General features: G+C 74.5%; 94 protein-coding genes and 1 tRNA gene. 39 read left to right on the top strand and 56 right to left on the bottom strand.

The window, feature by feature from the left end:
* The coding region (locus BMW27_RS22285) for a UDP-glucose dehydrogenase family protein (protein ID WP_091448589.1) at nucleotides 1–1,310 on the bottom strand (1,310 nt) is incomplete at its 3' end.
* A 283-nt stretch (nucleotides 1,311–1,593) separates the two neighbouring features.
* Here BMW27_RS22285 and BMW27_RS22280 point away from each other — a divergent pair.
* Nucleotides 1,594–2,970 (top strand): tyrosine-protein kinase domain-containing protein, encoded by a 1,377-nt coding sequence (locus BMW27_RS22280; protein WP_091448570.1) that lies wholly within the window; start codon nucleotides 1,594–1,596, stop codon nucleotides 2,968–2,970.
* Complete coding sequence (locus tag BMW27_RS23775) at nucleotides 2,967–3,590, top strand: arsenate reductase/protein-tyrosine-phosphatase family protein (RefSeq protein ID WP_091448568.1); 624 nt, start codon at nucleotides 2,967–2,969, stop codon at nucleotides 3,588–3,590. The genes BMW27_RS22280 and BMW27_RS23775 overlap by 4 nt, the downstream gene beginning before the upstream one ends.
* Before the next feature lie 200 nt (nucleotides 3,591–3,790).
* On the opposite strand, the gene BMW27_RS22270 is transcribed toward BMW27_RS23775, so the two are convergent.
* The 9 genes from BMW27_RS22270 to BMW27_RS22230 all read right to left on the bottom strand — a co-directional run bounded on the left by BMW27_RS22270 (nucleotide 3,791) and on the right by BMW27_RS22230 (nucleotide 14,749).
* Entirely contained in the window at nucleotides 3,791–4,462 is a 672-nt protein-coding gene (locus BMW27_RS22270) for a hypothetical protein (RefSeq protein ID WP_091448566.1), read from the bottom strand.
* Between the two features lie 4 nt (nucleotides 4,463–4,466).
* Complete coding sequence (locus BMW27_RS22265) at nucleotides 4,467–6,338, bottom strand: eCIS core domain-containing protein (RefSeq protein WP_175486626.1); 1,872 nt, start codon at nucleotides 6,336–6,338, stop codon at nucleotides 4,467–4,469.
* A gap of 258 nt (nucleotides 6,339–6,596) precedes the next feature.
* A complete protein-coding gene (locus tag BMW27_RS22260) occupies nucleotides 6,597–8,123 on the bottom strand; it encodes a lipopolysaccharide biosynthesis protein (RefSeq protein WP_091448562.1) in 1,527 nt (508 codons plus the stop codon).
* Complete coding sequence (locus tag BMW27_RS22255) at nucleotides 8,120–10,024, bottom strand: hypothetical protein (protein ID WP_091448560.1); 1,905 nt, start codon at nucleotides 10,022–10,024, stop codon at nucleotides 8,120–8,122. The genes BMW27_RS22260 and BMW27_RS22255 overlap by 4 nt, the downstream gene beginning before the upstream one ends.
* Nucleotides 10,025–10,159: 135 nt before the next feature.
* Nucleotides 10,160–11,143, bottom strand: coding sequence for a glycosyltransferase family 2 protein (locus tag BMW27_RS22250; RefSeq protein WP_091448558.1), 984 nt, complete (start codon nucleotides 11,141–11,143; stop codon nucleotides 10,160–10,162).
* A complete protein-coding gene (locus tag BMW27_RS22245; RefSeq protein ID WP_091448557.1) occupies nucleotides 11,140–12,462 on the bottom strand; it encodes an O-antigen ligase family protein in 1,323 nt (440 codons plus the stop codon). The genes BMW27_RS22250 and BMW27_RS22245 overlap by 4 nt, the downstream gene beginning before the upstream one ends.
* The gene (locus BMW27_RS22240; protein WP_175486625.1) at nucleotides 12,459–13,208 is read right to left on the bottom strand and encodes a WecB/TagA/CpsF family glycosyltransferase; all 750 of its coding nucleotides are present in this window, start codon (nucleotides 13,206–13,208) and stop codon (nucleotides 12,459–12,461) included. Before BMW27_RS22240 ends, BMW27_RS22245 begins: the two co-directional genes overlap by 4 nt.
* On the bottom strand, nucleotides 13,202–13,726 hold the full coding sequence (locus tag BMW27_RS22235; protein ID WP_091448554.1) for a serine O-acetyltransferase: 525 nt from the start codon (nucleotides 13,724–13,726) through the stop codon (nucleotides 13,202–13,204). Before BMW27_RS22235 ends, BMW27_RS22240 begins: the two co-directional genes overlap by 7 nt.
* Before the next feature lie 3 nt (nucleotides 13,727–13,729).
* A complete protein-coding gene (locus tag BMW27_RS22230; RefSeq protein ID WP_091448552.1) occupies nucleotides 13,730–14,749 on the bottom strand; it encodes a glycosyltransferase family 4 protein in 1,020 nt (339 codons plus the stop codon).
* A gap of 254 nt (nucleotides 14,750–15,003) precedes the next feature.
* Here BMW27_RS22230 and mfd point away from each other — a divergent pair, with 254 nt between their 5' ends.
* The 7 genes from mfd (at nucleotide 15,004) to BMW27_RS22195 (ending at nucleotide 24,217) form a co-directional block, all read left to right on the top strand.
* Nucleotides 15,004–18,549, top strand: a complete 3,546-nt coding sequence (gene mfd / locus BMW27_RS22225) for a transcription-repair coupling factor (RefSeq protein ID WP_091448550.1) — start codon at nucleotides 15,004–15,006, stop codon at nucleotides 18,547–18,549.
* 132 nt (nucleotides 18,550–18,681) lie between these two features.
* Nucleotides 18,682–19,674: a SurA N-terminal domain-containing protein gene (locus BMW27_RS22220; protein WP_091448548.1), complete on the top strand. Its 993-nt coding sequence runs from the start codon at nucleotides 18,682–18,684 to the stop codon at nucleotides 19,672–19,674.
* Between the two features lie 4 nt (nucleotides 19,675–19,678).
* Nucleotides 19,679–20,593 carry a nucleoside triphosphate pyrophosphohydrolase gene (locus BMW27_RS22215; RefSeq protein WP_091448546.1) on the top strand — a complete coding sequence of 305 codons (915 nt, stop codon included), beginning with the start codon at nucleotides 19,679–19,681 and terminating at the stop codon, nucleotides 20,591–20,593.
* A gap of 194 nt (nucleotides 20,594–20,787) precedes the next feature.
* Nucleotides 20,788–22,077, top strand: a complete 1,290-nt coding sequence (eno, locus tag BMW27_RS22210; protein ID WP_091448544.1) for a phosphopyruvate hydratase — start codon at nucleotides 20,788–20,790, stop codon at nucleotides 22,075–22,077.
* Nucleotides 22,078–22,093: 16 nt separating this feature from the next.
* The gene (locus BMW27_RS22205) at nucleotides 22,094–22,675 is read left to right on the top strand and encodes a septum formation initiator family protein (protein ID WP_091448585.1); all 582 of its coding nucleotides are present in this window, start codon (nucleotides 22,094–22,096) and stop codon (nucleotides 22,673–22,675) included.
* Nucleotides 22,676–22,748: 73 nt separating this feature from the next.
* Nucleotides 22,749–23,249, top strand: coding sequence for a DUF501 domain-containing protein (locus BMW27_RS22200; protein ID WP_091448542.1), 501 nt, complete (start codon nucleotides 22,749–22,751; stop codon nucleotides 23,247–23,249).
* Nucleotides 23,246–24,217, top strand: a complete 972-nt coding sequence (locus tag BMW27_RS22195) for a Ppx/GppA phosphatase family protein (RefSeq protein ID WP_091448539.1) — start codon at nucleotides 23,246–23,248, stop codon at nucleotides 24,215–24,217. Before BMW27_RS22200 ends, BMW27_RS22195 begins: the two co-directional genes overlap by 4 nt.
* Here BMW27_RS22195 and BMW27_RS22190 read toward each other — a convergent pair.
* The gene (locus BMW27_RS22190) at nucleotides 24,198–24,500 is read right to left on the bottom strand and encodes a DUF4235 domain-containing protein (RefSeq protein ID WP_091448537.1); all 303 of its coding nucleotides are present in this window, start codon (nucleotides 24,498–24,500) and stop codon (nucleotides 24,198–24,200) included. The genes BMW27_RS22195 and BMW27_RS22190 overlap by 20 nt on opposite strands.
* A gap of 305 nt (nucleotides 24,501–24,805) precedes the next feature.
* On the opposite strand from BMW27_RS22190, the gene BMW27_RS22185 reads away from it, so the two are divergent.
* The 5 genes from BMW27_RS22185 (at nucleotide 24,806) to BMW27_RS22165 (ending at nucleotide 29,845) form a co-directional block, all read left to right on the top strand.
* Nucleotides 24,806–25,462: a uracil-DNA glycosylase gene (locus BMW27_RS22185; protein ID WP_281244782.1), complete on the top strand. Its 657-nt coding sequence runs from the start codon at nucleotides 24,806–24,808 to the stop codon at nucleotides 25,460–25,462.
* 9 nt (nucleotides 25,463–25,471) lie between these two features.
* On the top strand, nucleotides 25,472–26,854 hold the full coding sequence (locus BMW27_RS22180) for an NAD(P)/FAD-dependent oxidoreductase (protein ID WP_091448535.1): 1,383 nt from the start codon (nucleotides 25,472–25,474) through the stop codon (nucleotides 26,852–26,854).
* 22 nt (nucleotides 26,855–26,876) lie between these two features.
* Nucleotides 26,877–26,950: transfer RNA gene (locus BMW27_RS22175), tRNA-Leu, on the top strand.
* A 119-nt stretch (nucleotides 26,951–27,069) separates the two neighbouring features.
* Nucleotides 27,070–28,710, top strand: a complete 1,641-nt coding sequence (locus tag BMW27_RS22170; RefSeq protein WP_091448532.1) for a M28 family metallopeptidase — start codon at nucleotides 27,070–27,072, stop codon at nucleotides 28,708–28,710.
* A gap of 289 nt (nucleotides 28,711–28,999) precedes the next feature.
* Nucleotides 29,000–29,845: a Bax inhibitor-1/YccA family protein gene (locus BMW27_RS22165; protein WP_091448530.1), complete on the top strand. Its 846-nt coding sequence runs from the start codon at nucleotides 29,000–29,002 to the stop codon at nucleotides 29,843–29,845.
* 199 nt (nucleotides 29,846–30,044) lie between these two features.
* On the opposite strand, the gene BMW27_RS22160 is transcribed toward BMW27_RS22165, so the two are convergent.
* Both BMW27_RS22160 and BMW27_RS22155 read right to left on the bottom strand, forming a co-directional pair.
* The gene (locus tag BMW27_RS22160) at nucleotides 30,045–31,265 is read right to left on the bottom strand and encodes an acetyl-CoA C-acetyltransferase (RefSeq protein ID WP_091448529.1); all 1,221 of its coding nucleotides are present in this window, start codon (nucleotides 31,263–31,265) and stop codon (nucleotides 30,045–30,047) included.
* Between the two features lie 88 nt (nucleotides 31,266–31,353).
* Nucleotides 31,354–32,376 carry an SGNH/GDSL hydrolase family protein gene (locus tag BMW27_RS22155; protein WP_091448526.1) on the bottom strand — a complete coding sequence of 341 codons (1,023 nt, stop codon included), beginning with the start codon at nucleotides 32,374–32,376 and terminating at the stop codon, nucleotides 31,354–31,356.
* 70 nt (nucleotides 32,377–32,446) lie between these two features.
* On the opposite strand from BMW27_RS22155, the gene BMW27_RS22150 reads away from it, so the two are divergent.
* Entirely contained in the window at nucleotides 32,447–33,865 is a 1,419-nt protein-coding gene (locus tag BMW27_RS22150) for a DUF2252 domain-containing protein (protein WP_245743806.1), read from the top strand.
* Here the strand turns inward: BMW27_RS22150 and BMW27_RS22145 are convergent.
* The 3 genes from BMW27_RS22145 to BMW27_RS22135 form a co-directional block, all read right to left on the bottom strand.
* Nucleotides 33,852–34,325 carry a GNAT family N-acetyltransferase gene (locus tag BMW27_RS22145; RefSeq protein WP_091448523.1) on the bottom strand — a complete coding sequence of 158 codons (474 nt, stop codon included), beginning with the start codon at nucleotides 34,323–34,325 and terminating at the stop codon, nucleotides 33,852–33,854. The two genes, BMW27_RS22150 and BMW27_RS22145, sit on opposite strands and share 14 nt — an antisense overlap.
* Before the next feature lie 94 nt (nucleotides 34,326–34,419).
* A complete protein-coding gene (locus BMW27_RS22140; protein WP_245743805.1) occupies nucleotides 34,420–36,402 on the bottom strand; it encodes a VWA domain-containing protein in 1,983 nt (660 codons plus the stop codon).
* Between the two features lie 4 nt (nucleotides 36,403–36,406).
* The gene (locus tag BMW27_RS22135; protein ID WP_245743804.1) at nucleotides 36,407–37,912 is read right to left on the bottom strand and encodes a sigma 54-interacting transcriptional regulator; all 1,506 of its coding nucleotides are present in this window, start codon (nucleotides 37,910–37,912) and stop codon (nucleotides 36,407–36,409) included.
* Between the two features lie 83 nt (nucleotides 37,913–37,995).
* Here BMW27_RS22135 and ilvA point away from each other — a divergent pair, with 83 nt between their 5' ends.
* The gene (gene ilvA / locus BMW27_RS22130) at nucleotides 37,996–39,234 is read left to right on the top strand and encodes a threonine ammonia-lyase (protein ID WP_175486624.1); all 1,239 of its coding nucleotides are present in this window, start codon (nucleotides 37,996–37,998) and stop codon (nucleotides 39,232–39,234) included.
* Between the two features lie 106 nt (nucleotides 39,235–39,340).
* On the top strand, nucleotides 39,341–41,407 hold the full coding sequence (locus BMW27_RS22125; protein ID WP_091448516.1) for a M3 family metallopeptidase: 2,067 nt from the start codon (nucleotides 39,341–39,343) through the stop codon (nucleotides 41,405–41,407).
* 73 nt (nucleotides 41,408–41,480) lie between these two features.
* Here BMW27_RS22125 and BMW27_RS22120 read toward each other — a convergent pair whose 3' ends face one another.
* Both BMW27_RS22120 and greA read right to left on the bottom strand, forming a co-directional pair.
* The gene (locus BMW27_RS22120) at nucleotides 41,481–41,810 is read right to left on the bottom strand and encodes an RNHCP domain-containing protein (protein WP_091448513.1); all 330 of its coding nucleotides are present in this window, start codon (nucleotides 41,808–41,810) and stop codon (nucleotides 41,481–41,483) included.
* 90 nt (nucleotides 41,811–41,900) lie between these two features.
* The gene (gene greA / locus BMW27_RS22115; protein ID WP_091448511.1) at nucleotides 41,901–42,404 is read right to left on the bottom strand and encodes a transcription elongation factor GreA; all 504 of its coding nucleotides are present in this window, start codon (nucleotides 42,402–42,404) and stop codon (nucleotides 41,901–41,903) included.
* Between the two features lie 218 nt (nucleotides 42,405–42,622).
* Between greA and mca the strand changes: the two genes are divergently transcribed.
* Both mca and BMW27_RS22105 read left to right on the top strand, forming a co-directional pair.
* The gene (gene mca / locus BMW27_RS22110; protein WP_091448509.1) at nucleotides 42,623–43,510 is read left to right on the top strand and encodes a mycothiol conjugate amidase Mca; all 888 of its coding nucleotides are present in this window, start codon (nucleotides 42,623–42,625) and stop codon (nucleotides 43,508–43,510) included.
* Nucleotides 43,507–43,833: a hypothetical protein gene (locus BMW27_RS22105; RefSeq protein WP_091448507.1), complete on the top strand. Its 327-nt coding sequence runs from the start codon at nucleotides 43,507–43,509 to the stop codon at nucleotides 43,831–43,833. The genes mca and BMW27_RS22105 overlap by 4 nt, the downstream gene beginning before the upstream one ends.
* Nucleotides 43,834–43,857: 24 nt before the next feature.
* On the opposite strand, the gene BMW27_RS22100 is transcribed toward BMW27_RS22105, so the two are convergent.
* A complete protein-coding gene (locus tag BMW27_RS22100) occupies nucleotides 43,858–44,421 on the bottom strand; it encodes an AMIN-like domain-containing (lipo)protein (protein WP_091448505.1) in 564 nt (187 codons plus the stop codon).
* Nucleotides 44,422–44,653: 232 nt separating this feature from the next.
* Here BMW27_RS22100 and BMW27_RS22095 point away from each other — a divergent pair, with 232 nt between their 5' ends.
* The 6 genes from BMW27_RS22095 to BMW27_RS22070 all read left to right on the top strand — a co-directional run bounded on the left by BMW27_RS22095 (nucleotide 44,654) and on the right by BMW27_RS22070 (nucleotide 51,281).
* Nucleotides 44,654–45,199, top strand: coding sequence for a phosphate-starvation-inducible PsiE family protein (locus BMW27_RS22095; protein ID WP_091448503.1), 546 nt, complete (start codon nucleotides 44,654–44,656; stop codon nucleotides 45,197–45,199).
* 236 nt (nucleotides 45,200–45,435) lie between these two features.
* The gene (locus BMW27_RS22090) at nucleotides 45,436–46,521 is read left to right on the top strand and encodes a GNAT family N-acetyltransferase (RefSeq protein ID WP_217638242.1); all 1,086 of its coding nucleotides are present in this window, start codon (nucleotides 45,436–45,438) and stop codon (nucleotides 46,519–46,521) included.
* A 53-nt stretch (nucleotides 46,522–46,574) separates the two neighbouring features.
* Complete coding sequence (locus BMW27_RS22085; protein ID WP_091448500.1) at nucleotides 46,575–48,572, top strand: thioredoxin domain-containing protein; 1,998 nt, start codon at nucleotides 46,575–46,577, stop codon at nucleotides 48,570–48,572.
* A gap of 57 nt (nucleotides 48,573–48,629) precedes the next feature.
* Nucleotides 48,630–49,253, top strand: a complete 624-nt coding sequence (locus tag BMW27_RS22080; RefSeq protein WP_091448498.1) for a hypothetical protein — start codon at nucleotides 48,630–48,632, stop codon at nucleotides 49,251–49,253.
* Between the two features lie 19 nt (nucleotides 49,254–49,272).
* The gene (locus tag BMW27_RS22075) at nucleotides 49,273–49,935 is read left to right on the top strand and encodes a maleylpyruvate isomerase N-terminal domain-containing protein (protein ID WP_091448496.1); all 663 of its coding nucleotides are present in this window, start codon (nucleotides 49,273–49,275) and stop codon (nucleotides 49,933–49,935) included.
* A 92-nt stretch (nucleotides 49,936–50,027) separates the two neighbouring features.
* Entirely contained in the window at nucleotides 50,028–51,281 is a 1,254-nt protein-coding gene (locus BMW27_RS22070) for a geranylgeranyl reductase family protein (protein WP_091448495.1), read from the top strand.
* A gap of 109 nt (nucleotides 51,282–51,390) precedes the next feature.
* On the opposite strand, the gene trhA is transcribed toward BMW27_RS22070, so the two are convergent.
* A complete protein-coding gene (trhA, locus tag BMW27_RS22065; RefSeq protein WP_175486622.1) occupies nucleotides 51,391–52,203 on the bottom strand; it encodes a PAQR family membrane homeostasis protein TrhA in 813 nt (270 codons plus the stop codon).
* Nucleotides 52,204–52,342: 139 nt separating this feature from the next.
* Between trhA and BMW27_RS22060 the strand changes: the two genes are divergently transcribed.
* The 4 genes from BMW27_RS22060 (at nucleotide 52,343) to phoH2 (ending at nucleotide 56,082) form a co-directional block, all read left to right on the top strand.
* Nucleotides 52,343–53,116: an isoprenyl transferase gene (locus BMW27_RS22060; protein WP_175486627.1), complete on the top strand. Its 774-nt coding sequence runs from the start codon at nucleotides 52,343–52,345 to the stop codon at nucleotides 53,114–53,116.
* A gap of 13 nt (nucleotides 53,117–53,129) precedes the next feature.
* The gene (locus tag BMW27_RS22055; RefSeq protein WP_091448491.1) at nucleotides 53,130–54,344 is read left to right on the top strand and encodes a DUF885 domain-containing protein; all 1,215 of its coding nucleotides are present in this window, start codon (nucleotides 53,130–53,132) and stop codon (nucleotides 54,342–54,344) included.
* A 33-nt stretch (nucleotides 54,345–54,377) separates the two neighbouring features.
* Nucleotides 54,378–54,554 (top strand): hypothetical protein, encoded by a 177-nt coding sequence (locus tag BMW27_RS23600; protein ID WP_175486621.1) that lies wholly within the window; start codon nucleotides 54,378–54,380, stop codon nucleotides 54,552–54,554.
* A 232-nt stretch (nucleotides 54,555–54,786) separates the two neighbouring features.
* Nucleotides 54,787–56,082 (top strand): RNA 5'-3' helicase PhoH2, encoded by a 1,296-nt coding sequence (phoH2, locus tag BMW27_RS22050; RefSeq protein ID WP_091448489.1) that lies wholly within the window; start codon nucleotides 54,787–54,789, stop codon nucleotides 56,080–56,082.
* An 89-nt stretch (nucleotides 56,083–56,171) separates the two neighbouring features.
* On the opposite strand, the gene BMW27_RS22045 is transcribed toward phoH2, so the two are convergent.
* From BMW27_RS22045 to BMW27_RS21890, 31 genes are all read right to left on the bottom strand, one after another.
* Nucleotides 56,172–57,095 carry a type IV toxin-antitoxin system AbiEi family antitoxin domain-containing protein gene (locus BMW27_RS22045; protein ID WP_091448487.1) on the bottom strand — a complete coding sequence of 308 codons (924 nt, stop codon included), beginning with the start codon at nucleotides 57,093–57,095 and terminating at the stop codon, nucleotides 56,172–56,174.
* 180 nt (nucleotides 57,096–57,275) lie between these two features.
* Complete coding sequence (locus BMW27_RS22040) at nucleotides 57,276–57,500, bottom strand: hypothetical protein (protein WP_091448485.1); 225 nt, start codon at nucleotides 57,498–57,500, stop codon at nucleotides 57,276–57,278.
* Nucleotides 57,497–59,719, bottom strand: coding sequence for a hypothetical protein (locus tag BMW27_RS22035; RefSeq protein WP_091448482.1), 2,223 nt, complete (start codon nucleotides 59,717–59,719; stop codon nucleotides 57,497–57,499). Before BMW27_RS22035 ends, BMW27_RS22040 begins: the two co-directional genes overlap by 4 nt.
* Before the next feature lie 4 nt (nucleotides 59,720–59,723).
* The gene (gene flhA, locus BMW27_RS22030) at nucleotides 59,724–61,766 is read right to left on the bottom strand and encodes a flagellar biosynthesis protein FlhA (protein WP_091448480.1); all 2,043 of its coding nucleotides are present in this window, start codon (nucleotides 61,764–61,766) and stop codon (nucleotides 59,724–59,726) included.
* 124 nt (nucleotides 61,767–61,890) lie between these two features.
* Nucleotides 61,891–63,024 carry an EscU/YscU/HrcU family type III secretion system export apparatus switch protein gene (locus BMW27_RS22025; RefSeq protein WP_091448478.1) on the bottom strand — a complete coding sequence of 378 codons (1,134 nt, stop codon included), beginning with the start codon at nucleotides 63,022–63,024 and terminating at the stop codon, nucleotides 61,891–61,893.
* A 107-nt stretch (nucleotides 63,025–63,131) separates the two neighbouring features.
* Entirely contained in the window at nucleotides 63,132–63,896 is a 765-nt protein-coding gene (gene fliR, locus BMW27_RS22020; protein ID WP_091448477.1) for a flagellar biosynthetic protein FliR, read from the bottom strand.
* Between the two features lie 5 nt (nucleotides 63,897–63,901).
* On the bottom strand, nucleotides 63,902–64,177 hold the full coding sequence (fliQ, locus tag BMW27_RS22015; RefSeq protein WP_012947163.1) for a flagellar biosynthesis protein FliQ: 276 nt from the start codon (nucleotides 64,175–64,177) through the stop codon (nucleotides 63,902–63,904).
* Nucleotides 64,178–64,250: 73 nt separating this feature from the next.
* Nucleotides 64,251–65,087, bottom strand: coding sequence for a flagellar type III secretion system pore protein FliP (fliP, locus tag BMW27_RS22010; protein WP_091448475.1), 837 nt, complete (start codon nucleotides 65,085–65,087; stop codon nucleotides 64,251–64,253).
* The gene (gene fliO / locus BMW27_RS22005) at nucleotides 65,087–65,482 is read right to left on the bottom strand and encodes a flagellar biosynthetic protein FliO (protein WP_091448474.1); all 396 of its coding nucleotides are present in this window, start codon (nucleotides 65,480–65,482) and stop codon (nucleotides 65,087–65,089) included. Before fliO ends, fliP begins: the two co-directional genes overlap by 1 nt.
* Nucleotides 65,479–66,228, bottom strand: coding sequence for a flagellar motor switch protein FliN (gene fliN / locus BMW27_RS22000; protein ID WP_091448472.1), 750 nt, complete (start codon nucleotides 66,226–66,228; stop codon nucleotides 65,479–65,481). The genes fliO and fliN overlap by 4 nt, the downstream gene beginning before the upstream one ends.
* Nucleotides 66,225–67,178, bottom strand: a complete 954-nt coding sequence (locus BMW27_RS21995) for a flagellar motor switch protein FliM (protein WP_091448469.1) — start codon at nucleotides 67,176–67,178, stop codon at nucleotides 66,225–66,227. Before BMW27_RS21995 ends, fliN begins: the two co-directional genes overlap by 4 nt.
* A 119-nt stretch (nucleotides 67,179–67,297) precedes the next feature.
* On the bottom strand, nucleotides 67,298–67,777 hold the full coding sequence (locus BMW27_RS21990) for a flagellar basal body-associated FliL family protein (protein ID WP_091448467.1): 480 nt from the start codon (nucleotides 67,775–67,777) through the stop codon (nucleotides 67,298–67,300).
* Nucleotides 67,770–68,711 carry an OmpA/MotB family protein gene (locus BMW27_RS21985; RefSeq protein WP_091448465.1) on the bottom strand — a complete coding sequence of 314 codons (942 nt, stop codon included), beginning with the start codon at nucleotides 68,709–68,711 and terminating at the stop codon, nucleotides 67,770–67,772. The genes BMW27_RS21990 and BMW27_RS21985 overlap by 8 nt, the downstream gene beginning before the upstream one ends.
* A 103-nt stretch (nucleotides 68,712–68,814) precedes the next feature.
* On the bottom strand, nucleotides 68,815–69,585 hold the full coding sequence (locus BMW27_RS21980) for a flagellar motor protein (RefSeq protein ID WP_091448463.1): 771 nt from the start codon (nucleotides 69,583–69,585) through the stop codon (nucleotides 68,815–68,817).
* Between the two features lie 3 nt (nucleotides 69,586–69,588).
* Complete coding sequence (locus BMW27_RS21975; RefSeq protein WP_012947171.1) at nucleotides 69,589–69,873, bottom strand: flagellar FlbD family protein; 285 nt, start codon at nucleotides 69,871–69,873, stop codon at nucleotides 69,589–69,591.
* A 283-nt stretch (nucleotides 69,874–70,156) separates the two neighbouring features.
* Entirely contained in the window at nucleotides 70,157–71,383 is a 1,227-nt protein-coding gene (locus tag BMW27_RS21970) for a flagellar hook protein FlgE (RefSeq protein ID WP_091448461.1), read from the bottom strand.
* 44 nt (nucleotides 71,384–71,427) lie between these two features.
* On the bottom strand, nucleotides 71,428–71,850 hold the full coding sequence (locus tag BMW27_RS21965; RefSeq protein WP_091448459.1) for a flagellar hook capping FlgD N-terminal domain-containing protein: 423 nt from the start codon (nucleotides 71,848–71,850) through the stop codon (nucleotides 71,428–71,430).
* 12 nt (nucleotides 71,851–71,862) lie between these two features.
* Nucleotides 71,863–73,188, bottom strand: a complete 1,326-nt coding sequence (locus tag BMW27_RS24445; RefSeq protein ID WP_175486620.1) for a flagellar hook-length control protein FliK — start codon at nucleotides 73,186–73,188, stop codon at nucleotides 71,863–71,865.
* Nucleotides 73,185–74,144: a lytic transglycosylase domain-containing protein gene (locus tag BMW27_RS21950; protein ID WP_091448454.1), complete on the bottom strand. Its 960-nt coding sequence runs from the start codon at nucleotides 74,142–74,144 to the stop codon at nucleotides 73,185–73,187. The genes BMW27_RS24445 and BMW27_RS21950 overlap by 4 nt, the downstream gene beginning before the upstream one ends.
* Nucleotides 74,132–74,587, bottom strand: coding sequence for a flagellar export protein FliJ (locus tag BMW27_RS21945; RefSeq protein ID WP_091448452.1), 456 nt, complete (start codon nucleotides 74,585–74,587; stop codon nucleotides 74,132–74,134). Before BMW27_RS21945 ends, BMW27_RS21950 begins: the two co-directional genes overlap by 13 nt.
* A 49-nt stretch (nucleotides 74,588–74,636) precedes the next feature.
* A complete protein-coding gene (locus BMW27_RS21940; RefSeq protein WP_091448449.1) occupies nucleotides 74,637–75,944 on the bottom strand; it encodes a FliI/YscN family ATPase in 1,308 nt (435 codons plus the stop codon).
* Nucleotides 75,941–76,606, bottom strand: coding sequence for a FliH/SctL family protein (locus BMW27_RS21935; RefSeq protein ID WP_091448447.1), 666 nt, complete (start codon nucleotides 76,604–76,606; stop codon nucleotides 75,941–75,943). Before BMW27_RS21935 ends, BMW27_RS21940 begins: the two co-directional genes overlap by 4 nt.
* A gap of 139 nt (nucleotides 76,607–76,745) precedes the next feature.
* Entirely contained in the window at nucleotides 76,746–77,831 is a 1,086-nt protein-coding gene (gene fliG, locus BMW27_RS21930; RefSeq protein ID WP_175486619.1) for a flagellar motor switch protein FliG, read from the bottom strand.
* Nucleotides 77,828–79,420: a flagellar basal-body MS-ring/collar protein FliF gene (gene fliF, locus BMW27_RS21925; protein WP_091448444.1), complete on the bottom strand. Its 1,593-nt coding sequence runs from the start codon at nucleotides 79,418–79,420 to the stop codon at nucleotides 77,828–77,830. Before fliF ends, fliG begins: the two co-directional genes overlap by 4 nt.
* Entirely contained in the window at nucleotides 79,420–79,752 is a 333-nt protein-coding gene (gene fliE, locus BMW27_RS21920; protein ID WP_091448442.1) for a flagellar hook-basal body complex protein FliE, read from the bottom strand. Before fliE ends, fliF begins: the two co-directional genes overlap by 1 nt.
* Nucleotides 79,753–79,754: 2 nt before the next feature.
* A complete protein-coding gene (locus BMW27_RS21915; RefSeq protein ID WP_012947182.1) occupies nucleotides 79,755–80,159 on the bottom strand; it encodes a flagellar basal body rod protein FlgC in 405 nt (134 codons plus the stop codon).
* The gene (locus BMW27_RS21910; protein WP_091448440.1) at nucleotides 80,159–80,506 is read right to left on the bottom strand and encodes a flagellar basal body rod protein FlgB; all 348 of its coding nucleotides are present in this window, start codon (nucleotides 80,504–80,506) and stop codon (nucleotides 80,159–80,161) included. Before BMW27_RS21910 ends, BMW27_RS21915 begins: the two co-directional genes overlap by 1 nt.
* Nucleotides 80,507–80,840: 334 nt before the next feature.
* Nucleotides 80,841–81,197, bottom strand: coding sequence for a hypothetical protein (locus BMW27_RS21905; RefSeq protein WP_091448437.1), 357 nt, complete (start codon nucleotides 81,195–81,197; stop codon nucleotides 80,841–80,843).
* Nucleotides 81,194–81,580, bottom strand: coding sequence for a flagellar export chaperone FliS (gene fliS, locus BMW27_RS21900; RefSeq protein WP_091448435.1), 387 nt, complete (start codon nucleotides 81,578–81,580; stop codon nucleotides 81,194–81,196). The genes BMW27_RS21905 and fliS overlap by 4 nt, the downstream gene beginning before the upstream one ends.
* Before the next feature lie 60 nt (nucleotides 81,581–81,640).
* A complete protein-coding gene (fliD, locus tag BMW27_RS21895) occupies nucleotides 81,641–83,050 on the bottom strand; it encodes a flagellar filament capping protein FliD (RefSeq protein WP_091448433.1) in 1,410 nt (469 codons plus the stop codon).
* Between the two features lie 105 nt (nucleotides 83,051–83,155).
* Entirely contained in the window at nucleotides 83,156–84,001 is an 846-nt protein-coding gene (locus tag BMW27_RS21890) for a flagellin N-terminal helical domain-containing protein (protein ID WP_245743803.1), read from the bottom strand.
* A 358-nt stretch (nucleotides 84,002–84,359) separates the two neighbouring features.
* Between BMW27_RS21890 and BMW27_RS21885 the strand changes: the two genes are divergently transcribed.
* Nucleotides 84,360–85,439 carry a glycosyltransferase family protein gene (locus BMW27_RS21885; protein WP_091448432.1) on the top strand — a complete coding sequence of 360 codons (1,080 nt, stop codon included), beginning with the start codon at nucleotides 84,360–84,362 and terminating at the stop codon, nucleotides 85,437–85,439.
* A gap of 211 nt (nucleotides 85,440–85,650) precedes the next feature.
* Here the strand turns inward: BMW27_RS21885 and BMW27_RS21880 are convergent, their stop codons facing one another.
* Nucleotides 85,651–86,502 (bottom strand): sigma-70 family RNA polymerase sigma factor, encoded by an 852-nt coding sequence (locus tag BMW27_RS21880; protein WP_245743802.1) that lies wholly within the window; start codon nucleotides 86,500–86,502, stop codon nucleotides 85,651–85,653.
* Nucleotides 86,503–86,839: 337 nt separating this feature from the next.
* Here BMW27_RS21880 and BMW27_RS21875 point away from each other — a divergent pair, with 337 nt between their 5' ends.
* From BMW27_RS21875 to BMW27_RS21835, 9 genes are all read left to right on the top strand, one after another.
* On the top strand, nucleotides 86,840–87,325 hold the full coding sequence (locus tag BMW27_RS21875) for a flagellar protein FlgN (RefSeq protein WP_175486618.1): 486 nt from the start codon (nucleotides 86,840–86,842) through the stop codon (nucleotides 87,323–87,325).
* The gene (flgK, locus tag BMW27_RS21870) at nucleotides 87,322–88,770 is read left to right on the top strand and encodes a flagellar hook-associated protein FlgK (protein ID WP_091448428.1); all 1,449 of its coding nucleotides are present in this window, start codon (nucleotides 87,322–87,324) and stop codon (nucleotides 88,768–88,770) included. The genes BMW27_RS21875 and flgK overlap by 4 nt, the downstream gene beginning before the upstream one ends.
* Nucleotides 88,771–88,774: 4 nt before the next feature.
* On the top strand, nucleotides 88,775–89,671 hold the full coding sequence (gene flgL, locus BMW27_RS21865) for a flagellar hook-associated protein FlgL (protein WP_091448426.1): 897 nt from the start codon (nucleotides 88,775–88,777) through the stop codon (nucleotides 89,669–89,671).
* Nucleotides 89,668–90,072, top strand: coding sequence for a flagellar assembly protein FliW (gene fliW / locus BMW27_RS21860; protein ID WP_091448425.1), 405 nt, complete (start codon nucleotides 89,668–89,670; stop codon nucleotides 90,070–90,072). The genes flgL and fliW overlap by 4 nt, the downstream gene beginning before the upstream one ends.
* A gap of 65 nt (nucleotides 90,073–90,137) precedes the next feature.
* A complete protein-coding gene (gene csrA / locus BMW27_RS24655; protein WP_091448423.1) occupies nucleotides 90,138–90,449 on the top strand; it encodes a carbon storage regulator CsrA in 312 nt (103 codons plus the stop codon).
* Nucleotides 90,450–90,650: 201 nt separating this feature from the next.
* Entirely contained in the window at nucleotides 90,651–91,118 is a 468-nt protein-coding gene (locus tag BMW27_RS21850) for a hypothetical protein (RefSeq protein WP_091448422.1), read from the top strand.
* Between the two features lie 162 nt (nucleotides 91,119–91,280).
* The gene (locus BMW27_RS21845) at nucleotides 91,281–92,381 is read left to right on the top strand and encodes a sigma-70 family RNA polymerase sigma factor (protein WP_091448420.1); all 1,101 of its coding nucleotides are present in this window, start codon (nucleotides 91,281–91,283) and stop codon (nucleotides 92,379–92,381) included.
* Nucleotides 92,382–92,519: 138 nt separating this feature from the next.
* Nucleotides 92,520–92,864 (top strand): hypothetical protein, encoded by a 345-nt coding sequence (locus BMW27_RS21840; RefSeq protein ID WP_091448419.1) that lies wholly within the window; start codon nucleotides 92,520–92,522, stop codon nucleotides 92,862–92,864.
* Nucleotides 92,861–93,619 carry a hypothetical protein gene (locus tag BMW27_RS21835; RefSeq protein ID WP_091448417.1) on the top strand — a complete coding sequence of 253 codons (759 nt, stop codon included), beginning with the start codon at nucleotides 92,861–92,863 and terminating at the stop codon, nucleotides 93,617–93,619. Before BMW27_RS21840 ends, BMW27_RS21835 begins: the two co-directional genes overlap by 4 nt.
* Nucleotides 93,620–93,768: 149 nt before the next feature.
* On the opposite strand, the gene BMW27_RS21830 is transcribed toward BMW27_RS21835, so the two are convergent.
* The 4 genes from BMW27_RS21830 to BMW27_RS21815 all read right to left on the bottom strand — a co-directional run.
* On the bottom strand, nucleotides 93,769–95,805 hold the full coding sequence (locus tag BMW27_RS21830; RefSeq protein WP_091448414.1) for an NlpC/P60 family protein: 2,037 nt from the start codon (nucleotides 95,803–95,805) through the stop codon (nucleotides 93,769–93,771).
* Nucleotides 95,806–95,920: 115 nt separating this feature from the next.
* A complete protein-coding gene (locus BMW27_RS21825; protein ID WP_091448412.1) occupies nucleotides 95,921–96,181 on the bottom strand; it encodes a hypothetical protein in 261 nt (86 codons plus the stop codon).
* A 164-nt stretch (nucleotides 96,182–96,345) separates the two neighbouring features.
* Nucleotides 96,346–97,647 carry a citrate synthase gene (locus BMW27_RS21820; protein WP_091448410.1) on the bottom strand — a complete coding sequence of 434 codons (1,302 nt, stop codon included), beginning with the start codon at nucleotides 97,645–97,647 and terminating at the stop codon, nucleotides 96,346–96,348.
* A 79-nt stretch (nucleotides 97,648–97,726) separates the two neighbouring features.
* A partial coding sequence (locus tag BMW27_RS21815; RefSeq protein ID WP_139206964.1) for a glycosyltransferase family 2 protein occupies nucleotides 97,727–99,037 on the bottom strand: 1,311 nt, incomplete at its 5' end.

Here is a 99,037-nt window from a genome sequence, read left to right as displayed (position 1 = left end):
CGTCGGCCGAGGGCGCGGTAGGTCCAGCCGGCGGCGGTCCAGGCCTCCCGGTCCAGGGCGTTGCGGCCGTCGAGGACCCGCTTGCCGGCCACGACCTGCCCGAAGGCGACCGGGTCCAGGTCGCGGTACTGCCGCCACTCGGTGAGCACCAGCACCGCGTCGGCCCGGTGCGCGGCCTGCTCGGGGGTGGGCGCGTAGTCCAGCTGCGGCCAGGACCGGCGGGCGTTGTCGATCGCGGCCGGATCGGTGACGCACACCACCGCGCCCTGCAGTTGCAGCTGGGCGGCGACGTTGAGCGCCGGGGAGTCGCGGATGTCGTCGGAGTCGGGCTTGAACGCCGCGCCGAGCACGGCGATGTGCTTGCCCAGCAGCGAGCCGTCGCAGACCTCGCGGGCCAGTTCCACCATCCGGATGCGGCGGCGCATGTTGATGTTGTCGACCTCGCGCAGGAACGTCAGCGCCTGGTCCGCGCCCAGCTCGCCGGCGCGGGCCATGAAGGCGCGGATGTCCTTGGGCAGGCAGCCGCCGCCGAAGCCGAGGCCGGCGTTGAGGAACTTGCGCCCGATCCGGTCGTCGTAGCCGATGGCGTCGGCCAGCTGCTTGACGTCGGCGCCGGTGGCCTCGCACAGCTCGGCCATCGCGTTGATGAAGGAGATCTTGGTGGCCAGGAAGGAGTTGGCCGCGGTCTTGACCATCTCCGCGGTGGCGTGGTCGGTGACCACCTTCGGGGTGCCGCGGGCCACGATCGGCGCGTACACCTCGTCGAGCAGCGCCCGGGCCACGTCGCCGTCCGCACCGGCCGGGAGCCCGTACACGAGGCGGTCGGGCTCGAGGGTGTCCTGGACGGCGAAGCCCTCGCGGAGGAACTCCGGGTTCCAGGCCAGCAGCGCGCCCGGCACCTTCTCGCCGACCAGCTCGGCCAGCCGCGCCGCGGTGCCGACCGGCACCGTGGACTTGCCCACCACCAGGTCACCGGGGGCCAGGACGCCCAGCAGCGCCTCCGTGGCCTCCTGCACGTGGCGCAGGTCGGCGGCGTACTCGCCTCGCTTCTGCGGGGTCCCGACGCAGACGAAGTGCACCTGCGCCCCGGCCGCGTCGGCGACGTCGGAGCTGAACCTCAGCCGGCCCGTGGCCAGCGTCCGCGCCAGCAGCTCCTCGAAGCCGGGCTCGTAGAAGGGCGCCCGCGCCTCGTTGAGCGCCGCGATCTTCGGGCCGTCCACGTCGATGCCGACCACCTCGTGACCCAGCTCCGCCATCGAGGCGGCGTGCACCGCGCCCAGATAACCGCAACCGACCACCGAGACCCTCATCGACACCGACTCCCCCTGCGACGTCCGACCCACCGACCGTCCGGCCGGCTGGGCGCCACCGGGCGGATGCCCGGTGACGAGCGGCGATGCTGACATCCCCGGGAGGTCCCCGGAAGGCGCGGGGAGGTGTCCGCCGGGCCCCAGCCGCGGGAATCAACCCCAAGGGGGGAGGGCCTCCCCGGGAACCCGTCCGTCCGGCCGGGCGAGACCTATCGTCCGACGGGCGCGGCTCGGGCCGCGGGGCCGGACGGCCTGATCCGACACGGGGGAACGAGGACGCAGGATGAACTTCGGCGAGATGGTCCGAGCGCTGCGGTGGGGCTGGTGGATGCCGACGCTGGGGCTCCTCCTCGGAGGCCTCGCCGCCGTGGCGGTCACGCTGACGACCACACCGGTCTACACGTCCCACACGCAGCTGTTCGTGTCCACGACCGACTCGTCCTCCACCGCCGAGGCATTCCAGGGCAACCAGTTCGCGGAGAAGCGCATCGCCTCCTACGCGGAGCTGCTGACCAGCCAGGAACTGGCCGCCCGGGTCGTGGCCGAGCTCGGCCTCGACCTGACGCCGGGTGAGCTGGCCGCCCGCATCGACGCGGCTCCGGTCTCCGGCACGGTGGTCCTCGACGTCAGCGTCACCGACCCCTCGCCCGCGGAGGCGCAGCGCGTCGCCCGGACCGTCGCCGACGAGTTCATCGCCGCCGTGGAGGAACTGGAGACCCCGGCCGGCTCCCTCACGTCGCCGGTCAGGGTCACCGTCTTCGGTGCCGCGGACCTGCCGCGTTCGCCCAGCGCGCCGCAGCCGGTGCTCGACATCGCGGTCGGACTGGTCATCGGCCTGGGCCTGGGCGCCGCCACGGCGGTGCTCCGCGCCCGGCTGGACCGGTCGGTCAAGGACCCGGAGGAGGTGGCGGACCTGGCCGGTGCGCCGGTCATCGGCGTCGTCCTCCGGGACGGTGACCTGCACGCGCAGCACCGGGTCGACCTGCAGAGCTCTAGCCGGTCGGCCGAGGCCTACCGGCACCTGCAGACCAACCTGCAGTTCCTCGACGTCGACACGCCCCCGCGGGTGCTCATGGTCTCCAGCGCCATGCCGTCCGAGGGCAAGACGACGGTCGCGGTCAACCTGGCGCTCGCCCTGGCTGACGCCGGTCAGCGGGTGGCGCTCATCGAGGCCGATCTGCGGCGCCCGCGGGTCACCAGCTACCTCGGCCTCGTCAACGGTGTGGGCCTCACCAACGTCCTGGCCGGTCGAGTGCGGGTCGAGGAGGTGGCGCAGCCCTACGGGGAGGACGGGGGCCTCGTGGTCATCGGGGCCGGACCGTCGGCACCGAACCCGGCCCAGCTGCTCGCCTCGGGCGCGATGGGCGCGCTCCTGCAGGACCTGCGGGGCAGCCACGACTACGTCATCCTCGACGCCCCGCCGCTGCTGCCCGTCGCCGACGCGACCGGCCTGGCGGTCCTGGCCGACGGCGTCCTCCTCTCCGTGCGCCACGGCAGCACGACCCGGGAGCAGCTGCAGCGGACGCGCGCGACGCTGGACCGCGTGGGGGCCCGGACGGTCGGGACCGTCCTGAACATCGTGCCGGCGCGGGACGACGTCAGCGCGGCGTACGGCTACAGCAGCGAGTACGCCGCCCGGCCGGCGTCCGCGGCGCGTTGACCGACCCCCGGTCACGGGCGGTCGGTGACTCGCCCCCCGCGACCGCGTTCCACCTGCTGTTCGTCTGCACCGGCAACATCTGCCGGTCAGCGGCGGCGGAGCGGCTGGCCCGACGGCGGCTCGAGGAGCTCCTCGGGGACGCCGCCTCCGCCGTGCAGGTGCGCAGCGCGGGGACGCGAGGGGTGGTCGGTGCCGCGGTGCACCCCGACAGCGCCGCGGCCGTGTGCGCGCTGGGTGGGGACGTCGAGGGGTTCACGGCACGCCGGCTGCGCCCGCGGATGATCACCGAGGCCGACCTGGTGCTGACGATGACGCGGGAGCACCGGCAGGCCGTGCTCGCCCTCGAGCCGCGGGCGCTGTCCCGGACCTTCACCCTCCGCGAGGCGGCCGACCTGGTGCGGCTGGCCGGCTCGCAGGCGCCGGACGGCGACCCGCGCAGCCTCGTCGGCCGGATGGCCGCGGCCCGACGGCTGCGGACCGGCGGCGCGGAGGACGACATCGACGACCCGATCGCCGGCCCCCCGGAGGCGCACGCCCGCGCGGTCGCGGACATCGCCGAGTGCCTCGACCCGGTGCTCGACCGCGTCCTCCGCAGCCCGAGGGGACGGGTACCTCGCTGAGTGCAGGGGTCCTCGTTGGCGAAGTCACCCAAGCAGGCAGAGGAGCCGCCCAGGTCTCGACAGCGCGTATCGCGCCGTCACCACGGCGCTCGAGTGGTCGGTGGCAAGCCGCACCGACGGCACGGCGCCCGGCCCTCCGAGGTCCCTGAGCTGGTGCGGTGCGGTTCGCTCAGCCGAAGCGGTGGAGCTGTACGACGTCGTCAGCGCCGCAACGCCTCCAGGAGATGCAGCGCCTCCTCCACATCGATCGTCGTGGCACCCGGCACCTCACCGTGGCGTCCCCTCAGCGTCAGTGCGAAGCCGTACGCGTGCGGGAAGAGGCCGCGAGCCTGCGGGATCTGCTCCTCGGTGAGCGGCAGAGAGAAGACCACAGGACGCTCTGCGGCCATCCGATCCAGGTCGGCGGCATCGACCTCGTCCGGGCTCGAGTCCTGCAGCGTCGGCCATGGGTCGGTCAAGTCCGGGAACACCTCGACGTAGACCCAGTCGGGAGTTGGGGCGTCATAACCGGTCCACCGGCTGACGACCCATTCCGGGTCGTCGTCCTCGTCCGCCGGAACGCGCCCGAGCACCCATCCCACGCCTTCGACGGCGAGCTGCTCGCGCCAGCTCTGCGGCGCATCCTGGTTCCACGGCACCTGGATCCACCGAGCCCCCAGGCGGCTGGCGAGGGCGGGGTCCGGCGTGCTAGAGCGGTGTTCCACACAGATCTCCGCGTTCGACACGGCTTGGCGGATGCGCACCGCAGTCTCCTCGTCGAGGACCCTTCCGCCGGGTCGATCACCGAGGAAGACACCGATGACGTCCGCGCCTGCCGCCTCGAGTCGGCGCGCCTCGTCCGGTGACGCGACGCCGTACACCGTCACCTTCACCGCTCTAGTCTTCCTCCGGCTGCGCCATCGGACCGACCGGGACCTCGCCCCCTGCCTGCTGAGCGAGGCTGTTCGCGGCCACCGCTCGGACGAGCCAACCCTCCAGGTCGGGCATGTAGACGATGGTGGCCTTCTCGCCGGGGATGGCGACGTAGGTCGCCTTGTCGACCACCTTGATGATGCCCTTGTCCGAGGTGGAGATCTTGTAGTAGGAGCCTCCGTGTCGACCGCCTCCAGGGTGTACCTGGACCTGCATGATCTTCCTATCGCCCTTGACCTCGAGGATCTGCGCCAGTTTCGACCCCTTTTTCGACTGCCTCGGGACGACCTGCCGCCCGGCCAACCGGAAGACGTCGGCGATCTCCTCGGGGCTACGTCCCCAGATGATCTTCGGATTCGCCGAGAGCCGTTCGATCCACCGCACAGCCGCAGCGGCGTCCTCGGCGAGCGCCCCACCTCGGGACAGTGCGCGCGTCACGCGCTCCGCCGCCTTGCTTGCCTTGACGGCCTCGACGAACTTCTGCACCTTCGGCAGGTTGGCGAGGACCTTCGACACCTTGGAGGCCTTGCCGATCCACTTGATGCCGGCGATGACGCCCGAGGAGAAGACCAGCAGCAGCACCTCCATGATCGCGTAGCCGATGACCCAGCCGCGGAAGTGCCAGCGCGCGAGGAGCCCCGGGGCGTCCCAGCGCTCCAGGAAGCGGTCCAGCCAGCCTCGGACGAGGGTGCCCCAGTCGAGGTCCTTGAGCTGCTCCCACAGCTCCTTGGCGTCCGAGAGCAGGTTGCCTGTGAACAGGCTCTTGAGGATGTCCCACAGCATCACCGCCAGGTCCTTGAGACCGACGAGGACATCCCACAGCGACTCCAGCGCGCCATGCAGCAGCCCTGCGACGAAGGCGGCAGCCCCCGCGGTGAACGTGGCCACGGCCTCGGCCGCGGCCTTTACCGTCTGCCAGGCCTCGTGCGTGATCGAGCCTGACGAGACCTTGCCGCGCAAGCTCTTGAGGAATGCCGGACCGGGTATCCAGATCATGTAGCCGGCGCGCGTTCTGGTGTCCTCCCAGTCGGCGTCGGGCGAGGGCTTGTAGATCCCCCGCCGCCCCTCGCCGGCGTTGACGTACACCAGCCCGTTCACGTAGAACCGGTGGTCACTGCCCCACTCGGCTGCACCCCCGTAATACCTCCGTGAGATGTCGAGAGCTGTCTCTCCCTGCGCGATCCAGTGGATCTTCGCTTCCGGCTCGGGGAGGTTGGTCTTGACGTGCGAAGTGGCGCAGTAACCCCAACGGCCGTCATCGGTCGACACGAAATACCAACCGCGCTGCTCGGAATCCACGAACACCCGCGTGTTGAAAGGCAGCAGCCCTAGTGCGCGTCCCCCGGGCGAGGGGGCATCCCGCAGGGTCGCTCCCTCGAGCCGGTAGACGATGCCGTGCCGCTTGACGTCCGCCTCGGGCAACGGTCTCGCTTCGGGCTTCTCCGCCTCTGGCAATTGCTGGCGGAGAACCACACCGGGCCGCGCTCGACCCGTCGAGCACTGCACCACGTGTGCCAGCTCGTGCGCCAGGAGACGCTGCCCATCGGGGCGGTCGGGCCGGTACGCCGCCCCGAGGACGATGTCCGGCCCGACGGTGTAGGCACTCGCGCCCATGGCAGCGGCGCTCCTGGCAGCCCCGCCGTCCGCGTGCACGCGGACGGCGCTGAAATCGTGGCCGAAACTCCGCTCGAAGGCAGCCCGCGTCTCTGCATCGAAGGGGCGGTGTCCGCCGCCGGACCCTGGTGGAAGACCGGCCGTCGCATCGCGGTGTAGGGCCTCCGTGGCCATGCGATCGGCGTCGCGCTCTTCCCAATCGCCACGGGCACTGGCCCGCACGGCCCTGTGTTGGACGCCGAAGGGCCCCATGTGGCCGAGGGCTGGATGCGGCGGGACCTCGTGGCGTGAGACATCTCCGACAGGGCGGAGTGATTCCCGGCTCCCGGCCACGATGTCAGGATCGCCGGTCCTCGTCACCGTCTCGTCACCTGCCGGCTCCGACACCGACGTGAGTGCTCGGCGACGTGGTTCTCGTGCGGCCTCGCCAGCCCGGACGACGTGGTGGGGACACTGCCGCCCTGCCCCGTCCCGTCGGCCTCAGCCGGCCGGCGGTGCCCCGCGGGACCGGGCCGCCGTCAGGACGGCCAGCTCGTCGCGGAAGAGCCGCCGGGTCGCGACCAGCGCGATGACGGCGGCCAGCACGCCGCTCCCCGCGGTGCCGAGGACGACCACGAGGTCGGGGAGCGCGGCTCCGCGCAGCACCGTGGCGACGGGCCAGGCCACCGCGGCGGTGGCGGCGGCGAGTGGCAGCGACCTGGCGTAGCTGCGGAGCACGCGCCCGACCAGGCCGCGGCTGATCCGGGCCGAGAAGACCAGCATCGTGACGAAGTGCGCCACGATCGCCGCGGACGCCCCGACGGCGACGCCGGTGATGCCCCAGAGGCTGCCGATCGCGCAGCCCACCGTCACCTCGGCCGCGTAGAGCCACTGCCGCCAGGCGCCCCCGAGCACCGCACCGGTGGCGCGCGTCAGGGAGCCGCTGATCTTGTAGGCGGTCCGCGGCAGGAGTACCACGGCGAAGACCTGCAGGGGCAGGACCACCGCCGTCCAACCGGGCCCCAGCAGGATGGCGACCACCTCGGGAGTCAGGACGAACAGCAGCACGCTGCTCGGCAGCGTGAGCAGGGCGACGAGCGACCCGGCCAGGACGTAGGCCCGGGCCAGGCGGTCGGAGTCGTCCTGGATCCGCGACAGCGACGGGAACAGCACCTTGTCCGCGACGGTCCCGATGAGGTTCGCGGGCTGGACGAGCAACTGGTAGGCCCGCGAGTAGACGCCCAGCGCGGCGGGGCCCAGCGTCGAGGTGACGACGAGGTTGTCCCCGTTGAGCCCGACCCAGTTGCCCAGCTGCGAGAACGAGTACGCCGACCCGAAGCCCAGGACCCGCCGCGCCGACGCCACCATGACCGCCCACGGGCGAGGCCGCACGGGGTGGCGGACCAGCGCGTAGGCCCCGGCGGCCGTCATCAGCGCCTGGACGACCTGCCCCCACACCAGGGCCGCCGCACCGGCACCGGCGGACGCGAGGACGACCGTCGTCCCCAGGTACCCGACGCCGTAGGACGAGAGCTCGACGAGCACGAGCGCGCGGAAGCGCAGGTGCCGCTGCAGGAGGCCCAGGGACACCGAGCTCAGGCCGCCGAGGACCAGCACGACCGACAGCAGCCGCAGGAACCAGGAGTCGGCCGGCAGGCCGACCAGCGGGTTGACCACCGGCGCGGCCAGGAACAGCAGCCCGGCCAGGACCACGCCGAGCGCCGCGGCCACGGAGAAGGCGGTGGCCACGTCCGCGCGGCTGAGGCTGCGCGACTGCACGAGGGCGGGCCCGATGCCGAGCTGCCCGAGCACCACGGCCAGGCCCATCACGACGGTGGCCGCCACCGCGGTGCCGAACTCCTCGGCCGTCAGCAGCCGGGAGAGCACGACGATCGAGACGAGTTGCAGCAGCGCCTGCCCGAGCGCGCCGACCATCGACCAGGACAGCCCGCGGACGGCCGAGCGGGTCATCGACCGGTCGGGCCCCGCGGCGGGAGCAGCCGCCCCGACGGTGTCCGAGGAGCTCACCTGCCGAGCCGCACCACGCCGACGAGGACGCCCCGGGCCGTGCGCCGGGCCGCGCGCAGCACCCGGGGGCGGCTCCGCTTGACCGCCGTCCGCACCGTGAGCAGCAGCCACGCCAGGACCATCCCGGGCTCGGCGAGCAGCGCGACCGGCCACGCGGCCGGCCGGGCCAGCAGCAGACGGCTCGGGACGCCGGTGACCCGCGGGGAGAACACGGTGAGGACGGCGCCGCCGTAGGAGCTGACCCCCAGCGGCGTGTCGACGTCCGGGGAGCGGTCGTGCCGGCCGAGGACGGTGGGGGAGCCCGCCAGCGCCGGCCGCTCGCCCCGGAACTCCTGCAGGAACTCCCAGTCGATGACCTTCAGCCCCTCGACCGCGTCGCTCACCAGGTTCAGCGGCGTGAGGTCGAGCAGGTAGCTGCCGCGCTCGTGCACGGTCCGCGCGAGCCGGGCCAGCGCACGGCTCGTTGCCGGCGTCAGCTGCTCCTGCGGGCCGTCGGGGAGGGCGCGCCGCACGTGCGCCCGGGTGTCGGTGTAGCGGGGCGACAGCAGCCAGTTGCTGCCGGCTTCCAGCAGGGTGGGCACCTCGGGCAGGTCGGCGAACTCGGTCCGGGCCCGCAGCTCCCGCTCGAGGAAGCGGTGGGCGCTCGGGTGGAAGACCTTGCAGACGCACTCGCCGAACTCGGGGTGCTCGACGACCGCGGTCACGGCGCGGCGGCGCCTGCTCGGCAGCAGCTCCACGACCGGGTACGGGAAGGCCGTCGCGGCGCGGAGGTCGGCGATCCGCTCCCGGATCCCCGCCAGGACGCCGGGGTCGTCCAGGGCGTCGAGGTAGTCCAGCGCCTGGCGGGCGTTGTCCGAGCTGTGCAGGGGGTTGAACCTCGCCCCCGACGGCCGCCCGGACAGCAGGCGACGGCGGACGGCGAGCTTGCTGGCCGTCACGCGCTCGGGGGAGGGGGCCGCCCCCTCGACGACGGCGGCGAGGTCGAAGGCCACGACGTAGGCGGCCGGGCCGCCGCCGCCGACGGCGAAGGGCCCGGCGCCCCAGTTCCCCCCGCGCACCCGCGCGCGGACCCGCGCCGCCTGCTCCGGGTCGAGCGGCACGGTGACCAGCGGCTCCCACCCCTCGCGCAGCAGCTCCGCCCGCACCCGGTCGACCAGGTCGGCGGCGTGCTCCCGGACCACGAAGACGGCGAGCCCGGGCAGGTCCGCGTCGGCGGGGCCGAACTCCCGGTCGAGGTGGCCGCGGAGCCAGGGGTTGGCCTCGGCGAGCTTCTCGAGGGTGTCCAGCGGCGGGCGCAGCCCGCTCGCCGCCAGGTGCGCGTCGAGGTCGGCGAGGGTGAGCCGGATCGACAGCCCGACGTCCGCGGCGAGGTCGCCGAGGATCGAGACGTAGTCGTGCTCGGGGGCGCCGGTCGCGCGGGCAGCCCCGGTCTCGGCGGGCAGCCCCGACCGCAGCCCCTTGTGGTAGGCGACGTGGTAGGCCATGGAGTCGAAGTGGTCGGCCGGGGAGGGCACCCGGTACCGCCCCCGCCACAGGACGGCGCGGTCGAGCACGCGGGCGGCCAGCGCGGGGGACAGGTAGGGGATCCCGCGGAAGTCCGACCCCGGCAGCCCCGTCTCCGAGTAGACGTCGAACGCCTGCCGGGCCGGTGCCACCCGGTGCGACCCGAGCAGCGTCCGCAGCAGCGGGAGGTCCTCGTCGGCGACCAGGACGTCGACGTCCTCACCGGGGTCGACGTCGGGGAGCGCCTCGAACCACCGCAGGACGGCGTACCGCACCCCCCGGCGGTTCAGCTCGTCGAAGAACGAGTCGATCGAGAGCCCGGCCCGCAGGTGCCGGCGGGTCGCCTCGCGAGGGGCCAGCAGGCCCAGCCCTCCACCGGTCAGCACCCGTGCGTCCATCCCACTTCCCCCGTGTCCGACTGACGGCGCCGGTCTGCCGGCTCCGTCCGATCGACGGCGCGATCGTGCACGCCGTCCGTCTGGCCTGGATCCTCTCGCCCCTCCGCCCGTCCGCCGGGACTGTCGGGGGCGCCCTCACCCCTCGGAGGCAACCACCGGGGTGCGGCCGACCGGCGTCCGACCGGGTCCCGCGTGCCGCCGCACCCCGCCGCGCGCCGCGCGGGCCGCCGCCCGCACGGTCCGCTGCACCGAGGGCAGGGCCAGGACCCGCAGCAGGCCGGGGAGGACGACGCCGGGGACGACGTCCCCCGCCGGCAGGTAGGACGACGCCGGGCGCCCGTAGTCCAGGTGCCGGGACAACCCGCGCCACCACAGGACGCCCAGCCGGCCTCGGGTCACCACGGCCCGGACCGGACCCGGCAGCCCCACCAGCGCGGCGTCGGCGTGCCCGACCAGCAGGTCCCGCTCGGCCTGCACCGCGCCGACGACGTTGCCGGTGATCGTCCCCCCGTGGACGGCGCGGGCCGTCACCGGCGTGGTGCGGTTCCACAGCCGGCCGCGGGCGGCGGGGTCGCCGGCGAGGACGAGCCAGAAGGCGTAGTCGACCAGCCGCCGGACCGCGGGGAACCCGCCGACGCCGACCGCGGGCTGACGGCGGATCAGCGCCGAGGAGCTGATGAAGGGGTTGCGCTGCCACAGGCCGCGCAGGTCGACCGGCCGGGCCGGGCCCAGGGCGGGCGCACCGGACGGCGCCGCAGCGGTGTCGGTGACGGCTCCGAAACCGAGGACCCAGGCGTCGGGGTGCGCATCGACCGCCTCCGCGAACAGCCGGCCGGCCCCGGGCAGCAGCCGGTCGTCGCTGTCGAGGACGAGCAGCCACGGGGCCCGCGAGCGGCCGAGCAGGACCTGGCGGGCGTGGCCGACGCCGCGGTTCTCGGCCTCGTCGATCACCTCGGCGCCCGCCGCGCGGGCCCGCTCCGCCGTCCGGTCGGTGCTGCCGTCGGAGTACACCAGCACCCGCTCGGGTGCCGGCCGCTGCGCGAGGGCCGAGGCCACGGCCGCGGCGATGGAGTCCTCGGCCTGGTACGCCGGGACGAGGACCTCGTAGGTCAGCGTCATGCGGGTGCTCCCTGGGGTCGTCGAGTTGCGATGGGCACCGCGGTCCGGGCCTCGCCGGCCCGCGGCGCGGCGGCCGACGGCGGCTGCGGATCGAGGGAGGCGCCCTCGTCCCCGGGCAGCAGGTGCGCGAGGAGCACCAGCAGCACGGTCAGGCACGCCGGGTAGAGCAGCACCGGGTCGGAGATGCTCGTGATGAGGGCGTAGGCCACCAGCACCAGGGCTGTTCGCGAGGCCCGCGCGGCCAGCAGCAGGACGGCGAGCCCGACCGCGGCCACGAGACTGCCGATGCGCCCGACCTCCAGCCACAGCTGCACGTAGGTGCTGTGCGCGCCGAGCTCGTCGCCCATGACCGAGACGGTCTGGCCCCAGCCGATGCCCAGGAGCTCGTGTCCGCGCGTGGCCTCCAGGGCGTCCTGCCACTGCCCGAACCGCCACCCCGAGGCGTTCCGACCGGACAGCCCCCCGGTCTCGGCGATGCTCGCCAGCCGGGTGACCACGGTCGTCCCGACGAAGGGCAGTGCCGCGACCGCGGGCAGCAGCAGGCCGAAGAACCGCCGGGCACGCAGCCACAGGGCCGGGAGGAGGAGCACCACGAACACCAGCAGGGCGGCGCGGCTGCCGGTGAGCAGCAGGGCCAGCAGCAGGGTGGCCGCCGAGCCGAGCCGCAGCGCGGTGAACCGGGTGGCGTACAGCTGGTACAGCAGGACCAGGCAGATCGTGTAGGCGGCGAAGTTGGGGTGCCCGAACAGGCCGCCGAAGCGCTGACCCACCCCTTCCGCGGTGCCGAACGCCTCGGGGTAGCCGGTCAGGGGCTGGGCGATGAGGACGAGGGCGCCCACGGTCACCCCGATCTCGACCCACGTCGTGGTGCGACGGCGCGTCTCCGGCGCGGAGTTGGCGACCAGCAGCACCAGGACGACCAGCGACAGGAAGCGTGCGGTGCCGGGCAGGCCGGCCCCACCGTTGGCCGCAGCCGCGAGGGTCACGGCCAGCGCGAGAGCGGCAGGCCACGCGGCCAGCGGCGTCCCGACCCGGCGACGCGCCAGCAGCCAGCCGGTGCCCACGGCAGCGCCGTACAGGACCGTGACGTTGTCGAGGGTCACCGGGCCGGCCGCGTACCCCGAGAGGAACAGCGGGCCGCCGACCATGGCCGCCACGGCCGTCGCCCGGGGCCGGCGGACCGTCGCGCACAGGACGGCGAGGCCGAGGACCGCCGCACCGGTCGCCAGGGGCGCCAGGACGGCGCCGGCCACGGTGGCCACGATGGCGACCCCCGGGGCCAGGGGCCAGAGCCGCGCGTGCAGGCGGGTGGGGCTCATGCGCCCGCGCGCGCGGCCAGGGCCAGGAGGAGCAGCGCGCGCGGGCTCTCGACCAGGTAGCGCCGGCCGAGCCTGCGTGGCTGGCAGGCGAGCCGGTAGGCCCACTCGAGACCGACCCGGCCGATCCAGCCGGGAGCCGCGGGCATGTCGCCGGTGACCATCTCCACGGCGCCCCCCACGCCGACGACCAGGCCCCGGGGGAGGAGCGCGGCGAGCGCCTGGCCCAGCGGCTCACCCAGCGGCGCACCGAGGGCAATGAGGACGACGTCGCAGTCGGCGGCGGCGACCTCCCGCGCGACGGCCGCCACGTCCCACGTGCGTGCGTCCCCGTGCTGGCTCCAGGCCAGGGTCACGTCGTTGCCCGCCAGCCGATCGGCGAACGCGGCGGCGACGTCGGCCCGCGTCCCGAGCAGGGCGACCCGCCGCCCGGCGAGCGCACCGTCCCGGAGCAGCGCGTCGACGATCTCGCGGCCGGTCACCCGGGCGCAGTTCCGCCCGGCGCGCCGGGCCAGGTACGCCAGGGGCCACCCGTCCGCGGAGACGAGGTCGGCCGCCGTCGCGGCCTCCGCGGCCCGCTGGGAGGTCGCGATGAGGTGCACGTGCTGGAGGTTGACCGTCTGCACGCGGACCGGCTGCGTCTGCCAGGGCGCGGCGAAGACGTCGGCCAGGGATGTGACGAGGCGGCCGTCCTGGGCGCAGGAGCGCCAGAAGCCGGCCACGCGGGTGGAGGGGGTCGACGTCAGCACGGGTTCTCTCCTCTGGAGGGCAGGACGCGGGCCGGGTTGCCGGCCACGGAGGCGGCGGGCGGGACGTCGTGCAGCACGACGCTCCCGGCCCCGATGAGGGCGCCCCGGCCGACGGAGATGGCCCCCAGCAGGACGCTGTTGGGACCGACGTCGACGTGGGAGGCGAGCACGGGGCAGTCCTCGTCGGTGCGACGGGCGCCCAGCGTCGTGCTGTGCCGGAGGGTGACGGAGTCGCCGATCCTGGTGGCCCGGTTGACCACCAGACCCATGCCGTGGTGGATCGCCAGACCGCGGCCCACGGACGTGGAGACGGGCAGGTCGATGCTGAACAGCCGGAGCGCGACCAGGCGGTAGAACAGCATGAGCGGCGCGGCCGGCAGGCGGCGGAGCCGGCCTCCGCCGCCCCGGGCTGCCTGGGCGAGGCGGAACAGCACCAGCACCACCTGGATGCCCGGCCGGCCACGGTTGGCCGACCAGTCCTGGAGGGGGCCGGAACGGCCCCCGGGAGTCGTCCCCATGGCTCAGGCCGCCCGGTACGAGGTGGCCAGCGCCCGGCCGACCGCCTCGACGCTGCAGTGCTCCTCGGCCCAGGTCAGGCCCCGCCGGCCCCAGTCGGCGCGCTGCGCCGGGTCGGCGAGGAGGTCGCCCAGCCGGGCGGCCAGCCCGGCCGGGTCGCCGTCGACGAGGGAGACGCCCTGCTCCTCGCCGAGCTGGCCGATCTCCCCGACGGCTGTGGTGACGACCGGGACCCCCAGGGCGAGGCTCTCGAGGACGAACATGGGCAGCGCCTCGTCCCGCGAGGGCAGGCAGGCCACGCGTGCGGAGCGCAGGACGCCGAGCAGGTCGGCCCGCTCCAGCGAGCCGACGTAGCGCATCCCCTCGGGCAGGTCCGTCACGGGGAGGTCCCCCAGGGGACCGCACAGCACGCAGGTCGCCTGCGGATGGCGCCGGCGGACCCCCGGCCAGGCGGCGACGAGCCGGTCGACGCCCTTGCGGCGCCCCACCTCGCCCCCGAAGACGACGTCGGCGGTGTGCGACGGGGCCGGCGCGGCGTGCAGCTCGTCCAGGTCGACCGGGTTGAGCACCGGCCGCACCGGGGTGCCCGGGCACAGCGCGGCGACCCGCGCCCCGGCGTGGGGACCGAGCGGGAACACGACCCGGCAGGCGCCGAGGACCCGCCGCACCAGGCGCGGGTGCCGCTCGGAGAAGTCCAGGAAACGCGCGCCGTGCAAGGTGGCCGCCGTCCTGATCCCCAGGGCCCGCGCCACGAGGAGCACCGCACCCTCGCGCAGGAAGGAGCCGCCCTCGCTGAGGTGGGCGTGCACCCAGTCGGGGCGCCTGCCGCGGCGACGGACGAGCCCGGTGAGCAGGCCCAGCGTGGCGGCGAGACCGCGGTCGCGAGCCGACGGCGCCCACGTCGCGGCGGCCGTGACCCGGAGGCCCGGGGCGGGCGAGCGCGAGAGCAGGGTGATGACCGTCGCCATGCCGCCCGTGGTCCGCACGTCGGGCCCCACGTGCAGGATGTCCAGCTCGTCGCTCACACACTTCCCCCGTCGTCGAACACTGCCGGGCGAAGGTAGGTAGCTGATCACCGGGATGTCACCGCGCGGTGACCCGATGGAGTGAGAGCCCGGGGGGACGTCGACCCGAAGTGGCGAGACCGCGGCCGGACGCCGTCCCGACGGCCCCCTCGCCGGCCCGGAGCAGGAGCCCCCGACCGGGACTAACCTGGAGGTCCGGCCCCCCGCGCACCCGGCGCGCCGAGCGCGGCCACCCGACCTCAGGAGACCTCTTCGTGACCCTCCGCGGCGTGCTCGACGTCGTCCTCACCGACCCCGGGGTGGCCCGCGTCGTGGCCGCCGCGGGGAACGCGGAGCTGGCGGTCACCGCGCCGCCGTCCGTGCAGCCGCTGGTCGCCGCGGCCCTCGCCACGCCGCGGGGCGGTGCCGGCGTGCCCGTCCTCGTCGTGACGGCGGGGGAGCGGGACGCCGACGCGGTCGCCGACCAGCTGCGCTGCTTCCTGCCCGACCGGCGCACCGAGGTCTTCCCGGCCTGGGAGACGCTGCCGCACGAGCGGCTCTCCCCGCGCGCGGACACCGTCGGCCGGCGGCTGGCGGTGCTCCGCGACCTGACCCACCCCGGCGCCAACGGCACGATCGACGTCCTGGTCGCGCCGGTGCGCAGCGTGCTGCAGCCGCTGGCCCCCGGCCTGGGCGACCTGGTGCCGGTGGAACTGAGGCCGGGGGACACCGCCGAGCTCGACGACGTCGCCCGCGCACTGACCGACGCCGCCTACACCCGCGTGGAGCTGGTGGAGAAGCGCGGCGAGTTCGCCGTCCGCGGCGGCCTGCTCGACGTCTTCCCGCCCACCGAGCCGCACCCGGTCCGGGTCGAGTTCTGGGGCGACGAGGTCGACGAGCTGCGCTACTTCTCCGCCGCCGACCAGCGCTCGCTCGACGAGCGCCCGGAGCGGCTGTGGGCGCCGCCGTGCCGCGAGCTGCTGCTCACCGACCAGGTCCGCGAGCGGGCGGCGGCACTGGCCGCCGAGCACCCCGGCCTGCTGGAGATCCTCGGCAAGCTCGCCGAGGGGATCGCCGTCGAGGGCATGGAGTCGCTGACCCCGGCGCTCATCGGGGACGCGCACATGCAGCTGCTCACCGACCTGGTGCCGCCGGGCACGCACGTGCTGGTCTGCGACCCCGAGCGGGTGCGCAGCCGGGCTGCGGACCTGGTGCGCACGGCCGAGGAGTTCCTCGCCGCCTCCTGGGCGACCGCCGCCGAGGCCGGGGAGGCGCCGATCGACCTCGGTGCGTCCTCCTTCCGCGCCCTGGCCGAGATCGAGGCCGCCGCCCGCGGCCGCGGCCTGCCGTGGTGGACGACGGGCGCCTTCACGCTGGCGGCCGAGGAGGACGACACCCACGTCACCCTCGACGCCACGACCGTCGAGCGGTTCCACGGCGACCAGGCCCAGGCGATCGACCGGATGCGCACCTGGCACCGGCAGGGCTGGCGGGTCGTGGTGACCTTCGCCGGTCCCGGCCCCGCCCAGCGCGCCGCCGACCAGTTCACCGAGGCCGACCTCGGCACCCGGCTGGTGCCCGACATCGCCGGCGCGCCGGACCCGCGGCTGACCCACGTCACCCAGGGCAGCCTGGAGACCGGCTTCGCCCTCCCGGGCGTGGGCCTGGCGCTGCTCACCGAGCACGACCTCACCGGGCAGCGCGGCACCTCGATGCGCGACGCGGTGAAGATGCCCGCCCGCCGGCGCAACGCCGTCGACCTGGTGCAGCTGCAGCCCGGCGACCTCGTCGTCCACGAGCACCACGGCATCGGCCGCTACATCGAGATGGTCAGCCGCACCGTCAACGGCGGCCAGCGCGACTACCTGATCGTCGAGTACGCGCCGTCGAAGCGGAACCAGCCGCCGGACCGGCTCTTCGTGCCGACCGACGCCCTCGACCAGCTGACCCGCTACGTCGGCGGCGAGGCCCCGGCGCTGTCCAAGCTGGGCGGTGCGGACTGGCAGAAGACCAAGGGCCAGGCGCGCCGGGCGGTCAAGCAGATCGCCGCGGAGCTCATCCGGCTGTACTCGGCGCGGATGGCGACCAGGGGACACGCCTACGGCCCGGACACCGTCTGGCAGCGCGAGCTCGAGGACGCCTTCCCGTTCCAGGAGACGCCCGACCAGCTGGCCGCGATCGACGAGGTCAAGACCGACATGCAGCACCCGGTCCCGATGGACCGGATCATCTGCGGCGACGTCGGCTACGGGAAGACCGAGATCGCCGTGCGGGCGGCCTTCAAGGCGGTGCAGGACGGCAAGCAGGTCGCCGTCCTGGTGCCGACGACGCTGCTGGCCAACCAGCACTACAAGACCTTCTCCGAGCGGATGGCCCAGTTCCCGGTCACCGTGCAGGTGCTGTCCCGGTTCCAGTCCGAGGCCGAGTCGCGGGAGATCCTGCGCCGGCTCGCCGACGGCGAGATCGACATCCTGGTCGGGACCCACCGGCTGCTGCAGCCGACCACCCGGTTCAAGGACCTGGGCCTGGTCGTCGTCGACGAGGAGCAGCGCTTCGGCGTCGAGCACAAGGAGTACCTGAAGACCATGCGGACGGCGGTCGACGTCCTGTCGATGTCGGCCACCCCGATCCCGCGCACCCTGGAGATGTCGCTGACCGGCATCCGCGAGATGTCGACGATCCTCACCCCGCCGGAGGAGCGGCACCCGGTGCTGACCTACGTCGGCGCCTGGGACGACAAGCAGATGGCCGCGGCGATCCGCCGGGAACTGCTCCGCGACGGGCAGGTCTTCGTCATCCACAACCGGGTGCAGTCGATCGACAAGGCCGCGGCCAAGATCCGCAACCTGGTGCCCGAGGCCCGGGTGGCGGTCGGCCACGGGCAGATGAAGGAGCACGAGCTCGAGCGGATCATGGTCGGCTTCTGGGAGAAGGAGTACGACGTCCTGGTCGCGACGACGATCGTCGAGTCGGGCCTGGACATCCCCAACGCCAACACCCTGATCGTCGACCGGGCCGACACCTTCGGACTCTCGCAGCTGCACCAGATCCGGGGGCGGGTCGGCCGTGGCCGGGAGCGGGCGTACGCGTACTTCACCTACGACCCCAGCCGGCCGCTGACCGAGACCTCGGTCGACCGGCTGACCACCATCGCGCACAACACCGACCTCGGCGCCGGCATGGCCGTGGCGATGAAGGACCTGGAGATCCGCGGCTCGGGCAACCTGCTCGGCGGCGAGCAGTCCGGGCACATCGCCGGCGTCGGGTTCGACCTGTACGTGCGGCTGGTCGGCGAGGCGGTCACCGACTACCGGGCGCAGCTCAACGGCGAGGAGCCGCCGGCCGAGCCCGCCGACGTCCGGGTGGACCTGCCGGTCGACGCCCACCTGCCGCACGACTACGTGCCCGGGGAGCGGCTGCGGATGGAGGCCTACCGCAAGGTGGCCTCGGTGCAGTCCGACGAGCAGGCGCAGGCGGTGCTCGACGAGCTCACCGACCGGTACGGCACCCCGCCGGCCCCGGTGCTCAACCTGCTGGCCGTGGCCCGGTTCCGGGCCGCCGTGCGGCAGTGGGGGATCACCGAGGTGTCGATGCAGGGCCGGGCGATCCGGATCTCCCCCGTCCCGCTGGCGGAGTCCAAGCAGATGCGGCTGGCCCGGCTGGCCGACGGCGCCACCTACAAGGCCGCCGTCGACACCATCTCGCTCAAGGTGCCGGTCGGCCCGGACCGGCGGACGCCGCTGCGGGACGTGGCGCTGCTGGACCACCTGCGGTCGCTGCTGGCCGCCCTCCTCGAGCAGCCGGCCGCCCGCGCGTCCTGAAGGCCGTGGCCCCCGGGAGGACCCCGTCCTCCCCGCCACCCGCAGGCTCGCGGCGTGGCCCCGCCCGGAGGCTCGCCGCGAGCTCGCGAGTGGTGAGTGGGGCCGGGTCCCTTCTGTGGCACCCTCCGAACCGTGCAGACGCGTCGCCTGACCGCATCGCTGGCCGTGGGCCTGGTCGCGCTGGCCGGGGTGGCCGGCTGCCGCACCGACCCGGGCGTGGCCGCCTACGTCGGCGACGAGGAGCTGACCGTCGGCGAGCTGCAGACCGCGGTCGACACCCGCCTCGAGGACCCGGCGCTGGCCGAGGCCGCCACCGGGCGGGAGGAGGAGTTCACCCGGCTGGTCCTCAACCGGTTGGTGCAGGCCGAGCTCTACGACCGGTTCGCCCAGCGCTACGGCGTCACGGTGGACGACGGCGACGTGCGGGCGCGCATCGACGAGCTGCTCGCCGGCGAGGACCCGGAGGCGGTCTACGCGCAGGCCGCCGCCCAGGGTGTCGCACGGGCCGACGTCGTCGAGACCGTCCGCCAGCAGCTGCTGCGCCAGCGGGTCGCGGAGTCCCAGGGGCTGGCCCCCGGGTTGAGCGAGCAGGAGCTGCGCGCCGCCTACGAGGAACAGGCGCCGTCGCTCGCGCAGGTCCGGTTGGGCTACGTCAACGTCCCCGACCAGGCCGCCGCCGACGCCGCGGTCGCCGCGCTGCAGGCCGACCCGGGGGCCTATCCCGCGATCGCCGCGCAGTTCCCCGGCGACACCACGCTGCCCGAGGTGACGACGCGGGCGCCGGACCAGGTGCCGGCGCCGCTGGCCGACGTCGTCGCCTCCGCCGCGCCGAACTCGGCCACCTCGCTGACCGTCCCCGACCTGCCCGGCGTCCTGGTCGTCTTCGTCGGGGAGCCGGCCGTGCCCGGCTTCGAGGAGGTCCGCCCCGAGCTGGAGGAGAGCGCCCGGGCCGGCGCCGACGCCGCCGCCCAGCAGCTGGTCGCGGACGTCACCGCCGACATCGACGTCACGGTGAACCCGCGCTTCGGCGTCATCGAGGACGGCTCGATCGTCCCGGCCGACGGCGGCGTCGTCGACATCCTCGAGGAGGCGGGCGGCACCGCGCCGGCGGCTGCCGGAGACTGACCGGGTGCCCGTCGCGCTCGCCGTCGTCGTCCACCCCGCCCTCCCCGGCCTGCTCGGGCCCGCCGCCTGGCGGGCGGTGGCGAGCGGGCGCCCGGTCGTCGCGCTGCCCGGCGCCGCCGCGACCGCCGACGCGCTGCGCGCCGGGGGCCGGCCGGTGGACGACGTCCCGGACGCCGCGGCCGCCGCCGCCCGTCCCGACAGCGTGGTCGCCCTCGTCCCGGCCGGGGTCGAGGTGGACGCCGGGGAGGTGGTCGACGCCGCGCCGCTGCCAGGGAGCCGGCTGCTCGACGTCGTCCGGGTGATGGACGTGCTGCGCTCGCCCGGCGGCTGCCCATGGGACGCCGAGCAGACGCACGCGTCGCTGCGCGGCTACCTGCTCGAGGAGGCGCACGAGGCCTACGACGCGATCGTCGACGACGACCCCGCCGCGATGCGCGAGGAGCTCGGCGACGTGCTGCTGCAGGTGGTCTTCCACGCGCGGGTCGCCGCGGAGGCCGACCCGTCCCGCCGGTTCACGGTGGACGACGTCGCCGGCGACCTGGTCGACAAGCTGGTCCGGCGACACCCGCACGTGTTCGGCGAGGCCGGCCCGCGCGACGTGGCGCAGGTCGAGGCCGGCTGGGAGGAGATCAAGAAGGCCGAGAAGCAGCGCCGCTCGCCGACCGAGGGCGTCTCCCGGTCGCAGCCCGCGGCCTCGTGGGCTGCGGCGCTGGTGCGCCGCGCGACCCGCGCCGGCCTGTCCACGCCCGAGTCCGCGGAGCTCGGCTCGGCCAGCCCCGAGGAGCTCGGGGAGCGGCTGCTGGCCGTCGTCACCGCCGCGGAGCAGCGCGGGTGGGACGTCGAGGACGCGCTGCGCGAGGCGGTCCGCCGCTACGCCGGCGAGCTGGACGCCGAGGCGGAGGCGCGCGCGGCCGACTGACCCGGACCCGGCCGACCGGACCGGCCGTCACCCTGCCCGGCAGCGAGGTCCGGGTCGGCCCTCCACCCCGCTCCGGCGCCGACCTCGACCTCCCGCCCTGCCGAGGCGGGCACCGGAGCGGCCACGCCGGTGCGGCCGCGGACGGCCGCGCGCGGCAGGTGAGCCGCTCGCCCGGGCGTCGCTAGGCTGACCCCGTGCCCAGCATCGACGCCGTAGGCGCGCGGGAGATCCTCGACTCGCGCGGAAACCCCACCGTGGAGGTCGAGGTCGCCCTCGACGACGGGACGATCACGCGGGCCGCCGTGCCCAGCGGCGCCTCCACCGGCGCCTTCGAGGCGGTGGAGCTCCGGGACGGCGGTGAGCGCTACGGCGGCAAGGGCGTGACCAAGGCCGTCGACGGCGTCCTCGACGTCATCGGCCCCGAGCTGGTCGGCTACGACGCCAGCGAGCAGCGGCTGGTCGACCAGCGGCTGCTGGACCTCGACGGGACACCGGACAAGTCCCGGCTGGGCGCCAACGCGGTCCTCGGCGTCAGCCTCGCGGTGGCCAAGGCCGCGGCCGAGTCCGCCGGCCTGCCGCTGTTCCGCTACGTCGGCGGGCCCTCGTCGCACCTGCTGCCTGTGCCGATGATGAACATCCTCAACGGTGGTGCCCACGCCGACAGCAACGTCGACGTGCAGGAGTTCATGATCGCCCCGATCGGCGCGCCGACCTTCGCCGAGGCGCTGGCCATGGGCACCGAGACCTACCACGCGCTCAAGTCGGTCCTGAAGAAGGACGGCCTGTCCACCGGGCTGGGCGACGAGGGCGGCTTCGCGCCGAACCTCTCCAGCAACCGGGCGGCGCTCGACCTGATCGTCCGGGCCGTCGAGTCGGCCGGCTACTCCGTGGGCACCGACATCGCCTTCGCCCTCGACGTCGCGGCCACCGAGTTCCACGCGGACGGTGCGTACGCCTTCGAGGGCAGGAAGCTGTCGGCGGAGGAGATGACCGCGTACTACACCGAGCTGGTCGACGCCTACCCGATCGTCTCGATCGAGGACCCGCTGTCCGAGGAGGACTGGGACGGCTGGGTCGCGCTGACCGCCGCCCTCGGGCACCGGGTGCAGATCGTGGGCGACGACCTGTTCGTGACCAACCCGTCCCGGCTGGCCGACGGCATCGCCCGCAACGCCGCCAACGCGCTGCTGGTGAAGGTCAACCAGATCGGCACGCTCACCGAGACCCTCGACGCGGTCAACCTGGCCCACCGCAGCGGCTACCGCTGCATGATGAGCCACCGCTCCGGCGAGACCGAGGACACCACGATCGCCGACCTCGCCGTCGCCACCGACTGCGGGCAGATCAAGACCGGTGCGCCGGCGCGGAGCGAGCGCGTCGCCAAGTACAACCAGCTGCTGCGGATCGAGGAGGAGCTGGACGACGCCGCCCGGTACGCCGGTGCGGCCGCCTTCCCCCGGCTGGGCGCGGCGGCCGGCGAGTGACCGGCCGCGCCCGCCGGTGAGCGCGGCGCGCGGCCGCCGCGGCGGCTCGGGCGCGGCGCCGTCGGGCCGACGGCGCTCCACGGGGCGGCCCCTCTCGGGTGCGGCGTCCCGCCCGGTCCCGGCCGGCTCCCGCTCGGGTGCGGGCATCCGGCCGGAGCCGCGCCGCGCCGTCCGCCGCACCACGCGGACGGCGGCCTCGGGCACGCCCCGCCGGCCCCTGGTCACCGGCCGCGCCGTGCTGCTGGCCGGCCTGGTCCTGGTGCTGCTGCTGACCCTGGCCGGCCCGGTGCGCCAGTTCCTGGCCGGCCGCGCCGAGCTGACCCGGCTGGCGGCGGAGGGCGCCGCCCTGGACCAGCGGGCCGAGCAGCTCGAGGAGGAGCTGGAGCGGCAGGCCGACCCGGCCTACACCGTGCGCCAGGCCCGCGAACGGCTGGCCTACGTGCTGCCCGGTGACCGGCTGGTGGTCGTGGTCGACGGCGAGGCCGTCGAGGGGGACGCCGGCACCGTGCCGGAGCCCGAGGACGGCGAACTGCCCTGGTACGAGGCGCTGCTGCAGTCGGTCGCGGTGGCCGACGGCGACGAGGAGCCCCACGGGTGAGCGAGCTCGCGAGCTCACCGATGGGCGCAGCACGGACCGGGACGTGGCCGACGAGCGCCGGCGAGGAGACCACGTGACGGAACCGATCACGCCGGAGGAGCGGGAGGTCGTGGCCCGCCAGCTCGGGCGGCCGCCGCGTGCCCTGCGCGCGGTGGCGCACCGCTGCCCCTGCGGTCAGCCCGACGTCGTGCAGACCTCCCCACGGCTGGAGGACGGCACCCCGTTCCCGACGCTGTACTACCTGACCTGCCCGCGGGCCGGCGCCGCGGCCAGCCGGCTGGAGTCCACCGGTCGGATGCGGGTGTGGCAGGCCGACCTGGGCACCGACCAGGAGCTCGCCGCCGGGTACCGCGCGGCCCACGAGGCCTACCTGGCCGAGCGTGACGCGCTGGGCGAGCTGCCCGCCCGCACCACCGCCGGCGGGATGCCCGACCGCGTGAAGTGCCTGCACGCACTGGCCGCCCACGCGCTCGCCGCCGGCCCGGGGGTCAACCCGGTCGGCGACCGCGCCGTGGCCGAGATGGGGGAGTGGTGGGCCAACGGCCCCTGCGCCCTGCCCGAGGAGCGAGCATGACCCGCGTCGCCGCGATCGACTGCGGCACCAACTCCATCCGCCTGCTGGTGGCCGACGTCCCGCCGGAGGGAGCGCACGCCGACCTGCTGCGCCGGATGGAGGTCGTGCGGCTCGGCCAGGGGGTCGACGCCACCGGCCGGCTGGCGCCGGAGGCCATCGAGCGCACCCGGGTGGTGCTGGCGCAGTACGCCGCGCAGGCCCGCGAGCTCGGCGCGACCGCGGTGCGCATGGTCGCCACCAGCGCCAGCCGGGACGCCGCGAACCGCGCCGACTTCGAGGGGATGGTGCTGGCCACGCTGGGCCAGCTGCCCGACGTCGTCCCGGGCGACGAGGAGGCGCGGCTGTCCTTCCTCGGGGCCACCGCCTCGCTGGACGCCGCCGTCGCCGCGCACGGCCGGCCGCGGCCGCGCCCGCCGTACCTGGTGGTCGACATCGGCGGCGGGTCCACCGAGTTCGTGCTCGGTGACGCCGGCGGGGTGCGCGCGGCCCGGTCGGTCGACGTCGGCTGCGTGCGCCTCACCGAGCGGCACCTGCACGGGGACCCGCCCTCGGCCGACGAGATCCAGCGCGCCGAGGCCGACATCCGCGCCGCGCTGGCCGATGTGTCCGCCGCCGTCCCGGTGGGGGAGGCCGCGACCCTCGTCGGCCTGGCCGGCTCGGTCACCACCGTCGCCGCGCTCGCCCTCGGTCTGCCGGCCTACGACGCGACGGCGATCCACGGATCGCGCATCCCGGTGTCCGCCGTCCGCGCGGTGACCGCCGGGCTGCTCACCGCCACCCGCGAGCGGCGTGCCTCCCACGCCGTCATGCACCCGGGGCGGGTCGACGTCATCGGCGCCGGGTCGCTGATCCTGCGGGTGCTCATGGACGCCTTCGCGCTGGACGACGTCGTGGTGAGCGAGCACGACATCCTCGACGGCATCGCGCTGCAGCTGGCTCGCGCAGCGGTCAGGGAGAGCCCTCGTTGAGGCCGGGCGGCAGCTTGCCGGTCAGCGACTGGTAGGCCGCCGCCGCGCCCCGGGCGGCGACCAGCCGGCCGGCCGCCACGGCGACCCCGGACACCGCGGCCCACGCCAGGGCCTCGCCCCAGCCGACGCCCGGCGCGGCCGGGTTCTTGGGCGGCTGGGTGCCGCGCGCGGCGTACCAGGCGGCGTCGCTGAGCTTCCGGACGGCGATCCCCGCGGGGACGGCCATACCGGTGCCCAGCAGCTTCCAGGTCAGCGGTGCCTTCTGCTTCTTCCTCCGGGCCACCTCGCGATCATGCCGCCCCGCAGGCCGTCCGCGCTCGCCCAGGTGGTCTGCTGGACCCCATGAAGGACCCCGCTGCCCCCCGTGAAGGACCCCCCTGCCCCCCGCCACTCGCAGGCTCGCGGCGGGACCCTGCAGGGGGGCCGATCGAGGCTCGCGGTGGGCCCCTGCACCCAGGCCGCCCTGGCGACGCGGCCGGCTTCCCGGTCACCCGCAGCCCGGTTGGCGTCGTCCGCTCGGCGCGGAGCACCCGCGACCTCGCCGTCCTGGACGCCCGGGTCTCCGGCTGCCGGGCCTGCCCGCGCCTGGTGGCCTGGCGGGAGGAGGTCGCCCGCGTCAAGCGGGCCTCCTTCCGGGACGAGGAGTACTGGGGCCGCCCGGTGCCGGGGCTCGGTCCGGCCGACGCCCGGATCGCCGTCGTCGGCCTGGCGCCGGCCGCGCACGGCGGCAACCGCACCGGGCGGGTGTTCACCGGCGACCGCAGCGGGGACTGGATCTTCGCCGCGCTGTGGCGGGCCGGCCTGGCCAACCAGCCGACGTCCACGCACATCGGTGACGGGCTGCAGCTCACCGACGTGCGGGTCGCCGCGGCGGTCCGCTGCGCGCCGCCGGCGAACGCCCCCACGCCGGAGGAGCGGGACACCTGCTCACCGTGGCTGGCGCGCGAGCTGGCGCTGCTGCCGCGGCTGCGGGTCGTCGTCGTCCTCGGCGGGTTCGGCTGGACGGCGCTGTGGCCGGTGCTGGCCGGGGCCGGCTACCCGCTGCCCCGGCCCCGGCCGGCGTTCGGGCACGGCGTCGAGGTGTCGCTGGAGGGGCCGCGCGGGCCGCTGACCCTGCTGGGCAGCTACCACGTCAGCCAGCAGAACACCTTCACCGGCAAGCTCACCGAGCCGATGCTGGACGCCGTCCTCGCCCGGGCCACCGAACTGGCCGCGACCCTGCCGGGACCCCCTCCCCGGCCCTAGGCTCCCCCCATGGCGCAACGACCCGTGGTCCTCGTCGTCGGCGGCGGCTACGTCGGCCTCTACACCGCCCTGCGGCTGCAGAAGAAGTTGTCCCGGGGGCGAGCGGAGATCGTCGTCGTGGACCCGCAGCCGCACATGACCTACCAGCCCTTCCTGCCCGAGGCCGCGGCCGGCTCGGTGGAGCCGCGGCACGTCGTGGTGCCGCTGCGCCGGACGCTGCCGCGCTGCCGCGTGGTCACCGGGGCCGTCACCGGCCTGAGCCACGCCGAGAAGCGGGCGCGGATCGCCCCCATCGAGGGCGAGCCCTACGAGCTCCGCTACGACGTCCTGGTGATGGCGGCGGGGTCGGTGGCCCGCACGCTGCCCATCCCCGGGCTGGCCGAGCACGGGATCGGGTTCAAGAACGTCGGCGAGGCCATCTACCTGCGCAACCACGTGCTGGCCCGGCTCGACGCGGCCAGCTCGACCGACGACCCGGAGGTCCGCCGCCGCGCGCTGACCTTCACCTTCGTCGGCGGCGGCTACGCGGGCGTCGAGGCCTTCGCCGAGCTCGAGGACATGGCCCGCTACGCGATCACCCACTACTACCCGCGGCTCTCGACGGCCGACATGCGCTGGGTGCTGGTCGAGGCGATGGGCCGGATCCTGCCCGAGGTCGACCTGGACATGGCCGCCTGGACGGTCAAGCAGCTCACCGCGCGCGGGATGGACGTGCGGCTGAACACCAGGCTGGAGTCGGTCGCCGACGGGTGCACGGTGAAGCTCTCCGACGGCGACGAGTTCGCCAGTGACACCCTGGTGTGGACGGCGGGCACCAAGCCCAACCCGATGCTGAGGGAGACCGACCTGCCCGTGGACGAGCGCGGGCGGGTCGCCTGTGAGCCCACCCTGCAGGTGCGCGGGGTGGACGACGCGTGGTCGGCCGGCGACCTCGCCGCCGTCCCGGACCTCACCAAGGAGAGCCCCGGCGCGACCACGGCGCCGAACGCGCAGCACGCCGTGCGGCAGGCGAAGCGGCTGGCCGACAACATCGTGGCGACGCTCGAGGGGCGCGAGCCGGAGCCCTACCGGCACGCCTACGCCGGCTCCGTGGCCAGCCTGGGCCTGCACAAGGGCGTCGCGCAGGTCTACGGCGTCAAGCTGAAGGGCTGGCCGGCCTGGTTCATGCACCGCACCTACCACGTCAGCCGGGTGCCCACCTTCAACCGCAAGGCACGGGTGGTCGCCGACTGGACGCTGGCCGCGGTGTTCCGCCGCGAGGTCATCTCGCTGGGCCAGCTGCAGGACCCGCGCCGCGAGTTCGTCCAGGCGGCGAACACCGGCCGGACCGGCTCGCTGCCGCCGCCCTCGGCCGAGGACAAGGCCCAGTCGGGCACCATGAGGGCGAGCTGACGCCGGGCCGGCGTCGTCAGCGGCCCCCGTAGCCCAACTGGCAGAGGCAGGCCCCTTAAAAGGGTCCCAGTGTCGGTTCGAACCCGACCGGGGGCACTACCGGGCCGACACGGACAAGTCAAGGCTTGACTGCACACTGTCACCCCACAGACAGTCACACAGGTCACACAGGGTGTCTCAGCGTTGAGACACCCGAGAGCAGAGGGGGACCCTGCATGACCCGAACCGACTCCCGCCGGGCACGGACGGTGGCGCTGGGCGCCGCCGGCGCGATGGCCCTGGCGGGCACCGTGGCAGTGGCCGCGCCGGCCGCCGCCGCCCCGGGCGCCGCGCAGGCGTGCGAGCAGCGGACCAACAACACCGTCGCCCAGCTGACCGACTGCGTGACCCTGGACGGGGTCATGGAGCACCTGGAGGCGTTCCAGGGCATCGCCGAGGCGAACGGCGGCAACCGTGCCTCCGGGACGCCGGGCTACGACGCCTCCGTCGAGTACGTGGAGCAGCGGCTCAAGCAGGCCGGCTGGGAGGTCTCCCGGCAGGAGTTCCAGTTCCCGTTCTTCCAGCAGATCAGCAGCGCCTTCTCGCAGACCGCCCCGGACCAGGCCACGTACGCGGAAGGCGCCGACTACGCCGTGATGACGTACTCGGCGTCCGCCGACGTCACCGCGACCGCCCAGGCGGTCGACGTCGTGGTCCCGCCGCCGGCGGCGGCCAACGGCAACACCAGCGGCTGTGAGGCCACCGACTTCACCGGCTTCACGCGAGGCAACATCGCGCTGGTCCAGCGCGGCACCTGCCCCTTCGGCCAGAAGGTCGCCAATGCCCAGGCCGCCGGCGCCTCGGCGGTCGTGGTGTTCAACGAGGGCCAGGAGGGTCGCACCGACGTGGTGCAGGGGACGCTGGGCGCGCCCGGGGCCACCATCCCGGCGATCGGCGTCTCCTACGCCCTCGGATCGACCCTCGACGGTGACACCCTGCGCGTCGCCGTCGAGGCCGTGAGCGAGTTCCGGGACACCGAGAACGTGATCGCCGAGCTGCCCGGCCGCACCTCGGACAACGTCGTCATGGCCGGTGCGCACCTCGACTCGGTGCCCGCCGGCCCGGGCATCAACGACAACGGCAGCGGCAGCGCGGCGCTGATCGAGGTCGCCGAGAACCTGGCGGAGGCGGAGCTGACCAACACCGTCCGCTTCGCCTGGTGGGGCGCCGAGGAGCTCGGCCTGCAGGGCTCGAACCACTACGTGGCCGGCCTCGACCAGGCGCAGCGCGACCGGCTCGCGCTCTACCTGAACTTCGACATGGTGGGCTCGCCGAACTTCGCCCGGTTCATCTACGACGGCGACCTGTCGGCCTTCCCCGCGCCGAGCGGCGTGCCGGTCCCGGAGGGCTCGGACCAGATCGAGTACGTGTTCGAGGACTACTACGAGGAGCAGGAGCTCTTCTACGAGGGCACCGAGTTCAGCGGCCGCAGCGACTACCAGGCCTTCATCGGGGCCGGCATCCCGTCCGGCGGCCTGTTCACCGGCGCGGAGGGCGTCAAGCAGGGCTACCAGGCGGAGGCCTACGGCGGCGAGGCCGGGATCGCGTACGACCCGAACTACCACCAGGTCGGCGACGACATCGCCAACCTCGACCCGGAGGCGCTGGACCAGAACTCCGACGCCATCGCCTACGCCGTCCTGACGCTGGCCTACGACACCGAGCGGGTGAACGGGGTGGCCGGTGGACCGGTCCCGGGCGGCACCTTCGAGGGCGACCCGGAGGCCCGGGAGTACCGCATCTCGGCCGCGCAGCCCAACGGCGGTGGCGGTCTGCACGCCGGGCACGACCACGACCACGGCGGCGACGCGGTCTGAGGAAGGGCCCCGTCCTCCCCACCCTTCGCAGGCTCAGGGCGGGACCCGGGACGGGGCCGCCGTCCTCCCTACCCTTCGCAGGCTCGGGACGGGGCCGCGGTGAGCCCCGGGGACGGAGCCCGCGGGGGCCGGTGGCAGGCTGACACCGGCCCCCGCGGCACGTCCGCACCCCCCGTCCGGGTGTCCAGCAGACGTCCAGGAACGTCCGCGCCCCCTGATGCGTTGACCTGGACGAGTGGGGTGCAGGACCGTGGGCCCCACGACAGCCGGTCACCTCGAGGAGATGACGATGCCCAGCTCCAACCCGGTCTTCGGCCGGGGCCTCCAGAACACGGGTCCTGGCCACGGCCAGCAGTCCACCCCGTGGGGCGGGGCGCCCCAGTACGGCGCTCCGCAGTACGGCGCCCCCCAGTACGGCTACGGGACGCAGGACCCGTACGCCGCGCAGTCGCCGTACGCGCCGCCGACCACCCGCTACATGACGATGGACGACGTCGTCCAGAAGACGGGCCTGTCCTTCCTGGTCACCGTCCTCTCGGCCGCCGTCACCTGGGCGCTGCTCCCGCAGGAGCTGGCGTTCGGCCTGGCCCTGCCCGCGGTCCTCGTGGCCCTGGTGCTCGGCCTGGTGATCTCGTTCAAGCAGATCGCCAACCCGGTCGCCACGCTGTCCTACGGCGCGCTGTACGGCATCGCACTCGGTGCCATCAGCGAGGCGTTCAACGCGATCTACCCCGGCATCGTGATGCAGGCGCTGGTCGGCACCTTCGGTGTCTTCGCCGGCATGCTCGTCGTCTACAAGACCGGCGCCATCCGGGTCACCCCCAAGCTGACCCGCTGGATCGTCGGCGCGATGTTCGGTGTGCTGGCGCTCGTCCTGGTCAACCTGGTGGCCGGGTTCTTCATCCCCGGCGGCCTGGGCCTGCGTGACGGCGGCACCCTGTCGATCATCTTCAGCCTGGTCGTGATCGGTGTCGCGGCGTTCTCGCTGCTGCTGGACTTCGACATGGCCGACGAGGCGATCCGCCGCGGTGCCCCCGCGAAGTTCGCCTGGTACATCGCCTTCGGCCTGCTCATCACGGTCGTCTGGCTGTACCTGGAGATCCTGCGGCTGCTGTCCTACTTCCAGAACGACTGACACAGCCCGCACGCACGGCAGTGGCCCGGTCCCCGCGAGGGGACCGGGCCACTGGCCGTTTCCGGGGACTACCGGCGGTCGAGGCCGCCCTGCCGGGCCGGCCCCGCCCGGAGACCCCGTTCCGGGTCCCGCGCCGACTTCGTGAGGCGTGGGGAGGACGGGGCCCGCGTGCGGGCGGTGGGGAGGACCGGGTCCTCGGTCAGGACAGGCGCTCCAGGACCATCGCCATGCCCATGCCGCCGCCGACGCACATCGTCTCCAGGCCGAAGGTCGCGTCCCGGGTCTGCAGGCCGTTGATCAGCGTGCCGGTGATGCGGGCGCCGGTCATGCCGAACGGGTGCCCGACGGCGATCGCCCCGCCGTGCACGTTCAGCTTGTCGATGTCGATGCCCAGGTCCCGGTAGCTCGGGATGACCTGCGCGGCGAAGGCCTCGTTGATCTCGACCAGGTCGATGTCGCCGATGCTCATCCCGGCCCGCTGCAGCGCGAGCTTGGAGGCGTCGACCGGCCCGTAGCCCATGATCTCGGGCGACAGACCGGTGACCGCGGTCGACACGATGCGCGCCAGCGGGGTCAGGCCGAGGTCGCGGGCCTTGGTGTCGCTCATGACCACGACCGCGGCGGCGCCGTCGTTGAGCGGGCAGGCGTTGCCCGCGGTGACCCGGCCGTCGGGGCGGAAGACCGGCTTGAGGCCGGCGATGCCCTCCAGCGTGGTGCCGGCGCGCGGGCTGTCGTCCTTGCCGACCACCGTGCCGTCGGGCGTGGTGACCGGGGTGATCTCCCGCTCCCAGAAGCCGTCGGCGGTGGCCTGCTCGGCCAGGTTCTGGCTGCGGACGGCGAACTCGTCCATCTCCTGGCGGGAGACGTCCTTGAGCAGCGCCAGGTTCTCCGCGGTCTGCCCCATGGCGACGTAGATGTCCGGGACCTCGCCGTTGTCCCGGGGGTCGGTCCACGAGTCCGCGCCGCTCTCGGCGGTCTTGGCGACCCGGGCCTGCGCGTCGGCGAACGCGGGGTTCTGGGTGTCCGGCAGCGAGTCGCTGTTGCCCTTCACGAACCGGGACACCATCTCGACGCCCGCGGAGAGGAAGACGTCGCCCTCGCCGGCCTTGATGGCGTGCATGGCCATGCGGGTGCTCTGCAGCGACGAGGAGCAGTAGCGGGTGATCGTCGTCCCGGGCAGGTGGTCCATGCCGAGCAGGACGCTGACGACGCGACCCATGTTGTGGCCCTGCTCCCCGCCGGGGAGGCCGCAGCCGAGGATCAGGTCGTCGATGTCGGTGGGGTCGAGCGCGGGCACCTTGTCGAGGGCCGCGCGCACGATGGTCGCGGTGAGGTCGTCGGGCCGCAGGTCCTTGAGCGAGCCCTTGAACGCGCGGCCGATGGGGGAGCGCGCGGTCGCGACGATGACGGCTTCGGGCATGGGTCCTCCACGATGAGGGGATCCGACGACGGGTCGCCGGACGTCGGGGCGCCCCCGAACCTACTCCCCGGTAGGGGTCGCGCCGCCCTCAGGCGAGGGGTGTCGCCTCCGCGGCGCGCTCGGCCTGCTCCGGCGTCGGCAGGTCCGGCGGCCGGCGGCGGCGCAGCCGGGCCCACGGGCCCCGCGGACCGGTGTCCGAGCCGCGGACCGCGGTGGCCTGGACCTCGGTGCCGGTCCGGCCGGCGGCCCGGGCGGCGGCCGTTGCGACCGGACGGACGGTGTCGCGGCGCAGGTTGCGCAGCCCCCGGTCGGCCGCGGCCGGCCAGACGCCGAGCGCATCGGCGATCGAGGGCAGCAGGACGGCGGCCGCGGCGGCGTAACCGGCTGCGCTGGGGTGGAACTCGTCGACGCTGAACAGGTCCTGGTCCTCGGCGAACGACGGGCCGAGCACCGATCCCAGCGACACGGAGCGCCCGCCGGCCTCGACGACCGCGATGGTCTGGGCGGCGGCCAGCTGACGGCTCCACCGGCGGGCCAGCCAGCGCAGCGGCCGGCCGATCGGGCGCACGGTGCCGAGGTCCGGGCAGGTGCCGACGACGACCTGCGTGCCGGCCTCGGTGAGCCGGCCGACGGCGTCGCGCAGGTGCCGGACGGAGACCGCGGGCGCCGTGCGGCTGGTGACGTCGTTCGCGCCGATCATGATGAGTGCGACGTCGGGGCGCTCCAGCAGGGCCTTGCCGACCTGCTCGTCGAGCTGCCAGGACCGGGCGCCGGACACCGCGAGCCGCACCAGCCGGACGGGGCGCTCGGCCAGCTCGGCCAGCGCCGCGGCGAGCAGCACCCCGGGGGTCTGGGCGGCGCGGTCGACGCCGAGGCCGGCAGCGGTGGAGTCACCGAGGACGGCGAGGACGATCGGCCGGCCGCGCCCGCGGCCGTACACCCCGTCGCCAGGGGGTGGGGCGACCTTGACGGTCCGCGACTCCACGTGGCGCCGGGCCGACCGGGCCTGCTGGCGGAGGAGGGCGAGCACCCCGGCCCCGGCCAGGCCCAGCCCGCCGCCGCCGTAGGCGGCCCCCGTGGCCAGCCGCCACGCCGTGGTCGCTCGAGTCACCGCCGCCCTCGTCCCCTCGGAAGTGGTGGACACCTGTCCCTGCAGGCTAACCGCCGCCTACGGTCGCCCCGTGGCCGAATCCCCCGTAGGGGTCACTCACGGTGACCGCGCCCAGCAGATCGTCGACGTGCTCGTCGACGCCTTCTCCGAGCTCATGACCGCCGACGCGGACGCGTTCCGCACCAAGTTCCGCAAGATGGCGGCCGACCCGTTCGCCTTCTACCGGGGCTCCGCCTGCCTCTTCTACGCCGACATGGCGGAGCTGCCGGACCGATGGTGCGACGAGCGCACCGGCCGGGTGTGGATCCAGGGCGACCTGCACGCGGAGAACTTCGGCACCTACATGGACGGCGCGGGGCGGATCGTTTTCGACGTCAACGACTTCGACGAGGCCTACGTCGGGCACGTCAGCTGGGACCTGCGCCGGTTCGCGGCCAGCTTCGCCCTGCTGTCCTGGCGCAAGGCCTTCGGCGACGAGGTCATCTCCGACCTGCTGCGCGGCTACCTCACCGCCTACCTCGACCAGGTGGCGGCGTTCACCCGCCTCGACGACGACAAGACCTTCGCCCTCGTCAAGGACAACACCGAGGGTGCGGTGCACGACGCGATCCTGCGGACGACGGCGCGCACCCGGCAGGGGCTGCTGGACCGGATGACCGTCGTGGAGAACCACGAGCGGCGCTTCGCCGACAGCCCGCGCAGCCGCCGGCTGGACGACCGGGAGCGCGAGGAGGTGCTCGCCGCGCTCGACCGCTGGAAGCAGACGGTGCACCCGCCGCGCCGGCGCCGCGACGTGACCTACGACGTCAAGGACGTCATCGGCACCGGCGGCTTCGGCATCGGCAGTGCCGGGCTGCCTGCCTACAACGTGCTCATCGAGGGCTACGACCAGGCGCTGGAGAACGACGTCGTCCTCTCCCTCAAGCAGGGCAACGTGCCCGCGCCCAGCCGGATCGTGCGGGACGCCGACATCCGGGCGTCCTTCGAGCACGAGGGCCACCGCACGGCGATCTCCCAGCGCGCCCTGCAGGCCAACGCCTCCCAGTTCCTCGGCCACACCGAGATCGGCGGCGTCGGGTTCGTCGTCCAGGAGCTCTCGCCCTACGAGACGGACCTGGAGTGGGACGACCTCACCGAGCCGGAGCAGATCTCCCCGGTGATGCTCCAGCTGGGGCGGGCGACGGCGAAGGTCCACTGCGTCGGCGACGCCGACAGCGACCACACCCTGGTGCCGTTCCAGACCGAGGAGGCGATCACCGCGATGGTCGGCGACCGGCGCGAGGAGTTCGTCGAGGACCTGGTCGGCTTCGCGCACGACTACGCCCGCCGCACGCAGGACGACTTCCGGCTGTTCGTGGACGCCTTCCGCGCCGGACGGATCCCGGGGATCAGCTCGAGCGGGTCGCACCCGGTGCCCCAGGCCCCCTCCCGGGTCCCGCCCCGAGCGGACCGGGGGGTGGGGGAGGGGAGGTCCGTCAACGCGGGGTGAGCGGGACGAGGTCCTCCACCATGCCGACGTGCGGGCCGATGCCCGGCTTGTCGTACTCGCCGGTGACCACGGTGAAGCCGGCCTGCTCGTAGAACCCGGCCGCGGTCGTGCGGGCGTGGCACCAGACCAGCTCGCCGCCGCGAGCCGCGACCCCGGCCAGTCCCGCGGCGAGCAGTGCCCGGCCGGCGCCAGACCCGCGCACGGCCGGGTCGGTCGCCATCCCGCGCAGCTGCCAGGCGGCCCGCGCCTCCGGGCGCCAGGGGCAGGGTGCGGGCGAGAAGCGGACCACGCCGACGACCCTGCCCGCCGCGTCGCGGGCGGCCAGGTGGAAGGTCGCCGGGTCGTCGTCGCCCGGCCAGACCACGTCCCCACCACCCGGCCGGAGGACCGCGCGCCGCAGGTTGTGGGTGACGTCGGCCGCGACCTCCTCGACGGTGACGGGGGTCGCCTGGCTGGTCACCCTCCCAGTCTGCCCCGGGGCGGCGCCGATCTCGCCGGCCCCGTCCAGAGGCTCGCCCCAAGGGTGCGCGGGGTGAGGAGGACGGGGTCCTCTCTCACCGGGCCCGGCGGCCTCGCCGCGTGCGCAGGTAGTCGGCGACGACGTACTCGCCGAGCCGCTCGCTGTCGGGGGTGAACACCCGCCCGCCGGCCCGCTGGGTGATGTCGTGGACGAAGTGCACCAGCCCGGGCTCCGGGTCGAGGGCGAAGACGTTCATGGTCGCCCCGGACCGGGCCACCCGCTCCACCTCGGCGACGGTGCGGGCGATCGTCTCCGGCATCGGGGGCCAGCAGAAGAACGGCGTCCCGTCGTCCTCCAGGTGGGCGGTCGGCTCGCCGTCGGTGACCACGAGCACCACCGGCTCGGCGTCCCGGTGCCGGGCCAGGAAGCGCCGGGCCAGCATCAGCCCGTGCTGCAGGTTGGTGCCCTGCAGCGTGTCCACGCTCAGCTCGGCGAGGGTCTCCGGGCGCAGCACCTGCGCGGTGGAGGAGAAGCCGATGATCTGGATGGCGTCCTGCGGGAACCGGGTGGTCACCAGCGAGTGCAGCGCCATCGCCGTCGACTTGGCCGCGCCCCACGTGCCGCGCAGCGCCATCGAGTAGGAGAGGTCGACCAGCAGCGCGACCGCGGCTCCGGTGCGCCGCTCGGTCTCGACGACCTCGAAGTCCTCGACCGCGATGCGCACCCGCCGGTCGTGCTCGGCGCGGGGCTCGTGCGCGGTGCGCAGGACGGCGTTCCGCACCGTCCGGACGACGTCCAGCGGCTGCTCGTCGCCGAACCGCCACTCCCGCGAGCTGCCGGTCAGCTCCCCGGCCGCGCCCGCGTCGGCGACGTCGTGCTCGCCGCGGCCGGTGGCGTCGAGCTGGGCGAACACCCGGCGCAGCGCGGTCGCGCCCAGCCGGCGGACCGCCTTGGGGGACAGCTCGAGCTTCCCGTCGGAGCGGTTGAGGTAGCCCTGCCGCTCCAGCTCGCGCTCCATCTGGCGCAGCGCGGCGAGGTCGTCGACCGCCGGCCGGCCCAGCGCCCGCTCCAGCAGCTCCTCGTCGACGTCGGCCAGCGAGGCCCCGGCGTAGCCCTGGGAGAGCTGGTTGGACAGCGCCTCCAGGTCGGCCAGCTCGGCGACGGCGCTGGTGGCGTCGCCCATGCCGAGGGACTGCTCGCCGTCGGGCACCTGCCCGCGCTGCCCCCAGGGCAGGTCGGGCCGGGCCTGGCGGAGGGCGTCCTGCAGGTGGGCCATCTCGCTGGCCAGACCCATGTCCTGCATCGTCTGCGCCATCAGGTCGGCCAGCTCGGCCCGCTGCTCGGGCGAGAGGCCGGCCATCATCCGCTCCTGCGCGGCCGCCCGGCGGGCCAGCTGGTCGATCAGCTCCTCGACCGACTGCGGGTCGTCGGGGAAGAACTGCCCGTGCTTCTCCATGAACTCCTGGAACTGCTCGTCGGTGTCCTCCCCGCGGTTGTGCGCGTCGATGAGCTGCGAGAGGTCGGCGACCATGTCCTTGACCGCCTGCACGTCGCCCTCGGTGGCGTTCTCCAGCGCCTGCTTCATCGAGGCGAAGGAGCTGTCGAGCACCTCGCGCCGCAGCAGGTCCTGGATCTGCTCGTACGCCTGCCGGGCCTCCGCCGAGCGCCAGTCGTACTCCTTGAGCGCCCGGACGGCGCCCGCGGTGTCCTCGGGCAGCGCGTCGAGCTCGGCCTCCGCCAGGCGAGCCATGTCGTCCGGGTCGGGGAACAGCTCCCGCCGCTCGGCCTCGACGGCGCGGTCGAGCAGTTCCCGGACCTCCTGCAGGGTGCCGTCCATCCGCCCCGCGTTGCGCGCCTGCCGCAGCCGCTCGCGGACCGACCGGCGCAGCTCGTCCAGCCCGCGCCGCCCGTCCATGCCGCGGCGCAGGAGCTCCCGCAGCGCCTCGCGCACGCCGCTGCCGCCGAGCACCGAGTCGCCGATCTCGTCGACCGCGCTGCCCAGGTCGTAGGGCGGGGCCAGCGGGTCGGGCCCGCCCCGCCAGCGCCCGTACCGGTGGCCCCTGCCGGGCTTCCTCACCACGTCAGGCTCCGTAGACCGTGCGCGCGCCGTCGGTGTCCTTGGCCAGCCGCCGGGTCAGGTAGAGCCCCTCGAGGGCGAACTCCACCGCGGCGGCGGCCTGCTCGGCCGACTGCTCGCCCTCCGGCACGCCCAGCCGGCCCAGCAGCTCCGCCAGCTTCGGGATGGTGCCCAGCTGGCCGAGGAGCGCGGCGGCCGGCACCAGCTCGCCGGACTCCACGGTCTCCCCGCCGGTGAAGTGCTCCTGCAGGCCGGTCAGGTCCAGCCCGGCGCAGCGGGCTCGGAAGGTCTGCGCGGTCGCCTGGCGCAGCAGGTGCTCGAGCACCTCGGTCTCGCGCTCGTCGTCCGGGTCGGAGCCGGAGTCGGCGAACTCGACCTTGCCCCGGCTGGCCGGGACGATGCTGGGCAGGTCGACGACGCGGGCGACCGGCCGGGTCTCCCCGGCGACGGCGGCCCGGCGGACGGCCGAGGCCGCCACCGTCTCCAGCCCGGCGATCGCGAACCGGGCGCTGACGCCGGAGCGCTGGTCGACGTGGTTGGAGTCGCGCACCAGCCGGGTGAAGCGCGCGACGATCTCCACCAGGTGCTCGGGCACCAGCGGCGTCTCCAGCTGCTCACCGGCGGGCCGGCCGGCAGCGGCCCCGCCGGCTGCGTCGCTGCCGCCCGCCCACCCCGGCCAACTGGTGTGCGCCTCCTGGTTCAGCAGGCGCACCTCGTCGGTCAGCTCGATCGGGTAGTGGGTGCGCACCTCGGCGCCGAAGCGGTCCTTGAGCGGGGTGATGATCCGGCCGCGGTTGGTGTAGTCCTCGGGGTTGGCGCTGGCGACCAGCAGCAGGTCCAGCGGCAGCCGCACCCGGTAGCCGCGGATCTGGATGTCGCGCTCCTCCAGCACGTTGAGCAGCGCGACCTGGATCCGCTCGGCGAGGTCGGGCAGCTCGTTGACGCTGAAGATGCCGCGGTTGGTCCGCGGCACCAGGCCGTAGTGCACCGTCTCGGGGTCGCCCAGGGTGCGGCCCTCGGCCACCTTGATCGGGTCGACGTCGCCGATGAGGTCGCCGACGCTGGTGTCCGGGGTGGCCAGCTTCTCGCCGAAGCGCTCGCTGCGGTGCAGCCAGCCGACGGGCGTGGCGTCGCCGTGCTCGGCGATCTGCCGGTGGGCCCACACGCTGATCGGGGCCAGCGGGTGCTCGTTGAGCTCGCTGCCGGTGAGCACCGGCGTCCACTCGTCGAGCAGGCCCACCAGGGTGCGGATCAGCCGGGTCTTGCCCTGGCCGCGCTCACCCAGCAGGACCAGGTCGTGGCCGGCGATGAGGGCGCGTTCGACCTCGGGGACGACCGTGTCCTCGAAGCCGACGATGCCGGGCAGGGACGGCTCGCCGGCGGCCAGGCGGGCGAGCAGGTTGGCGCGGATCTCGGCCTTGACCGGCCGGGGGGTGGCCCCGCTGTCGCGGAGCTCGCCGAGGGTCGTGGGTGCGGGGGGAGCGGAGGCGGGAACGCCGGAGTCCGTCACCCCAGCCACGGTACGACGCGACCGGCGGCACGGGCACCCGTCCGTCGCTGCCACCTGGGCCTCCGTGCTGCGAAGATCGACCCATGGTGGCTGGAGAGCTGCGGCGGGACGGCGTCGCCCTGGTCGGCGGAGCGGACGTCGAGGCCGCGGCGGCACTGCTGGACGGCGTCGTCCGGCGTACGCCGCTGGAGCACTCGCGGGCGCTGGCCGACCGGGTCGGCGGCCCGGTCTGGCTCAAGTGCGAGAACCTGCAGCGCACCGGCTCGTTCAAGATCCGCGGCGCCTACACCCGGCTGGCGCGGCTGTCGGCCGAGGAGCGGGGGCGGGGCGTCGTCGCCGCCAGCGCCGGCAACCACGCGCAGGGCGTCGCCCTGGCCGCACAGCTGCTGGGCATCCGGGCGACGGTCTTCATGCCGGAGAGCGCCCCGCTGCCCAAGGTGGCGGCCACCCGCGGCTACGGCGCGGAGGCCCGGCTGGGTGGGGCGTCGCTGACCGAGGCCCTGGCGGCGGCCGCCGAGCACGCGCAGCGCACCGGCGCGGTGTTCATCCACCCGTTCGACCACCCCGACGTGATCGCCGGGCAGGGGACGGTCGGGCTGGAGGTCCTCGACCAGTGCCCCGACGTGGCCACCGTCGTCGTCTGCACCGGCGGCGGAGGGCTGGTCTCCGGCGTCGCGGCCGCGGTGCGGGCCCGCCGTCCCGACGTCCGGGTGGTCGGCGTGCAGGCCGCGGCCGCCGCCGCCTTCCCCGGGTCGCTGGCCGCCGGCCGGCCGGTGGCGCTGACGGGGATGACCACGATGGCCGACGGCATCGCCGTCGGCGCGCCCGGGGAGCTGACGTTCGCGCACGTCCGCGACCTCGTCGACGAGGTCCGCACGGTCAGCGAGGAGGACCTCTCGCAGGCGCTGCTGTTCTGCCTGGAGCGGGCGAAGCTCGTCGTCGAGCCGGCCGGGGTGGCCGCTGTCGCCGCCGTGCTCGCCGACCCGGCCGCCTTCCCGCCGCCCGTCGTCGCGGTCGTCTCCGGCGGGAACATCGACCCGGTGCTGCTGCTCAAGGTGGTGCAGCACGGCATGGCCGCGGCCGGGCGTTACCAGTCGCTGCGGCTCCGGGTGCCCGACCGGCCGGGGTCGCTGGCCGCGGTGCTCGCGGAGCTGGCCCAGGTCGGCGCCAACGTGCTGGAGGTCGAGCACGAGCGGACGGCGACCCGGCTGGGACTCGGCGAGGTGGAGGTGTTCGTCGTCCTGGAGACCCGCGGGCCCGAGCACGCCCAGGAGGTGCTGGCCCGGCTCGACCGGGCCGGGTACACGGTGACCACCGGCTGAGCGGACCCCCGTGCCCCGCACGCTCGGGGTGCGCCCGGGGGCCGGGACCGGGTCGGTGCCGGGCTCCCCCGGTCCGCTCTTGCGGGCGGGCGCAGGATGGGCGGCGATGAACGCCGCCGCCGTCGCCCCGTCCGCCGACAACCCGCTGCTGGAGCCGTCGCCGCTACCGCTGCAGCTGCCGCCCTTCGCGGAGGTCACCCTCGAGCACTGCCGCGAGGCGGTGCTGGCCGGGATGGCCGAGCAGCGCGCCCAGGTGACCGGCATCGTCGGGTCGCCCGAGCCACCGACGTTCGAGAACACCGTCGTCGCCCTGGAGCGGTCCGGCCGGCTGTACCGCCGCGCCGGCGCGGTGTTCCACAACCTCGCCTCGTCGGTCGCCACCGACCGGCTGCGGGAGGTCGAGCGGGAGCTGGCCCCGCTCGAGTCGGCACACGCGGACGCGCTCCGCCTCGACCCGGCCCTGTTCGGGCGCATCGACGCCGTCCACGCGCAGCGGCACGACAGCGGCCTGGATGCCGAGGCCGTCCGGCTGGTGGAGCGATACCACCTGGACTTCGTGCTCGCCGGCGCGCGCCTCGACGAGGCCGGCCGGGCCCGGCTGACCGAGCTGAACCGGGAGCTGTCGGAGCTGTCGACGACGTTCGGGCAGCACCTGCAGCTGGCCACCGAGGCCGCCGCCGTCGTCGTCCCCGACGCCGCGGAGCTCGACGGGCTCGGGGCCGAGGAGGTCGCCGCAGCGGCCCGCGCCGCCGCCGACCGCGGGGTCCCCGGGTTCCTCATCCCGCTGCTGCTGCCCACCGGCCAGCCGGTCCTGACCAAGCTGCGCAACCGCGACCTGCGCCGCCGGGTCTTCGAGGCGTCGGTGACCCGGGCGTCGGGCGGCGAGCACGACAACGGACCGGTCGCCGTCCGCATCGCCCGCGTGCGCGCCGAGCGGGCCCGGCTGCTCGGCTTCGACACCCACGCCGACCTGGTGCTGGCCGACCAGACCGCGCGCAGCACCGAGGCGGTCGACGCGATGCTCGCCCGGATGGTGGGGCCGTCGATGGCCAACGCGCAAGCCGAGGCCGCCGCGCTGGCCGAGGTCGCCGCCGCCGACGGCGTGACGGAGCTGGCGCCCTGGGACTGGGCGTTCTACAGCGAGCGGGTGCGCGCCGAGCGGTACTCGGTCGACACCACGGCGCTGCGGCCGTGGTTCGAGCTGGACCGGGTGCTCGTCGACGGCGTCTTCGCCGCCGCCGAGCGGCTCTACGGCTACCGGTTCACGCCGCGGCCCGACCTCGCCGGCTACCACCCCGACGTCCGGGTCTGGGAGGTCACCGACGCAGCGGGCGAGACGGTCGGCCTCTACCTCGGCGACTTCTACGCCCGCGAGGGCAAGCGCGGCGGAGCCTGGATGAGCTCGTTCGTCACCCAGTCGCGGCTGCTGGACACCCGGCCGGTCGTCGTCAACAACCTCAACGTGACCCGTGGCGCCGACGGGCAGCCCACCCTGCTGACCCTCGACGAGGTCAACACGCTGTTCCACGAGTTCGGCCACACGCTGCACGGCCTGAGCTCCGCCGTCACCTACCCGCGCTTCTCCGGCACCAGCGTGCCCCGCGACTTCGTCGAGTTCCCGAGCCAGGTCAACGAGGTGTGGGCGCTGTGGCCGGAGGTCCTGGCCGGCTACGCCCGGCACGTCGAGACCGGCGAGCCGCTGCCGGCCAGCGTCGTCGAGGCGATCGAGGCCGCGCAGCTGTGGGGCGAGGGCTTCGCGACGCTGGAGTACCTGGCGGCCACGCTGCTGGACCAGGCATGGCACCGGATCACGCCGGAGACGGAGGTCGGGGACCCGCAGGAGTTCGAGCGGGCCGCGCTCGAGGCGGCCGGCGTCGCCCACCACCTGGTGCCGCCGCGCTACCGGACGACGTACTTCCAGCACGTCTTCGCCGGGGGGTACGCGGCCGGCTACTACTCCTACATCTGGTCGGAGGTGCTGGACGCCGACACCGTGGAGTGGTTCAAGGAGAACGGCGGACTGCGGCGGGAGAACGGCGAGGTCTTCCGGTCGCGGCTGCTGGCCGTCGGCGGGTCGGTCGACCCGCTGGAGGCCTTCCGCGCCGTCCGCGGCCGGGACGCCGATCCCACCCCGCTGCTGCGCCGCCGCGGGTTGCTGCCCAGTACGCCGTGACCATCGGCGGGTGGCTGCCCGAGGGGCCGAGCGCGGCAGCCACCCGCCGATGGTCACCGAGGCGGAGGAGGGCTCACAACCAGGGGAGACCGAGGACGACGTCGAGGTCGTCGGGGGCGTCGCCCTCGCGGACCAGCCGGTTGGGCTGGCGGTGGCCGCACGCCGTGCAGCGGTGGACCACCTGCCAGCCCTTGCCCGACTTCTCCACCAGGCCGATCGGCTCCATCGGCGCCCGGCACCCGCTCGCCCGGTCGCCGGGGAGGTCGTCGACGTGCAGCGACCACAGGCACACCGGGCAGTGGTTGCGGTAGTGCCCGTCGGTGTTCGCCGGCACCGCCGACCCGCAGTGGACGCAGGCGAACCCGGTGTTCTCCGCCCGCCGGGAGCGCGCGGGAGGGGTCACCGGTCCTCCTCGCCGGCGCTCGTCGGCAGGGTGCCCCTGGGTGCTGCGTTCCTGCGTGACCTCGCGAGCCCGGTCACGGGGACCCCCCTGTCAGGGGACGAAGGGCTCGACGGCGACGACGTCGACGGTGATGTCGCGGCCGTTGGGCGCCTGGTAGGTGACGGTCGTCCCGGGCTCCGCACCGAGGATGGCCGAGCCGAGCGCCGACTCGGGGGAGTAGACCTGCAGACCCGTCGTCCCGGCGATCTCGCGCGAGCCGAGGAGGAACTTCTCGGTGTCGTCGTCGCCCTGGAAGCGGATGGTGATCACGGTGCCGGTGGCGGCGTGCGTCGCCGTCGTGGGCGCGTCGCCGACGCGGGCCTTCCGCAGCAGGTCCTCCAGCTGGCGGATGCGGGCCTCCTGCCTGCCCTGCTCGTCCTTGGCGGCGTGGTAACCGCCGTTCTCGCGGAGGTCGCCCTCCTCGCGGCGGGCGTTGATCTCGGCGGCCATGGCCGGGCGGCCCGCCACCAGCTGGTCGAGCTCGGCCCTGAGCCGGTCGTGGGCCTCCTGGGTCAGCCAGACGCCCTGGTTCTGCTCGTCAGTGGGGGTGGACACGGCAGTGCTCCTGAAATGTCGGTGGCCGCCCCCCGTCCGGGGAACGGCCGCGTTCAGAACGGTCAACGTAACACCGTCGGCCGGGGTCGGTGTTCCGCCCGCGCCCTGGCCTCCGGGATGCGGAACGGTAACGGATCGCAGAGTGACGAGCGCCACGAACACCCGATCGAGGGCCCTGGCGGCGGCGGCACCCGGTGCAGCCGGTGGATGATGGGCCGGTGACCGAAGCAGACCCGTTGCGCCTGCTCGCCGTGCACGCCCACCCCGACGACGAGTCGAGCAAGGGCGCCGCGACCATGGCCAAGTACGTCGCGGAGGGTGTCCGCGTCATGGTGGCGACCTGCACCGGGGGTGAGCGCGGCTCGGTGCTCAACCCGGCGCTGGACCGGCCCGACGTCTGGGAGCGCCTGCCCGAGATCCGCCGGGAGGAGATGGCCCGCGCCCGCGAGGTCCTCGGCGTCGAGCAGGAGTTCCTCGGGTTCGTGGACTCCGGCCTGCCGGAGGGCGATCCGCTGCCGCCGCTGCCCGAGGGCTGCTTCGCGCTGGTGCCGACGGAGGAGGCGGCCGCGCCGCTGGTCGAGCTGATCCGCAGGTTCAAGCCGCACGTGATCACCACCTACGACGAGCGCGGCGGCTACCCGCACCCGGACCACATCAAGACCCACGAGGTCTCGGTGCACGCCTTCGACGCCGCCGGCGACCCCGACCGCTACCCCGAGCTGGGGGAACCGTGGCAGCCGCTCAAGCTCTACTACCAGATGGGCTTCACGCTGCCGCGGACCCGGGCGCTGCACGAGGCGATCCTCGCCTCGGGCAAGGAGTCGCCCTACGCCGAGTGGCTGGAGAACTGGGACCCCGAGCGGGACATGTCGCACCGGGTCACCACGAAGGTGCCGTGCGCCGAGTACTTCGCCGTCCGGGACGCCGCGCTGATCGCGCACGCCACCCAGATCGACCCGAACGGCCGCTGGTTCGCCTGCCCGCTGGAGGTCCAGCAGCGGATCTGGCCGACCGAGGACTACGAGCTGGCCCGGTCGGTCGTCGACTCGCCGGTCCCCGAGGACGACCTGTTCGCCGGGGTCCGCAGCGAGGTGGTCGTCCGATGACCGGGCTCGTGGTCCTGGCGGCCGAGCAGCAGCTGCCGGAGGACGTCGGCAAGGCCGGCCCCATCGGCGCGCTGCTGACCGTGCTGCTCTTCGTCGCCATCCTGCTGCTGGTGCGGTCGATGACCACGCACCTCAAGCGGGTGCCGCGCAGCTTCGACCCCGGGGACGACGGGCCGCAGGTGGTCGTCCCCGACACCCCGGCCGAGCTGGTCGACCCGCGACCCGAGCCGGGGCAGGAGCTGCTGGACACGCTGCGGCGGGCACCCCGGGCGATCGAGGGCCCACGCCGGGACGACGGTCGGCCGGACGCCTCGGGGGGCTGACCGGCCGACCGCCGCCGGTCCGGGCTACCAGCGGTGGGCGACGTCGATCACCAGCCGAGGGGTGTCGTCGGAGTCCGGGGTGCCGGCGACGCTGAAGACGCGGAACGGGAGCCGGGCGCGGACGCCGAGGGCCAGCGTGCTCGCGCCCTCGAAGGAGCCGGCCCAGGCCACCTGCCGGAAGGTGGTGTACCCGCTGACGTCCACGAGCTCCTGCGGGTCGGCCGGCTGGAACGTCGGCCGTCCCTCCTCGTCGTACGCCGGTGCGCGCACGAAGACCTCGAGGTCCGCGGCGCCGCGGACGGGAACCGGCTCGCCGGAGCCGTCCTGCAGCACGACCGGCACGTACCGGACCGAGTAGGAGCCGAAGGTGGTGTCCTCCCCACCCACGTCGACGACGAGCCGGTCGAAGCAGGCGTGCCGCCCCGCGCGGACGTCGTACAGCCGCTCCCGGTCGCCGGCGTCCGCCGTCTTCGCCTGTGAGCCCCAGGTGATCCCGCAGTAGGGACTCGCCCCCGCCGCAGCGGGCGTGACCACCCCCAGCGCGGTGAGGACGGAGCAGGCGAGGACGAGGAACCGGGTGCGGTTCATGGCGGGCCTCCTGTGGACGGTGCCGACGGCAGGATCCGCCCATCGGGCACCGCGCCGCCACGGGTGTCGACATGTCGACCCGACGAACCGTTCGGTCTCCCACCGGCAGAGTTCGCCAAGGGACCCCGGCGCGCCGCCCCTCGTCCGACGTCGAACCGTGCTATGGGCCCGTCCGGGTGACCCCGTCGTCACGGCGGGGTCGTGGAGGCTCGCGCCAGGGCAGGATCGCGGGATGGCCCAGCGGCGGCACGACCCCGAGCAGCGCATCCCCCCGCCGGGGTTCGGACGGGTCGGCACCCGCGTGCTCGAGCTCGCCGAGAACGTCGTCTACGCCGGCATCGCGCTGCTCCTCGTCCTGGCCGCGCTGGCCCTGCTGGTGCTGGCCGGGCGGACGGCGTGGTCGCTGACCGGTGACCTGTCGCAGGCGCCGATGGTCGAACTGCTCGACGTGCTGCTGCTGGTGTTCATCGTCGTGGAACTGCTCTTCGCCGTCCGGACCACGGTGGAGAAGCGCGAGCTGGTCGCCGAGCCGTTCCTGGTCATCGGGGTGATCGCCTCGATCAAGGAGATCGTCGTGCTGTCGGTCGAGGCCGCGGGCGTCGTCGGCGAGGGTGCGGGGTTCCGCGACCGGATCACCGAGATCGCCGTCCTCGGTGTGCTCGTGCTGCTGCTCGGTGCCACCTCCTGGCTGCTGCGCCGCAAGGAGCGCGAGCCCGACGAGGGCGAGGGTGGCGAGCAGGGGCCGGCGCGCGAGCGGGACGCGGAGGCCCGCGCGTAGCGCCGGGGCTCCGCCGATCGTCCGCCGGGTGCGCGGGCGCCCGGCTGGTGGAGGCGTCGTCCGTTCGGGCGACCGCCGTCCCTCAGGCGGCCGGATCACCGCGCTGAGCTGGCAAGGTGCCGGTGAGGACGACCGGCGGGGGCTCGGTGCGCGACCTGTCGACGTCGACGGCAGTCACGGGAGGGGCGATGCGGGACCTGCGGCCGATCGACCGGGGACGATCGGAGTCGAGACCAGTGCGAGCTGGGGCAGCGGTGTGCCTGCTGGCCCCGGAGGACATCAGCCCCCGTGTCGAGGCCGCCTGGCGCGACCTGGCCGAGCGGGCTGCCGAGCCCAACCCGTGCAACGAGCCCGACATGCTCCTGCCGGCGATGCGCCACCTGCCGGAGGGTCGACGCGCGCGGCTCCTCGTGGTCGCCGACGGGGACCGGCTCGACGCCGTCCTGCCCGTGCTCGCCGTCCGGCGCTGGCGCCACCGCGTGCCGGTGCCGGCGCTGGTGTCCTGGGCGCACGACTTCCAGGTGCTGGGGACGCCGCTGGTCGACGCCGACCGCGCGACCCGGTCCTTCTGCGCGCTCCTGCAGGCCCCGTGGCGGGTGCGGCAGGGGGCGGTGCTGCTCGAGGTCGAGGACCTCGGCGACGGAGGCCCCGTCGCCGCGGCGCTGGACGAGGCGGCGGCGTCCCTGGGCATCGACGTCCGGCGGCGGGACGGCTACGAGCGGGCCGTGCTGGCGCGCACGGAGGACGGCGCCCTCGTCGGGGACGACCGTCGCGAGCGGCGGCGGCGCGCGCGGCGCGGGCTGGAGCGGCAGGCCGGCCCGGTGGGCTCGGTCGACCGGTCGGCCGACCCGGAGGCCGTGGAGCTCTTCCTGCGGATGGAGGCCTCCGGGTGGAAGGGGAGAGCCGGCACCGCCATGGCCTGCGATCCGGCGACGGCGGCCTTCTTCCGCGAGGTGTGCCGCCGGTTCGGTGCGGCCGGTCGCCTCGAGCTGCGGTCCCTGGACGTACCCGACGGCCCGGTGGCGATGGAGATGGCGGTCCACGCCGGAGCTGGGGCGTTCCACCTCAAGACCGCGCACGACGAGCGGTACCGCGCCCACGTGCCGGGGATCCTCGCGATGGTCGACTACGCCGACCGCTTTGCCGCTGAGTCGATCGCGTTCCGGGACGTCTGCACCGGGGGGCCGACCGAGATGGAGGCGCGGGTCTGGCCGGGTCGGCGCGCCCTGTCCACCGTGGTGGCGCCCTTCGCCTCGCCGGTGAGCAGGGGGCTGGTCGCCGCGGTGGCCTCGGCCCAGGAGCGCCGCGCCAGGCAGGCCTGACGCGGACGCGAGGTCCCTGTTCGCCGGCCCGCTCCCGCGGGAACGGAAGCCGCATGCCCAACCGGCTCGCTACCGCCACCAGCCCGTACCTGCTCCAGCACGCGGAGAACCCGGTCGACTGGTGGGAGTGGGGCGAGGAGGCCTTCGCCGAGGCCCGCCGCCGGGACGTGCCCGTCCTGCTCAGCGTCGGCTACGCCGCCTGCCACTGGTGCCACGTGATGGCGCACGAGTCCTTCGAGGACGAGCCGACGGCGGCGCAGATGAACGCCGACTTCGTCTGCGTGAAGGTCGACCGCGAGGAGCGGCCTGACGTCGACAGCGTCTACATGGCCGCCACCCAGGCGCTGACCGGACACGGGGGCTGGCCGATGACCGTCTTCGCCACGCCCGACGGCCGGCCGTTCTACTGCGGCACCTACTTCCCGCCCCGGCCCGCGCACGGCATGCCGTCGTTCCGGCAGCTGCTCGCCGCCGTCTCCGACGCCTGGCGGTCGCGGCGCGAGGACCTGGAGACGGCCGGCACGCGCATCGCCGAGGGCATCTCCTCCCGGCTGGAACTCGGGCCGCCGGCCCCGCTCGCGGCCGAGGTGCTCGACCGCGCCGTTCCCGCACTGGCCGGGGAGTACGACGAGCGGTGGGGTGGGTTCGGGGGCGCCCCGAAGTTCCCGCCGTCCATGGTGCTGGAGTTCCTGCTCCGCTCCGCCGCCCGCACCGGCGACGACCGGGCGCTGCGGATGGCCCGCGGCACGCTCGGGGCGATGGCGCGCGGCGGCATCCACGACCAGCTCGCCGGCGGCTTCGCGCGCTACTCCGTCGACGCGCGGTGGGTGGTGCCGCACTTCGAGAAGATGCTCTACGACAACGCGCTGCTGCTGCGGGTGTACCTGCACCTGTGGCGCGCCACCGGGGACGAGTGGGCCCGCCGGGTGGCCGACGCCACCGCTGCCTTCCTGGTCCACGACCTCGGCACGCCCGAGGGCGGCTTCGCCTCCGCGCTGGACGCCGACACCGAGGGCGTCGAGGGGCTGACCTACGTCTGGACGCCTGCGGAGCTGGTCGAGGTGCTCGGTGAGGACGACGGCCGGTGGGCCGCCGCGGTCTTCGAGGTGACCGACGCCGGCACCTTCGAGCACGGCACCTCGACGCTGCAGCTGCTCCGCGACCCCGACGACCCCGCCCGCCTGGCGTCGGTGCGGGAACGGCTGGGCGCGGCGCGGGCGCGACGCCCGCAGCCGGCGCGGGACGACAAGGTGGTGACCGCCTGGAACGGGTTGGCGATCGCCGCGCTGGCCGAGCACAGCGTCCTGACCGGGTCGCCGTCCTCGGTCGACGCGGCGCGGCGGGCGGCGGAGCTGCTCGCCGACGTGCACTGGGTGGACGGCCGGCTGCGCCGGGCGTCGCGGAACGGCGTCGCCGGTGCCCCTGCGGGGGTGCTCGAGGACTACGGCGACCTGGCCGAGGGGCTGCTCGCGCTGCACCAGGCCACCGGGGAGGGGCGCTGGCTGGAGCTGGCCGGCGACCTGCTGGACGTCGTCGCCGGGCAGTTCGTGGACGCCGACGGCTGGCACGACACCGCCGCCGACGCCGAGGCGCTCGTGCACCGGCCCTTCGACCCCGCGGACGGTCCGACGCCGTCCGGCATCGCCGCGGTGGCCGGTGCCGCCGTCACCTATGCCGCGCTGGCCGGCGCGCCGCGGCACCGGGAGCTCGGCGAGGCGGCCGTCGGCTCGCTGGCCCGGCTGGCCGAGCGCGCGCCGCAGGCGGTCGGCTGGGCGATGGCGGTCGGGGAGGCGCTGCTGGCCGGCCCGCTCGAGGTCGCGGTCAGCGGACCGGCCGGGCCGGAGCGCGACGCCCTCGCGGCCGCCGCCCGCGCCTCGACCAGCCCGGGTGCCGTGGTGGTGGTCGGCGAGCCGGACGCTCCCGGGGTCCCGCTGCTGGCCGGCCGGCCGCTGGTCGGTGGCCGGCCCGCTGCCTACGTGTGCCGGGGCTTCGTCTGCTCGGCCCCGGTCACCGACGTGTCCGCTCTCGGCAGAGCGCTCACCCCTTCCTGAAAGCCGGCCGCCGGCATTACCGTGTAAGCGTGTAATCACCTGATACGGGAGGCCGTCGTGCACGGACACCACCACCGTTTCTCCTCCGAGAACCCCTTCGCCGGCATGCGCGGCGGGTTCCGCGGCCCACGCGGTCGCGGTCCCGGCGGCCGGGGCCGGGGCCCGGACGCGCCACCCCCGGTGGAGCGGGCCGAGGTCGCCGGCTGGTTCGCCGGGCGGCTGCCCGACGACTGGTTCACCGGGCCGGTCGAGCTGACCGTCGACCGCGACGAGATCACCGTCGTCGGCACCCTGGCCGAGCCGGAGGCCGGCGAGGGCGACCCCGCGGCCGCGCGGGCCGGGCGGATCGCCCGTTTCCGCGAGGAGACCCGCGAGCAGCGCATGGCCGTGGCCGACGCCGCGCAGGCCCGCTACGGCCGCTCGGTCGCCTGGGGCGCGGCCTGCGGCGACGCCCGGGAGGTCTTCACCAACCTGTCGGTGCCGGTGATGACCCGGCTGCGCCAGCCCGAGCGGCTGGTGCTCGACACGCTCGTGGACGCCGGGGTCGCCCGGTCCCGGTCCGAGGCGCTGGCCTGGGCGGTCCGGCTGGTCGCGCAGCACACCGACGACTGGCTCGGCGAGCTGCGGGCGGCGATGGCCTCGATCGAGGAGGTCCGGGCCCGCGGCCCGCACGTCGACTGAGCCCTGCCAGGCTGCCCGGGTGCCCTCGCCGACGGAGTTGCTCGCCGCCACCTACCGGTCCCTGTCCGAGCAGGTCGCGGACCTGCGGCCGGAGGAGGCCTGGCAGCCGTCCGGGTGCGCCGGGTGGGCGGTGCTGGACCTGACCCTGCACCTGGTCGACGACGCCCGCCGGGGCCTGGTCGCGCTGGCCACCCCGGCGGACGGGCCGGCCACCAGCGACGCGGTCGCCTACTGGCGGGCCTGGCAGCCGACCGCGGCGCAGGACGAGGACGTCGCCTGGCGCACCCGCGTCCGCGCCAGCGTCGCGGGTGGGCTCACGGAGCTGTCCGCGGTGCACGCGGAGCTCGTCGCCGCCGTGACCGTGCTCGCCGAGCGGATCGCGTCCGACGACCTGGTCGGCACCCAGGGGCACGTCCTGCGCGCCGGCGACCTGCTGTCCACGCTGGCCGTGGAGGCCGCGGTGCACCACCTGGACCTGGTGGCGCACCTGGATCGGCCGGGCCCGGCACCCGAGGCCCTGGCCGAGGTGCGGCGGGTGCTCGAGGGCCTGCTCGGCGGCCCGCTGCCGGCCGGGTGGGACGACGCGACGGCGGCCCGGCGCGGCACCGGCCGGGCCCCGCTGGACGACGCCGACCGCGCCGCCCTGGGGTCGTCGGCGGAGCGCTTCCCGCTGTTCGGCTGAGAGAGGACCCCCCTGCCCCCGCCACTCGCAGGCTCGCGGCGGGACCCTGCAGGGGGGCCACCCCGGCGTCACGGGTCAGGGACACTGGAGGCGTGCCAGCCAGCGCCGCCGTCCCGACCGACACCGACGTCCTCGTGGTGGGGGCCGGCCCGGCGGGCGCGGCGGCCGCCGGCTGGGCCGCCCGGGCCGGGCACGACGTCGTCCTCGCCGACGCGGCCGTCTTCCCCCGCGACAAGGCCTGCGGCGACGGGCTGACCCCCCGCGCGATCGCCGAGCTGGACCGGCTGGGTCTGGGCGACTGGGCGCGCTCGCGGACCCGCAACCGCGGCCTGCGCGCCGCCGGCTTCGGCCGGACGTGGGAGCTGCCCTGGCCCGGCGGCGCGTTCCCCGACCACGGCAGCGCGGTGCCGCGCACCGAGCTCGACGCCCGGATCCGCGACGTCGCGCTGACCGGCGGTGCCGTTCCACTGGAGGGCGCGCGGGCCGTCGACGTCGAGCGGGACGGCGACCGGGTGACCGGCGTCGTGTTCGAGACGGCGGAGGACGAGACCGTCACCGTCGGCTGCCGGCGGCTGGTCGTGGCCGACGGCGTCCGCTCACCGCTGGGCCGGGTGCTCGGCCGCGAGTGGCACCGCGACACCGCCTACGGCGTCGCAGCGCGCGGCTACGTGCGCTCCGGGCGGGCGGACGACGAGTGGATCTCCTCGCACCTGGAGCTGCGCGGCGCCGAGGGGGAGCTGCTCTCCGGCTACGGCTGGGTGTTCCCCCTGGGGGCGGAGGCCGGGCAGGTGAACATCGGCGTCGGCACGCTGGCCACCGCCCGCCGTCCGGCCGGGGTGCAGCTGAAGGCGCTGATCGAGGTCTACGCCGACGCCCGCCGCGAGGACTGGCGGCTCGACGGGCCGGTGGAGGCGCCGGCGTCGGCCCTGCTGCCCATGGGCGGGGCGGTCTCCGGCGTGGCCGGTCGCAACTGGGCGCTCGTCGGCGACGCGGCCGGGTGCGTCAACCCGCTCAACGGCGAGGGCATCGACTACGGCCTGGAGACCGGCCGCACCGTGCAGGAGCTCTTCGGCGAGGACGACTGGACCCACGCCTGGCCGGCCACCCTGCGCCGGCACTACGGGGAGGCGTTCTCCATCGCCCGCCGGCTGGCCGGGCTGCTCACCGTCCCGCGCTTCCTGCCCGCGGCCGGCCCGGTGGGCATGCGGTCGCGGTCCCTGATGACCGTCGCACTGCGGGTGATGGGCAACCTGGTCACCGACGAGGACCGCGACCTCGTCGCCCGCACCTGGCGCACCGCCGGCCGGCTGTCCAACCGGGTGGACGAGCGCAGGCCCTTCAGCTGAGGCGCCCGGCCCTCCTGCAGGGTCCCGCCGGCCCCGTCACGGTTCCCGCCCCGGGCCGCGCAGGGTGGGGAGACGGGGTCCTCCACGGTGACGCGGACGGGGTCCTCCGTCAGACGAACGGGCTGGAGTACATCGCGAAGTAGACGGCGATGTAGTGGCAGATGGCGGCGACGACGGTCATCGCGTGGAAGACCTCGTGGTAGCCGAAGACGCCGGGCCAGGGATTCGGCTTCTTGATCGCGTACGCCACCCCGCCGAGCGTGTAGAGCACCCCGCCGACGGCCAGCAGCACCAGTGAGGTCACGCCGGCGATGTGCAGGATGTCGGTGAGGATGAAGACGGCGACCCAGCCCAGCCCGATGTAGAGGGGCACGCCGACCCACCGCGGCGCGGTGGGCCAGGTGAGTTTGAGCGAGACGCCGGCCAGCGCACCGGCCCAGACGCCGGCGAGCACCCAGTAGCCGGTCGGTTGGTCGACCGCCAGCAGGGCGAAGGGGGTGTACGTCCCCGCGATGAACAGGAAGATCATCGAGTGGTCGAGCCGCTTCATGACCTTCCAGCCGCGCGGTGACCAGCGCCGCCGGTGGTACAGCGCGCTGACCCCGAACAGGCCGCAGATGGTCGCGCAGTAGACGGTGACCGACCACCCGGCGCGGGCGCCGAGCACCGACCCCAGCGGGATGAGCACGGCGCCGGCGACGATCGCGCCGAAGAACGAGAACAGGTGCAGCCAGCCGCGCATCCGCGGCCGGGTGTCGGGGTGGTCCCAGTCGCGGTCGCCGAAGTCCTCGGCGGTCCAGGCCCGCTCGACCTGCTCGCCCTCCTGGAGGACGGCGGCCACCGCCGGGCCGGGAGGCGCTTGGATCTGGGCGCCGTCGGCCTCCACGCGGACGGTCCCGCCCTCGTTGTCGGGGACGCTCATGAGCCGAGGTTACGCACGCGTAGGGAGGGCGGCGACGGGACCGGGGTGTGACGTCCCCGGCCCCCTGCGGACCTTCGTGCAGGTGGGGGCGGGGTGCGCGCGACCTCGCGGAGTGGGCCTAGTGTGACCCACCGTGGGGATGCGGCAGTGGGCTCGCGACGTCCTCACCCAGGTGTACGAACGCCGGCTCGCCCAGGCGCTGGAGGGCGCAGCGATCCCGCGGCACGTCGGGGTGATCGTCGACGGCAACCGGCGGTGGGCGCGGGCGATCGGGCTGGAGGACCCCAACGCCGGTCACCGCCGGGGCGCGGACAAGATCGCCGGGTTCCTCGGGTGGTGCGACGAGGCCGGCGTCGAGGTCGTCACGCTCTTCCTGCTCTCCACCGACAACCTGTCCCGCCCGGAGCCCGAGCTGCTCCCGCTGCTGCGGATCATCGAGGGCGTCGCCGAGGACCTCGCGGCCCCGGACCGGCGGTGGCAGCTGCGCCCCGTGGGTGCCCTCGAGCTGCTGCCGGCCGAGACGGTCGCCGTCCTCAAGCAGGCCGCCGAGGACACCCGCGACCGGCCGGGCGCGACGGTCAACCTCGCCGTCGGCTACGGCGGGCGACGGGAGATCGCCGACGCCGTCCGCTCACTGCTGGCCGAGCACGCCGCACGGGGGACGACGCTGGACGAGCTGGTGGGCGTCCTGGACGCCGAGCACATCGCCGAGCACCTCTACACGCGCGGCCAGCCCGACCCCGACCTGGTCATCCGCACCAGCGGGGAGCAGCGGCTGTCGGGTTTCCTGCTCTGGCAGACCGCGCACTCGGAGTTCCACTTCACCGACGTCTACTGGCCCGACTTCCGCCGCGTCGACTTCCTGCGGGCGTTGCGCGCCTACGCCGCCCGGCACCGTCGCTTCGGCGGCTGAGAAACTGCTGGTCATGGCCCGCTCGCTCGACGTCCCCCTGGAGTACGTGCGGCTCGGGCTGCGCTTCGACCGGCTGGAGTCCGGCTTCGTCGACGCCTACACCGGCGACCGGCGGGTGCGGGCCGCGGTGGAGGACGAGCCGGCGCCCACCCCGCAGGGGCTGCGCGACCAGGCCCGCGCGCTGCTCGGCGAGCTGGGTGCCGCCGACCTGCCCGCCGATCGCGCGGGGTTCCTCCGCGGTCAGCTGACCGGGCTGGAGTGCAGCGCCCGGAAGATGGCCGGCGAGCCGGTGCCCTTCCTCGAGGAGGTGCGCAGCTACTTCCAGGTCGACCTCGCCGTCGGCGACCCGGCCGCCTACGCCGCCGCGCACGCCGAGCTCGACGGCCTGCTGCCCGGCAGCGGACCGCTGGCCGACCGCTACGCCGCGCACCGGCGGCGCGAGGAGTGCCCGCCCGCGCGGCTGGCCGAGGCGGTGCACGTCCTGTCCAGCGCGCTGCGCGACCGGGTGCGCGCCGACTACGGGCTGCCCGAGGTCGAGACGGTGCGCTACGAGGTCGTCACCGACAAGCCGTGGTCGGGCTTCAACTACTACGAGGGCGACTACCGGTCCCGCGTGGCCGTCAACGCCGACCTGCCGCACCGGCTGGGCCAGCTGCCGCACCTGGTGGCCCACGAGGCCTACCCGGGGCACCACACCGAGCATTGCCGCAAGGAGCTCGGACTGGTCGAGCGCGGTGCCCGGCTCGAGCACACCGTCTTCCTGGTCAACACCCCGGAGTGCCTGATGGCCGAGGGGCTGGCCGACCTCGGCGTCCAGGCCGCGATCGGGACCGGCTGGGGGCCGTGGGCGGCGGAGGTGCTCGGTGACCTGGGGCTGCACTTCGACGGGCACCTCGCCGAGCGGGTCGCGGCGGCGGCCGCGCCGCTGAACCGGGTGCGCCAGGACGCCGCCGTCCTGCTGCACGACCGCGGCGCCGGCGCCGACGAGGTGGCCGCCTACATCCAGCGCTGGTCGCTGGTCAGCGCCGACCGGGCCCGCCAGCAGCTGCGCTTCCTCACCCACCCGCTGTGGCGGGCCTACACCACCACCTACGTCGAGGGCTTCGACCTGCTCTCGCGGTGGCTGGACGCCCGTCCGGCCGAGCAGCCGGTCGCCGACCGCTTCGTCCGGCTGCTCGACGAGCCCCTCACCCCGGCCGCCGTCGCCGGCGAGCTGCGGGCCGGGTGAGCAGGCGGGTGGGATGGCGTGGCGGGAGGTGACATGGCGCGGCACACCCCGGAGGAGGCCCGGGACCTGGGCCTGTGGACGGCGGGGTGGCTGGCGGTGCTGCTGGTCGGCGGGTTGTGGTGGCTCGGCGACCTGAGACTGCAGTGGCCGGTCCTGCTGGTGCCGCTGGTCTGGGTGCTGGTCGCCGTCCGGCCACGCCGTCCTCGCTGAGACGGGTGGGGCCACTGGTGCCCCGAAGGAGGGACACGCCACCTCTTCGACGTGTTCCTGTCACCTCGCGGGCCTAACGTCCGCGGTGGAGGGCGAGCTCACCTCGCCGTCCACGGGAGGCCCGGTTGGTGCTGACGATCTCGTCGACCTGGGGGGCCGGCGCCCGGCTCCTCAGCCGGGGCCCGGCCACCTTCGAGCCGGGGCGCGCGCCGCGCCCCAACGGGAGTCGACCGTGACCACTCGCCGCACGTACGTCCTCGACACCTCCGTCCTGCTCTCCGACCCCGGTGCGCTGCTGCGCATGGGCGCCCACGACGTGGTCCTCCCGCTCGTCGTGATCGGGGAGCTCGAGGACAAGCGCAACCACCCGGAGCTGGGCTGGTTCGCCCGGCAGGCGCTGCGGCTGCTCGACGACCTGCGGGTCCAGCACGGCCGGCTCGACGCCCCGGTCCCGGTCGGCGACGACGGCGGCACGCTGCACGTCGAGCTGAACCACAGCGACCCTGCGGTGCTGCCGGCCGGTTTCCGCAACGACAGCAACGACAGCCGGATCATGGTGGTCGCGCTCAACCTGCGCGCCGAGGGCCACGACGTCTGCCTGATCACCAAGGACGTGCCGCTGCGGGTGAAGGCCGCGGCGGTGGGCCTGGACACCGACGACTACCGGGCGCTGGACGCCGTCGACGCCGGCTGGACCGGGATGGCCGAGCTCTCGCTCGACGACGCCGAGCTCGGGTCCCTCTACGAGCACGGCGAGGTGTACGCGCCGGCCGCCGCCGAGCTGCCCCCGCACACCGGCCTGGTGCTGCTCTCCTCGCGCGGGTCGGCGCTGGGGCGGGTCACGCCGGACAAACACGTGCGGCTGGTGCGCGGCGACCGCGAGGCCTTCGGGCTGCACGGCCGCTCCGCGGAGCAGCGGATCGCGCTGGACCTGCTGCTCGACCCGGAGATCGGCATCGTGTCGCTGGGCGGGCGGGCCGGCACGGGGAAGTCGGCGCTGGCGCTGTGCGCGGGGCTGGAGTCGGTGATGGAGCGGCGGGCGCACTCCAAGGTCGTCGTCTTCCGGCCGCTCTACGCCGTCGGCGGCCAGGAGCTCGGGTACCTGCCGGGCAGCGAGGGCGAGAAGATGTCGCCCTGGGCGCAGGCGGTCTACGACACCCTCGGTGCGCTGGTCTCCAAGGACGTGCTGGACGAGGTCGCCTCCCGCGACCTCATCGAGGTGCTGCCCCTGACCCACATCCGCGGGCGGTCGCTGCACGACTCCTTCGTCATCGTCGACGAGGCGCAGTCGCTGGAGCGCGGGGTGCTGCTGACCGTGCTGTCGCGGCTGGGCTCCGGCTCGCGCGTCGTCCTCACCCACGACGTGGCCCAGCGGGACAACCTGCGCGTCGGCCGGCACGACGGCATCGCAGCGGTGGTCGAGCAGCTCAAGGGGCACCCGCTCTTCGCCCACGTGACGCTGACCCGCTCGGAGCGCTCGCCGATCGCCGCGCTGGTCACCGAGATGCTGGAGGACCTCCCGCGCTGACCGACCCGCTCCTGCGGCACTGCCGGCGTTGTTCGTGCACTGCGGGTCCTGCAGGACCGGCACAGCGCGAGCAACGCCGGCAGATGGGGTCAGCCGGACCGACGGCGGCCGCGGACGAGGGCGCGACTCACCCGGTCGCCGACCACCGTGCCGGGCACGAGGTCCGACCACGTCCAGCGCACCACGCCCCAGTCCTCGTCGCGGATGGCGTCCTCACGACGCTTCTCCTCGAAGAGGACGTCCGCGGGGACCTGACCGGGGCGCCGCGCGCGGCCGTACTTGACGCGGCCGTCGAACTCACCGACCACCCGCTCCTCCTCCCAGGCGAAGTCTGCGCGACCGAGGAAGAGCCCGGAAGCGGAGTGGATGGTCCGCTGCAGCGCGGACGGTGCCAGGCCGAGGCCATGGAGGAGGACGCGACTGCGGCTCTCGCCGACGCTCTCGCTGCGTCCGTCGGCGAAGGTCACCGCCCGGGCGGCCGCACGGCTCCCGGGTGTCCCGGCCAGTTCCTGCACCCGGCTCTCGAGGACCGGCCTCGCCAGGAGCCCGCGGTGCAGCGCAGCATCCAGCGCGGCCACGGCCGGCTCCAGCGGCAGCGACCGGGCCAGGTCGAGCGCCGTCCGCACCGGGTCGGTGACCAGCAGCCCCTCGACCGTCGTCACCTCGTGGTCGGCCAACCGGGCCACGTGGGTGCGGAGACAGCGACCCGCCTCACTGGAGGCCGGCGGCCGGCGGGTGACGTGCACGCGGTCGAGCCGTACGCCCCACAGCGGGAGGCCGTGGAGGACGGCGGCCGACTGGTGGCTCACGACCGCGGGACGGCGGAGTGAGGCGAGGGTGGCGCGGACGAGCAGGTGGTGGCGCACCTCGTCGGTCACCAGGTCGGCACCGGCGACGTACGCGCCCCGACGGAGTCTCGTGAGGGCGCCGTCGCGCACGTGCCGAGAGAGCTCGTCGTCGGTCCACCCCCCGGTGACGGCCAGCCGACGGAGGACGAGGCGGTCGGGTTCCACGTCCCCACCGTGGTCCGGTCGTGCAGTCCCGGGGAGCGCCGGACGGGATCCGTGGACGGCGGAGCACCTGTGGACAGCGCCCTGCCGGGGTTCCTCGTGGGTTGCGGATCCCGCAGAACCGGCGATGCACGAGGAACCCCGGCAGGGGGTCCGGGGGCGAGGGCGACGAGCGACCGGCGGTCAGGGTGCCGCGGGGCCGGGGTCCTCGTCGGCGGGGGAGCCGGCCGGTGGGCGCGGCGTGCCGGCCCAGCGCAGCAGCGCCACCACGGCCCAACCCGCCGCCAGGCACCACGGCAGCCGGGTGACGACGTCGTGCGTGCCCAGGTCGCCGCGCAGGCCCAGGGCGAGCAGCGGCAGGGCGAGCAGGAACGACACCGCGAGCACGTCCCAGCGCAGCGGGCTCATGCCCCCGAGCTCTCCAGCCGCTCGCACAGCAGCGAGGCCCAGCGGTGGGCGGTCGCCCGGGCGCCGTCGAGGAGAGCCACGGGCGTGGAGGTGCGGCCGAGCACCGCGGCCGGGTCGGCCGTGAGGTCGGTGTCCTGGACCATGAGCGCGTCCACGCGGGGCAGCGCGTCCAGCCACGGGCCGACGTCCTCGGGCTTGCGGGTGGCCTCCACGACCGCCCACACGCCGACGGGCGCGAAGACCGCGACCATCTGCTCCAGCCAGGCGCCGCCACCGGAACGCAGCGGGACGTCGACGGCCACGATGGTCAGCGCGCTCGACCGGTCGGCCTCCTGCTTGCGCTCGAGGGCCGTGTCGATGCTGGTGATCCGGTTGTCGCGCGGAGCCAGCGCGGCCAGGTCGCCGCGGGAGGCCCACTGCAGCTGCTCGCCGTCCAGTCGCAGCGAGGCGGCCAGCGAGCGGGCGGCGGCGAGGGTCTCGACGCCGGGCCCGACGACCAGCAGCACGTCGCCCGCCCCGGACGGCAGGGCCGGCGCGGCCGGCAGACCGGCGGCCAGCGCGCGGGTCAGCGCGGCGTAGGCCCCGCGCCGGGCGACCTCGACGGCGAAGTCCCCGCCGAGCAGCCGCTCGGGCACACCGAGCTCCAGCAACCGGGAGATGAGGGCGTCCTCGGCCGCGCCGGGCAGCGGACCGGTGGCGCCGCCGGACGTCGACCGCCCGCGCACCGACGGCACGACCATCGGGGCAGAGCGGCGCCAGGCGGCGGCGCGCTTGTCCACGGGCAGCCGGGTCACGGTCGCCAGCGGGGCCTCTGCGGCCGGCGGCGCCACGCGGGCGACCGACTGCCCCGGTGCACGACCGATCGCCGGCGGCACCGGCGGCCGGCCCAGCAGCGGCGGCACGGCCAGCGCGGTGCCCGGCGCAGGCGGGGGCAGCAGCGACAGCGGCGGCAGGATCGTGGTGGCGTCGGCGGGCAGCGGAGCCGGGTCGCTGGCGGTCGGCGCCAGGACGTCGGCCTCCACCTCCCACTCGTCGGCCTCGGCGGTCGCGTCCACCCACACCGGGATCTCGGCGGTGTGCGCCTCGGCGGAGACCTCGCCCCACGCGTCATCGGTGCGGGCGGCCTCGTGCTCGTCCGGCGAGGAGCCGGCCAGCACGCCGCGCAGCAGCTGGGTCAGCGCCACGTCGGACGTGTCGTGCGCCAGCGCAGCGCGCAGCACCTCGGCGATCGCCTCCTCCCGGGAGGTGATCGGCCCGGTGGCGAAGTCCGGCTCGGGCACCCACTCGGGCACCGCGAGGGGCTCCGGCTCGACGACCGGCGCCGGCGGGACGACCGCGGGGCCCGCAGCCGGAACGGGTGCCGCAGCGGCGGTGAGCGGCGGGACGGCGGCCGGCTGCGGAGCAGGAGCCGGCGTGGGAGCCGAGCCCCAGAGGATGTCCAGCCCGGCGTCCAGGTCGTCGTCGGAGGGGGTGTCAGGGCCGACGGCCACCGCGGGCGTCGCGGCCGCGACGGGCGCCGGGGCGGGCTCCGGCGCAGCCGCGGCGGCAACGGGAGCCGGCGCCGGCGCAGCAGCCGGGGCCGGGGCCGGGGCGGGCTTCGGCGCAGCGGCGGCGGCAACGGGAGCCGGAGCGGGCGCGGGAGGAGCGGCCGGAGCGAGGGCGGCAGCCGGAGCAGCGGGAACGGCAGTCGCGACGGCGGCGATCGCCTCGTCCACGGCCTCCCGCACGTCGACGTCGCGGGCCACCATCTGGGCGAGCGCGGCGGTGAACGGCGACGGCGGCAGCGCGGCGTCCACCACGGGAGCCACCGGAGCGGGAGCCGGGGCCGGGGCCGGGGCCGGAGCGGGAGCCGCGGCCGGGGCGCTGCGGAAGCCCCTCGCCGCAGCCGGACGGGCGGCGCGCGGCGCGGAGGTCCGCGAGTACAGCCCCACGGCGGGCTGGCCGGCGTCGCCGCCGAGCAGGTCGGCCACCTCGTCGACCGGGTCGGGCAGCACCGGGTCGCGGCGCAGCGCGGCCTCGATGCGGGCCAGCGACTCGGCCTTCGACGCCGGGCGGCGCTCGACGACGGGCGGCGGGCCGACCTCCTCGACCTCGGCGACGAAGCGCTCGGTGGTGAAGAAGCCCATCACCCCGCCCGTGCGGACGCGGCGGATGCCGACGATCCGGACGGACGAGCCGTACTTCTCCCGCGCGGCGGCGATGGCGCCCTCGCGGGACACGGCCTCAACGGACGGCAACGGCACCGTTCACCACTCCCAGTGACTCGATCTGGGCCGTGCGGGAGACCTCCGTGTAGGAGATCACCGGCAGGCGGGGCAGGACCTGACGCATCAGGCGGGACAGCGCGGCCCGCACCTGCGGCGAGCACACCAGCACGGGGGACAGGCCCAGGCGCTCGGCGTCGCTCAGCAGGCCGGAGCACCCGTTGACCAGGGCGTCGACCGTGCCGGCGTCCAGGGCGAGGACCTGACCGGCCTCGCTCTGCCGCACGGCCTCGAGCAGGCGCTGCTCGAACGACGGGTCGAGGGTCATGACGTGCAGCCGCTCGTCGGGCGTGACGTACGGGTGGCTGATCGCCGCCCCGAGCGCCGTCCGGGCGGCCTCGACGAGGCCGTCGACGTCGCTGGACACCTTCGCCCGGACCGAGAGCGCCTCGAAGATGCGCACCAGGTCGCGGATGGAGACGTTCTCGGCGAGCAGCCCGTGCAGCACCCGCTGGATCTCGCCCAGCGTGAGCAGCGTCGGGGTGAGCTCCTCGACGACGATCGGGTGGGTCCGCTTGACCATCTCGACCAGCAGCCGCACGTCCTCCCGGCCGAGCAGGTCGGCGGCGTTCTGCCGGACGACCTCGGCCAGGTGCGTGGTGATGACCGACGAGCGGTCGACGACGGTGGCGCCGGCCATCTCGGCCTGCCGCTGCAGCTCGACCGGCACCCACTTGGCGGGCAGGCCGAACACCGGCTCGCGGGTGGCCCGGCCGGGCAGCCCGTCGAGCATGTCGCCGATCGCCAGGACGGTGCCGGCCGGCGAGGTGCCCTTGGCCGCGGGGACGCCGTTGAGCCAGATGACGTACTGCGAGGCGGGCAGGTCCAGGTTGTCGCGGGTGCGCACCAGCGGGATGACCAGGCCGGTCTCCATGGCGACCTTCCGGCGCAGCGCCTTCACGCGGTCGAGCAGGTCGCCGCCGCGGGAGGCGTCCACCAGGTCGACCAGGTCGAAGGCCACCTCGAGCTCCAGCGGGTCGACGCGCATCTTGTCGGCGATCGCCTCGGGGGAGTCGGGCTGGGGCTCGTCGTCCGCGGTGGCCTGTGGGTCGGCGTCCTCGTCGACGTCCGGGGTCTCCTGCATGCGCGCCGCCATCAGCAGGAAGAGCCCGCCGATGACCAGGAACGGCAGCTTGGGCAGGCCGGGGATCAGGCACAGCGCCAGGGCGGCGCCGCCGGCGATCCGCACCGGCTGCTTGAAGCGGCCGAGCTGGGCGAGAAGGTCGCTGCCCATGTCTGCGTCGGAGGCCGAGCGGGTGACGATGATGCCGGTCGCGGTGGAGAGCAGCAGCGCGGGGATCTGGGAGACCAGGCCGTCGCCGACGGTCAGCAGCGAGTAGGTGGAGACGGCGTCGCCGGGCGCCATGCCCAGCTGCACGACGCCGATCGCCATCCCGCCGATGAGGTTGATCAGCGTGATGATGATGGCGGCGATGGCGTCGCCCTTGACGAACTTCGAGGCGCCGTCCATCGAGCCGTAGAAGTCGGCCTCGGCGGTGACCTCGGTGCGCCGCCTGCGGGCCTGCTTCTCGTTGATCAGCCCGGCGTTGAGGTCGGCGTCGATGGCCATCTGCTTGCCGGGCATCGCGTCGAGGGTGAAGCGGGCGCCGACCTCGGCGACGCGGCCGGCACCGTTGGTGATGACGACGAACTGGATGATCGTGAGGATCACGAAGATCACCAGACCGACGACCAGCGAGCCGCCGATCACGAAGTGCCCGAAGGCCTCGATGACCTTGCCGGCGTAGCCGTCGGTGAGCACCAGTCGCGTCGAGGAGACGTTGAGCGCCAGCCGGAACAGCGTCGCGATCAGGATCAGCGACGGGAAGACGGCGAAGTCCAGCGGCCGCTTGATCTGCATGGCGACCAGCAGGATCAGCAGCGACGCGGTGATGTTCAGGCCCAGCAGCAGGTCCAGCACCGCGGCGGGCAGCGGCACGACCAGCATGAGGACGATGGCCACCACGCCGATCGGGACGGCGGCCTTCGAGATTCCTCGCACGGACGACTCATCGGCAGCACGCCCACGCCGGGGCACCGCCGTCCGCCCCACCCGTCACGCCCGCCGCAGCCGCCCCGCCGGCCCCTACCGCGGGTCCGCGATTGGTGGGGACAGGAGGGTCCGCTCAGCGGCGGGCGCCCGCCCGGGGCAGGTCCTCGACGTCCGGTGCGGCGAAGCCGGGCCGGTGGAAGCCGCCGCGGACGCCGCGGGCCGACAGCTGCATGACGAACGCCAGCACCCGCGCGACCGCGGTGAACAGCTGCGCGGGCACCTCCTGGCCGATCTCGCAGGAGGCGTGCAGCGCGCGGGCCAGCGGGACGTCCTGCACCAACGGCACCCCCGCCTCCGCGGCCCGCTCGCGCAGCTTCGCGGCGACCTCGTCGGCACCCTTCGCGACGACGCGGGGCGCGCCGCGGTCGGGCTCGTACTTCAGCGCGACGGCGACGTGGGTGGGGTTGACCAGCAGGACGTCGGCGTCGGCGACCTCGGCCATCATCCGGTTGCGCGACATCGCCATCTGCGTGGCCCGGCGCTGGGCCTTCACGTGTGGGTCGCCCTCGGAGTTCTTGTGCTCCTGCTGGATCTCGTACTTGCTCATCCTGAGCTCCTTCATCGTCCGCTTGCGGACGATGAGGTAGTCGGCGACCGCGATGACCAGGCCGGTGACCGCGACGACGCGGATCATGAGGACGGCGGAGTCGGTGAAGGTCGCGGTGATCGCCGACAGCGGCAGCGCGCCGGCGGACGACACCAGCTGCTGGGCGCGGTCGCTGGTCACGACGACGACGGTGCCCAGCGCCGCGGTCTTGATGACCGCCTTGGTCGCCTCCCAGAGCCCGTGGCCGCCGAACATCCGCTTCACCCCCGGGAAGGGGTTGAGCTTCTTCAGCGTCGGCTTCATCGGCTTGCCGGTGACGGCGACCCCGCCCTGCGCGGCGGTCGCGGCGACGCCGACGACCATGAGGGCCACCGCCATCGGCAGCGCGACGGTGACGAAGGTGTCCAGCGCCTGCCCGAGCAGGGCGGTGACCGCCTCCACCTCGGGGGCCTCGACGACCACGCCGACCTGCACGAACATGGCGCCGACCTCGTCGAACGCGTTGCGCACCAGCATCGGCAGCAGGAAGCTGGCCACCGCGGCGCCGACCCAGGTGCCCAGTTCCTGGGTCCGGGGGATCTGGCCTTCCTTGCGCGCCTTCTTGAGGCGCTGCGGAGTGGGGTCCTCGGTCTTCTCCCCACCCGGTCCGTCCTTGGCCACGGCTCACCCCCTCCCGTGCCCGGCGAGACCGTCGAGCTCGCACGCCTGGGAGGGCGCAGCCGGGCGAGATCGCCGATCTCGCCGGGTGGACGCCGCCGTCGGGCCCATCACCCGCTCCGCAGGGAGACCATCGCCCGGACCGCGTGCTCGAGCAGCGCGTCCAGGGCGGGGGGCAGCAGCGGGAAGGTCAGGCCGAGCAGGGCCATCGTCAGCATGATCTTCACCGGGAAGCCGAAGGAGAAGATGTTGAGCGCGGGCGCGGCGCGCGACAGCAGGGCGAGCGCGACGTCGGCGAGCAGGAGCACCGCCACCATCGGCCCGGCGATCTGCAGCGCGGCCAGGAACATCAGCGACAGCGCGGTGATGAGCACCTGGGCCAGCTGCTCGGTCGGCACCGACCCGCCGACCGGCAGCCCCTCGTAGGAGGTGGCGAAGCCGCGCACGACGAGCAGGTGGCCGCCGCTGGTGAACAGCAGCGTGGTCGCCAGCAGGTAGTGCAGCCGGCCGACCGAGGAACTGGTCGTCATCGACAGCGGGTCGTAGGCCGGCTGCAGCGAGAAGCCGCCGGTGAGGTCGATCAGGTCGCCGGCGTACTGGACCGCGGCGAACAGCACGTGGACGACGAAGCCCAGCGCCGCCCCGATGGCGACCTCGGTGACCGCGCCGACCACCAGGAAGCCGGTGGTCGGGTCCGGCAGCTCCGGGGCGATGCGGGTCATGAGCGCGACCGACAGGGCCAGCGCCAGCGCCCCCTTCACCGGGGCCGGGATGCTCTTCGAGTTGAACGGCGGGGCCAGCAGGACGAAGCCGGTGGCGCGGGCGGTGCCGAGCAGCAGCGCCGCCATGGTGCCCGCCGGGACCTCGAGGTCCACGGCCGCTACGTCCGGTCGAGCAGGCGGGGCAGCGAGTCGAACAGGCCCTGGGTGAAGGTGACCAGCTCGGAGAGCACCCAGTTGCCCGTGACCAGCAGCGCGATCGCGACCGCGATGACCTTCGGCACGAAGGAGAGGGTCGGCTCCTGGATCTGCGTCGCCGCCTGGAACAGCGAGATGAGGAAGCCGACCAGCAGTGCGGTGAGCAGCACGGGCGCGGCGACCTTGGCGGCGACCAGCATGGTCGCGACGGCGATCTCGGTGACGTCCGCGTCGCTCACGACGACTCCTCACCGGCGCTCGTCGCCGCCGCTCGCAGCGCTGCTGTGCTCATCGACGAGCTCGCGAGCTCGCTCATCCGTAGCTCCCCACCAGCGCCGTGGTGATCAACGCCCACCCGTCGACCACCACGAACAGCAGCAGCTTGAACGGCAGGGACACGATCACCGGCGGCACCATCATCATGCCCATCGACATGAGCGCGGCGCTGACCAGCATGTCCAGCACCAGGAACGGGATGAAGACGACCAGCCCGATGATGAACGCGCTCTTCAGCTCGGACAGCACGAACGCCGGGACGAGCGTCGTCATGCTCACCGCCGCGGCGTCGGTCGGGGCCTCCTCGCCGGAGAGCCCGACCATGAGCGACAGCTCGTCCTCGCGGGTGTTGTCGAGCAGGAACTCCCGCAGCGGCACGACGCCCACGTCGTAGGCCTGCGACACCGTCATGACGCCGTTGAGGTACGGCTGGACGGCGGTCTCGTTCATCTCGGACAACACCGGGCCCATGACGAACAGGGTCAGGAACAGGGCGATGCCGGTGAGCACCGTGTTCGGGGGCGACATCTGCATGCCCAGCGCGTTCCTGGTCAGCGACAGCACCACGATGATCTTCGTGAACGAGGTGGCCAGCAGCAGCACCGCGGGCGCGACCGAGAGCACGGTGATCGCGAGGATCAGCGTGATCGACGTGCTGGGGCTGCCGCCGCCGATCGAGATGTCCACGCCGCCGTCGACGCCGGGGACGACGGGGGCGGTCGGGGCCGTGGGCTCGACCGGCGCGGTGGGAGCGGCGGACGCCGGGCCGGCCAGCAGCGCGAGCACCGCACCGAGCAGCGCCGCGAGCAGCAGGACCAGCCCCACGCGCCGGGCGACCGGGACGCCCCGGACGGGAGCGGGGGAGGAGGTCATCAGCGGCGGACCGTCCGCTCGCGCAGCTGGCTGACGAACGTCGTCCAGCCGTTGCGGTCGAACACCGAGCCGGCGAGCGCGCCGGGCGCACCGGGCCCGCCGGTCAGCGCGGGCTGGGCGGCCAGCCGCCGCTCGGCGATGGCCTCCTCGACGACGTCGCCGTCCACCTCGGCGAGCAGCGTGACCTGCTCCTCGGTGGAGCCGACGACCAGCACGCGGTCGGCGATGCGGACGACGCTGACGCTGCTGGCCCGGCCCATGCGCTGCCGGGCGACCACCTCGATGAGGCCGTTGCCCTGGCCGATGCCGCGCTTCTTCGCGACCCGCGCGGCGAACCAGAGGACGCCGCCGATGAAGGCCAGGGAGAGCACCAGCCGGATGACCATCCACGTCATGACGTCTGCGCCCCGATCTCGGATGCGGCGGCGTCGGTGACGATCTCGCTGATCCGCAGGCCGAAGTCCTCGTCGACGACGACGACCTCGCCGCGGGCGATCAGCGTGCCGTTGACCAGCAGGTCGGCCGGGGCGCTGGCGGCGCGGTCGAGCTCGACCACCTCGCCGGGGTGCAGCGAGAGCAACTCACCGACGGTCATCCGGGTGCGGCCGATCTCGACGGTGACCTCCATGGCCACGTGCCGCAGCAGGTCCAGGCTGCCGCGCTGGGTGCGGGCCTGCGGCAGCGTCACCTGCAGGGCGAGGACCGCCTCGACGGTGACGCCGCCGGCCAGCAGCGGGACGGCGACGAACATGCCCTTGTCCCGCAGGCCGTCCATCGCGGTGTCCGGGTCCTCGGTGCGCTCGGCGTCGACGCGCACCCGGCCCAGGGTCGCCGCGGCGGCCTCGAGGGCCGGGCGCAGCGCGGTGGCGACGTCCATCGGGCCGACGGGGGAGTTGGCGAGGGCGTCGACGACCTCGGCGGAGACGACGAGGACGACGTCGCCGCTCACCTCGCCGGAGAGCCTGGCCGCGACCGCGGTGGCGGCCGTGGCCGGGGCGAGGACGGCGTCGGGGTCGCTGACCGGCGCGCCGGGGACGAGCTCGGCCGTCGCCGGGACCAGCGCGGCCGCGGCCCGCGCGGCGGAGGCCACGACGGCGATCACGGTCTCGGAGGCCTGGGTGTGGTCCACGGTGGCGGTCATGCGGTGTCCTTCTGGGCTCGGTTCTGCGAGGTGGCCGGGGTGGGGACGATGGCGGCGGCGAGCCGGCGCCGGTGGTTGCTGGCGATCGCGTAGGCGAAGGTCACCTCGTTGGTGGTGACCTCGAGCGGGGCGTCCTGCGGGTGGCGCAGCAGCAGCACGTCACCGACGGCGAGGGAGAGCAGGTCCTCCGACGACACCTCGAGCGGGGCGAACCGCACGCCGACGTCGACCGGCACCTGGGTGAGCCGCTCGCTGAGCGCCTCGAACGCGCGCCGGCGCTTGGCCTGGGCCGACTCCGACAGCTGCGGGGAGGCGGCGTTGTTCAGCGGCGTCTGGAAGGAGGAGAAGGGCAGCACCAGCGTGGCCTCGCCGGTGCGGCTGCCGATCCCGATGGTGTAGGAGGCCACCATCACGGTGTCCGAGCCGGCCGCGGCCTGGGCCAGCTGCGGGTTGTACTCGATCTCGCTGAGCTCGGGCTGCAGCTCGATGATGTGCGCGAAGGAGCCGGCGAACTCCGACAGCAGGCGGCCGAGCAGGTGGTTGGTGATCGCCGTCTCCATGACCGTCATCGGGCGGTCCGGCTGGTCGGCGGAGCCCGAGCCGCCGAGCATGTGGTCGACGGCGGCCATCGCGATGTCCAGCGGGTACGCCAGCACGCCCTTGCCGGCCAGCGGCTCGATGGTGAAGGTCGCGAGGAAGCAGGGGTCCGGGAGCGAGGCGACGTAGTCGTCGTAGGAGTGCTGCTCGATGCCCAGCAGCTCCAGCCGTGCGCCGGCCCGCAGCATCGTGGTGAGCACCGTCGTCGTCTGCCGGGCGAACGCCTCCTGGGCGATCTGCAGGACCCGCACGTGCTCCCGCGAGAGCTTGGTGGGGCGTCGGAAGTCGTAGGTGCGGGGTTCGCCGCGGCGGCTGCGCCCGGTGGGGGCGGGTCCGTTCTCGGGGCGGGTCACACGTGGTTCATCGGCGGGGAACGAGTCCGCCCTGACCGGCGGCGCGGGGCTCGGCCGGTCAGGGCGGACGGGTGTGACGGGTGGTGCGAGGGAGGCTCACCGACGGTGCGCCTCCGGGGTCACTGGGTCACGTACTCGGTGAGGTAGACGTGCATGACCATCGGGACGCCGTCCTCGGTGTAGGCCTCGACGATCTTGTGCTCCAGGGCCTCCTTGAGCGCGTCCCGGGCGCCCACCACGTCCGCCGGCTGGGCCTGCGAGTAGGTGGCGATCACCAGGTCGAGGGCCTTGGCGCCGTCGACGCCACCGCTGCCGTGCCCGCCGGCGGCGGCGGCCGCGGTGTACTCCAGGGTGATGCCGATCTTGAGGAAGCCGCCGCCGGCGAGGTTGACCGCGATCGGCTCCAGGGCGGTGTACCCACCGTGCTCGGGCTCCGGGGCCGCCTCGGCCTCGCCGCTGCTCGCGAACAGGAAGAAGTACGCCGCACCGGCGATCGCGAGCACGACCACGAGGCCGACGAGGAGCAGCTTCCTCTTGCCGCCGCCCTTCGCCTCGTCCCCCTCGGGGGTCTCGTCCTTCTTCGTCTTCTTGTCAGCCATGGGTCTCCTCCTGGGGGGTGCCGGCGGCGGTCGGACCGGCGTCGGTGGTCGCGGCGTCGAGGCCGGGGAGCAGTTCCTTGGCCTCGGCGGAGGCGTCGGACAGGACCACCACGTCGACGCGGCGGTTGACGGAGACGGAGCTCGGGTCCGTCGGCGGGACCAGCGGCCGGGTGTCGGCGTAGCCGTTGGCGACCATCCGGGCGCCCGGGACCCCGCCGGTCGTCAGGTACCGGACGACGGTCGTCGCGCGGTAGGCCGACAGCTCCCAGTTCGACGGCCAGATCCCGCCGGGCGTGACCGGCAGGTGGTTGGCGTGGCCCTCGACCCCGAGGGAGTTCGGCAGCCCGCGCAGCGTGGGGGCGATCGCGTCGAGGATCTGCCGGCCCTCGGGCCGCAGCACCGCCTGCTCGGCGTCGAACAGGACCTGGTCGGCCACGATGTGCACGACCAGGCCACGTTCGTCGATCTCGAAGCGCGCCGCACCGGCGTGGCCGGCGGCGGCCAGCGCGGCCGCGATCTGCTCCCGCACCTCGGAGAGGTCCTCGTACTCGGCCCGGGCCTCCGCGGCGACCTGCCGCGCCTCGGCGAGCGCGGCCTGCGCGGCGGCGGCGTCCACCTCCGCCTGCTCGACGGTCTCCTCCGGGGCGATGGCCGAGGCGATGTCGACCGCACCGGGCAGCCCGTCGAGCACCGAGCCCTCCGGCGTCGGTCCGGGCTGCACGGTGATCGGCCCGCCGAAGCTCGCGGACAGGCCCTTGGCCAGGGCGGCGAACTTCTCCTTGTCCACCTGGCTCATCGCGAAGAGCACCACGAACAGCACGAGGAGCAGCGTCATCATGTCCGCGTAGGACACCAGCCACCGCTCGTGGTTCTCGTGCTCCTCCTCCTCGTGCTTCTTGCCGCGGCGGCGGCCGCCGTGGCCGCCGGAACTCACGGCGTCCCCTCGGTCGAGTGCGCGAGCCCGCTCACGACGCCGGCGCCCGGGCGCTCGTCGGCGACGCGAGCGGCGCTGCCGTGCTCATGGCCGCAGCTCCCGCTCATGCCGCCTCCTTGGCGACCTCACTGGGCGGGATGAGGGAGGTGAGCTTGAGCCGGACCGCGCGCGGGCTGGTGCCGGCCTGGATCTCGGTGATGCCCTCGACCAGCAGCTCCATCTGCGCGGCCTGCAGCTCGCTGACCCGCAGGATCTTGGCGCCCATCGGCAGGAACCAGAAGTTGGCGGCCATGACGCCCCACAGGGTCGCGACGAACGCCGCGGCGATCATCGGGCCCAGCGACTCGGGGTTGCTGAGGTTCCCCATCACGTTCATCAGGCCGACGATGCAGCCGACGATGCCGATGGTCGGGGCGTAGCCGCCCATCGCGTTCATGAACTTGGCGGCCACCTTGTCCTCCGCCTTCTTGGCGGAGATCTCGCTCTCCAGGACCGCGCGCAGCTCCTCGGGGTCGGTGCCGTCGATGCCCATCTGCAGACCGCGCTTGAGGAACGGGTCCTCGATCGCCTTGACCTGCGCCTCCAACGCGAGCAGGCCCTCCTTGCGGGCCCTCTCGGCGAGGCTCACCAGGGTCTGGATCTGCTCGGTGGCCGGCGGGACCTTGGCCGGCATCACGGCCATCTTGAACCAGGCGGGCAGCTTCTTGAGGTCGTCCATCGTCTGGCTGGACATCGCCGCGCCGAACGTGGCGACGATGACCAGGATGATCGCGGGGAGGAAGAGCAGCGACGTCGGGTCGGCCCCCTCCATGACCATGAAGATCAGGAGCGCGACGAGGGAGACGACGAACCCGATCAGGGTGGCGGGGTCCACGGGTCAGCGCTCCTCGCGGGCCGGGAAGGGGACGACCGCGGCGTGCGCGTCCTCGTCGGTGGTGCGGAACGGCGACCGGTAGGTGCCGCGGTCCATCTCGTAGGCGGTGGCGAGGATGCTCGCCCGGTACTCGCGGATCTCCACGAGCACCTCGTCGACGCTCTCCGAGACGATGTACTTGGTCCCGTCGACCAGGAACACGACGGTGTCGGGGTGGCCCTCGACCCTCTCGACGAGGTCGGGGTTGAGCGCGAACCGCTCTCCGTTCAGGCGCGTCACACGGATCACGGGGGGTCCTCTTGCTCGCTCGGGGAGGGGGTGGCGGCGACCGCTCGAGGGGCTGCCGGTCTGCAGTTGTCTTCGGCGTGGCGCGGGCCCGCCTTGAGCCGAACGGGCCGCCTCACCCCTGCGGGGGAGGGGGGTGACCTGCGTGGACGCAGGGGTGCCCGGACGACGGTGGCCCGGCCCCTCGCGAGGAGGGGCCGGGCCACATCGCACCTGCCGGGGGCGGCCCTCCTGCCGGGGCCCGCCGCGAGCCTGCGTGCGGTGGGGGGGCAGGAGGGTCCTTCGATCACCGCTTCAGGTTCACCAGGTCCTGCAGCACCTCGTCGGAGCTGGAGATGACGCGGCTGTTGGCCTGGAAGCCGCGCTGGGCGACGATCAGGCCGGTGAACTCCTCGGCCAGGTCGACGTTGGACATCTCCAGCGCGCCGGCGATGAGCGAGCCGCGCCCACCGCCGCCGGGCTCGCCGATCGCCGGCTGACCGGAGTTGTCGCCGACCCGGAAGGAGCTGTTCCCGGCCTTCGCCAGGCCGCCGGGGTTGGCGAAGGTGGCCAGGGCGAGCTTGCCGATCGGCTCGCGCAGGTTGTTGGAGTAGACGCCCATGACCGTGCCGTCGCCGCTGAGCGAGATCGACTGCAGGGAGCCCATCGCGTTGCCGCCCACCCGCGCGGGCGTCAGCCCGGAGGGGCCGCCGAACTGGCGCAGGTCGGCCAGGTCGATGGTGATCTGACCGGGCCAGCTGCCGGCCATCGAGGCGTCCGGCGTGATCTGGAAGGTCCGCGAGGCGGCCGGCAGGGTGCCCGCGATCGGGTCGAAGGCCAGCGGGCCGGCGGTGCTGGCGAGGACGGCCTCGTTCTCGTCCCGGGCGACGACGTTCCAGGTGTTGGCGCCGGTCTTGGTGAACGACAGGCTGATCTGGTGCGCCTTGCCCAGGGCGTCGTACATGGTCATCTGGGTCTGGACGCCGGTGCCGTTGGCCGCCGCGCTGGACAGGTTGCCGACCACCGCGCCGGTGTCGGTCTCGGTGGGCTGCATGACGTCCCCGAACGGGACGGTCAGCTGCCGGATCGGGCCGTTGGTGTTCACCACGCCGTCGGTCGCCATCCAGCCCTGGAGCAGGGCGCCGTCCGGGGTGACGAGGTTGCCCGCGGCGTCGTAGCTGAACGACCCGGCGCGGGTGTAGAGCTGCTCGTTGCCGGCCTGGGTGATGAAGAAGCCGTCGCCGCTGATCATGAAGTCGGTCGACCGGCCGGTGTTCTGGGCCGCACCCTGCTCGAAGTTCGTCGTGATGCCGGCGACCTTCACACCCAGGCCGACCTGGGCCGGGTTGGTGCCACCGGCCTGGGCCGTCGGCGCCGAGCCGTTGCGCACGACCTGGGACAGGGTGTCCTCGAAGACGGTCTGGGAGCTCTTGTAGCCCACGGTGTTGACGTTGGCGATGTTGTTGCCGGTGACGTCGAGCTTGGTCTGGTGGGCGCGCAGACCGGAGATCGCGGAGTTCATGGAACGCAGCACGGGGGGCTCCTCGGGTGTGTCGGGGGGTGGCGGGTGGGGGGGCGTCAGCGGGTGCCGGGCAGCGAGACCTCGGTGAGCCGGCCGATCGGGACGTCGACGCCGTTGACGACCGCGCTGGGCTCGGCGCCGGAGATCCGCACGGAACCGACCGTGCCGGTCACCGTGGCGCCCTTCTCGTCGGTGTAGCTGACCGTGTGGCCGACGAGAGCGCCGGCGGAGAGCGACCGCTGCAGTGCCACCAGGGAGGCGTTCTGCGCGGCGATCTCCTCCAGCTTCTCCACCTGGGTGAACGTCGCGGTCTGCGACATGAACTCGGTGGTGCTGGTCGGGCTGTTCGGGTCCTGGTACCGCATCTGGGCGACCAGCAGCTGCAGGAACACGTCCTTGCCCATCTGGTCGGTGCGGGTCACCGTGCTGGTGGCGGGTGCGCCGGCGGCGCCGCCCACCCCGGAGACGGGACTGGTCATCGGTCGCTCCTCTCAGACCCGGACGTCCAGGCCGGACGACGGGACGGCGGTGGTTCCTGGGGTGGTGCGGCCCGAGTCGGCCTCGGCGCCGCGCAGCCACGGCCGGCTGCGACCGTCGGGCTGCCCCTGCTGGCCGGCGCGGTCGCCGGTCGCCTGCTGCTGCGCCGAGGCCCACGAGCCGCCCGTGTCCCGGTCGACCGAGGCGTTGGAGAGGCTGAGACCGGCGCCGGCCAGGTCGCGGCGCAGCTCGGGCAGGGCTTCCAGCAGCGCGGCGCGGGCGGCCTCCGTGGCGCTCTTCAGCGCGAGGTCGACCGAGCCCTGGCTCAGGGTCACCTGGACCTCGACCGGCCCGAGGGTCTCCGGGGTGAGCACCACGGTCATGGTGTGCGTGCCGTCCGGGGCGGTGCGCAGGACGGCGACCTGCTGCGCGACCTGACCGGAGACCGGCGGCGCCGGCTGGGCGGCCGGCTGGGTGGTCGGCACCGGTGCCGTCGTCGGGACGGCGGGGATCGGGACGGCGGGGGTGGCCACCGCGGCGGGGCTCGCACCCGTGGCCGGCGCAGGAGCCGGCGCCGGGGCGTCCCGGTCGGGTGCGGAGCCGGTGCCGGTGCCGGCACCCTCGGCCGGAGCCGGGGTGGCGGCCGGCTGGGGGAGCGGGACGACGCGGTCCGGGGCCACGAGCTCCGGCGCCGCCGGGGGCCCGGGCGCGTCCGCAGCGGCGAGCACGACGGTGAACCCGGGGAGCGGGTCGGCCGTGGCGGTCGCCGGGGCCGGCCCGGGGGTGGGGGGCAGGACGGCGTCGGCTGCCGGCGCGGCCGGGACGGGGACCGCACCGGCCGGGAACCCGGTCGGTGCGGGCGCGGGGACGCCGGCGGGCGGTACCGCCGCGGGGACGTCGGCGGGTGGTACCGCCGCGGGGACGCCGTCCGGGACGACGGGCGGCGCAGCCACGGTGCCGGCGACGGTGCCGGTCACCGCGGCGCCCGCGGAGCCGGCGGCGGCCTGGTCGACGGCGTCCGCCGGTCCGGGCGCGCCCGGGCCGATGCCGGTGAGCAGGGCCCACAGGCCCGGTGGCATGCCGGCGCCGGAGACGGCGGGCTGTGCGACGGGCTGCTCGGCGGGGGGCTGCTCGCCGGCCGGGGCCTCCGGAGCCGGCTCGGCCGGGGGACCATCGGTCTCCCCGGCGCCTTCCTGGCCACGCAGGCCGCTCTGCCCGCCGGCGACCGCGTCGTCCAGGGCGGAGGCGAAGCGCTCCCGCCCGCCGGGCGCATCGGTCGCGGCCGGGCTCGCGGCGGCCGGCGCGGGCGCCGGCGGGGCCGGTGCGAGGGGTGCTGTCATCGGAGGGCCTCTGCCTTGCTCATCACGCTGCGGACGTAGTTCTGGGTCTCGGCGTACGGCGGGATGCCGCCGTACCGGCGGACGGTGCCGGGCCCGGCGTTGTAGGCGGCCAGGCCCAGCTCGGTGGAGCCGAACTGCTCGGTCAGGCCGGCCAGGTAGCGGGCCGCGCCGTCGACGGCCGAGGCCGGGTCGAGCGGGTCGACGCCGAGGCCCCGGGCGGTGGCGGGCATGAACTGCATGAGGCCCTGGGCGCCGGCAGGGGAGACCGCGGAGGCGTTGAACCCGGACTCCTGCTTCGCGACGGCGGCGAGCAGCGCCGGGTCGACGCCGTGCCGGCTGCCGGCCCGGGTGAACAGGTCGGCGTACGGGACGCCGGACAGCGACGCGCCGGTCGCCGTCCCGGACCCGGTGGACGCCGTCTCCGCGGGCAGCACCCGCCGGATGACCGCCGGGTTGCCGACGTCCTGCACCTTGACGACCTCGCCGGCCTGCGGGGCGGCGATCATCTTGCCGTCGCCGACGTAGATGCCGACGTGGTCGATCCCCGGCCGGCCGGGGGAGTGGTCGAAGAACACCAGGTCGCCGGGTCGTGCCTCGGCCAGCGAGGCGACCGCGGTGCCGGCGGTGGCCTGCTGGGAGGAGGTGCGCGGCAGGTCGATGCCGAGGTTGCCGTACACGAGCTGGGTGAAGCCGGAGCAGTCCAGGCCCTTGGCCGGGTCGGTGCCGCCCCACAGGTAGGGGACGCCGAGGTACTTGCGCGCCTCGGCGACGACGGCGCCCTCCGAGGCGCTGCCGGCGGTGGCGGTGCCCGCCGCCGCGGAGGTGGCGCCGGTGCCGGCGAGTCCGGCGGCGGTGGCGGCCGCGGTCCAGTCGGCGGAGGCCGCCGGGCGCGGCGCGGTGAGGAAGCGGGCCTGGATCTCGCTGATCCGGGACTGCACCGCGGTCAGTCCGTCCACGCCGCCTCCTCGTCGGTGCGGGTGCGGCGGCCGGAGCGGCCGGTGACGAGGTCGTCCACGGTCCTCTCCTCGGCAGCCTGCTCGGCCAGTCGCACCGCCTGGAGGTGTCGTTCTCGCAACCGCTCCAGGCCCTTGGTGCGCTGGGCAGCCGCGGTCCACGCCGCGCGGACCAGCTCGGCCTGCTCGGCCGACGCGGTCGCCAGCGACCGGGCCGCGGCGGCGTCCTCGGCGGCCAGCCGGCCGAGCACCATCGCGGCGGCGAAGGCGCCGGGGGAGACCGGACCGGCCGGCAGGACGGCGGCGACCGCCGCCTCGGCCTCGGTGGCGCGGCGGTCGGCGTCGGCGGCGGCCCGGGCGGCCTCGGCGGCGGCGAGCGCCGCCGCCCGCTCCTCGGTGCGGCGCACCTCGAGGACCGGTTGCAGCCGGAAGGCGGCCCGCTTCACCGGCGGGAGGAGGTCACGGAGGACCGTCGGCGGGGCCCCGCGGGCGCCGTCATGCCGACCTCACGATGCGGTTCAGCCACGCCCAGGAGTCGCCGGCCGGGGTCAGCTCGCCGGTCGGCTGCTGCAGGAACGACTCGATCGCCGGCGCCAGCTGGCGGGCGCGGTCGACCAGCGGGTCGGTGCCGGCCTGGTAGGCGCCGATCTCGATGAGCTCCTTGACGTCGCGCAGCGCACCCATGAGCCGGCGCACCTCGCGGGCGTCGGCCATCTGCGCCGGCGGGACGACCGCGGTGGCCACGCGGGAGATCGACTCGAGCACGTCGATCGCGGGGAAGTGCCCCTGGGTGGCCAGCTTCCGGGTGAGCACCACGTGCCCGTCGAGGATGGAGCGGGCGGTGTCGGCGATCGGCTCGTTGTGGTCGTCGCCGTCCACCAGCACGGTGTAGAGGCCGGTGATCGAGCCGACGGCCGCCGTCCCGGCCTTCTCCAGCAGCTTGGGCATCATCGCGAAGACGCTCGGCGGGTAGCCGCGGGTCGCCGGGGGCTCGCCCGCCGACAGACCCACCTCGCGCTGGGCCATCGCGGTGCGGGTGATCGAGTCCATCATCAGCAGCACGTCACGGCCCTGGTCGCGGAAGCCCTCGGCGATCCGGGTGGCCACGAAGGCAGCCTTCAGCCGGACCAGCGGCGGCTCGTCGGAGGTGGCCACGACGACGACGGTGCGGGCCATCCCCTCCTCGCCGAGGTTCTCCTCGAGGAACTCGCGCACCTCGCGGCCACGCTCGCCGATCAGGCCGATGACCCGCACGTCGGCGTCGGTGCCGCGGGTGATCTGCGCCAGCAGCGTCGACTTGCCCACGCCGGAGCCGGCGAAGATGCCCAGGCGCTGGCCCTTGCCGAGCGGCACCATCGTGTCCAGCACCCGGACGCCGGAGGTCAGCGGCTCCTCGACGCGGGTGCGCGTGAGGGCGTGCGGTGTCTCGCTGGCCAGGTCGACGAACTCCACGGACCGGTCCAGCGGCGGGCCGCCGTCCACCGGCCGGCCCAGGCCGTCGAGCACCCGGCCGAGCAGCGCCTCGCCCACCGGCACCTGCAGCGGCATGCCCGTGGCGCGCACCCGCGCGCCGGCGTGCACGCCGGAGAGCTCGCCGAGCGGCATGCACGTCAGCCGCTCGCGGGAGACCGCGACGACCTCGGCCAGCAGGCCGCCGCTCGGCGAGGGGTTGATCTCCACGAGGTCGCCGACGGCGGCCACGACCCCCTCGACGGAGAGGGTCAGGCCCATCGCGCCGACGACCGAGCCGGTCACCTGCGGGCGGGCCGCCGCGCGGGCGCGGTCGAGCAGACCCGTCGTCACGGGGCGAGCACCGCCCGCACCCGCTCCAGCGCCGCGCCCAGCTGGGCGTCGACGCGGGTGGGACCGGTCTCGGCGACGGCGCCGGCGCGCTCGACGGAGCGGTCGCCGACGACCCGCACCGTGTCCGGCAGCTCGGCCAGCGCCTCGGCGGGCAGCTCGGCGAGGTCGTCGGGGTGCAGCCGGACGACGGTGGGCGCGTCGGCCGGGCACAGCGTCAGCGCCCGGCGCACGGCGTCCACCACGGGGGAGTCGGCGAGCGCGAGTTCGCGGCACAGCACGTCCTCGACGAGCGTGAGCACGATCGTGATGACCGAGTCGCGGACGTCCTCGGCGACCGGGAGGGCCGCCTGCTCGAGCTGGCTGACGGCTGCGCCGAGGGCAGCGGTGGCCGAGACCATCCGCCGCTCCCAGCGGGCCTGCACCTCGGCCAGACGTGCCTCGGCGGCCCGCTCGGCCTCGGCGACCACGGTCTCGGCGGCCGTGCAGCCCTCGGCGTGGCCGGCGGCGTAGCCCTCCTGGCGGGCGTGCTCGCGCAGCCGGGCCAGCTCCTCGGCGTAGACGTCGCCGAGCCGGAACGACGTCCGGCCGTCGGGCACCGGCGCGTCGGCCGCCCGGCGCACCGCCGTCCGCCGCTCGCCGGTCGGCTGCGAGGGGACCGGCACCGCGCGGGTGTACGGCGCACGCGGTGCGGCCTGCGCGGCGGTGCCGCCGCGCAGCAGCGCGGACTCCCGCTGGGCACGCGTTGCGGTGGCCCCCTGCGGGGTCCCGCCGCGAGCCTGCGAGTGGGGGGCAGGAGGTCCTTCAGGCGACGAAATCGTCCTCACCGCCCCGCGAGATGGTCAGCACGCCCTGCTCCTCGAGGGTGCGGACGACACCGACGACCTTGGCCTGCGCCTCCTCGACCGTGCGGGTGCGGACCGGGCCGAGCAGCTCGATCTCCTCGGCGAGGTTCTCCGCGGCACGCTCGGAGAGGTTCCGGACGACCTTGTCGCGGACGTCGGGGCGCACCCCCTTGAGCGCGGTGGCCAGGTCGTTGGCCTCGACCTCGCGCAGCACCAGCTGCAGCGAGCGGTCGTCGATGGTGACGATGTCCTCGAAGACGAACATCTGGGCCCGCACCTGCTCGGCCAGCTCCGGGTCGGTGCTGTCGAGCCACTCGAGGATCGAGCGCTCGGTCGGCCGCGGCGAGCGGTTGATGATCTCGACGAGGGTCTCGACGCCGCCGACGGTGCTCATGTCCTGGTGGGCGAGCAGCGACCCCATCCGGCGGCCGAGCTCCTCCTCGACCAGGCGGACCATCTCCGGGGAGGTGCGGTCCATCGTGGCGATGCGGTGCGCGACGGCGGCCTGCTGCTCGGGAGCGAACCCGGAGAGCACCTCGGCCGACTGCGCGGCGGTCAGGTGGGCGAGCACGAGGGCGATGACCTGCGGGTGCTCGTCCTTGAGGAAGGTGACCAGCTGGCGGACGTCGGCGTTGCGCAGCGAGGCGAACGGCACCTCGGTGTAGACGACGTTCAGCCGGGACAGGATGCCGTCGGCCTTGTCCTCACCGAGGCCGGCCGCGAGGATGTCACGGGCGAACTCGACGCCTCCGCGCCCCACGAACCGCTGGGCGGTCATCAGCTGGTGGAACTCCTCGAGGACGCCGTCGACGTCGTCCGACTCGACCGAGCCGATCTTCATCAGCTCACGGGTCACCAGCTCGACCTCGCGCGGGCGCATCTTGGCCAGCAGCGCGCCGGCGTCCTCCTTGGAGAGCTGGGCGAGGAAGACCGCAGCCTTGCGCACTCCCGGCATCTCCGGCCGCTCCCGCACCGCGGGGAGGACGGCGGTCGGGGCGGCCGCGGGGGCCATGCCGACCATCTGCTCGACGGACGCAAGCGTCATGACTTCGCACCGCTCTCGCTCAGCCAGCCACGCAGCATGGCGGCCACCTCATCCGGCTTCTCAGTGACCATCGTGGCGATCTCGCCACGGACCCGGGCCCGCTCGGCGGCCTCCATCTCCAGCGCCGCGTTGTCGACGACCGGCACCGCGCGCGTGCTCTCGATGCGGATGCGGTCCAGCTCGGCCATCACGTCGTCGGCGAGCTCCAGCGCCTCGTAGTCCTCCTCGTCCTCCCCGCGCCGTCGCGACCGCAGCCAGACGACGAGCACGAGCAGGGCGATGCCGAGGGCGATGCCGCCGGTCCTGATGAGCGACCACAGCTGGGCCTGCTCCTCGGCCTCCCGGGCTGCCTCGAGCTCGGCGGCCGCGGCGTCGGCGGCGGTCGTGTCGAAGGCCATGGAGGCGACGGTGATGTCGTCGCCGCGCGCGACGTCGAGGCCGATGGCGTTCCCGACGAGCTGCTGGACCTGCGCCTGGTTGAGGTTGCCGGCGACGGCGTCGTCCATGACGACGGAGACGGTGAGCCGGTTGATCCGCCCGGGGGCGCCCTCGACGGTCTCGACGGTCGTTCCGACGGCGTTGTTCGCGGTCGTGGACTCCTTGTTGTACGCGGAGTCCCCGGTCCCGGCTCCGGCGTCGGCCTGGTTCTCCGGGCCGAGGATGCCGCCGACGGCGGCGCCGTTGCCGGTGTACTCCTCGGTCGTCGTGCTCTCCGAGATCGGCGGGGTGCCCTCCTCGTAGGTGTGCGTCTCCGAGGTGGTGCTGCGCTGGTCGAGGTCGACGTCGGCCCGGACCGACACCTTGGCGCGGCCGGGGCCGAGGATCGGGTCGAGCACGGCCTGCGCGTTGGACGCCAACCGGGCCTCGTAGTCCTGCTCGAGCTGCGAGCGGGCGTCGCCGGCGGCCGAGGTCACGCCCTGGCCGGGGGCCGAGAGCACCGCGCCGGTGGCGTCGGCGACGGTGACCTGCTCGGGGTCCATGCCCTCGATGCTGGAGGAGACCAGGTTGGTTACCGCCTGGACCTGCCCGCTGTCCAGTGCGGTGCCCGGTGCCAGGTCCAGCAGCACCGAGGCGGTGGGCTCGGCCTCGTCGGAGGCGAACACCTCCTCCTCCGGAAGGGCCAGGTGCACCACGGCGGTGCGCACGCCCTCCAGCGACTCCAGGGTCCGGGCCAGCTCGTCCTGCAGGGCACGCTGGTAGGTGACCTGCTGCTGGAACTCACTGGTCGTGATGCCCTGCTCGTCGAGCAGCGCGTACCCGGTGTCGTTGCCGGCGGGCAGGCCCTTGCCGCTCATCGACAGCCGCAGGTCGTACACCTGCTCGTTCGGCACCATGATGGTGCCGCCGCCGTCGGCGAGCTCGTAGGCGGCGCCGGCCGCGTTGAGCTCGTCGACGATCGCCGATGCGTCGGTCGAGGCCAGGTTCGAGAACAGCGGGGCGTAGGTGGGGGCGGTGATCCACCGGTAGAAGAAGAAGCCGCCGAGGAGCAGCCCCGCGGTGAGCAGGCCGATGACGACCTTCTGGCCGAGGCTGATCGTGGCGAGCGCGGACCGGATCCGCTCCACCGGCCCGGCGAGGGCAGCAGGCATCAGATCGGCATCCTCAGGATCTCGTTGAAGGCCTCGACGGCCTTGTTCTTGACGGTCACGACCATGTCGGTGGCGAGCTTCGCCTCGTTGGCCGCGATCATGTAGTCGTGCACGTCACGCAGGTCGCCGGTGGCGGCCTGGACGGCCAGGCCGTCGGACGTCGCCTGCTTGGCCTGCAGCTCCTCCAGCGAGGACACCAGGATCGAGGCGAAGCCGTTGTCGCCGGCCGCGGTGGTCTGCGCGACGGCGTCCGGGGCGGCGGCCGCCCCGGTGATCCCGGCCGGGCCGGTCACCGCGGAGGGGAACGAGATGCCGCCGATGGGGGACGTCATGGTCAGCCCTTCCCGAGCTGGAGTGCGGCCTGGTACGCGGTGGTCGCGCGCTCGACGACGGCGAGGTTCGCCTGGTAGCCGCGCTGCGCCATGATCAGCTGGGTCATCTGGTCGCCCAGGTCGATGTCCGGGTACCTCACGTAGCCGTTGGCGTCGGCGAGCGGGTGGTCGGGCTCGTGGACCATCCGGCCCTCCGCGCTGCCGTACTCGGCCCGGGCCACGCGGACGCCACCCTCCCCCGACCCGTAGTCGACGGCCTGCGCCACGATCAGCCGCTCCTGGAACGCGTCCTGGTCGGTCGAGGTGACGTTGTTGATGTTGGCGATGTTGTCCGAGACGGCGTCCAGCCACTTGCGGTGGACGAGCAGCCCGGAGCCGGAGATGCCGAGCGAGTCGAAGGTGCTCATCAGGCGGTCCGCAGCGCCGTGCGCATGACGTTGTACTTCCCGTCGAGGGCGTTGAGCGCCAGCTGGTAGCGCAGCCCGGTCTCGGTGGCGATGACGGTCTCGGCGTCGAGGTTCACGTTGTTCCCGTCCATCCGGGTCGGCTCCAGGGAGCGGCTCACCGTGCCGGTCGTGGCGGTGGGCGTCTGGCCGCTGGTCAGGGCGCCGCGGAGGCCGGTCTCGAAGTCGACGCGGCCGGCCAGGAAGCCCGGCGTCTGCAGGTTCGCGATGTTGTCGGCGGTGACCCGCTGCCGTTGGGCGAGCCCGGTCAGGGCGGAGTGCAGGGCCGAGGAGGTGACGTCCCCGATCACAGGGCTCTTCCTCGGGCAGGGCAACGGGACACGATCGGCCTCCGGGTACGCAGGAGACACTCGCGAGCGAGTGAGTGGTTCGCCGATCCGTGGCGAGAGGTGCGCTTTCCGTGCTCTGCAGTCATCGGCACGGGCCGGCGGGCCCCTGACCGGCCGGGGCCCACGCGAGTGGTGCGAGTACGCCGATGGGGTGGACGTGCCGACTGTGACTCGCGGTGCGTTCCCGCAGCGCCATCCGCCCGGGGACGACGAAGCCCCCCGGGGCGCCGGTCGTGGCGCCACGGGGGGCTTCGGGTGCTCGTCGCTGCTGGACCCAGCGGGACGTGCTGTCGGGCTAGAGCGCCCGGTCGATGTAGGAGGCCACCGGGCGGGGCGGGCCGTAGGACATCCGGGCGGCGACGTCGCGCTGCCGCCGGGACTGGATGATCCGCTCGACGAGCTCCTCGGCGACGGCGAGCTGGTGCTGCAGCAGCCGGGCGGCACGCTCGCGGAGGTCCTCGGGGACCGGGCCCAGGGCCGACGACGGCGGGACCCAGTCCTCGGCGCGGCGTCCCCACGCGGCGATCTCGTCCTCGCGGTCGGACCGCAGCGTGGACTCGGCGGCGAGCACCTCGCCCTCGAGCTCGTCGAGGACCGTGGCCCAGTCCCGGGACGTCTCGCCGCCGGCCGCCGCGGGGCGACCGGCGGTCATGCGCTGGAGGTGGCGAGGGTGGCGGCGGCCTGCCGCCACGCGTCGCGGAGCGGTTCGGCGATCTGCCGGCAGGAGGTGACGCGGTTGCGGTCGCGCTTGACGCCGGCCTGCACCAGCTCGGTGATCATCCAGGTGTAGAGGGCGGCCAGCCGCGGTCCGCCCTCCCAGGCGTCGACCCGCAGGCTCTCGCGGAGCTCGAAGACGATGTCCTGGGCGTGCTGGATCTGCGCGGCGGCCTCGGTGCGGTCCCCGGTGTCGAGGGCCATCTCGGCGCGCTCGAGGTCGAGCACGAGCCGGTCGTAGAGCATCACGAGGATCCGCTGAGGGGACGCCGTCGCGACCGAGTCGCCGAGGTAGCGGGAACGGAGGGAGGCGGTGCTCATCAGGCGGTCTCCTGGGGGAAGCGGGGGGTACTAGGAGGATCGGCTGGGCGGGCCACGTCTTCAGCCGGACAGCGAACCGAGCTGGCCGGCCAGCCAGGTGGACTGGTTCTTCAGCGAGCTGAGCGCGGTCTCCATGGCTGTGAACTGGCGGGTCAGCGTCTCCCTGCGGGCAGCCAGACGCAGGTCCCAGTCCGCGATCCGCGACTTCAGATCCTTCACCAGGTCGTCCCGGCCCTGCGCCAGCAGGGTCAGCGTGCCGTTGGTGGACTTCGTGGCGTCCTTCGCCAGGGTCGCCAGCCGCTGGGCGAACCCCTCCACGGCGGGAGCACCGTTGCTCGCGGGCGCGCCGCCGAGCAGCCGGTGGACCGCCTCGGGGTCGGCCTGCATGCTCTTGAGGAAGGTCGCCTCGTCGAAGGTCACCGTGCCGTTGCGGGTCAACTGGATGCCCAGGACAGCGGGCGAGCCGGCGGTGTACGTGCCAGGGCTGCTGGCGGAGGGAACGGCGTCGGGGACGGCGTCGGAGACCTTCGTGAGCAGCCGGCCGGCCAGCTCCCGCAGAGCGAAGTCGCCCTTGAGGACGGCGGTGCTGCCGGTCTGGCTGCTGGTGTTGGTCGCGATGCTGCTCAGCGCGGCGTTGACTGCGTCGACCAGCGTCTTCACCTTGGTGGCGACGGACTTCAGGTCCTCGCCCACCTCCACGACGACGGACGTGTTGCTCTCCTCGGTGACCGTGATGGCGACGCCGGTCATCAGGTCGGCGAAGGTGTTGGTCGGTGACGTCACCACGACACCGCCCACGTCGAGCGTGGCGTCCTTCGCGGGAGAGACCACCTTGAAGAAGTCGCCCGCCGCGGTCTGCACGTCGAAGTGGCCCTTGGCGCCCGGGGTGGTGCTGGTCAGCTGGAGGCGGTATCCGTTACCGGTGTTCACCGCGGTGGCGCGGACGCCGAGGTCCTCTCGTCCGTTGATGTACGCGACCGTCTCCGCGAGGGTCGCGTCCGGGTCGGAGGGCTCGACGGTCATCGGGGAGCCGTCCGGCCGGCTGATCGTCAGCGGCCACGGCGACGGCCCGGGGGTGGTGGGGTTGGGGCCGAGGGGCTTGCGGACGTCGGTGCCCGTCGTGGCCCAGGTCGCGTTGCTGAGGTAGCTGGCCGTCGAGGCCAGCGATTCGACGAAGAAGCTGATCCGGCTGCCGGGAACGGCGGTCGACGTGGCGCTCGCGGTCACCGAGGCAGCGGTGCTCTTCGCCGTCCGGGCCGCGGCGAGACCGTCGGCGGTGAGCGCCGCGGCGGCGGTGCGCACGGAGTCGAACTTGGTGTTGACCGCGCGGTAGGCGTCGGCCGCGTCCTGTGCCGCGCTCATCTGGTTCTTCAGCCTGGTCTGCGGCAGCCCCTCCGCTGCGACGAGCTGCGAGACGAGGGTGGTGGTGTCCAGGCCGGAGATCAGACCGTCGACGCTCAGGCTGACCATGGGTTCCTCCAGGCGGGGGCAGGGGTGGGTACGCCAGTGAGGGGGGAGGCTGGGCCTCCCCCCTCACCGGGTGGTGCTAGACGATCAGGCGCTCAGGGACCGAGGTCACCGGAGGAGCTGCAGGACGCCCTGCGAGCTCTGGTTCGCCTGGGCCAACATCGCCGTACCGGCCTGCGACAGGATCTGCGACCGGGTGAAGGACACCATCTCCTCGGCCATGTCGGTGTCGCGGATGCGGCTCTCCGACGCGGTGAGGTTCTCGACGGTGGCGTTCAGGTTGTTGATCTTGTGCTCGAGCCGGTTCTGGACCGCACCGAGCTTGGCGCGCTCGGTGGAGACGGTCGCGATGGCGCTGGTGACCGCATTCATCGCGGTGTTGGCCGTGGTGGCGGAGGAGATGTTGCCGACGCCAGCGCTCCCGAAGAGCGAGTTCGCAGGGGTCGCACCGCCGCTGGCGGTCAGGTTGCCGATGGTCAGGTTCAGCGTGTCGCCTGAGTTGGCCCCGACCTGGAAGTTCTTGTTGTAACCGCCGCTCAGCAGGTTGGTGCCGTTGAACGAGGTCTTGAGGGCGATGTCGCCCAGCTCCTGGGCGAGAGCCTGGTACTCCTCGTTCGCCTTCTTCTTGTCCTCGTCGGTCAGGGCGCCGTCGTTGCCCGCCTGCACCGCGAGGTCGCGCATGCGCTGCAGGATGGCGTGCGTCTCGGTGAGCGCACCCTCCGCCGTCTGCACGACGGAGATGCCGTCCTGCGCGTTGCGGACGGCGACCTTGAGGCCACCGATCTGCGAGCGCAGGCCCTCCGAGATGGCCAGGCCGGCGGCGTCGTCGGCGGCCCGGTTGATGCGCAGACCGCTGGACAGCTTCTCCAGCGACTTGCTCATCGCACCATCGGTCACGTTCAGGTTGCGGTAGGCGTTGAACGCGGCGATGTTGTTGTTGACGCGCAGACCCATGGTGTTCCTCCTTGGAATCGGGTCGTATCCGGAAACCGCTGCATCCGTGCTGCGGCCTTGCAGGAGTCATTACGGCCGGGGCCGTATGGACCTTGAGGGGAACCGCCGAGATTTTTCGGGGGACCACCCGGACGAGCCCGCGGCCACTGGGACAAGGTGGACAGTTGGGGCGCGGGGGGCGCAGGACGGGCGTGTCCCCCACGGGTGGACGACGGGGACGGCAGCCGGCCGGGATGGTGGCCGGAATGAGGACTCGCCTCCGGCGACGCCCTCGCCAACCAGATCCCCGTCCGGCGCCTCCGGCGCGGGCGACACAGATGGCGCTCGGTGCCCGAGCGCCGTGAGGACGTCTGTTGCCATGAACGTGCTCCTGTCCCACACGATGTTCACCGGGTCGCTGTTCCACCGGATCGCCGAGCCGGCGCGGGCGGTCGCCGAGGCCGACCTCGGGATCGAGGTGACCGTCCAGCACGGCCTCAAGACGATCATGGCCCCCGACCCGGACGACCCGGCGGGCCCGCTCGTGGTCCGCGACGTCGACGCCCAGGGCGCCGACGTCGTCGTCCTGCAGCTGCCCAAGACCCGGGAGATGCTCCAGTGCCTGCGGCTGCTGCAGGCCCAGGGCGTCGCGGTGGTTGTCGAGGTCGACGACCACCTGACCGCTCTCCCGCCCGGCCACCAGGGGCACGACGCTCTGATCCGCAAGGGCGTCGGGCGGATCGCGGAGGCCTGCGTCCGCGAGGCCGACTTCGTTACGGTGTCCACCCCGAACCTGCTGGCCCTGTACGGAGCCCGCGGGCACGGGATGATGGTGCCGAACGCGATCCCGCGCCGGATCGCCGAGCTGCCGCCGGCCTACGAGCGCGAGCCGGACCTGCTCACCATCGGCTGGACCGGGACGGTGGGCACCCACCCGTACGACCTGCAGGAGATGGGCAGCGGACTGCCGCAGGCGCTGGACCGCACCCGCGACCGGAGCCGGTTCGCGATCCTGGGGCAGGGCGAGAACGCCCGCGAGATGCTGCGGTTGACCGAGGACCCATTGCAGATTCCCTGGATCATGGACGTCGACGGGTACGCCGCGGCGATCGGTGAGCGCTTCGACATCGGTGTCGCACCGCTGCGCATCGACACCTTCAACAACTGCAAGAGCTGGCTGAAGGTGCTCGAGTACTCCGCGCGCGGGGTCTTCGCCGTCCGGTCGCTCAGTGCGGAGTACGAGCGGCTGGGCCTCGGCTACCGCGCCAGGCGCCCCCGCGATTGGGCCGCAGGGCTCACCCGTGCGATCGAGGACGCCGACTGGCGTCGCGAGCAGGCGGCGGCCAACCGCGAGCAGGTGCTGGCGCGGCACCTCACCGAGCACACCGCCGAGCTGTGGGCCACCGCCTGGCGCACCGCGCGGGAGAAGCGCTCACGCGCGGACCGCATCGGGGCCTGACGGAGGTGGCAGGACGCGGCCCTCCTCACCGCGGGAGGACCCCGTCCAGGACACCGCCCCCGCAGGCTCCGATGCGGTGCCTGGACGGGGCCGCGGCGGGACCTCGCCGCAGGGTCGCCCTGATGAGCCGCCGGGCCGGCCGGCAACAGCACAGCGCCCCGGGTCCTCGTTCGAGGACCCGGGGCGCTCCGCTGTTCCGATGGTGCCCGGTTCAGGCGCTCCAGCCGGTCGCCGTCACCCACGGGTTGCGGCGCGGCGGGACGACCGCAGGGCGGGCGACGGGCAGCGGCGGTGCCGCGGCCGGCGGGGCGTTGCGACCGGCGACTCGGTCGACGTAGGAGCGCTGCTGGTTGCGCGCCCGCACGCCGCCGTCGGCCGGCACCGGCCTGCCCTCCCACACCTCGCTCATCGCCGCGTGCAGCAGGGTCAGCGCACGGGCGCGCATCTGCGAGACGCGGGAGAGCGTGACGCCGAGGTCGGCGGCGATGTCGGTGAGCGACTCGCCGCCGAAGAAGTTCCGCTCCACGACCTCGTCGAGCCGGTCGGGCAACTGACGGATCGCCTCGTGCAGGGTCCGGGACCGCTCGCTGCGCAGCAGTGCCCGCTCCGGGGACTCACCGGTGTCGGGGAGGTCGAGGGAGGTGCCGTGCGGGCCGCTCTCGGCGTCGATGCTCACCATGACGGCGCGGTGGACGTCGACCTGCAGCGAGTCCAGGTCGCTGGTCGCCATGCCGAGGCTCGCGGCGAGCTCCTCGCGCGTCGGCGGGCGGCCCAGCTGGATGGCGAGGGCGTCGGCCGCGGCGTCGGTGCGCCGGGCGGCGGCCCGCACGGAGCGACTGGCCCAGTCACCGGAGCGCAGCTCGTCGAGGACGGCGCCCTGCAGCCGGGCGAGGGCGTACGTCGCGAACGACGCCCCCGCGGACGGGTCGAAGCGCCGGGCGACCTCGACCAGCGCCACGCGCGCGCAGGAGAGCAGGTCCTCGCGGCTGACGTGGGCGGGCAGCGAGATGCGCGAGGCGACCGCGTTGACCGCGAACGCCGCCAGGGGCAGGTGCTCGGTCACCAGGGCGTCCACGTCCCTGTGGGCGACGTCCCGGGAGGAGGTGTCGCGGGTCGCGGTGTCCCGGGTCGCGCGTGGCCGGGCAGGGAGGCCGGCGGCAGGAGCGACGGGGAGGCGCGAGGCTGGGGCACTGGACCGCAGGGTCGCCTGTGCACGCGATGGGCTCACGTCCTCCTTCTCGGCAGGCGCGGGCCCGGACGGCACCCCCTGATCGGCACGGACGCGTCCCGACTTGAGCACCTCGGCTCAAGGCCTCCCGGATGGTGCCGAAGCTGCTCGGTGAGAACCCGCGTGCAGCACGGACGCCTGCCCCGGGGAGAGCGGAAGGACGGTGGGGGGCGTGGACTACCAGCACCTGTCGACGTTGCTGTGGCGCGAGCAGGAGCTGCTGGACCTGCTGCTGTTCAAGGCGGAGGAGAAGCAGTACCTGATCATCACGGGCAAGAGCCGCTGGCTGGCGCGCATCGCGCACGAGATCGAGGTCGTGCTCGACCAGTTGCGCACCCTCGAGGTCGAGCGGGCGGCGGCCACCGAGGTGCTCGCCGAGCGCCTGGGTGTCGGCGTCAACCCCTCGCTGCGCAAGCTCGCCGAGGCCGCGCCGGCGCCGTGGAACGACCTGTACGCCAAGCACCACGAGACGCTGCTGGTGCTCGTGACGGAACTGCGCGGGCTGGCCGACAGCAACCGCGAGCTGATCGAGGGCGGGCTGTCCGCCATCGGCGACGCGTTGCTGTCGGTCAAGGCGCCGTCGGCCGGCACCTACGGCTCGACCGGCCGCAGCGACGAGCGCGCGCACCGCGCGGTCACCCTGGACGGTGCCCTGTGAGCTCCACCTTCGGCGGGCTGAACACGGCCCGGACGGCGCTGTGGGCCTCGCAGCGCGGGCTGGACGTCACCGGCCAGAACATCGCCAACGTCAACACCGACGGCTACTCGCGGCAGCGCGTCGAGCTGCGCGCCATGGGCGGCACCGCCGTCCCGGCGATCCACTCGGTGAGCAGCCCGGTGGGCAGCGGCGTGGACGCCGACCAGGTCAACCGCATCCGCGACGTGTTCCTGGAGCGGCGCGGCCAGGTCGAGTCGGCGCGCACCGCGCAGCTGACCGTCGCCTCCGAGGCGCTGGCCCAGGTCGAGGCGGCCTTCCGCGAGCCGGGGGAGACCGGCATCCGCAGCATGCTGGACGACGTGTGGGCCGGCTTCAGCGCACTGGCGAACGCCACGGACCCGACGGAGCCGGCCGTGCGGAGTCAGGTGCTCGAGCGGCTGGACATCCTGGCCTCTGGCATGCAGACCACGCGGGCCACCCTCGACCAGCAGTGGCAGCAGACCCGTGACAACGTCGTGGTCCTCGCTGCCGAGGTGAACACGACGGCGGCGTCCATCGCTGACCTGAACCACCAGATCCGCCAGGCCAGCCGCTCGGGGCTGCCCACCAACGAGCTCTCCGACCGCCGGGACCTGCTGGTCGTGCAGCTGTCGGAGAAGGTCGGGGCCACCTCCGTGGCCGCGGACGACGGCATGGTCGACGTCCTCGTCGGCGGCACGACGCTGGTCGCGGGTTCGTCGGCCCTCGGCCTGCGCGTGGCGGGGGTCGACGACCCCGACATGGTCGGCACCGGGGACGACCCGCGACTGGTCACCGCCCCGGGCGGGACCACCCTCGCGGTCGGCGGCACCGCCGGCGGCCACCTGACGGTGCTGTCGATGACCCTGCCCAGCTACCGGGACGCGCTCGACGGGCTCGCCCGCGACCTGGTGGGCAGGATCAACGCGGTCCAGGCCCAGGGCTACGACGTCCACGGCGCGTCGGGGGCGGCCGAGCCGCTCATGGACGACGGCTCCGGCAACCCCGTCGTCGACCTGACCAAGGTCGACGCCGGCAACATCAGCGTCCGCGTCACCAAGCCCGAGCTCATCGCCGCGGCGAAGACGGCCCCCGGCGCCCTCGGGCAGCCCTCCGCTGACGGCGACAACGCCGACGCGTTCTTCGACCTGAGCCTCGAGGCCGGTGGCGTGGACGCCACCTACCGGGCGCTCGTGGTCGCCCTCGGTGTGGAGGCCTCGGTCGCGAGCCGCGACGTCCAGGTGCAGAAGGTGATCTCCACCCAGGTGGACGCCGCCCGCGAGTCCGTGTCCGGCGTCAACCTCGACGAGGAGATGACCAACATGCTGTCCTTCCAGCACGCCTACAGTGCGGCCGCCCGCATGGTGACCGCGATCGACGAGGCACTGGACACCCTGATCAACCGCACCGGCGTCGTGGGGCGGTGACCTGGTGCGCATCACCCACCGGGCCGTCACGCAGACCGCCCTCCTCGGCCTGAACAACAACCTCTCGTCGGTGGCGAAGCTGCAGCAGCAGCTGACCTCCGGCAAGTTGATCAGCGCGCCGTCGGACTCGCTGACCGGCACCAACAAGGCGCTGCAGATCCGTCAGGACCAGAGCGCTGTCCAGCAGTTCGCGAAGAACGTCTCCGACGGGCAGAGCTGGCTCGACGCCACCGACACCGCGCTGAACGAGGCCGTCGCCCAGGTGCAGCGGGTGCGTGCGCTGACCGTGCAGGCCATGAACGACGGCGCGGTGTCGACCAGCTCGCAGAAGGCGATCGCCGTCGAGGTCGCTGCCCTGCGCGAGAGCCTCCTGGGCGTGGCCAACTCGAGCATCAACGACCGCGCCCTCTTCGGTGGCGTGACCCAGGGCTCGACCGCGTACGCCGGCGACGGCACCTACGTCGGCGCGCCACCCGTGGGTGAGGGGATCACCCGCCGCGTCTCGAACTCCGATCGGATCCGCATCGACGTGACAGGCCACGAGGCCTTCGGCGTGCCGACCCCTGGCGACCCGGACCTGTTCGGTCTCGTCGGCAAGATCGCCACCGACGTCGAGGGCGCTCCCGCCGCGCTGGCCGGTGACCTCGCGAAGCTCGACGTGGCGCTCGACCGGCTGCTCGGAGCGGCCGCCTCCGTCGGCGCCCGCTCGGCCCGGATGGAGGCCGCCGGCCAGGTCAACACCGACCTGCAGCTGACCCTGGCCTCGCAGCTCGTGGACGTCGAGGACATCGACCTGGCGAAGACGATCATGGAGCTCAGCCAGACCGAGGTCGGGTACAAGGCGGCGCTGCAGGCGACCGCCCAGGTGATCCAGCCGACGCTCGTGGACTTCCTGCGATGACGCTCTCGGCCGTCGCGACCCTGCCCCTGCTCTCGATGACCGAGGCGCTGCCGGGCTTCCCCGGCCACCGCGACTACGTGCTGGTCACCGCCGACGGCGACGGTCGGCTGTTCTGGCTGCAGTCGATGGCGCCGGAGGGGCCACGCTTCCTCGCGATCGACCCGGGCAGGTACTTCCCGGACTACGCACCAGCCCTGCCCGCGGCCGTGTCCGCAGACCTCGAGCTCGACGACCCCGCGCAGGCACGGCTGTACTGCCTGGTGACGGTGCCGGCCGAGGGTCCGGCGGCGGCCACGGCCAACCTGCGGGCCCCGCTCGTGGTCAACCCGGCCAACTGGCGCTCCGCGCAGGTGGTGCTGCTCGACGGATCGCATCCCATCCGGCGTCCCCTGCGCCGATAACCACCCAGACGGTCCGACCGGGACCGCGAAGCCACGGACGGCCACCAACCCATGGAGGGGTTCTCGTGCTCACTCTCACCCGCAGCGTCGGCGAGACGATCCGCATCGGCGACGACATCGAGGTCCACGTCGTCGAGGTCCGCGGCGGGACCGTCCGCCTCGGCTTCAAGGCCCCCCGGGAGGTGACCATCCACCGCGAGGAGGTCTACCGGCAGATCGCCGAGGCCAACCTGCTCGCGGCCCAGGTCACCGCCGACACCCTCGGCGCGCTGGCCGCCTTCGCCCCCGCGGCGGCCGAGGACCCCGGGACCGCCGCGGAGCGGCCGGCCGCCGCCCCGGCCGGTCACGGGCAGGTCACGGGGGGCTCCGCCGGCTGACAGAACTGGCCGGGGCAAGCCCCCCGGCTCTTGTCGACTCCTGCCGAGCACCGCACCGGACGGGTCCGGACGTCGATCGACACGGGCAAGACCTGCCGAAGAGATGCCCTGACATTGCGTATGGCACAGCGAGAGTTGTGCCGGTCGCCGGCTCGTGGATGCGCGAGAGTTGCCCCAAGCACGTCACAGGGGGCAATCACGATGCAGCACACCGTTACCACCGAGTCCGGCGACCAGGTCGCCACGGTCGTCGGCTCCGGCGCGGAGTCCGACACCGTCGTCGTGCACGTGCAGCTGCGGCCGCGCCGCGGGACCACCCGCCGGTGCCTCGCGGCGCTGGCCGAGCTGGCCGGCGCACACCCCGCGGTGTCCTTCACGCTGACCGGGCTGAGCAAGGACGACCGCGTCGTGCGCGTGACCGTCGGCGTCGAGCTCGGCCCGCGGGCCGCCGTCGCCCGCTTCTCACCCCAGGCGCAGGCCGCCTACGCCTTCGTCAGCTCGGTGTTCACCACGCTGTACGACCACATGCCGGTCTACACCGTGGAGCCGGGCGAGGCCGAGCGCGCCGCCGCCGCCGACCTCATGGCCCGTCTCGCGGCCGGCCCGGCGACCCAGGCCGCCGTCCCCACGCCCCGTCAGCCCGCCGCGGTCGAGCACATCCCGGCCTAGCGCCCTCCCGGGCACCGTCCCCCGGCGCCCGGAGAAGGAGAAGGACCCCGTTCTCCTCACCGCTCGCACGCTCGCGGCGAGCCTCTGAACGGGGCCGCCCCCATCCGTCGCGGCCATGTCGTCCGCGCAGCGCCGTCTTCCCCACAGCGCCGAGGAGTCCCGGTGAACCACCTCCCTGCCAGCCCCGCCGCCGACACCGCCCCCGCCCGCACGCGCGAGCCGCTGGTCTTCGGCGGCATCCCCGAGGCCGAGGGCTGGGCGCTGGCGCCCATCACGGCCCGCGACCGGGTGCACTTCCGGACCGACCGTGAGCTGCCCCTCGAGGAGTTCCGCCGTGAGCTGCCCGACGGCGGAACGGTCAGCTACGACCAGGGCGAGGGCCTGTACCGCGTCGACGGCGCCTGCGGCACCGCCTCCGTGCTCGCCGAGTGGGTCAAGGCCTGGTGCGCCGGGCGGGGGACCGCGACCGTGGGGCTGCGCGCGGAGACCGACGTCCGCCGCCGCGCGCCGCGCGACCTGCCGCCGGCCTTCCTCGACGAGCTGTGCCGGCACTACCTCCCGGTCAGCCTCAAGCGGCTGCAGCGCAACTCCAGCACCCTGCGGCTGCACGTGCCGGACCCCGACGACCTCACCCAGCAGGTGAGCGAGTGGATCCTCAAGGCGGTCGGCCAGTTCGACGAGGGCAAGGGCGTGCCCTTCGGCGCCTTCCTCGCCACCCAGCTGTCGAAGTGGGTGCACGACCTGGGCCGCAACGCCCACGGCCGCACCGCCGCCGACACCGAGAACAAGCAGCAGAAGGCGGTCGCCGCCTTCCTCGCCGAGCATCAGCGGCGGCCCAGCGAGAAGGAGCTCGCCGCCTACATGGGGCAGAGCGTGGCCACGCTGCGCCGCAACTCCCAGACGGTGGCGACCCTCAACGGCCTGCGCAACCTGCAGTCCCTGGACGGCGTCGGCCCGGACGGCACCGAGATCATGCTGCCGGACGCCCACGAGGCGCCGGACGAGATCATGGGCGAGGCCGAGCAGACCCTGCTGTCGCACGCGCTCACCGCGGCGTGCGCGCCGGACCCCGACGCGCGGCCCGACCAGCGGGCCGGCCAGCCGAACGTGCTGGGCTGGGCGACGTGGTACCTGACCACCTGGGGCGGTCGGACCAAGACCCAGCTGTCGGCCGACCTGGGGACCTCGGTGCGCAACATGAACGTGCACGCCGATCGCGTCGAGCGGGCGCTCAAGACGCGTCTGGCCGAGCTCGCGGACTGATCCGGTCCCGCGCAGTGGAAATCGGGCCGACCCGGGTCGAACACCGCGCCGGCCTGCCGATATCTCAGGTGTGAGAGAGCGCAGGGGAGCCCACCGCCGCCGCGGTGCAGCGCTCGCCCGGGCCGCGGCAGGTACGCGGTGAGCGCCCTCGCCCCGGGCGCAGCCGCACCCGACGTCCTGGTCCCGCACTGGCTGACTGCTGCCGAGCGGGAGGAGCTGGGGACGCTCGTGCGCTGTGCCCTGCAGGGTGCCGAGGTGCACCCGGTGGCGGCCATCCACCTCTCCGACGTGCTGACCGAGCTGCACGTGGCCACGGCCCGTGACGCCATGTGGCCCGGCTCGGCGGCGCGGGTGCGCCGGGTGACCGGCTGGGGCGCCGACGTGCTGCCCGTGCGGCTGTCGGCCCGGGAGCTGACCAGCGTGCTGACCCTGCCCGAGCTGGCGCCGAGGCTGCGCACTGCGCTGTGCCAGGACCGCCCGTGAGCGGTGGCCTGTTCAGCGCCGCAGGGCTGCTGCAGCGGCTGCGCTCCGTGCCCGTCACCGTGGCCGACCTGCGCCGGGTCGCCGACGAGGTGCTGCCCCAGATGGCGACCGGGCGGCTGCACGTCTCCCTGGTCGACGACCGGGTGGACGGTCCCGTCGTGGTCCTCGAGGAGGAAGAACGGCGGGTGCGCACACCGTTGCGCGACCTGGCCGAGGACATGACCGACGCCCGCGTCGGCTCGACGCCCGAGGAGCTGGCGGCCGCGCTGACGGCCTGGGTGCTCGGCCGCCCGGTCCCCGACGCGGTGGCCGCCGAGGCCGGCGTCGCGGTGCTCGACTGGACCGACCGGACCGAGACCGGCGTCGGGTGGCGCCTCGTCGTCCGCCGCGGGGACCGGGCATTGCCGTGGACGCCGTCGCCCGGCCTGGACCGGCGCGCCGTGGACCGTGTGCGCGCAGCCGCAGGGGAGCGGGCCGCTGCGGTCGGAGGCTCCCTGCGCGTGGAGGGCCCGGTCGCGCTGTGGGCGCACCCCGAGGTGCCGCTGCTCGCCTCCGCCGTCCTCGTCGCCCCGGGGCTGCTGCTGGACCACATCGCCGCGGCCGGGCTCGACCTGCACGACCCGCACGTCGTCGTCACACCCTCCTCGCCGCTGGCCTGCGCCGACGCCGGCGTGGCCGCGCGGCTCGCTGGGGAGACCGGCGAGGCGTGCCAGCGACTGCCCTGGCGGCAGCTCGCCCGCCTGCGCTGGATCTGAGCCGGGCTCCCTCCCCACCCTTCGGGGAAGGACCCCCTGCCCCCACCGCTCGCGAGCTCGCGACGGGACGCTGCAGGGGGCCGGGGCCCCGGGCCGGGGCGGGGTCCTGCGGGGGCCACCTGACGCTCAGCGCGCCGTGGCGTCCTCTCTCACGCCAGGTGGCCGAACTCCCAGTGCCACGGCTCGGGCTTCTCGCCACCCTGCCGGGCCCAGTCCGGCTGCACGAAGCCGAACCGGCCGGCGTTGGCCGCCATCCACGCCGACTGCACGGTGCCCGCGACGTTGACGCCGCCGCAGAGGTCGACCGCCAGGGCCCACCCGTGGTTCGACGTCCCGGGCACCGCGGCGAGCGCCGGCTTGGCGCGGAAGGCGGTGACCTGCGCACCCCTCGACCGGTAGGAGTCGGTGATGCACAGCGGGCTGCCGAACGCCGCGCGGTAGGCGTCGGCCAGGGCCGCGTAGCCGGCAGCGGCGTCGCAGCGCAGGGCGTGACCGCGGGCGATCGGGCACAGGGCGGTCGCGGGGATGGTGCCGTTCGACCAGCCGCCCCAGGCCGGGCTGACCGGGCCGACCGGCGCGGGCGGCGCACCACAGGCGCCCCGGCCGGCGGTACCGGCCGGCAGTGCGGCGTTCGGCTGCGCCGGGGCGGGCAGGGTGACCCGCACCGCGGCGGACGCGTCCCCGACCGGGCGGACGCCGACCTGGTAGCCGGCGGCCGAGGCGGCCACGACCTGGCCCTCGCCCAGGTAGACGCCGACGTCCTGTCCGCCGTCGGCGTGCACGAGGTCGCCGATCTGCAGCTGGGACAGCGGGACGGCGGCGCCGTGCGCCCACTGGTCGCCGGCGGCGGTCGGGATCGCGTACCCGGCCAGCAGCCACGAGGCAGCCGCCAGGCCGCCGCAGTCGTAGGCGTCGGGACCGGTGCCGCCGGGCACGAAGGGCTTGCCGACCTGGGCCAGCGCGGAGCTCACCGCGGCCACCGTCTCGGCCGGCAGCACGGTCACCGGGCGGTTGCCCGCCACGGCCCACGCGACGCCCGGGATCGGCTGCCCCGAACCGTCGAGCGCGGGGGAGAGGCCGGCGGGCAGCGCCGTGGGGTCGGCGAGGTCGGCCGCCGGCGGCGACTCGACGCCGGCGAGCGCCAGCACGCCGAGGTGCTCCTGCCAGCGGCGCAGCGCCGCCTGGTTGGCGTCCTGCTGCGCCGCCGCGGCCCGGGCGGTGCCGAGCGCGGCGAGCTGGGCGGCGACGTCGGTCCGCAGCCCGCCCACCTCGGCGCGCACCTCCGCCAGGACGGCGGCAGCCTGGGCCCGCACGGTCGCGAGGGCGGCCTCGGCCACCGTCACGCGGCGGGTGGTCAGCGTCAGGTCGACCCCGGCGCGCTCGGCCAGGACGACGTCCACCTCGAGCTCCTGCGCGACCCGCTCGGCGAGCGCGGTGCCGTGGAGGACGTCGGGGGTGGCAGCGGCCGCCCGGACGTCGAGCTGCAGCAGCGGGTTCCGCGCCTCGGCCGACGCCCGGTAGAGGCCGGCAGCGCCGGTGCCGACCGTCGCGCGCGCGGCCGTCGCCTGCCGCTGCGCGGACTGCTCCGCGGCGCGGGCCGACGCCAGCTCGGCGTGCCGGGCCGCGAGGTCCCGCTCCAGGGCGCGGTAGCGGGTCGCGGCGTCGAGCAGCGAGCCCTGCGCCGCGAGGGCGAGACCCGTCGTGTCGGTCGGCTCGGCGGCGGTGCTGGTCGCCTGGGTGCCGGGAGACACCAGGCCGGCCAGCACGGGCAGCACCAGACCGAGGGCGGCCAGGGACAGCCGCACCCGCCAGCGGCGGCCGTCGGCGGTGGGCAGCCAGCGGCGGAGCGGAGCCCGACGGGCCGATGTGGTGCGGCGCTTGCGGCTCGTGCGCGCGCGGGTGGCGGAGCCCGGCCGGCGACCGGTGGAGGACCGGCCGGTGGAGGACCGGCCGGTGGAGGTCCGGCGGGACGGCGCGGCCGCGCGGTCCGGGGTCGCGGCGGCGCGGGCGGCCAGCACGGCGCGCAGCGCCTGGGCCTCCTGCGCGGTGAGCGGCGGGCGCGGGGCGGCGGTGCGGGCGCCGGCTGTGCCGGTGCCGGCGGTGCGGGTCCGGGTGGTGCCGGTGCGGGCGGTGGTCCGGGCGGGACGGGCAGCGGCGGTGCGGACCGACGAGCGTGGTGCGGGCACTGCGGGTCCCCCGGGCGGTCTCGTCGTACGTGGCCGGCGCCGCGGTGTTCCGCGGTGCGCTCAGACCTCGTATCGACGGGTGCCGGGGGAGCCCGGAGGGAGGGGGGAGAGGGCCTCACCCCTCCGGGTGAGGGTGATCCGCAGGTGGCACCCGATCGGCGTACCCGCCCGCCGGCGGTGCGGTGCGCTCGGTCGGCGGCCACCAGGCGCCGTGGTGGTGCTCGAGCGGGATGCGCAGCTCCGCGCCGTCCTCGGTGGAGACGACCAGCTCCACCCGGCTCACGCGGCGGCCGGTGCCGTCGACCTGGACCGCCCCGCCCGTCGCCAGCGGCACGGGAGGCAGCACCAGGTCGTCGTCGGAGGGGGACTCGGACACGGGACTCCCTCCGGGAGCGGTGGTGCGGGCGGACGTGGCGGGGCCCATGCTGCCGGAGACGCCGAGGTCCCGTCGTCCGGGGCGGACGACGGGACCTCGAGAAAGGACCCCGCTGCCCCCCACCGCTCGCAGGCTCGTGGCGGGACCCTGCAGCGGGGCCGGGCTCAGCGCTCGGACAGCGGCACGAACGAGCGTTCGGTGGCCCCGGTGTAGACCTGCCGCGGGCGCCCGATCTTGGTGGCCGGGTCGTTGATCATCTCCCGCCACTGGGCGATCCAGCCGGGCAGCCGGCCGAGGGCGAACAGCACGGTGAACATCCGCGTCGGGAAGCCCATCGCCCGGTAGATCAGCCCGGTGTAGAAGTCGACGTTCGGATAGAGCTTGCGCTCGACGAAGTAGTCGTCGGAGAGCGCGATCTCCTCCAGCTGACGGGCCAGGTCCAGCAGCTCGTTGTCACCGCCGAGCTTGTCGAGCACGGTGTCGGCGGTCTGCTTCACGATCGCCGCCCGCGGGTCGTAGTTCTTGTAGACCCGGTGCCCGAAGCCCATCAGCTTGACGCCGGGCTCCTTGTTCTTGACCCGCTTCACGAACGACGGGATGTCGCCGCCCTCGCGCTGGATGGACTCGAGCATCTCCAGCACCGACTGGTTCGCCCCACCGTGCAGCGGACCGAACAGCGCGTTGATGCCGGCCGAGATGGACGCGAACAGGTTGGCCTGGGAGGAGCCCACCAGCCGCACCGTCGACGTCGAGCAGTTCTGCTCGTGGTCGGCGTGCAGCACGAACAGCATGTCCAGCGCCGCGGCCAGGTCCGGGTCGACCTCGTAGGGCTCGGCCGGGAAGCCGAACGTCATCCGCAGGAAGTTCTCGGTCAGCCCGAGGGAGTTGTCCGGGTACAGGAACGGCTGGCCGACCGACTTCTTGTACGCGTACGCGGCGATCGTCGGCAGCTTGGCCAGCAGGCGCAGCGTCGAGATCTCGACCTGCCGCTCGTCGAACGGGTCCAGGGAGTCCTGGTAGAAGGTCGACAGGGCGCTGACCGCCGAGGAGAGCACCGGCATCGGGTGCGCGTCGCGCGGGAAGCCCCTGAAGAACTGCTTGAGGTCCTCGTGCAGCAGCGTGTGCCGCCGCAGCCGGGAGTCGAACTCGGCCAGCTGGTCGGCGGTGGGCAGCTCGCCGTAGATCAGCAGGTAGCTGACCTCGACGAAGCTGGCCTTCCCGGCGAGCTGGTCGATCGGGTAGCCGCGGTAGCGCAGGATCCCGGCGTCACCGTCGATGTAGGTGATCGCCGAGGTGCACGCGGCGGTGTTGACGAAGCCGATGTCCAGCGCGACCCGTCCGGTCGTGGACAACAGCTTGCTGGTGTCGATGCCCGGGGCGCCATCGGTGGCGGGGACCTCCCGCAACGGGAGTTCGCCACCGGACCAGCGCAGGGCCACGTCGTCGGTGCTCACTGTCTCGCTCATCAACCCCGGACGCTACTGCCTGGCCGCGCCGCGCGGGGGGCAGGAGCGCCGAAATCCCCTCGCAGGTCGGGTCGCCCCGTCATCGGAGGCCCGTGTGCAGGTGGAAGGTCCAGGTGGCCAGGGCGCGTCCGTGGTGCCACCAGCGGCCGTGGGGGGTGACGGCGAGCCAGGGGTCGGGCAGCAGCGTGGCGGGGTCCTCAGCGGGCACGAGTTCCAGGTCGATGTCGGGTCCGGCGGCAAGGGCCTTCTCCAGCAGGGGGACGGCGCGGTCGAGGTCCGCCGGCGGTATCGCCACCACGGCCTGGCGGGCGGCGCCGGCGGCCAGCAGTTCACGGAAGGCCTGCACCGTGGCATCGACCTCGGCCGGGTCGAGGGCGGGGGCGGCGAGGGCGACCGGGTACTGACGGGTCCAGACGTCCAGTTCTTGGGCGAACCGGTCGCGAACGACGGAGCTGTGGGCCCGCTCGGGCAGGCCGGTGGTCCGGGTGATCGAGGTGGGTCCGGTGAGCTCGACGAGGGCGGCGGTGGACAGGTAGGCGGCTTCCAGCGCGGCGCCGTGGTCAGGGGTGTCGATGAGCTGGTGCAGCCGGGCGGCGGCCTCGAGCAGGGCCCGGGCCTGGGCTCGTCGTTCCTGTCCCTCGCCGGCGAGGAACCCGTGGCGGGCGCCCCAGTCGACCAGCCGGGACCAGTCACGCTCCCCGCGACCGACGTAGCGGGGGTTGTGGGAGTTCTGCCCGCCGTGGAAGCGGAACCGGCTGAGGGTGCGGGGGGTGTAGAAGGCCGGGCCCTCGGCGAGCAGCCGGAGCCACAGCTGGACGTCGTTGAGCACGTCGACGGTGCGGCCGTCGACGGTCCAGAGGTCGTCGGGGGAGACGTCGGCGCGGCGGAACAGCACGGTGGTGGGCTCGCCGATCACGTTGGTGCAGTTGAGCAGCACGTGATCGCCCAGCTGCCGGCCGTCGAGCAGCCCCGGCCGGCCGGCCAGTTTGGGGAACTCGTGGTCGGGCACCGGCTTGCCCTGCTCGTCGATCAGTACCCGGTGGGAGAAGGCCATCGTCGCCTCGGGGTGCTGCTGCATGCCGCGCACCAGGTCCCGCACGCAGTCGGTGCCCAGCACGTCGTCGTGCATGAGGAACTTGACGTACTCCCCGCGGGCCTCGGCCAGCAGCCGGCGTGGATTTTCCAGCGGCCCGATGTTGGGGTCGAAGCGCAGCACCCGGACCCGGTCGTCGGCGGCGGCGACCGCGGCGAGGACCTCAGGAGTCCGGTCGGTGGACCCGTCGTCACCGACGAGCACCTCGACGTTGCGGTGGCTCTGCTCCAGCGCGGACCTCAGCGCCGCCTTCAGGAACCGCTCACCGTTGTAGGTCGGCACCAGGATGCTGACGAG

It is taken from the genome of Geodermatophilus poikilotrophus (genome assembly GCF_900111455.1).
GTDB lineage: Bacteria > Actinomycetota > Actinomycetes > Mycobacteriales > Geodermatophilaceae > Geodermatophilus > Geodermatophilus poikilotrophus.
The sequence above is the reverse complement of the archived record's forward strand: the minus strand, read 5'-3'. Positions and strand labels throughout refer to the sequence as shown.

Bases quoted from the DNA above. Each gene is read 5' to 3' on its own strand.
- fliF (WP_091448444.1), bottom strand. From the start codon at position 79,420: ATGCCTGCTGCCCTCGCCGGGCCGGTGGAGCGGATCCGGTCCGCGCTC.
- BMW27_RS22255 (WP_091448560.1), bottom strand. From the start codon at position 10,024: ATGGACGCACGGGTGCTGACCGGTGGAGGGCTGGGCCTGCTGGCCCCT.
- BMW27_RS21820 (WP_091448410.1), bottom strand. From the start codon at position 97,647: ATGAGCGAGACAGTGAGCACCGACGACGTGGCCCTGCGCTGGTCCGGT.
- fliG (WP_175486619.1), bottom strand. From the start codon at position 77,831: ATGACGCTTGCGTCCGTCGAGCAGATGGTCGGCATGGCCCCCGCGGCC.
- BMW27_RS22055 (WP_091448491.1), top strand. From the start codon at position 53,130: ATGGCCCGCTCGCTCGACGTCCCCCTGGAGTACGTGCGGCTCGGGCTG.
- BMW27_RS22245 (WP_091448557.1), bottom strand. From the start codon at position 12,462: ATGAGCCCCACCCGCCTGCACGCGCGGCTCTGGCCCCTGGCCCCGGGG.
- fliN (WP_091448472.1), bottom strand. From the start codon at position 66,228: ATGACCGCCACCGTGGACCACACCCAGGCCTCCGAGACCGTGATCGCC.
- fliE (WP_091448442.1), bottom strand. From the start codon at position 79,752: ATGACGTCCCCCATCGGCGGCATCTCGTTCCCCTCCGCGGTGACCGGC.
- BMW27_RS21890 (WP_245743803.1), bottom strand. From the start codon at position 84,001: ATGGGTCTGCGCGTCAACAACAACATCGCCGCGTTCAACGCCTACCGC.
- BMW27_RS21850 (WP_091448422.1), top strand. From the start codon at position 90,651: ATGCAGCACACCGTTACCACCGAGTCCGGCGACCAGGTCGCCACGGTC.
- fliO (WP_091448474.1), bottom strand. From the start codon at position 65,482: ATGACGTGGATGGTCATCCGGCTGGTGCTCTCCCTGGCCTTCATCGGC.
- BMW27_RS22160 (WP_091448529.1), bottom strand. From the start codon at position 31,265: ATGCCCGAAGCCGTCATCGTCGCGACCGCGCGCTCCCCCATCGGCCGC.
- BMW27_RS22280 (WP_091448570.1), top strand. From the start codon at position 1,594: ATGAACTTCGGCGAGATGGTCCGAGCGCTGCGGTGGGGCTGGTGGATG.
- BMW27_RS22085 (WP_091448500.1), top strand. From the start codon at position 46,575: ATGCCCAACCGGCTCGCTACCGCCACCAGCCCGTACCTGCTCCAGCAC.
- BMW27_RS23600 (WP_175486621.1), top strand. From the start codon at position 54,378: ATGGCGCGGCACACCCCGGAGGAGGCCCGGGACCTGGGCCTGTGGACG.
- BMW27_RS21905 (WP_091448437.1), bottom strand. From the start codon at position 81,197: ATGACCGCCGGTCGCCCCGCGGCGGCCGGCGGCGAGACGTCCCGGGAC.
- BMW27_RS22250 (WP_091448558.1), bottom strand. From the start codon at position 11,143: ATGACGCTGACCTACGAGGTCCTCGTCCCGGCGTACCAGGCCGAGGAC.
- BMW27_RS22040 (WP_091448485.1), bottom strand. From the start codon at position 57,500: ATGAGCCCGCTGCGCTGGGACGTGCTCGCGGTGTCGTTCCTGCTCGCC.
- BMW27_RS21915 (WP_012947182.1), bottom strand. From the start codon at position 80,159: ATGAGCACCTTCGACTCGCTCGGCATCTCCGGCTCCGGGCTGCTCGTC.
- BMW27_RS22125 (WP_091448516.1), top strand. From the start codon at position 39,341: ATGAACGCCGCCGCCGTCGCCCCGTCCGCCGACAACCCGCTGCTGGAG.
- fliD (WP_091448433.1), bottom strand. From the start codon at position 83,050: ATGGTCAGCCTGAGCGTCGACGGTCTGATCTCCGGCCTGGACACCACC.
- BMW27_RS22235 (WP_091448554.1), bottom strand. From the start codon at position 13,726: ATGGGGACGACTCCCGGGGGCCGTTCCGGCCCCCTCCAGGACTGGTCG.
- BMW27_RS22165 (WP_091448530.1), top strand. From the start codon at position 29,000: ATGCCCAGCTCCAACCCGGTCTTCGGCCGGGGCCTCCAGAACACGGGT.
- trhA (WP_175486622.1), bottom strand. From the start codon at position 52,203: ATGAGCGTCCCCGACAACGAGGGCGGGACCGTCCGCGTGGAGGCCGAC.
- fliP (WP_091448475.1), bottom strand. From the start codon at position 65,087: ATGACCTCCTCCCCCGCTCCCGTCCGGGGCGTCCCGGTCGCCCGGCGC.
- BMW27_RS22060 (WP_175486627.1), top strand. From the start codon at position 52,343: ATGCGGCAGTGGGCTCGCGACGTCCTCACCCAGGTGTACGAACGCCGG.
- BMW27_RS21965 (WP_091448459.1), bottom strand. From the start codon at position 71,850: ATGACCAGTCCCGTCTCCGGGGTGGGCGGCGCCGCCGGCGCACCCGCC.
- BMW27_RS22195 (WP_091448539.1), top strand. From the start codon at position 23,246: ATGACCCGCGTCGCCGCGATCGACTGCGGCACCAACTCCATCCGCCTG.
- BMW27_RS21990 (WP_091448467.1), bottom strand. From the start codon at position 67,777: ATGGCTGACAAGAAGACGAAGAAGGACGAGACCCCCGAGGGGGACGAG.
- BMW27_RS22095 (WP_091448503.1), top strand. From the start codon at position 44,654: ATGGCCCAGCGGCGGCACGACCCCGAGCAGCGCATCCCCCCGCCGGGG.
- BMW27_RS21885 (WP_091448432.1), top strand. From the start codon at position 84,360: ATGAACGTGCTCCTGTCCCACACGATGTTCACCGGGTCGCTGTTCCAC.
- BMW27_RS22170 (WP_091448532.1), top strand. From the start codon at position 27,070: ATGACCCGAACCGACTCCCGCCGGGCACGGACGGTGGCGCTGGGCGCC.
- fliW (WP_091448425.1), top strand. From the start codon at position 89,668: ATGACGCTCTCGGCCGTCGCGACCCTGCCCCTGCTCTCGATGACCGAG.
- BMW27_RS22105 (WP_091448507.1), top strand. From the start codon at position 43,507: ATGACCGGGCTCGTGGTCCTGGCGGCCGAGCAGCAGCTGCCGGAGGAC.
- BMW27_RS22100 (WP_091448505.1), bottom strand. From the start codon at position 44,421: ATGAACCGCACCCGGTTCCTCGTCCTCGCCTGCTCCGTCCTCACCGCG.
- ilvA (WP_175486624.1), top strand. From the start codon at position 37,996: ATGGTGGCTGGAGAGCTGCGGCGGGACGGCGTCGCCCTGGTCGGCGGA.
- BMW27_RS22180 (WP_091448535.1), top strand. From the start codon at position 25,472: ATGGCGCAACGACCCGTGGTCCTCGTCGTCGGCGGCGGCTACGTCGGC.
- fliS (WP_091448435.1), bottom strand. From the start codon at position 81,580: ATGAGCACCGCCTCCCTCCGTTCCCGCTACCTCGGCGACTCGGTCGCG.
- BMW27_RS24445 (WP_175486620.1), bottom strand. From the start codon at position 73,188: ATGACAGCACCCCTCGCACCGGCCCCGCCGGCGCCCGCGCCGGCCGCC.